The 113,451-nt window shown below is 70.6% G+C and carries 103 protein-coding genes, 4 tRNA genes and 1 other RNA gene (2 of these 108 running past the window's edge); 56 read left to right on the forward strand and 52 right to left on the reverse strand.

Features of this window, described 5'->3' with window-relative positions; genetic code table 11:
- Positions 1-1,196, forward strand: the 3' portion of a protein-coding gene (locus B7K22_RS06380; protein ID WP_084039121.1) for a GMC family oxidoreductase. The gene continues 832 nt to the left of window position 1, outside the view; the window shows 1,196 of its 2,028 coding nt (coding positions 833-2,028); its start codon lies off the left edge, out of view; its stop codon occupies positions 1,194-1,196.
- Positions 1,197-1,233: 37 nt separating this feature from the next.
- Complete coding sequence (locus tag B7K22_RS06385; protein ID WP_159448786.1) at positions 1,234-1,905, forward strand: DsbA family protein; 672 nt, start codon at positions 1,234-1,236, stop codon at positions 1,903-1,905.
- A 29-nt stretch (positions 1,906-1,934) separates the two neighbouring features.
- On the opposite strand, the gene B7K22_RS06390 is transcribed toward B7K22_RS06385, so the two are convergent.
- Positions 1,935-3,845, reverse strand: a complete 1,911-nt coding sequence (locus tag B7K22_RS06390; protein ID WP_159448787.1) for a sodium:proton antiporter — start codon at positions 3,843-3,845, stop codon at positions 1,935-1,937.
- 67 nt (positions 3,846-3,912) lie between these two features.
- Between B7K22_RS06390 and B7K22_RS06395 the strand changes: the two genes are divergently transcribed.
- Genes B7K22_RS06395 through B7K22_RS06405 form a run of 3 tightly spaced genes read left to right on the forward strand, consistent with a single transcriptional unit; the run spans position 3,913 to position 7,145 of the window.
- A complete protein-coding gene (locus tag B7K22_RS06395) occupies positions 3,913-4,479 on the forward strand; it encodes an SRPBCC family protein (protein ID WP_084039124.1) in 567 nt (188 codons plus the stop codon).
- 48 nt (positions 4,480-4,527) lie between these two features.
- Positions 4,528-5,493 (forward strand): TIGR03885 family FMN-dependent LLM class oxidoreductase, encoded by a 966-nt coding sequence (locus tag B7K22_RS06400; protein WP_084039125.1) that lies wholly within the window; start codon positions 4,528-4,530, stop codon positions 5,491-5,493.
- Positions 5,490-7,145: an alpha-amylase family protein gene (locus B7K22_RS06405; protein ID WP_084039126.1), complete on the forward strand. Its 1,656-nt coding sequence runs from the start codon at positions 5,490-5,492 to the stop codon at positions 7,143-7,145. The genes B7K22_RS06400 and B7K22_RS06405 overlap by 4 nt, the downstream gene beginning before the upstream one ends.
- A gap of 27 nt (positions 7,146-7,172) precedes the next feature.
- Here B7K22_RS06405 and B7K22_RS11855 read toward each other — a convergent pair whose 3' ends face one another.
- Entirely contained in the window at positions 7,173-7,532 is a 360-nt protein-coding gene (locus tag B7K22_RS11855) for a YciI family protein (protein WP_234983334.1), read from the reverse strand.
- Between the two features lie 112 nt (positions 7,533-7,644).
- On the opposite strand from B7K22_RS11855, the gene B7K22_RS06415 reads away from it, so the two are divergent.
- The 5 genes from B7K22_RS06415 (at position 7,645) to B7K22_RS06435 (ending at position 11,464) form a co-directional block, all read left to right on the forward strand.
- Entirely contained in the window at positions 7,645-7,983 is a 339-nt protein-coding gene (locus B7K22_RS06415; RefSeq protein ID WP_084039127.1) for a metalloregulator ArsR/SmtB family transcription factor, read from the forward strand.
- A gap of 26 nt (positions 7,984-8,009) precedes the next feature.
- Entirely contained in the window at positions 8,010-8,984 is a 975-nt protein-coding gene (locus tag B7K22_RS06420; RefSeq protein WP_084039128.1) for an SRPBCC family protein, read from the forward strand.
- 47 nt (positions 8,985-9,031) lie between these two features.
- Positions 9,032-9,250, forward strand: a complete 219-nt coding sequence (locus B7K22_RS06425) for a DUF4287 domain-containing protein (RefSeq protein WP_144276365.1) — start codon at positions 9,032-9,034, stop codon at positions 9,248-9,250.
- Positions 9,251-9,312: 62 nt separating this feature from the next.
- Positions 9,313-9,741, forward strand: a complete 429-nt coding sequence (locus tag B7K22_RS06430; RefSeq protein ID WP_084039130.1) for a cupin domain-containing protein — start codon at positions 9,313-9,315, stop codon at positions 9,739-9,741.
- A gap of 133 nt (positions 9,742-9,874) precedes the next feature.
- Positions 9,875-11,464 carry an ABC-F family ATP-binding cassette domain-containing protein gene (locus B7K22_RS06435; RefSeq protein WP_084039131.1) on the forward strand — a complete coding sequence of 530 codons (1,590 nt, stop codon included), beginning with the start codon at positions 9,875-9,877 and terminating at the stop codon, positions 11,462-11,464.
- Positions 11,465-11,563: 99 nt separating this feature from the next.
- On the opposite strand, the gene B7K22_RS06440 is transcribed toward B7K22_RS06435, so the two are convergent.
- The 3 genes from B7K22_RS06440 to B7K22_RS06450 form a co-directional block, all read right to left on the reverse strand.
- Complete coding sequence (locus tag B7K22_RS06440; RefSeq protein WP_234983335.1) at positions 11,564-12,946, reverse strand: cell wall metabolism sensor histidine kinase WalK; 1,383 nt, start codon at positions 12,944-12,946, stop codon at positions 11,564-11,566.
- A 17-nt stretch (positions 12,947-12,963) separates the two neighbouring features.
- Entirely contained in the window at positions 12,964-13,647 is a 684-nt protein-coding gene (locus B7K22_RS06445; RefSeq protein ID WP_084039133.1) for a response regulator transcription factor, read from the reverse strand.
- A gap of 237 nt (positions 13,648-13,884) precedes the next feature.
- Complete coding sequence (locus B7K22_RS06450) at positions 13,885-14,859, reverse strand: NAD(P)-dependent alcohol dehydrogenase (RefSeq protein ID WP_084039134.1); 975 nt, start codon at positions 14,857-14,859, stop codon at positions 13,885-13,887.
- Between the two features lie 83 nt (positions 14,860-14,942).
- On the opposite strand from B7K22_RS06450, the gene B7K22_RS06455 reads away from it, so the two are divergent.
- Together B7K22_RS06455 and B7K22_RS06460 are read left to right on the forward strand one after the other, a co-directional pair.
- Positions 14,943-15,557 (forward strand): TetR/AcrR family transcriptional regulator, encoded by a 615-nt coding sequence (locus B7K22_RS06455; protein WP_084039135.1) that lies wholly within the window; start codon positions 14,943-14,945, stop codon positions 15,555-15,557.
- Positions 15,558-15,715: 158 nt separating this feature from the next.
- Positions 15,716-16,291, forward strand: coding sequence for a dienelactone hydrolase family protein (locus B7K22_RS06460; RefSeq protein ID WP_084039136.1), 576 nt, complete (start codon positions 15,716-15,718; stop codon positions 16,289-16,291).
- 77 nt (positions 16,292-16,368) lie between these two features.
- Here the strand turns inward: B7K22_RS06460 and B7K22_RS06465 are convergent, their stop codons facing one another.
- The gene (locus B7K22_RS06465) at positions 16,369-17,805 is read right to left on the reverse strand and encodes an MFS transporter (RefSeq protein ID WP_144276272.1); all 1,437 of its coding nucleotides are present in this window, start codon (positions 17,803-17,805) and stop codon (positions 16,369-16,371) included.
- 78 nt (positions 17,806-17,883) lie between these two features.
- On the opposite strand from B7K22_RS06465, the gene B7K22_RS06470 reads away from it, so the two are divergent.
- The 5 genes from B7K22_RS06470 to B7K22_RS06490 all read left to right on the forward strand — a co-directional run bounded on the left by B7K22_RS06470 (position 17,884) and on the right by B7K22_RS06490 (position 23,096).
- Entirely contained in the window at positions 17,884-18,510 is a 627-nt protein-coding gene (locus tag B7K22_RS06470; RefSeq protein WP_084039138.1) for a TetR/AcrR family transcriptional regulator, read from the forward strand.
- 111 nt (positions 18,511-18,621) lie between these two features.
- Positions 18,622-20,109, forward strand: coding sequence for an AlkA N-terminal domain-containing protein (locus B7K22_RS06475; RefSeq protein WP_084039139.1), 1,488 nt, complete (start codon positions 18,622-18,624; stop codon positions 20,107-20,109).
- Positions 20,109-20,603, forward strand: a complete 495-nt coding sequence (locus tag B7K22_RS06480) for a methylated-DNA--[protein]-cysteine S-methyltransferase (protein ID WP_084039140.1) — start codon at positions 20,109-20,111, stop codon at positions 20,601-20,603. The genes B7K22_RS06475 and B7K22_RS06480 overlap by 1 nt, the downstream gene beginning before the upstream one ends.
- Before the next feature lie 75 nt (positions 20,604-20,678).
- Positions 20,679-22,529: a hypothetical protein gene (locus B7K22_RS06485; RefSeq protein WP_084039141.1), complete on the forward strand. Its 1,851-nt coding sequence runs from the start codon at positions 20,679-20,681 to the stop codon at positions 22,527-22,529.
- A 174-nt stretch (positions 22,530-22,703) separates the two neighbouring features.
- Positions 22,704-23,096 (forward strand): FKBP-type peptidyl-prolyl cis-trans isomerase, encoded by a 393-nt coding sequence (locus tag B7K22_RS06490; protein WP_084039142.1) that lies wholly within the window; start codon positions 22,704-22,706, stop codon positions 23,094-23,096.
- Here the strand turns inward: B7K22_RS06490 and proC are convergent.
- Positions 23,093-23,935 carry a pyrroline-5-carboxylate reductase gene (gene proC, locus B7K22_RS06495; RefSeq protein WP_084039143.1) on the reverse strand — a complete coding sequence of 281 codons (843 nt, stop codon included), beginning with the start codon at positions 23,933-23,935 and terminating at the stop codon, positions 23,093-23,095. The two genes, B7K22_RS06490 and proC, sit on opposite strands and share 4 nt — an antisense overlap.
- Before the next feature lie 73 nt (positions 23,936-24,008).
- Positions 24,009-25,199 (reverse strand): hypothetical protein, encoded by a 1,191-nt coding sequence (locus B7K22_RS06500; RefSeq protein WP_084039144.1) that lies wholly within the window; start codon positions 25,197-25,199, stop codon positions 24,009-24,011.
- A gap of 83 nt (positions 25,200-25,282) precedes the next feature.
- On the opposite strand from B7K22_RS06500, the gene radA reads away from it, so the two are divergent.
- Positions 25,283-26,656, forward strand: coding sequence for a DNA repair protein RadA (gene radA / locus B7K22_RS06505; protein ID WP_084039145.1), 1,374 nt, complete (start codon positions 25,283-25,285; stop codon positions 26,654-26,656).
- 6 nt (positions 26,657-26,662) lie between these two features.
- Here radA and B7K22_RS06510 read toward each other — a convergent pair whose 3' ends face one another.
- Entirely contained in the window at positions 26,663-27,277 is a 615-nt protein-coding gene (locus B7K22_RS06510) for a hypothetical protein (protein ID WP_084039146.1), read from the reverse strand.
- 56 nt (positions 27,278-27,333) lie between these two features.
- Here B7K22_RS06510 and B7K22_RS06515 point away from each other — a divergent pair, with 56 nt between their 5' ends.
- The gene (locus B7K22_RS06515; RefSeq protein WP_084039147.1) at positions 27,334-28,212 is read left to right on the forward strand and encodes an A/G-specific adenine glycosylase; all 879 of its coding nucleotides are present in this window, start codon (positions 27,334-27,336) and stop codon (positions 28,210-28,212) included.
- 47 nt (positions 28,213-28,259) lie between these two features.
- On the opposite strand, the gene B7K22_RS06520 is transcribed toward B7K22_RS06515, so the two are convergent.
- Positions 28,260-29,276 (reverse strand): aldo/keto reductase, encoded by a 1,017-nt coding sequence (locus tag B7K22_RS06520; protein WP_084039839.1) that lies wholly within the window; start codon positions 29,274-29,276, stop codon positions 28,260-28,262.
- A gap of 114 nt (positions 29,277-29,390) precedes the next feature.
- Positions 29,391-31,988 carry an ATP-dependent Clp protease ATP-binding subunit gene (locus B7K22_RS06525; protein WP_084039148.1) on the reverse strand — a complete coding sequence of 866 codons (2,598 nt, stop codon included), beginning with the start codon at positions 31,986-31,988 and terminating at the stop codon, positions 29,391-29,393.
- A 249-nt stretch (positions 31,989-32,237) separates the two neighbouring features.
- Here B7K22_RS06525 and B7K22_RS06530 point away from each other — a divergent pair, with 249 nt between their 5' ends.
- Together B7K22_RS06530 and B7K22_RS06535 are read left to right on the forward strand one after the other, a co-directional pair.
- Entirely contained in the window at positions 32,238-32,846 is a 609-nt protein-coding gene (locus B7K22_RS06530; protein WP_144276273.1) for a hypothetical protein, read from the forward strand.
- The gene (locus B7K22_RS06535; RefSeq protein WP_084039150.1) at positions 32,843-33,079 is read left to right on the forward strand and encodes a helix-turn-helix transcriptional regulator; all 237 of its coding nucleotides are present in this window, start codon (positions 32,843-32,845) and stop codon (positions 33,077-33,079) included. The genes B7K22_RS06530 and B7K22_RS06535 overlap by 4 nt, the downstream gene beginning before the upstream one ends.
- A gap of 113 nt (positions 33,080-33,192) precedes the next feature.
- Here the strand turns inward: B7K22_RS06535 and dtd are convergent, their stop codons facing one another.
- The 9 genes from dtd to B7K22_RS06580 form a co-directional block, all read right to left on the reverse strand.
- Complete coding sequence (dtd, locus tag B7K22_RS06540; RefSeq protein ID WP_084039151.1) at positions 33,193-33,618, reverse strand: D-aminoacyl-tRNA deacylase; 426 nt, start codon at positions 33,616-33,618, stop codon at positions 33,193-33,195.
- A 7-nt stretch (positions 33,619-33,625) separates the two neighbouring features.
- Complete coding sequence (locus tag B7K22_RS06545) at positions 33,626-33,988, reverse strand: DUF2516 family protein (protein WP_159448788.1); 363 nt, start codon at positions 33,986-33,988, stop codon at positions 33,626-33,628.
- Between the two features lie 34 nt (positions 33,989-34,022).
- Entirely contained in the window at positions 34,023-34,454 is a 432-nt protein-coding gene (locus B7K22_RS06550; protein ID WP_084039153.1) for a type II toxin-antitoxin system VapC family toxin, read from the reverse strand.
- Between the two features lie 3 nt (positions 34,455-34,457).
- The gene (locus B7K22_RS06555; RefSeq protein ID WP_159448789.1) at positions 34,458-34,718 is read right to left on the reverse strand and encodes a type II toxin-antitoxin system Phd/YefM family antitoxin; all 261 of its coding nucleotides are present in this window, start codon (positions 34,716-34,718) and stop codon (positions 34,458-34,460) included.
- A gap of 108 nt (positions 34,719-34,826) precedes the next feature.
- Positions 34,827-35,975: a folate-binding protein YgfZ gene (locus tag B7K22_RS06560; protein ID WP_084039155.1), complete on the reverse strand. Its 1,149-nt coding sequence runs from the start codon at positions 35,973-35,975 to the stop codon at positions 34,827-34,829.
- Between the two features lie 39 nt (positions 35,976-36,014).
- Complete coding sequence (locus B7K22_RS06565; RefSeq protein ID WP_084039156.1) at positions 36,015-36,551, reverse strand: FABP family protein; 537 nt, start codon at positions 36,549-36,551, stop codon at positions 36,015-36,017.
- Positions 36,552-36,696: 145 nt separating this feature from the next.
- Positions 36,697-37,137 (reverse strand): DUF4395 domain-containing protein, encoded by a 441-nt coding sequence (locus B7K22_RS06570; RefSeq protein ID WP_084039157.1) that lies wholly within the window; start codon positions 37,135-37,137, stop codon positions 36,697-36,699.
- A 26-nt stretch (positions 37,138-37,163) separates the two neighbouring features.
- On the reverse strand, positions 37,164-37,598 hold the full coding sequence (locus B7K22_RS06575; protein ID WP_084039158.1) for a thioredoxin family protein: 435 nt from the start codon (positions 37,596-37,598) through the stop codon (positions 37,164-37,166).
- Positions 37,599-37,648: 50 nt separating this feature from the next.
- Entirely contained in the window at positions 37,649-38,383 is a 735-nt protein-coding gene (locus tag B7K22_RS06580) for a hypothetical protein (RefSeq protein WP_084039159.1), read from the reverse strand.
- Positions 38,384-38,439: 56 nt separating this feature from the next.
- Between B7K22_RS06580 and B7K22_RS06585 the strand changes: the two genes are divergently transcribed.
- Complete coding sequence (locus B7K22_RS06585) at positions 38,440-39,159, forward strand: response regulator transcription factor (RefSeq protein WP_084039160.1); 720 nt, start codon at positions 38,440-38,442, stop codon at positions 39,157-39,159.
- A gap of 36 nt (positions 39,160-39,195) precedes the next feature.
- Positions 39,196-40,554 (forward strand): Na+/H+ antiporter NhaA, encoded by a 1,359-nt coding sequence (gene nhaA, locus B7K22_RS06590; protein ID WP_084039161.1) that lies wholly within the window; start codon positions 39,196-39,198, stop codon positions 40,552-40,554.
- A 110-nt stretch (positions 40,555-40,664) separates the two neighbouring features.
- Here the strand turns inward: nhaA and nth are convergent, their stop codons facing one another.
- The gene (nth, locus tag B7K22_RS06595; RefSeq protein WP_234983336.1) at positions 40,665-41,372 is read right to left on the reverse strand and encodes an endonuclease III; all 708 of its coding nucleotides are present in this window, start codon (positions 41,370-41,372) and stop codon (positions 40,665-40,667) included.
- Positions 41,373-41,474: 102 nt separating this feature from the next.
- On the opposite strand from nth, the gene B7K22_RS06600 reads away from it, so the two are divergent.
- Both B7K22_RS06600 and B7K22_RS06605 read left to right on the forward strand, forming a co-directional pair.
- The gene (locus tag B7K22_RS06600; RefSeq protein WP_084039162.1) at positions 41,475-41,888 is read left to right on the forward strand and encodes a hypothetical protein; all 414 of its coding nucleotides are present in this window, start codon (positions 41,475-41,477) and stop codon (positions 41,886-41,888) included.
- Positions 41,881-42,573, forward strand: a complete 693-nt coding sequence (locus B7K22_RS06605; RefSeq protein ID WP_084039163.1) for a Crp/Fnr family transcriptional regulator — start codon at positions 41,881-41,883, stop codon at positions 42,571-42,573. Before B7K22_RS06600 ends, B7K22_RS06605 begins: the two co-directional genes overlap by 8 nt.
- Positions 42,574-42,728: 155 nt before the next feature.
- Here the strand turns inward: B7K22_RS06605 and B7K22_RS06610 are convergent, their stop codons facing one another.
- Positions 42,729-43,202, reverse strand: a complete 474-nt coding sequence (locus B7K22_RS06610) for a RidA family protein (RefSeq protein WP_200807370.1) — start codon at positions 43,200-43,202, stop codon at positions 42,729-42,731.
- Positions 43,199-43,351 carry a DUF4177 domain-containing protein gene (locus B7K22_RS12215; protein WP_200807371.1) on the reverse strand — a complete coding sequence of 51 codons (153 nt, stop codon included), beginning with the start codon at positions 43,349-43,351 and terminating at the stop codon, positions 43,199-43,201. Before B7K22_RS12215 ends, B7K22_RS06610 begins: the two co-directional genes overlap by 4 nt.
- Before the next feature lie 75 nt (positions 43,352-43,426).
- Between B7K22_RS12215 and B7K22_RS06615 the strand changes: the two genes are divergently transcribed.
- The 3 genes from B7K22_RS06615 to B7K22_RS06625 all read left to right on the forward strand — a co-directional run bounded on the left by B7K22_RS06615 (position 43,427) and on the right by B7K22_RS06625 (position 47,221).
- Entirely contained in the window at positions 43,427-46,147 is a 2,721-nt protein-coding gene (locus tag B7K22_RS06615) for a transglycosylase domain-containing protein (protein WP_084039165.1), read from the forward strand.
- Between the two features lie 9 nt (positions 46,148-46,156).
- Positions 46,157-47,101, forward strand: a complete 945-nt coding sequence (locus tag B7K22_RS06620) for a metallophosphoesterase (RefSeq protein WP_084039166.1) — start codon at positions 46,157-46,159, stop codon at positions 47,099-47,101.
- A 43-nt stretch (positions 47,102-47,144) separates the two neighbouring features.
- A tRNA-Pro gene (locus B7K22_RS06625) sits at positions 47,145-47,221 on the forward strand.
- A gap of 173 nt (positions 47,222-47,394) precedes the next feature.
- On the opposite strand, the gene xylB is transcribed toward B7K22_RS06625, so the two are convergent.
- Together xylB and xylA are read right to left on the reverse strand one after the other, a co-directional pair.
- Positions 47,395-48,819: a xylulokinase gene (gene xylB / locus B7K22_RS06630; RefSeq protein ID WP_084039167.1), complete on the reverse strand. Its 1,425-nt coding sequence runs from the start codon at positions 48,817-48,819 to the stop codon at positions 47,395-47,397.
- Positions 48,820-48,927: 108 nt separating this feature from the next.
- On the reverse strand, positions 48,928-50,121 hold the full coding sequence (gene xylA, locus B7K22_RS06635) for a xylose isomerase (RefSeq protein ID WP_084039168.1): 1,194 nt from the start codon (positions 50,119-50,121) through the stop codon (positions 48,928-48,930).
- Positions 50,122-50,248: 127 nt separating this feature from the next.
- Here xylA and B7K22_RS06640 point away from each other — a divergent pair, with 127 nt between their 5' ends.
- Positions 50,249-51,436, forward strand: coding sequence for an ROK family transcriptional regulator (locus B7K22_RS06640; RefSeq protein WP_159448790.1), 1,188 nt, complete (start codon positions 50,249-50,251; stop codon positions 51,434-51,436).
- Between the two features lie 85 nt (positions 51,437-51,521).
- Positions 51,522-53,201, forward strand: coding sequence for an L-lactate permease (locus tag B7K22_RS06645; RefSeq protein WP_144276274.1), 1,680 nt, complete (start codon positions 51,522-51,524; stop codon positions 53,199-53,201).
- A gap of 129 nt (positions 53,202-53,330) precedes the next feature.
- Here B7K22_RS06645 and B7K22_RS06650 read toward each other — a convergent pair whose 3' ends face one another.
- The gene (locus tag B7K22_RS06650; RefSeq protein WP_084039171.1) at positions 53,331-54,401 is read right to left on the reverse strand and encodes an aspartate-semialdehyde dehydrogenase; all 1,071 of its coding nucleotides are present in this window, start codon (positions 54,399-54,401) and stop codon (positions 53,331-53,333) included.
- Positions 54,398-55,669: an aspartate kinase gene (locus tag B7K22_RS06655; protein WP_084039172.1), complete on the reverse strand. Its 1,272-nt coding sequence runs from the start codon at positions 55,667-55,669 to the stop codon at positions 54,398-54,400. Before B7K22_RS06655 ends, B7K22_RS06650 begins: the two co-directional genes overlap by 4 nt.
- Before the next feature lie 156 nt (positions 55,670-55,825).
- Between B7K22_RS06655 and B7K22_RS06660 the strand changes: the two genes are divergently transcribed.
- A complete protein-coding gene (locus B7K22_RS06660; RefSeq protein ID WP_084039173.1) occupies positions 55,826-57,346 on the forward strand; it encodes a carboxylesterase/lipase family protein in 1,521 nt (506 codons plus the stop codon).
- On the opposite strand, the gene B7K22_RS06665 is transcribed toward B7K22_RS06660, so the two are convergent.
- Positions 57,338-58,402 (reverse strand): NAD(P)-dependent oxidoreductase, encoded by a 1,065-nt coding sequence (locus B7K22_RS06665; protein ID WP_084039174.1) that lies wholly within the window; start codon positions 58,400-58,402, stop codon positions 57,338-57,340. The genes B7K22_RS06660 and B7K22_RS06665 overlap by 9 nt on opposite strands.
- A gap of 93 nt (positions 58,403-58,495) precedes the next feature.
- Complete coding sequence (locus B7K22_RS06670) at positions 58,496-59,068, reverse strand: TetR/AcrR family transcriptional regulator (protein ID WP_159448791.1); 573 nt, start codon at positions 59,066-59,068, stop codon at positions 58,496-58,498.
- A gap of 202 nt (positions 59,069-59,270) precedes the next feature.
- Here B7K22_RS06670 and B7K22_RS06675 point away from each other — a divergent pair, with 202 nt between their 5' ends.
- Together B7K22_RS06675 and B7K22_RS06680 are read left to right on the forward strand one after the other, a co-directional pair.
- On the forward strand, positions 59,271-60,209 hold the full coding sequence (locus B7K22_RS06675) for an ABC transporter ATP-binding protein (RefSeq protein ID WP_084039176.1): 939 nt from the start codon (positions 59,271-59,273) through the stop codon (positions 60,207-60,209).
- A complete protein-coding gene (locus B7K22_RS06680; protein WP_084039177.1) occupies positions 60,206-61,465 on the forward strand; it encodes an ABC transporter permease in 1,260 nt (419 codons plus the stop codon). Before B7K22_RS06675 ends, B7K22_RS06680 begins: the two co-directional genes overlap by 4 nt.
- Positions 61,466-61,680: 215 nt before the next feature.
- Here the strand turns inward: B7K22_RS06680 and recR are convergent, their stop codons facing one another.
- The 5 genes from recR to ffs all read right to left on the reverse strand — a co-directional run bounded on the left by recR (position 61,681) and on the right by ffs (position 66,431).
- Positions 61,681-62,277 (reverse strand): recombination mediator RecR, encoded by a 597-nt coding sequence (gene recR, locus B7K22_RS06685; RefSeq protein WP_084039178.1) that lies wholly within the window; start codon positions 62,275-62,277, stop codon positions 61,681-61,683.
- Between the two features lie 61 nt (positions 62,278-62,338).
- Positions 62,339-62,959: a TetR/AcrR family transcriptional regulator gene (locus tag B7K22_RS06690; RefSeq protein ID WP_084039179.1), complete on the reverse strand. Its 621-nt coding sequence runs from the start codon at positions 62,957-62,959 to the stop codon at positions 62,339-62,341.
- A 55-nt stretch (positions 62,960-63,014) separates the two neighbouring features.
- On the reverse strand, positions 63,015-65,054 hold the full coding sequence (locus B7K22_RS06695; protein ID WP_084039180.1) for a DNA polymerase III subunit gamma and tau: 2,040 nt from the start codon (positions 65,052-65,054) through the stop codon (positions 63,015-63,017).
- Between the two features lie 113 nt (positions 65,055-65,167).
- A complete protein-coding gene (gene adhP, locus B7K22_RS06700) occupies positions 65,168-66,202 on the reverse strand; it encodes an alcohol dehydrogenase AdhP (protein ID WP_084039843.1) in 1,035 nt (344 codons plus the stop codon).
- 132 nt (positions 66,203-66,334) lie between these two features.
- Positions 66,335-66,431, reverse strand: an RNA gene (ffs, locus tag B7K22_RS06705) — signal recognition particle sRNA small type.
- 64 nt (positions 66,432-66,495) lie between these two features.
- Here ffs and B7K22_RS06710 point away from each other — a divergent pair.
- Together B7K22_RS06710 and B7K22_RS06715 are read left to right on the forward strand one after the other, a co-directional pair.
- Positions 66,496-66,583 (forward strand) — tRNA-Ser (locus B7K22_RS06710).
- A gap of 36 nt (positions 66,584-66,619) precedes the next feature.
- Positions 66,620-67,321, forward strand: coding sequence for a LytR C-terminal domain-containing protein (locus B7K22_RS06715; RefSeq protein ID WP_084039181.1), 702 nt, complete (start codon positions 66,620-66,622; stop codon positions 67,319-67,321).
- Between the two features lie 182 nt (positions 67,322-67,503).
- Here the strand turns inward: B7K22_RS06715 and B7K22_RS06720 are convergent.
- The 3 genes from B7K22_RS06720 to tadA form a co-directional block, all read right to left on the reverse strand.
- A tRNA-Ser gene (locus tag B7K22_RS06720) sits at positions 67,504-67,594 on the reverse strand.
- 55 nt (positions 67,595-67,649) lie between these two features.
- The gene (locus B7K22_RS06725; RefSeq protein WP_084039182.1) at positions 67,650-68,747 is read right to left on the reverse strand and encodes an FUSC family protein; all 1,098 of its coding nucleotides are present in this window, start codon (positions 68,745-68,747) and stop codon (positions 67,650-67,652) included.
- A 21-nt stretch (positions 68,748-68,768) separates the two neighbouring features.
- Positions 68,769-69,221 (reverse strand): tRNA adenosine(34) deaminase TadA, encoded by a 453-nt coding sequence (gene tadA / locus B7K22_RS06730; protein WP_255372169.1) that lies wholly within the window; start codon positions 69,219-69,221, stop codon positions 68,769-68,771.
- 69 nt (positions 69,222-69,290) lie between these two features.
- Here tadA and upp point away from each other — a divergent pair, with 69 nt between their 5' ends.
- From upp to B7K22_RS06755, 5 genes are all read left to right on the forward strand, one after another.
- On the forward strand, positions 69,291-69,932 hold the full coding sequence (gene upp, locus B7K22_RS06735) for a uracil phosphoribosyltransferase (RefSeq protein WP_084039183.1): 642 nt from the start codon (positions 69,291-69,293) through the stop codon (positions 69,930-69,932).
- A gap of 681 nt (positions 69,933-70,613) precedes the next feature.
- The gene (locus B7K22_RS06740) at positions 70,614-73,511 is read left to right on the forward strand and encodes a ribonucleoside-diphosphate reductase subunit alpha (RefSeq protein WP_084039845.1); all 2,898 of its coding nucleotides are present in this window, start codon (positions 70,614-70,616) and stop codon (positions 73,509-73,511) included.
- 26 nt (positions 73,512-73,537) lie between these two features.
- The gene (locus tag B7K22_RS06745; RefSeq protein WP_084039184.1) at positions 73,538-74,524 is read left to right on the forward strand and encodes a ribonucleotide-diphosphate reductase subunit beta; all 987 of its coding nucleotides are present in this window, start codon (positions 73,538-73,540) and stop codon (positions 74,522-74,524) included.
- A gap of 217 nt (positions 74,525-74,741) precedes the next feature.
- Entirely contained in the window at positions 74,742-76,043 is a 1,302-nt protein-coding gene (locus tag B7K22_RS06750; protein ID WP_234983338.1) for a multidrug effflux MFS transporter, read from the forward strand.
- Positions 76,044-76,052: 9 nt separating this feature from the next.
- Positions 76,053-76,655 carry a DJ-1/PfpI family protein gene (locus B7K22_RS06755; RefSeq protein ID WP_084039185.1) on the forward strand — a complete coding sequence of 201 codons (603 nt, stop codon included), beginning with the start codon at positions 76,053-76,055 and terminating at the stop codon, positions 76,653-76,655.
- Positions 76,656-76,670: 15 nt separating this feature from the next.
- Here B7K22_RS06755 and B7K22_RS12220 read toward each other — a convergent pair whose 3' ends face one another.
- A complete protein-coding gene (locus tag B7K22_RS12220) occupies positions 76,671-79,625 on the reverse strand; it encodes a sigma-70 family RNA polymerase sigma factor (protein ID WP_084039186.1) in 2,955 nt (984 codons plus the stop codon).
- Positions 79,626-79,799: 174 nt separating this feature from the next.
- Between B7K22_RS12220 and B7K22_RS06765 the strand changes: the two genes are divergently transcribed.
- On the forward strand, positions 79,800-80,570 hold the full coding sequence (locus B7K22_RS06765; protein WP_084039187.1) for a hypothetical protein: 771 nt from the start codon (positions 79,800-79,802) through the stop codon (positions 80,568-80,570).
- Between the two features lie 84 nt (positions 80,571-80,654).
- Here the strand turns inward: B7K22_RS06765 and B7K22_RS06770 are convergent, their stop codons facing one another.
- From B7K22_RS06770 to B7K22_RS06790, 5 genes are all read right to left on the reverse strand, one after another.
- On the reverse strand, positions 80,655-81,071 hold the full coding sequence (locus B7K22_RS06770; RefSeq protein ID WP_084039188.1) for a heat shock protein transcriptional repressor HspR: 417 nt from the start codon (positions 81,069-81,071) through the stop codon (positions 80,655-80,657).
- A gap of 57 nt (positions 81,072-81,128) precedes the next feature.
- Positions 81,129-82,100: a DnaJ C-terminal domain-containing protein gene (locus tag B7K22_RS06775; protein WP_084039189.1), complete on the reverse strand. Its 972-nt coding sequence runs from the start codon at positions 82,098-82,100 to the stop codon at positions 81,129-81,131.
- A gap of 29 nt (positions 82,101-82,129) precedes the next feature.
- On the reverse strand, positions 82,130-82,792 hold the full coding sequence (gene grpE, locus B7K22_RS06780) for a nucleotide exchange factor GrpE (RefSeq protein ID WP_084039190.1): 663 nt from the start codon (positions 82,790-82,792) through the stop codon (positions 82,130-82,132).
- Between the two features lie 65 nt (positions 82,793-82,857).
- Entirely contained in the window at positions 82,858-84,729 is a 1,872-nt protein-coding gene (gene dnaK / locus B7K22_RS06785; protein ID WP_084039191.1) for a molecular chaperone DnaK, read from the reverse strand.
- A gap of 249 nt (positions 84,730-84,978) precedes the next feature.
- Positions 84,979-85,434, reverse strand: coding sequence for an Lrp/AsnC family transcriptional regulator (locus tag B7K22_RS06790; protein ID WP_084039192.1), 456 nt, complete (start codon positions 85,432-85,434; stop codon positions 84,979-84,981).
- A gap of 94 nt (positions 85,435-85,528) precedes the next feature.
- On the opposite strand from B7K22_RS06790, the gene B7K22_RS06795 reads away from it, so the two are divergent.
- The 4 genes from B7K22_RS06795 (at position 85,529) to B7K22_RS06810 (ending at position 91,052) form a co-directional block, all read left to right on the forward strand.
- The gene (locus tag B7K22_RS06795; protein ID WP_084039193.1) at positions 85,529-85,975 is read left to right on the forward strand and encodes a rhodanese-like domain-containing protein; all 447 of its coding nucleotides are present in this window, start codon (positions 85,529-85,531) and stop codon (positions 85,973-85,975) included.
- Between the two features lie 350 nt (positions 85,976-86,325).
- Positions 86,326-88,968 carry a type I DNA topoisomerase gene (topA, locus tag B7K22_RS06800; protein WP_084039194.1) on the forward strand — a complete coding sequence of 881 codons (2,643 nt, stop codon included), beginning with the start codon at positions 86,326-86,328 and terminating at the stop codon, positions 88,966-88,968.
- Between the two features lie 195 nt (positions 88,969-89,163).
- Positions 89,164-89,694 (forward strand): sigma-70 family RNA polymerase sigma factor, encoded by a 531-nt coding sequence (locus B7K22_RS06805; protein WP_159448792.1) that lies wholly within the window; start codon positions 89,164-89,166, stop codon positions 89,692-89,694.
- Positions 89,691-91,052 (forward strand): hypothetical protein, encoded by a 1,362-nt coding sequence (locus B7K22_RS06810; RefSeq protein WP_084039196.1) that lies wholly within the window; start codon positions 89,691-89,693, stop codon positions 91,050-91,052. Before B7K22_RS06805 ends, B7K22_RS06810 begins: the two co-directional genes overlap by 4 nt.
- Before the next feature lie 245 nt (positions 91,053-91,297).
- Here the strand turns inward: B7K22_RS06810 and B7K22_RS06815 are convergent, their stop codons facing one another.
- Positions 91,298-91,987 carry a DUF998 domain-containing protein gene (locus tag B7K22_RS06815; protein ID WP_084039197.1) on the reverse strand — a complete coding sequence of 230 codons (690 nt, stop codon included), beginning with the start codon at positions 91,985-91,987 and terminating at the stop codon, positions 91,298-91,300.
- 156 nt (positions 91,988-92,143) lie between these two features.
- Here B7K22_RS06815 and B7K22_RS06820 point away from each other — a divergent pair, with 156 nt between their 5' ends.
- On the forward strand, positions 92,144-93,151 hold the full coding sequence (locus B7K22_RS06820) for a Gfo/Idh/MocA family protein (protein ID WP_084039198.1): 1,008 nt from the start codon (positions 92,144-92,146) through the stop codon (positions 93,149-93,151).
- A gap of 49 nt (positions 93,152-93,200) precedes the next feature.
- On the opposite strand, the gene B7K22_RS06825 is transcribed toward B7K22_RS06820, so the two are convergent.
- Both B7K22_RS06825 and B7K22_RS06830 read right to left on the reverse strand, forming a co-directional pair.
- Complete coding sequence (locus tag B7K22_RS06825) at positions 93,201-93,821, reverse strand: SGNH/GDSL hydrolase family protein (RefSeq protein ID WP_084039199.1); 621 nt, start codon at positions 93,819-93,821, stop codon at positions 93,201-93,203.
- 157 nt (positions 93,822-93,978) lie between these two features.
- The gene (locus tag B7K22_RS06830; protein ID WP_084039200.1) at positions 93,979-95,115 is read right to left on the reverse strand and encodes an S-layer homology domain-containing protein; all 1,137 of its coding nucleotides are present in this window, start codon (positions 95,113-95,115) and stop codon (positions 93,979-93,981) included.
- Between the two features lie 166 nt (positions 95,116-95,281).
- Here B7K22_RS06830 and tmk point away from each other — a divergent pair, with 166 nt between their 5' ends.
- The 4 genes from tmk (at position 95,282) to B7K22_RS06850 (ending at position 98,925) form a co-directional block, all read left to right on the forward strand.
- The gene (gene tmk, locus B7K22_RS06835; RefSeq protein ID WP_084039201.1) at positions 95,282-95,965 is read left to right on the forward strand and encodes a dTMP kinase; all 684 of its coding nucleotides are present in this window, start codon (positions 95,282-95,284) and stop codon (positions 95,963-95,965) included.
- Entirely contained in the window at positions 95,962-97,104 is a 1,143-nt protein-coding gene (locus B7K22_RS06840) for a DNA polymerase III subunit delta' (protein WP_084039849.1), read from the forward strand. Before tmk ends, B7K22_RS06840 begins: the two co-directional genes overlap by 4 nt.
- Positions 97,105-97,261: 157 nt before the next feature.
- On the forward strand, positions 97,262-98,806 hold the full coding sequence (locus B7K22_RS06845) for an alpha/beta hydrolase (protein ID WP_084039202.1): 1,545 nt from the start codon (positions 97,262-97,264) through the stop codon (positions 98,804-98,806).
- 43 nt (positions 98,807-98,849) lie between these two features.
- Positions 98,850-98,925: transfer RNA gene (locus B7K22_RS06850), tRNA-Thr, on the forward strand.
- 112 nt (positions 98,926-99,037) lie between these two features.
- Here the strand turns inward: B7K22_RS06850 and B7K22_RS06855 are convergent.
- On the reverse strand, positions 99,038-99,259 hold the full coding sequence (locus B7K22_RS06855) for an RNA-binding S4 domain-containing protein (protein WP_084039203.1): 222 nt from the start codon (positions 99,257-99,259) through the stop codon (positions 99,038-99,040).
- A gap of 60 nt (positions 99,260-99,319) precedes the next feature.
- Entirely contained in the window at positions 99,320-100,783 is a 1,464-nt protein-coding gene (locus B7K22_RS06860) for an NAD-dependent succinate-semialdehyde dehydrogenase (protein WP_084039204.1), read from the reverse strand.
- Between the two features lie 211 nt (positions 100,784-100,994).
- On the opposite strand from B7K22_RS06860, the gene B7K22_RS06865 reads away from it, so the two are divergent.
- Positions 100,995-101,786, forward strand: a complete 792-nt coding sequence (locus B7K22_RS06865) for a L,D-transpeptidase (RefSeq protein ID WP_159448793.1) — start codon at positions 100,995-100,997, stop codon at positions 101,784-101,786.
- Positions 101,787-101,909: 123 nt separating this feature from the next.
- Here B7K22_RS06865 and B7K22_RS06870 read toward each other — a convergent pair whose 3' ends face one another.
- Positions 101,910-104,114, reverse strand: a complete 2,205-nt coding sequence (locus tag B7K22_RS06870; RefSeq protein WP_144276275.1) for a hypothetical protein — start codon at positions 104,112-104,114, stop codon at positions 101,910-101,912.
- A 602-nt stretch (positions 104,115-104,716) separates the two neighbouring features.
- On the opposite strand from B7K22_RS06870, the gene B7K22_RS06875 reads away from it, so the two are divergent.
- The 3 genes from B7K22_RS06875 (at position 104,717) to B7K22_RS06885 (ending at position 109,139) form a co-directional block, all read left to right on the forward strand.
- Positions 104,717-107,740 (forward strand): FAD-binding and (Fe-S)-binding domain-containing protein, encoded by a 3,024-nt coding sequence (locus B7K22_RS06875; protein ID WP_084039207.1) that lies wholly within the window; start codon positions 104,717-104,719, stop codon positions 107,738-107,740.
- Positions 107,741-107,847: 107 nt separating this feature from the next.
- Positions 107,848-108,555, forward strand: coding sequence for a CAP domain-containing protein (locus B7K22_RS06880; protein ID WP_144276276.1), 708 nt, complete (start codon positions 107,848-107,850; stop codon positions 108,553-108,555).
- 50 nt (positions 108,556-108,605) lie between these two features.
- The gene (locus B7K22_RS06885) at positions 108,606-109,139 is read left to right on the forward strand and encodes a CAP domain-containing protein (RefSeq protein WP_084039209.1); all 534 of its coding nucleotides are present in this window, start codon (positions 108,606-108,608) and stop codon (positions 109,137-109,139) included.
- 4 nt (positions 109,140-109,143) lie between these two features.
- Here B7K22_RS06885 and rfbA read toward each other — a convergent pair whose 3' ends face one another.
- From rfbA to B7K22_RS06900, 3 genes are read right to left on the reverse strand one after another with little or no spacing between them, the layout of a single operon-like run.
- On the reverse strand, positions 109,144-110,013 hold the full coding sequence (gene rfbA, locus B7K22_RS06890) for a glucose-1-phosphate thymidylyltransferase RfbA (protein ID WP_084039210.1): 870 nt from the start codon (positions 110,011-110,013) through the stop codon (positions 109,144-109,146).
- 7 nt (positions 110,014-110,020) lie between these two features.
- The gene (rfbB, locus tag B7K22_RS06895; RefSeq protein WP_084039211.1) at positions 110,021-111,013 is read right to left on the reverse strand and encodes a dTDP-glucose 4,6-dehydratase; all 993 of its coding nucleotides are present in this window, start codon (positions 111,011-111,013) and stop codon (positions 110,021-110,023) included.
- Complete coding sequence (locus B7K22_RS06900; RefSeq protein ID WP_084039212.1) at positions 111,010-111,621, reverse strand: dTDP-4-dehydrorhamnose 3,5-epimerase family protein; 612 nt, start codon at positions 111,619-111,621, stop codon at positions 111,010-111,012. The genes rfbB and B7K22_RS06900 overlap by 4 nt, the downstream gene beginning before the upstream one ends.
- A 60-nt stretch (positions 111,622-111,681) precedes the next feature.
- Between B7K22_RS06900 and rfbD the strand changes: the two genes are divergently transcribed.
- Together rfbD and B7K22_RS06910 are read left to right on the forward strand one after the other, a co-directional pair.
- Positions 111,682-112,554 (forward strand): dTDP-4-dehydrorhamnose reductase, encoded by an 873-nt coding sequence (gene rfbD / locus B7K22_RS06905; RefSeq protein ID WP_234983339.1) that lies wholly within the window; start codon positions 111,682-111,684, stop codon positions 112,552-112,554.
- Between the two features lie 370 nt (positions 112,555-112,924).
- Positions 112,925-113,451, forward strand: partial view of a sugar transferase gene (locus tag B7K22_RS06910; protein WP_159448794.1) — the start only. The gene runs 964 nt beyond the window's last position; 527 of the gene's 1,491 nt are visible here — the first part of the coding sequence; the start codon lies at positions 112,925-112,927; the stop codon falls past the right edge of the window.

Raw genomic sequence — 113,451 nt, forward strand, 5'->3', positions numbered from 1 at the left:
AAGGCCGACGCTCCAGCCCGTATCCGCTGCCGCCCATGCCCCGCAACGCCGCCGCCCAGCGCCTTCATGCGGGCGCGCAGCGGCTGGGCTGGAGCACCCAGCATGTGCCCCTGCTCATCAACTCCGAGCCGTACCGCGGCCGTCCGGCGTGCGTGCGGTGCTCGCAGTGCGTGGGCTTCGCCTGCCCGGTCGGTGCGAAGGCCGGATCGCACAACACCACTCTCCACAGGGCGGGGCGCACCGGTCGCCTCACCATCGTCTCCGGCGCGCAGGCCGTGCGGCTGGTCGCCGCCAGCGGCGACCGCGTGACCGGGGTCGTCCTGCGCGGCCACGACCGGCACGGCCCTTGGGAGACCACGGTCGAGGCCACCGAGTTCGCGCTCGCGGCCGGTGCCGTCGAGACCGCTCGCCTGCTGCTCGCCAGTCCCACCGACCGCGAGCCGGCCGGCATCGGCAACAACCAAGACCAGGTGGGACGCCACCTCCAGGCGCACATCTATGCGGGTGCGATCGGAGTCTTCGCCGAACCCACCGAGGATGGCCTCGGGCCGGGGCCGGGGATCGCGACCACCGACTTCCGCCACGCCAACCCTGGCCTGGTGGGCGGCGGAATGCTCGCGAACGACTTCGTCCCGACCCCCGCATCGGCCCTCAGCACCCTGCAGGACGCGGGATTGCTGCCCTACCGCGGCGAGGAGCTGCTCACCGGTCTCGCGCACCTCCTTCCTCGCCTGCAGCGCGTGGTCGGGCCGGTCCAGGAGATGACCAGGGCCGATGCGCGTGTCACCTTGGACGGCCGCGTCACGGACGCGGTGGGCATGCCAGTGGCACGGTTCGGCGGCGACGTCCACCCGGAGGACCTCAGGGTCCAGACCTTCCTCACCACGCGGGCTCAGGAGTGGTTGCGCGCCGCCGGTGCGGCCACCGTCGTGCCTCTCGCCGCGCGGACGCTCGGCCAAGGGCCGAGCGTCGGGCAGCACCAGGCGGGAACCTGCCGCATGGGAGCTGATCCAGCGGCCAGCGTGCTCGACCCGTACGGCCGGGTGTGGGGTCACGACAACCTCCTGGTGGTCGACGGCTCGGCACATGTGACCAACGGCGGCGTCAACCCGGTGCTGACGATCATCGCGAACGCGTACCGGATCATGGATGCCGCGGTGAGCTCCGTGGGAGCGGACGACGGGTACGCGGGGTGACGTGGAATCCCCGCGTGCGCCCGCGCGTTCGGGTGGCGTGACCGAGACGACTGAGACCTCCGTGAACGACGACGCCGCCGCTGGACCCCTCCGCATCGACGTGTGGGCGGACATCGTGTGCCCGTGGTGCTACGTGGGAGAGGCTCGCCTGCGCGACGCCGCCCTGCGCACCGGGCTGCCCATCGAGCTGGTGGTGCACGCCTTCGAGCTCGACCCGCGCCAGGACAGGCCCGAGCGGGTGCTCGAGATGCTGTCGCGCAAGTTCGGCGTGCCGCCGGAGCAGGCGCAGCAGATGGACGAGCGCGTCGCTGCGCTCGCCCGTGCGGAGGGCCTGCCCTACGTGTCCGACCGCGTGACGGCGAACACCTTCGACGCGCACCGGCTCATCGCCGCCGCAGCGGAGGCCGGACTCGGCCTCGAGGTGCGCGAGGCCATCCAACGCGGCCACTTCGCCGGCGAGGTCGATCTGTCGAGCCACGACCAGCTGATCGCCGCGGCTGTCTCCGCAGGTCTCGATCGCGACCTGGCCGCGCGCGTGCTCGATGGCGAGGACTATGCCGCGTCCGTGCTCGCCGACGAGTCCCAGGCGCGCGAGCTGGGCGCCACCGGCGTGCCGTTCACGGTGGTGGGTGGGCGGCTCGCCATCCCCGGCTGTGTCGAGACCGAGCAGTACGCACAGGTCATCGAGCGCGTCGCCGCCGACGTCTGAGTCGACGAGGCTGAGCCAGCGGGCCTGGTTCAGCCGGCCGGGGTCGAGTCGGGTACGCCCGGTTCCGAGGGTGCCGACGGCGCGGACGACTCCCGCTCGAGAGCACGCTCACGCTTGGACTGGCTGGGAGAGAAGTACAGCACTGTCGCGCCGGCCTCGGGCGTGAACCTCTGCTCGTCGGAGTAGAGCCGGAAGCTGCCGAGCGCACCCACCTCGCCTACGAGCATCCACTCGACCCCCCGCGCGCGCTGGCGCTCCTGCCACTGCGTCCAGCCGAAGTCCGAGGTGAGCCTGGTGGTGTGGATCGACCAGCCCTGGCTCGCCCGGTCGTTCAGCTCGACGTAGTCCCACCGGCCATCGAACGCGAAGGATGCGCGCCTCTCGAACGGGAGGCGGCGCTCCTCGTGCGCGGACTCGCCGTGCGTGGCGATCATGAAGGTGCGGTGGTACCCCAGCTCCGCGCCCCAGCTTCGGGCGACCAGCGCGTTGTAGTAGTCGTTGTCGGTCGCGCACAGGGCGTAGCTGAGCGTCGAGGGGTCGAGCTCACGCTCGGCATGCTCCGACAGGACCTCGCCAAAGTAGGTGGGGACCCCCTGCATGCGCAGGGGCTGCAGGCGCTGGTAGGACCCGTCCGCCACCGTGACCGCGACCTTGAGGCTGCGAAGGGCGTCCGCGAGCGACTGCGTCCATGGCGAGGCGCCCACGATGAGCAGCCCGTTCGACTCGCCCGACGCGAGCCCCAGCCTCCTGGCCAGCCAGCCGATCGAGAACCCGTGCGCGAGCACCGTGCAGATGATCACCAGGAAGACGGTCGGCAGGAAGGCGTCGCCGTCCTCGTAGCCAGCCGCGACGAGCTCGGGGCCGAACACGCCGGCGGTGGCGGCGGCGACGATGCCGCGAGGGGCGATCCAGCCCAGCAGCACCCGGTCCTGCCAGCGGATGGGCGAGCGGATGGTCACCAGCGCGACGGTGAGGGGTCGGACCACGAACATCAGCGCCGCGATGAAGGCGAATGTGCGCCAGTCGATGCTTGCGAGCTGCTCGAGCTCGAGCTGAGCGGGGATGACGATGAACAGGCCCGACAGCACCACCACGCTGATGGACTCCTTGAAGTCGAGCAGTCTCTCGCGGTCCGCGAGGCGCATGTTGCCCAGGACCAGCCCCATCAGCGTGACGGCGAGCAGCCCTGACTCCGAGACCACCTGGTCGGCGAGCGAGAACACGACGAGCACGAGCACCAGCAGCAGCGGCGAGCGCAGGTGCGCGGGGATCAGGCCGCGCCGCAGCAGCACCCCCACGCCGTAGCCGACGCCGCCGCCGAGCACCACGGACACGACGATCGCTCCCAGCAGCATCACGACCACCGCCGCGAGGCCCACGGCCTCCGTGATGAACTGCAGGTCGGCCTCCACGTCCGCGTCCTGGATCATCACGTACACGAGCGTGAGATAGGCGAGCAGCACGCCGATGGGGTCGTTGATGATCCCCTCCCACTTGAGCAGCGCCGCGGACTCCTTGCCCAGGCGCGCCTGGCGCAGCAGCGGGATGATCACGGTCGGACCTGTCACGACCAGCAGTGCGCCGAGCACCCAGGCGACGGGCCACTCGAATCCCCCCACCCAGTGCGCGGCGGATGCCCCGAGGATCATGGCGATCGGTGGCCCCAGGAGCGTGAGACGTCGGATGCCCTTGCCCACTCGTTCGATCTCCCGCAGGCGCAGATCCATCGCGCCCTCGAACAGCACCACGGCGACGCCCAGGCCGATGATCGCGCTCACGTCCTCGGACTCTGACGGCACGTCGACGATCCCCGTGAAGGGACCGAGCACCAGACCCACCGCGATGAGCACGACGATGGCCGGGATCCTCAGCTTCGCTGCGAGCACCTGCGCGGCCAGGCCGGCGGCGAGGATCACCACCAGGGAGGTAGCGACTGTCATGGTGAGAGCGTAGACCTCGCGCCCGCTCACAGTGCGGCAGGTTCCCGGCTGCGGCAGACTGGCGAGCATGGATGATGCGACTCCCGTCGACACGGGTCCTGAGGCCTCGGGTCCTGAGGCCTCGGCTCCTGGTCACTCGAGGCCGATCGATCCAGCCGACGAGGGTCGGGTGATCGAGCTCGACGGCGTGGCCGTGCTGCGCTTCGAGCGATCGCTCGCTGCTTCCCCCGAGCAGGTGTGGGCGGCCGTCACGGAGGCCGATGCGACGGACGCCTGGGCGTTCCGCATGACCCTTGAGCGTCGTCCCGGTGGCACGGTGGAGTTCGATGTCGACGGCGAGACCTCGTCCGGTGACGTGCTCGCCTATGACGAGCCGCGCGTGCTCGAGTACGCGTGGGGCGGACCGGGAGGCAGATGGCACGTGTGCCTCATGATCGATGAGGAGGGCGATGGCGGCTCGCTGCTGACGTTCGACCACCTCGCGCCGGACCCCAGGGATCCGGACTTCGCGGCCGGCTGGCACTGGCACCTGGACCGTCTGGAGCAGTGGCTCGCGGGCGAGCGGCCGGCTCAGGTCTTCAGCGACGCGCACTTCGACGAGCTGCAGCGGCTCTACTCGCTCGCCGAGGGGTGACGACGGGGCTGGGGGCATAACCCCAGGTCGGAAGGAGTTGGCACGGTCATGGCTGACATCGGATTCCACGCCTCGCACGAGCAGATCTCGCCACGTCAGCTGCTCGCCGACGTGCAGCGAGCCGAGCAGGCGGGGTTCACCTCGGCGATGTGCTCGGATCACTTCTCGGCGTGGTCGGAGCGACAGGGCCAGTCCGGGTTCGCGTGGTCGTGGCTCGGTGCAGCGCTCGCCAGCACGTCACTACGCTTTGGCGTCGTCAATGCACCCGGACAGCGCTACCATCCCGCGATCGTCGCGCAGGCGATCGCGACCCTCGACCAGATGTTCCCCGGCCGGTTCTGGGCGGCGCTCGGCACGGGCGAGAACTCCAACGAGCACATCACGGGGGACGCGTGGCCCCGCAAGGAGCACCGCAGCGAGCGGCTGCGCGAGAGCGTGGACATCATCCGAGCCCTGCACGCGGGCGAGACGGTCAGTCACGAGGGCCATGTGACCGTGCATCGTGCCCGGCTCTTCACGCTGCCCACCGAGCCGCCGCCGCTGGTGGGGGCCGCCGTCTCGGAGGAGACGGCACGGTGGTGCGCCGAGTGGGCGGACGGACTCATCACGGTCGGCATCGATCCGCGCGGGGTCGCGCGCATCAAGGACGCCTACCGCGAGGCGGGCGGGCGCGGCCCGGTGACGCTGCAGCTGCACCTCAGCTGGGCTCCCACGGACGACGAGGCGCTCGCGATCGCCCACGATCAGTGGCGCTCCAATGTGTTCGCACCGCCGGTGTGCTGGGATCTGGCGGAGATCGCCCACTTCGACGAGGTCTCCAAGCACGTGGAGCCCCGTCACATGCACGACGTCGTGCGTATCTCGGCCGACCTGGACCGCCACGCCCAATGGCTCCGCGAGTATGTCGAGGCCGGCTTCGATGCGGTGATGCTCCATCATGTCGGACAGGAGCAGGAGGCCTTCATCGATGCCTTCGGACAGCACGTGCTGCCGCAGGTGGGGGTGAGCGCGTGAGAGCCTCGCGCACCGCCGACCTGTGGTGGAAGAACGCTGCTGTGTACTGCCTGGACGTCGAGACCTATCAGGACTCGAACGGCGATGGGATCGGCGACCTCCCTGGGCTGACGAGCCGCATCGAGCATCTGGCGCGCCTGGGCGTGACGTGCCTGTGGCTGATGCCGTTCTATCCCACGGAGGAGAGGGACGACGGCTACGACATCACGGACTACTACAGCGTCGACCCACGACTGGGGACGCTGGGCGACTTCGTCGAGACCATGCGCACCGCGAAGGAGCACGGCATCAGGGTGATCGCTGACCTGGTCGTCAACCACACGTCGGACAAGCACCCGTGGTTCGTCGAGTCGCGCTCGTCGAAGTCGAATCCCAAGCGCGACTGGTACGTGTGGCGGGACGAGCCGCCGGCCGACGGCCCGCAGGGCGTGATCTTCCCCGACAAGGAGGACAGCCTCTGGGAGCGCGATGGCCGCACCCGGCAGTACTACCTGCATCGCTTCTACAAGCACCAGCCCGACCTCAATGTGACCAATCCTGAGGTGCGCGACGAGATCGCCCGCGTGATGGGCTTCTGGATGGAGCTCGGACTGTCGGGCTTCAGGGTGGACGCGGTGCCGTTCCTGCTCGAGACGGATGGCGCGCGTGACCAGGCCGGCCTGCCGGACCCCCACGACTTCCTGCGGTCGCTGGCGTCCTTCATGAATCGCCGTGCCGGCGGCTCCGTGCTGCTGGGCGAGGTGAATCTGCCGCACGAGGATCTGATGCCGTACTTCGGCGACGGCGGTGACGAGCTCATGATGGCCTTCGATTTCCCCGGGATGCAGGCGATGTACCTGTCGCTCGCCCGCGAGGACGCCGGTGCCGTGCGGCGGGCCTACGAGCAGCGTCCAGCGCCGCCGCGCGACGGCCAATGGGCGACCTTCGTGCGCAACCATGACGAGCTCACGCTCGACAAGCTCACCGATGCCGAGCGCGAGGAGGTGTTCGCGGCGTTCGGCCCGGACCCGGACATGCAGCTGTTCGGCCGTGGGCTGCGCCGACGACTGCCGAGCATGCTGGGCGGCGACATGGATCGCATCCGCATGGTCTACTCGCTTCTGTTCTCGCTGCCCGGCACGCCGGTGCTGTACTACGGCGAGGAGATCGGCATGGTCGAGAACCTCGAGGTGCCTGGCCGGCTCGCAGTGCGAACGCCGATGCAGTGGTCGCCAGGCCCCGGAGGAGGCTTCACGACGGCGGACGAGGCGGACATGCCGGCTCCGATGCCTGCCGGTCCGTCCGGGCCCGACCATGTCTCCGTCGACACGCAGGTGGAGGACCCGGACTCACTGCTGACGCACATGCAGCTCTTGATCCGCCGTCGCCGCGAGGCCCCGCACCTGGGGTTCGGGCAGGTGCGGTGGATCGAGACCGACGAGCCGGCGCTGCTGGTGCATCAGTCCTCCCTCGACGGCGAGAGCGTGGTGGCCGTGCACAACCTGGGCTCGCGTCCCGTGGAGGCGACCTTCCTGGTCAGCGACATCGCTCAGGGCACCGAGCTGCGCGACGCGCTGCACACCGGCGAGGGTGTGCCGGACGCGGTCGTGGTGGGCGAGGACGGAGCTGTCGAGGTCACGCTGCCGCGGTATGGCGCGCGTTGGCTGCGCTGAGGCTCCCAGGTCTGCGCCGTGTGGCAGTCAGTCCTCGCCGATGATGGGCCCGCCAAAGCTGTGGACAGGGCGCACCTCGACGCGGCCCCCATGCGCGGCGGGATTGCGACGAGCAAGGTCGATCGCGTCCTCCAACGAGGCAGCCTCGATGAGGGCGAACCCGGCGATCCACTCCCGAGTCTCGGCGAAGGGGCCGTCGGTGACGAGGGTCGCTCCGTCACGCACGCGCACCGTGCGAGCCGCCTCCCTCTCGTCGAGCCGCACCCCGAGGTCGTAGGCGCCGCGACCGCGCGCGAACTCGAACCAGCTGTCCATGGTGGGCGCATTCGCCTCGTCGGCGGCCGAGTGCTCGTCGTCCCCGTGGATGATCATCATCACGTACTTCATGCGTGCCTCCTCGTCGGGGCCGCGCGGCCCCGTCACCATCCTGACGAACGAGCGGGCCGACGTTCGACACAACTCTTGACACGCGCGTCGGCCCGTCGTAATGTACAACCAAATGGTTGTACAAGCAGACCTTACCGACGACGAGGTGGACCGGATCTTCCGGGCCCTCGCCGATGCGACGCGCCGCGACATCGTGCGTCGCACCCTGGGAGGAGAGGCCTCGGTCTCCGAGCTCGCCTCCGAATACCAGATGTCCTTCGCGGCGGTGCAGAAGCACGTCGCGGTGTTGGAGGGAGCCGGTCTCGTGACCAAGCATCCCCATGGCCGTGAGCGCAAGGTTCGCGGCAATCCCGAGGCGATCCGCCGGGCACAAGCCCTGCTTGACCGCTACGAGCAGATCTGGCGGACGCGCATCGACAAGCTCGACGCGCTGCTCGCCAGCGATGACTAGCCGCACCTCTCACGAAAGGCACGATCATGCCCATCACGTCTGTCAACAAGGACCCCGGGTCCCTGACGATGACCGTCATCGCGGACTTCGCCGCGAGCCGCGAGCGCCTCTGGGAGGCCTACGTCGACCCCCGGCAGATCGAGAAGTTCTGGGGTCCGGAGGGATGGCCAGCGACCTTCACCCGCCACGACGTCTTCCCCGGTGGGCGCAGCGCCTACTACATGACCGGCCCCGACGGCGAGAAGTCCGGCGGGTTCTGGGAGTTCCTGTCCGTCGATCCGGGCCACTCCTTCGAGGTGCGCGACGGCTTCGCCACCGATGACGGCGAGGAGAACACGGACATGCCGAGCATGCGCATGACCTTCTCCTTCGAGGACCACGAGGGCGGGTCACGGCTCACCACCACCACATGGTTCGGCACCGCCGAGCAGCTCGAGCAGCTGCTCGAGATGGGCATGGAGGAGGGCATGACGTCCGCCATGGGCCAGATCGACGAGGTGCTCGCGGATCTCGCCTCCTTCGCGGCCGGCAACGGCGCGGAGCTGCAGGTCCTGTCCGACACGCAGATCCGCGTCTCCCGCGTCATCAGGGGCTCGGTCGAGCTGGTCTGGCGCGCGCACCATGAGTCCGAGCTGATGAAGCAGTGGCTGCTCGGTCCTGACGGGTGGTCGATGCCGGTGGCCGAGCCCGCGACCGAGGTGGGGCAGACGTTCCGCCAGGAGTGGGCGCCCGACGAGGGAACGGAGGGCGAGCCCTTCGGCTTCACTGGCGAGCTGCTCGAGGTGGAGGCTCCCTTCCGCGCCGTCACCACCGAGCGGATGATCGGCATGGAAGGGGAGCCGAGCATCAACGAGCTCACGCTCACCCCTCACGCGGACGGCACCCTGCTCACGCTCGTCATCACCTATCCGAGCGCCGAGGTGCGCGACATGGTCATCGGCACCGGGATGGTCGACGGCATGGAGACCTCGTACGCGCGCCTCGAGTCGGTGCTCGCGTGACGACCGCCGACACCCCAGCCGGGGGCCACCGCGTGGTGGCCCCCGAGCTGGACCCGGACGTCAAGGTCAAGGGACCCGCCTCGTACTTTCCGAGCATCGAGAAGAAGTACGGCCGCCCCATGCAGGACTGGCTCGACCTGATCGCCGCGGAGCTCGATGCGGGCAAGCGCCACATGGAGGTGGTCGAGCAGCTCAAGGCCGAGCACGGCATGGGCCACGGCCACGCGAATGCCGCCGTGGCCTACGTGAAGGCCAAGCTCGCCTGACGGCGCCTCGCTCCTCGAGCGTGGGAGGGGGGCGCGCTGCCGCGCATGCCAGACTCGGAGCCATGACCGATTACCAGCGCATCGACATGGGACCCCTGGATCAGTGGCGCGAGCACTTCGGTGGCTTCGTGCCCGACCGCTCGCGCGACGGGCGCCGCGTCCTCGACCACGAGCTGCCGATGCAGTTCATCGGCGTCACGGCGAATTCCCTGGTGCCGGGGGAGGAGGCGGGCTACTGGCACGCGCACACCTCGGACGAGGAGCTGTACATCTTCCTGACCGGGGCGGGCCAGATGGGGCTTGACGACGACGTGATCGACGTCGGTCCCGGCACCGCGATCCGCGTGGGACAGGGCGTGATGCGCACGTGGCGCGCGCTTCCCGACAGCGAGGGTGCGCTCACGTGGCTCTGCATCCGAGGCGATGGGGACGACCTGCCGCACCTGCCCGACGATGCGCATCGCATCACCGACGTGCCGATGCCGTGGTGACCAGCGCTCGGGCGTCGCGTACCCTTGACCTGTCGCACCCCCCGACCGTGAGGACGATCCGTTGAAGATCTAGGTTCGCCAGACGCTCAGTCTGGCCACGCGCACTCCGCTCCCAGACGCATTGCGAGAACCTATGCCTTCCCTGTCCTTCACTCAGCTCTCCTACTCCTGGCCCGACGGCACGCCGGTGCTCGACGGCGTCACCGGAACCGTCGACTCGGGCCTGAGCGCGTTGGTAGGCGCCAACGGCGTCGGCAAGTCGACCCTGCTGCGCCTGCTCGCCGGCGACCTCGAGCCGTCCGCGGGCTCCCTCTCCCGCCCGGCGTCCGTCACCTACGTCCCGCAGGACGTCGCGTTGCACGCTGAGCGGAGGGCCGATGCGGTCATGGGGCTCGAGAGCGTTCGCGCCGCCATTCGCGCGGTCGAGTCGGGCGACGCGGATCCGGACCACTTCGACGTCATCGGCGATGACTGGGATGCGGAGGAGCGCGCCGCCGCGACGCTCGCGTCGCTCGGGCTGCCTCCCGACACGCTCGAGCGCACCGTGGGCGAGCTGTCGGGCGGCGAGATCACGCGCCTCGCGCTCGCCGCGGCGCTCCACGCCCGGCCCGACGTCCTGCTGCTCGACGAGCCCACCAACAATCTCGATGGGGAGGCGACCCGCCACGTGATCGAGGCGCTGGCCGCCCGCCCTGGCGCGACGCTCGTGGTGTCGCACGATCGCCGAGTGCTGGCGCGAGTGGGCGCGATTGGCGAGCTGCGGCGCGGATCGCTGCGGTGGTTCGGCGGCGCGATCGACGCGTACGAGGAGGCTCTGGCGGTCGAGAGGGCCGCCGCCCAGCAGGACCTGCGCACCGCGCGTGCCGACGTGAGCCGGCAGCACCGCGAGCTCCGCGCGCACGTCGAGGGCGCAGCGCGGCGCTCGAAGGCGGGCGCAGCCAAGGCCGAGAACGCGGCGAAGATCCTCGTCGGCGGCAAGCGGCGTCAGGCCCAGGTCACGATGGCCAGAGTCACCGGCGTCCACGAGGACCGGCTTGCCGACGCGCGCGAGCGACTCGACGTCGCGCGGGCGGCGGCCGACGGCGACCGTGAGATCCGAGTGGAGCTGCCAGGCACCGCGGTGCCCGCGCGGCGAGACGTCGCGACGCTCGCGGACGTCGAGCTGCGCACGGGCACGGTGGTGCGCGCCGCGATCCAGGGGCCCGAGCGGATCATCCTGTCGGGACGCAATGGAGCGGGCAAGACCACTCTCATCGAGACCCTGCTCGGCACGGTGGCGCCGCGCTCAGGCGAGGCGCGCGTGGATGTCCCGGTGGGCCTCCTCCCTCAGCGTCTCGACGTGCTCGATCCGTCGCTGACGGTGGCTGAGAACGTCCGGGCCTCGGCATCGGGCGCGTCGCCTCATGAGGTGCGTGAGGCGCTCGCGCGCTTCCTGTTCCGCGGCAGCGGCGGCGACGCCGTCGCGAGCACGCTGTCGGGTGGCGAACGGTTCCGGGCGGCGCTCGCATCGGTGCTGCTGGCGCGGCCTGCGCCGCAGCTGCTGATCCTCGACGAGCCCACGAACAACCTCGACTTCGCTTCGCGAGCGCACCTGATCGAGGCGCTTGAGGACTACCGTGGCGCGCTCCTCGTCGTGAGCCACGACGCCGAGTTCGTCGAAGCGCTCGCGCCCACGCGCGAGTGGCGGGTCGATGCGGGCGGCTTCCACGACCGGCCTCGGTAGGCGCTCCGTCCCCCTGGCAGGGACCCGACAACATCATGCGCGGGGACCCGTGCCCAGGAATCGGGGCCGGAGTCGACGCCGCGGCGCCGATGCGGTGGCTCAGCCGCGCGGCAGCGTGAAGGTCACCGTGGTGCCGGCTCCCTCGATCGAGTCGACCGCGAGCGCACCGCCATGCGCCTCGACGATGGCGGCCGTGATCGCGAGGCCAAGGCCGGCCCCGCCCGTCGCACGCTGACGCGAGGCGTCACCGCGCACGAACCGCTCCGTCGCTCGGGCGGCGATGGCGGGGGACATCCCTGGCCCATCGTCGGCGATCGTCACGCGTGCACCGGCGTCGAGCTGCGCGACGGTGACGGTGACCTCAGTGCCGCCATGAGTCGCGGCATTGGTGAGCACGTTGAGGAGCGCCTGTCGCAGGCGGTCGGGATCGGCGACGACTGCCGCGGCATCGCTCGACACCTCGAAGGTCGTGTCGGGGAAGGCAGCGACGGCGCCAGCGACGGTGTCGGCGACGAGCGCGGCGAGGTCGATCTGTTCGAGCGACAGCTCGGGCTCGGCGTCGTACCTCGCAAGCTCGAGCATGTCGTCGACGAGGCGCTTCATGCGCAACGCCTCCGCCTCGGTGCGCGACCACGCATCGGTCTGGTCTGCCTTCAGGCGCAGCGCCCCGCGGCGGTGCAGCTCCGAGTAGCCCAGCACCGTCGTGAGGGGCGTGCGCAACTCGTGGGAGGCGTCCGCGACGAACTCCCGCAGGCGCATCTCCGAGCGTTCGCGCTCCTCGAGCGACGACGTCAGCGTGCCGATCATCGCATTCAGCGAGGCGGCGAGCTCGGCGGACTCGCTGCCCGACCCGGCTCCCTCGAGCCGCACCGCCAGGTCGCCGTCGGCGATGCGCGCGGACGCGTCGACCATGCGGCGCATGGGGTTCACTCCCAGTCGGATCACCCACCACGCGACGACGGCGAGGCCCGCGAGCATCAGCGCGATGCCGATGGCCTCGATGGTGATGAGGCGCTGCATGGCGGCGTTGACGTCGTCCATGGACATCGCCGTGATGTCCCAGCCGTTGCCCGCTGGCCGCGCGAGCACGCGGAACTCGCCGCCGCCCGCCTCGGCCGGCACGGTGAGGTAGGTCGCCTGGTCGGGGTCGAGCGCGGCCACCTCGATGTGCGGAAGCGACTCGGGCGCGTTCTCGACGTTGGGCCTGAGGAAGACGTACGCCTGGCCGTCGGCGCTCACGTAGCCGCGAAAGGCATCCGACGGCCGGTCGAGGTCGCCAGGAGGCCCGCCACGCAGATCCTGGATCGGCTGATCGATGGACGACGGACCGGCGAAGCTCGCGAGGCGGTCATCGAGCTGATCCACCTGGTAGCTCGTCGTAGAGGCGGTGACGATGACGGCGACGACGATGGCGACGGCCGCGATCGCCCCGAACCCCGCGATGACTCGAGCCCGCAGCGACATGCCGCGCCGCTTAGGCACGCGCATCGGCTCCTCGCTCACGGCACCCTCAGCGCATATCCCGCGCCGCGCACGGTGTGGATCAACCGCGGCTCGACGGTGTCGACCTTGCGGCGCAGGTATCCGATGTACGTCTCGACCACGCCGGGATCGTCGTCGGCTGAGTAGCCCCACACCGCCTCGAGCAGCTGGCCGCGCGAGAGGACCCGGCCCACGTTGCGCATGAGGTGGCCGAGCAGGCGGTACTCGGTGGGTGACAGATGGATCTCGACGCCGCCGCGGGTGACTCGGTGAGCGACGTCGTCGAGCACCAGATCGGCCACGGCGTAGGTGTCCGCCGCCGAGGGCGACCGCTCGACTCGCCGCGAGACCGCCTCGACCCTCGCGACCAGCTCGTCGAGGTTGAACGGCTTGTCGAGGTAGTCGTCGGCGCCGATGGTGAGCCCCTCGACCTTGTCTGCGGCCGAGTCCCTGGCGGTGAGGAAGATGATCGGTGTCCTGTCGCCTCCCTCGCGCAGCCGGCGGCACATGGCGAAGCCGTCCATGGTCGGCATCATCACATCGAGGATGATGAGGTCCGGCTGGCCCTCGCGCACCGCACGCAGGCCCTCGGCGCCGTCGCGGGCCTGCGCGACGGCGTATCCCTCGTACTTGAGGGCGGCGGCGAGCATGGTGCGGAGGTTGTCCTCGTCGTCGACCACGAGGATGCGTCGGTCTGGCATGTCCTCAGTCTCACACCCCTGCCTGGGAGTTCGCTGAGACCTGGTGCAGCGACGCTGGGGAGCGGCGCGCCAGCAGTGGATGCCACCTGTGCACCCGCAGCAACGCCCCCCACATCCGGCGAAAGGGATCCGAATCGCTGATCCAGGCCCTCGAGCCAGCGACGTGGATCCCTTTCGTTGGTCTCGAGGGTGGCGGGCGAGGGGGACCGCCGCGTGCTGCGAGCCGAGCGGCAGTGCTCAGTCGCCGACGGCGATGACGAGCTTGCCCGCCACGTGCCCGTCCTCGAGCACCCGGCAGGCCTGGGCGGCGCGGTCGAGAGGATACGTCTCCTGGACGACGGGCGTCAGCGAGCCGTCCGCGAGCCAGTCAGCGAGCTGGGCCAGGTCGCTCTGAACGACCTTCGCGAGCATCATCCCGTGGTCGACGCCCGTGAGCCTGCCGCCGATCTGCCGGCGTACCAGCGGGCCTCCTGGTCCCAGCAGCCTGCCACCAGCGACCGCCCCGACGGTCACGACCCGGCCGCCTTGCGAGAGCAGCGCGCGGAGGTCGCGCAGTGCCGCGGTCGCGACCGTGTCGATCACGACGTCGTAGGTTCCGTCGGGGCGCTCGGCCTCGTCGTACGCGAAGACCCGGTCCGCCCCCAGGCGCTCGACCAGCTCGCGGTTGCGACTCGAGCAGACCGCCGCGACGCGACGGGCACCGAGCGCGCGGGCCACCTGCACCGCGGTGTGCCCGACCCCGCCGGAGGCGCCCCACACGAGGACGTCCTCCCCGCCTACGAGCGCCGCGGTGTCTCGAAGCGCCTGCAGCGCGGTCAAGCCAGCCATGGGCGTCGCTGCCGCGGACTCGAAGCTGACGTCATCGGGGATCCTGGCCACCGCATCGGCGCTCGCGACCGCCCACTCGGCGCATGCGCCGGTGCCGATCTCCGCCATCACGCGGTCGCCCGTCGCCCAGCCGGTCACGTCAGTGCCGACGGCCTCGACGGTGCCGGCGAGGTCTGCCCCCAGGATGCGCGGCTCGCGCACTCTCCAGCCCTCGGAGGCCCGCAGGATGAGCGGCTCGCCCCGGTACTGATGCCAGTCGTAGGCGTTGAGCCCGGCAGCTGCGACCCGGATCAGCAGGTCACCCGGTCCGGGCTCGACGGTCGGAACGTCGAGCACTCGAAGATCCTCGTTGGATCCGTAGCGGTGGTAGGCAACGGCGCGCATGAGCGCCTCCTTGACTTACGGTGTAAGGGACGAGACGACGGTACACTTACGCTGTAAGTCAGTCAAGGGTTCGGGAGGTCGCGGTGGCCAGAGGCGTCCTCTCGCGCGCAGCCGTCATCGACGCGGCCATCGCCATCGCGGACGAGGAGGGGCTGCGGGCGCTGTCGATGCGCCGGCTCGGCGAGGCGCTCGGGGTCGAGGCGATGAGCCTGTACCACCACGTCGCCAACAAGGACGACATCCATCACGGCCTGGTGGACCGGGTCTGGGAGCAGGTCGACCTCGCCCGTGACGAGACTGACTGGCGCGCCGCGCTGCACCGTGTGTGCGGCTCGGCGCATCGCGCGATGCTTGCCCACCCCTGGTTCTTCGCCCTGCCCATCACCTATGGCGGCGAGTCCAGGCTGCACGTGATCGAGGCGATGCTCGCCCATCTCGACCATGGCGGCGTGCCACCTGAGCTCGCCTTCCATGCCCAGCACGTGCTCGACGGGCACGTCTTCGGGTACTCGTGGCAGGCCATCGGCTTCGCCGACCTGGAAGCGCTGCGCGACCAGGCCGATGACACCCTCGCCCGCATCTCCGCGACAGCCTTCCCCTACGTCCGGGCGCACGCGCGCCAGCACTTCGACTCGCCTCCACCCGGCGATGGGTTCGCGGTCGGGCTCGATCTGATGCTCGACGGACTGGTTCGGTAAGAACGCCTCGCGCCTGAGGCCCAGCGGCCCGCTCCCACCGCGCGCGCACGCCTGAGGGGCCCATGCAGGACCACGCCTGACGCCTGGCCCCGGCACATGTCTGTCGCGAGGGGTAGCGTCAGACACGACAGAACGTTCCGCACGTACCTGGAGGTGTCATGGCGACCATCGTCCTGCTGCACTCGGCGCTCGGGCTCACCAGCCATGTCCACGCGTGGGCCGAGGCCCTCCGCGACGACGGCCATGTGGTCGAGACGCCCGATCTGTTCGGCGGCGAGACGTTCCACGACCTGCAGTCGGGTGTCGCATTCGCCGACGGTCATGGAGGCCCTCCCGTCTTCGTCGAGCCCGCGATCGCGCAGATCAGGGACATCGATGGACCCGTGGTCTACGCGGGCTTCTCCTTGGGCGCGTGCGTCGCTCAGCTGCTCGCGCTGCGCAGGGACGATGCGGCAGCGGCGATTCTCGTCAGCGGACTGATCTCGCCCGAGTGGCTCGAGAGCGAGGCCTGGCCGCCGGGCGTGCCGGGTCAGCTCCACCGCACCGAGTCCGACGAGTGGTGCACCACGGAGGAGGCGGAGGCGCTGATCGCCGCCTCCGGCGGCGAGCTCGTCGACTTCGTCTACCCGGGAGATGCCCATCTGTTCGCCTTCGAGGGATGGAGCGAGTACGACTCCGAGGCGTCACATCAGCTCTTCGAGCACGTCACCGACTTCCTGGCGACGCTCGAGTAGCAGTCGCGTGCGCCGCCAGACGAGCCGATGCGCGAGTGGGGTCGAGGGGAGGCCTCACCCGCGCATCGGCGTGGCGGTCAGTGCGCGGGTACGAGCGCTGGCTCCAGCTCTGGCGAGCGGCGCCGGGCCGCCTCCTGCGCCCGCTTGTGCGAGGGCAGGAACAGGCCGATGACCGTCGCGACTGCGAGAGCCGCCGCACCCACGTAGACCGCGTCGGAGGCGGCATCGGTGTAGCCGGTGGGGGTGAACTCTCCGCCGGCGGCCGCGAACACGGCGGCGAGGACGGCGACCCCGAGCGCGACGCCGATCTCGCGCACGGTCGAGTTGGTGCCGGAGGCCTTCGCGTGGTCCTCGTCGCGCATGTTGGCAAGCACCGCCGTCGCTGATGGAGCGAACACGAGCGCCATGCCGATGCCGCACAGGAGGAACGCGGGCACCAGGGAGCCGTAGGAGGTGGACGGTTCCATGATGGACGCGATCCAGGCGAGGCCCACGGCCTGCATCGCGAGGCCCGTCACGATCAGCGCGCGTGTCCCCACGCGCGGCGTGAGCATGCCGGTGAGGGGCGCGATGAACAGCGGTGCGAGCGTCCACGGCATGGTCATGACGCCGGCGGTCAGGGGCGAGTGGCCCTGCACGACCTGGAGGAACTGGATCAGGATGAACACCGAGCCGAACATGCCCAGGCTGAAGACGAGCCCCACGCCGTTCGCGGCGCTAAACGAGCGGTCCCGGAACAGCGCGAGGGGCAGCAGCGGCGCGGTGGCACGACGCTCCCACAGCACGAAGGCGATCAGCATCGCGCCGCCGCCGATGAGGCCAGCCAGCACCTGGCCGCTGGTCCAGCCGGCCTCGTTGCCACGGACGATGCCGAAGACGACGCCGAACACGCCCGCCATGCCGAGCAGCAGCCCCGCGACATCGGGGCGCACCCGGTCGCCGTAGGTCTCGCGCAGCGCGTAGCGGACGAGCGGCAGGGCGAGCACGCCCACCGGCACGTTGAGCCAGAAGATCGCGTGCCAGCTCAGGCCGTCGACGACCGCGCCGCCGATGACGGGGCCCAGCGCGACGCCCAGGCCGGCGACGCCGCCCCAGATCCCGATGGCGAGAGGCCGCTGCCGCGGATCGACGTTGGTCGACAGGATCGCGAGCGACAGCGGCAGCAGCGCGGCGGCACCGATGCCCTGGAGGGCGCGGGCGCCGATGAGGAACTCGGGGGAGGTGGCCAGAGCGCACAAGATGGACGCCGCCGTGAACAGCGCGATGCCGCCCATGAAGACGCGACGGCGCCCCCAGCGGTCGCCCAGGGCGACGGCCATGAGGATGAACGACGCGAACGACAGCGAGTACGCGTTGATGAACCACTGGAGGTGCTCGAGGCTCGCGTCGAGGTCGGTGGCGAGAACGGGCAGGGCGTTGGTGACGACGAGGTTGTCGAGCATCGCCATGAACATCGGAAGCGATGCTGCGGCGATCACGAGGGCGAGCGGAGCTCGTTGTGCCGTGGGTGACATGAAGGTGCCTCTCATCTGGATGTAATCAACTGATAACTACTGGGAGCTACGCTAGTAATCGATTGATAACATGTCAACATGTCTGAAGAAATGCGTCCGCGACTCACTGCCGAGGAGCGCCGCGAGCAGATCCTCGCCGCGGCATCGGTGGTGTTCGGCGAGCGCGGCTATGCGGGCGGCACCACGGACGCCATCGCCAAGGAGGCGGGCGTCTCCCAGGCCTACGTGGTGCGCATGTTCGGCGGCAAGGAGAACCTGTTCCGGGCGGCTGCGGATCGCGCCGCAGCGCGAGTGCGGTTCGCGTTCCGCGACACGATCGCCGGGTTCAGAGGCGACGAGGACCTCGACGAGAAGCGCCTGGCGCTGTCCATGGCGTACATCGGGCTCATGGCGGACCGCGGCCTGCTGCTGACGCTGCTGCACCTCTTCTCGCTCGGCCACGACCCCGTGCTTGGACCCGTCGCCCGCGACTGCTTCCTCGACGTGTTCCGGGTGGTCAGGGATGAGGCTGGCTTCACCGGACCCGAGGCGACGGAGTTCTTCTCGCGGGGCATGCTCACCACCGTGCTCCTCGCGATGCGCATCCCCGACAGCGCTGGACGTCCCGAGGCGGACGAGCTGATGTCCTGCGCCTTCGGGGAGCGCACCACCGACCTCATCTCGCTCATGCAGGGCCAGGTGCCGCTCGACGACGCGGCGCGGTAGCGGCGCCACGTTGCGCCGCAGCATGGGCCGGCAGAGCGCCAGATGGCGAGCGACCGCAGCGATGGCTGAAATCCGCTAGCGGGGCGCCATGCCGTGAGGCACCCTGGTCCCATGACCGCCGCCGACCTCGACTTCGACGCGTGCTATGCCGCCGCCTCCGGTCGCGACGCGCGCTTCGACGGGCAGTTCGTCCTCGCGGTGAGCTCCACCGGGATCTACTGCCGCCCCAGCTGCCCGGCGCGCACGCCCAAGCCCGCGAACTGCGCCTTCTTCCGCACGTCGGCCGCGGCGCACCGAGCCGGGTATCGGGCCTGCAAGCGATGCCTGCCAGAGGCGGTTCCTGGCAGCCCGGCGTGGAACACGCGGGAGGATGTCGCGGCGCGAGCCATGCGGCTCATCGCCGGTGGAATCGTGGATCGCGAGGGCGTCCCAGGCCTGGCGTCGCGGCTGGGGTACTCGACACGCCAGCTCACCCGCACCCTGACCGAGCAGCTGGGCGCAGGACCGCTCGCCCTCGCCCGGGCACAGCGGGCGCAGACGGCGCGCCAGCTCCTCGTGGGCACGGCGCTGCCGGTGAGCGACGTCGCCTTCGCCGCCGGATTCACCAGCATTCGTCAGTTCAATGACACCATCGCGGAGGTGTTCGCGATGACCCCCACGCGGCTGCGCGAGGCGTCACGTTCCGCGCCGAGTTCCCAGCAGTCACCAGGCACGCTCGCGCTGACGCTGCGGGCGCGCGAGCCCTTCCGGGGCGCCGATGTGCTGCAGTGGATGACGCTGCGGGCGCTCGATGGCCTGGAGCTCGCGACAGACCGCGGCTTCGAGCGCTCGTTCCGGCTCGCCCGGGGCGCGGTCACCGCGTCCATGACCCCCACGCACGATGCCCTCGAGGTGAGCGCACGGCTCGAGAGCCTCGCCGACCTGCCTGAACTGCTCGCGCGCCTGCGCCGGCTCTTCGATCTCGACGCGGATCCTCTCGCCATCGACCAGGCGCTCGCGCGTGACCCGCTGGTGGCGCCGTCGGTGCGCGACGCCCCGGGGCTGCGCATGCCGGGCGCGGCGGACGCGTTCGAGATGCTCGTGCGCGCGATCCTCGGCCAGCAGGTGACGGTCACGGCCGGCCGCACAGCCGCGCAGCGCCTGGCCGACGCCCTGGGCGAGGACCTGCCCGCCGCCGTTGCGACCGAGACGGTGACCCGCGGCTTCCCCACCGCGCAGGCGATTGCCGACCACGGCGCCGAGGTGGTCCGCGGCCCGGCTGGCAGGACCCGGGCACTGACCGAGGCCGCGCGTCGCGCGGCCGCAGGCGACCTCACGCTCGATCCCGGCCGCACCCTCGCGGACCTGACGAGTGACCTGGAGGCTATCCCGGGCATCGGTCCGTGGACCTCCAACTACGTGGCGCTCAGGGTGCTGGGCAGCCCCGACGTGCTGCTCACGGGAGATGTGGCCGTCCGCGCCGGTGCGCGGGCGCTGGGCCTGCCGCACGACCCCCGCGGCCTGGCTGACTACGCCGAGCGCCACCGCCCGTGGCGCAGCTACCTGATGATGCACCTGTGGCGGGCGGCAGCGCCAGCAACGACAGTGAAGGAGACCTGATGCTCTCGTACGAAACGATCGACACCCCCGATGGCCCCTTCACGGTCGTCGAGCGGGACGGCGCCGTGGCCGCCGCAGCCTGGAGCGCGGACCCGACCGCCGTGGCGACCCGAGCGAACCTGCTGGGCCCGGAGCCGGGTGAGTGCGCATCGGCCCTCGACGTGCGCGCCTACTACGCAGGGGACGTCGATGCGCTCGCTGACGTGCCGCTCGACCTCGCCGGTACCGAGTTCCGGCGACGGGTGTGGGACGCGCTGCGAGCAATCCGTGCGGGCCAGACGCGCACGTACGGTGCACTCGCCGATGCGCTGGGAAGCCCCGGCGCCAGCCGCGCCGTGGGGGCGGCGTGCGGCGCGAACCCGATCGCCCTGTTCGTGCCGTGCCACCGGGTGACGGGCGCAGACGGCTCGCTCACCGGATTCGCGTGGGGAGTCGACCTCAAGAGCTCACTCCTCGAGCGTGAGCGCTCGGCGAGGGTACGCGACACCGCGTAGCACGCTGAGCCTGGTCGGCCATCAGCGACCGAATTGCCCCTTGTGTCCCGGTTTCCCCGAGAGGACGATGGGCTCATGGTGTACGCACCCAAGTTCGCGGTGTATCAGCTCGACCAGCCCGACGTGACATTGACGCCGACCACGGACGAGGGCCTGGCAAGAGCATTCTTCGCCGACCCCCAATCCGTCGCCGCGTACTGGAGCGACGTCACGTTCGGGCACGTCGATCTGACCACCTCCGAAGTGCTGCCACGTGCCGCGTATCCCGGGCCGGCGAACGTGGTGGACCGAACAGTCCTCCTCAAGCACGTCGTCGACGGCATCGAGGCAGGGTCGGGAGCTGACGCGCTCGACGGCTTCCACGCAGTGTTCGTGGTGATCAATCCCGGGGTATTCGACCATCCACACCCTGACTACGACCCGCTCGACCCCACGACACCGGAGTTCGACTCGCGACCGCTGCGCGGCTTCGCTTGGGTCCTGCCGGACGGACGGCCCGTCGCCGTGATGGCTGCCGAGGCGGTGGTGTTCAGGACCATGTACCACGAGGTGGGGCACATGCTCGGCTTCGAGCACCCGTTCGGACTGTTCAATGCCGCCAAGGACGACCTCTCGACGGCGCCGGTCGAGACGTCGACGGAGTACGGGTCTCCCTACGACGTCATGGGGATGCGGGGTCAGGAGGATCCGAGCCACGCCCCGCGGTGGTGGGCCGTGCGCACCACGTTCGCAGGCACCGCCATCGCCGGATGGGGGGGACCGCTCGAGGACCAGCTGGGGCCTGCGCTGTCGAGAGCTCAGCTCCATTGGCGATGGCCCGAGGCGCTCACGCACCGTGTGACCGAGCGGCCGCTGCCGGCCGGAGGGGGCCAGACGAGCGTCACCGCGCGCGCGATGGACAGGCGTGTCGTCGTGCTGCGGTCCTCGACGGACGCGACCAATCCCACGATGCGCACCTACGTGGAGTACCGGTCCGCCACGGGGTGGGACGCGGGGTTCGCGAGCGACGTGAACGACTCTGACGGCGAAGGCGTGGTCGTCCATGTGCTGCGGCACACCCCATCCGGCTGGCGACTGGTGTACGGGGGTGCCGTGCTGCGCCACGGCGCCGACAGGGACGTCGACATCTGGGGCACCGGCATGACCCTCACGGTCGACGAGTGGATCGATGGCGGAGCGGACGTTCGCGTGGCCGTCCACCGCAACGTCACTCAGGTGACTCTCGCGGCGGTGGCGGAGATGGGCGCGCTCGGCGAGCCGATCGGGGCCATCGAGAACGTGCCGACCGGATGCGGAACGTACTACCGCCGCGGTACCTGGGCGACGAGCACCCACGCCGTGATCGAGGCTCGATCTGTAGGATCGGGCGGCGCAGGCGAGTACTCGGGCCCCCCACCGGCGATGGTGTGGGCCGTCGCCGGACGGGTCCTGAGCGCGAGCGCGGGCGTCGTGCTCGCGACGGGCGGAGCGAGGGTGACGTACTCGCTCGACGCGTTCGGCAAGGTGCTGATCCTGGACTCGGAGTCTGGGGACACCTTGACAGTAGATGTCGAGGCCTGGGTCGAGGGCAATCCGGCGCGCAAGGGCTCTGCGACCCTGGAGATCTCGGGAAGCTACACGGGAATCCACCCGTCCGATTGGCACATCGAGCTCGACTGCATCGAGCAGTCGATCCCCATCAACCTCGAGTGGCTCCGCCTCCCCACGAAGCCCATCCCGCTCGAGTTCGGAGCCTTCGACTGGCAGATCGAGCGCGACAGGGCGACCTGGGTCGATCGTCAGCGTCTGCTCCTGCGCGAGCTGCGCACCGTCCACGACGTCGACGTCTCGCCGATCGACGGCCTCATCGACGCCCGACTGCAGTCACTGTCCTCGCCCTTCGACCTCACCCGCTTCCGCGTCGGCGGTCCAGCCGGGCCCGGCTGAGCGGGACCGCGTGCCGCACTCGACGAGCAGCGCGACCGGTTGGAGGGCAGGCTCGCCGGCCACCAGCGGATGCTGCGGTTCCCCATCGCGTGGCTGTAGACCTGCGCGCGGGGCGCAAGTGCTGATCGAGTCACCTAGGCTGAAGGCGAACCCCTAACCATCCGAGGAGCAGCCATGTCCCTTCCCCAGATCACCCGCGACGACGCCGGCGCGCCATCCGTCGACTTCGACGGCGCCGTCAAGCCCGACGGCCTCATGGTCGAGGTGCTCGAGGCGGGCGGCGGTCCCGACGTCGTGGAGGGGCAGCAGATCACCGTGCACTACACCGGGTGGCTGTGGGACGGCGCGAAGTTCGACTCGTCGTGGGACCGCGGCGACACCATCTCGTTCGGGCTCGCGCGCGGCTCGCTGATCGAGGGCTGGGTCAACGGCCTGGTCGGCCAGCCGGTGGGCTCGAAGGTGCTGCTCGTGGTGCCGCCCGAGCAGGGCTACGGCGACCGTTCCATGGGCCCGATCCCTGGCGGATCGACGCTGGTGTTCGCGATCGACGTGGTGGACGCGCGCTAGCGCGACAGCTCGTCGCCCAGCTCGCGCGATCGGGCCGCCGCCGCCTCGGCTCCCGCGGCGATCACGTCCGGTAGCCCCGCCTCCTGCATCGCCTCCAGCGCCGCGATGGTGGTCCCGCCGGGCGAGCTCACGCGCTGGCGCAGCACGCTCGGGGAGTCGCCCGACTCCTGGAGCAGGCGTGCGGCCCCCACGAACGTCTGAGCGGCGAGCTGGGTGGCGAGCGTGGAGTCGAGCCCCTGCTTGACGCCCGCCGCCGCCAGAGCCTCGACCACGGCGTAGAAGTACGCAGGGCCGGAGCCGGACACCGCGGTGACCGCGTCCATCTGGTCTTCGCTGTCGAGGACGACGACCATGCCCGTCGCGCTCAGGATCGAGGCGGCGAGGGCAAGGTGACCGTCGCTCGCGCCAGCACCGGCCACGATGGCGGTCGCGCCGTGCGCGACGATCGCGGGCGTGTTGGGCATGCAGCGCACCACCGGCGCGCCGTGGGGAAGGCGCTCCTCGTAGAACGTCGTCGACAGTCCAGCGGCGACGGTCAGCACCAGCGCGCCCTCGCGGTACGTGGTGGAGATGTCCTCGAGGGCCGCCGCCGCGTCCTGCGGCTTGACTGCGACCACGATGGCCTCGGCGCCATCCGCAGCCTCCGCGATCGACTCGCTGACGACAACGCCGTGAGCCTCGGCGATGGCGTCGCGCCTGGCGGCGTCTCGCTCCGCGACGACGATGCTCTCCGCGGGCCACCCGCCCACTCTCAGGGCCGTCACGATCGTGCCTCCCATGACGCCGCCGCCGATGACGGCGACGCGTGGGGACTGTTCGGCAAAGGCGTCTTCGCTCATACAGCCAGGCTAGTACGCCCGCCGAGGAGCCAGGGAACGGCCGATGCGCGGGCACGTGCCCCGGCGCCCGTCACTAGAGGGGGAACAGCTCGTAGAACTGCTCGATCTGGTCCGCCGGCCCCGTCAGCACGAACACCGCAGTGCCATTGCTCCACACGATGGAGTCGCCAGTCTCACCGGTGACGCTTGCGCGTTCGCCGACCTGCGTGCCGCCCGCCTCGACAGGCTGTCGTTCCGAGCCCGTCGCCGCGAGGGCCTCGAACTGCGCTGCGGCGTCCTCCGCGTCGTAGTGCTGGATGGCGCGCACGGCGAGGTCGGTCGTGCCGTCCGAATAGGTGAGGTCGTCCACCTCGGCCGCCCGCACCTCGAGCCCGGCGTCCTCAGGAGCAGGGGTGGCGATCCCGGTCAAGGCGTAGGCGCCCACGGTGGCGGGCATCGCTGCCTGGAACGCCGTCGGCTCCTCGATGGCGATGGGATCGATCGTGGCCGATGCGGCGGGCTCGACCAGCACGGGCGGCGTGAGTGCGACGGGCTCGTTCATGGGCGCGAACAGGAGGTAGAGCACGTAGCCGACTCCCGTCATGACGAGCAGCCCGACGATGACGAGGAACGGCGTCGAGCGCCACCACGGCTCCGGAGCACTGCCCTCATCGCGGCTTCCAGCGTCCCCGGCGTCGCCGTCGGCGGCGTCCGGCTGTGCGGACGGTGCGGTGCCGATCGCCACGCCGAACGGAGGAGTGTAGGTGGGCTCGCTCTCGCCAAGACCGTCGAGAGCGCGATCGTCGAGGGGCGGCGGAGAATCCGGGCGCGGCTCGGCATCCGACGGTGAGCGCGCAGCCATGGCCGCGGGCCCCACGGGGGAGAAGGCCAGAGGAGCGGAAGGAGCGACGTGGCCGGCCACCGGTGACGCCGCGACGCTCCCCGAGCGCACGCCCGCCGCCTGCAACGACGCGCGGTGCACCGCAGCGTCGCCGAGGTCGCGGATCGGGTCGGTCAGCGCCGCGCTCGCCGCAGCCTCGTCCAGGCGCTCGGGCGTCGACCCGTGCGGCGTCCCCCCGATGGTGGGCATGATCTCCTCATGCGGCGGCGCGGGCACCGGTGCGACCAGGTCCGCATCGTCGGCCTCGATCGGGCGCGGCACCACCGGGATGGAACCGGTGGTGGGCGCCGGCGGCTTGGACGGTGCCACGGGCTCACGGCCCGCGGGACCCGCGATGATCTCATCCCAGGGTCGCGACCCTGAGGGGGGCGTCGTGTTCGCCATGCCGACCAGCGTACGCGGGACGCCCAGCCGCGACGGGAGCCACGCGAGACGAGCGTGTCCGACGCTGCGGCTAGCGTGAGGTTATGGCCACCTCCTCCCGCACCGCGAAGCCCGCCTACCACTGCACGGAGTGCGGGTGGTCGGCCGTCAAGTGGGTCGGACGGTGCGGCGAGTGCCAAGCGTGGGGAACCGTGGTCGAAGCGGGCGCCGCCCCGGCGGGTCCGGCGACTCGCGCGACCGCGGCGACCACGCCCGCGCGACGCATCGGCGAGATCGAGCCGACCGCTGCGGAGCGGCGACCCACTGGCGTCGCAGAGTTCGATCGGGTGCTGGGCGGAGGGCTCGTCCCCGGAGCGGTGGTGCTGCTCGCAGGCGAGCCAGGAGTGGGCAAGTCGACGCTGCTGCTCGATGTCGCCGCACGATCGGCGCGCGGAGGGCGCGCGGTGCTGTACGTGACAGGTGAGGAGTCTGCGGGCCAGGTGAGGCTTCGGGCCGAGCGCATCGGCGCCCTCGACTCGGGCCTGCTGCTCGCGGCCGAGACGGACCTCGGCGCGGTGCTCGCGCACATTGAGTCCGAGGACCCGGCACTGGTCATGGTGGACTCCATCCAGACCATCGCCTCGGCCGCCGTCGACGGCACGGCGGGCGGGATCAGTCAGGTGCGCGAGGTCGCATCCGCACTCATCCAGGCGGCCAAGCGCCAGGGATTTCCGATGGTCCTGGTGGGCCATGTCACGCGCGAGGGCACGGTCGCGGGGCCGCGGTTGGTCGAGCATCTGGTGGACGTGGTGTGCCAGTTCGAAGGCGAGCAGCACTCCCAGCTGCGCATGCTGCGCGCGATCAAGAATCGCTTCGGGTCGGTCGATGAGGTTGGCTGCTTCCAGCTGCTCGACTCCGGCATCGAAGGCGTCGCGGACCCGTCGGGCCTGTTTCTGTCGCGGGAGGGCGCCCATGTCGCGGGCACCTGCGCGACCATCACCATCGACGGCAAGCGGCCGCTCCCCGCCGAGATCCAGGCGCTCGTGGCTCCCAGCGCGCTGAGCAACCCGCGCCGCGCCACCTCTGGCATCGACTCCTCTCGGGTCGCGATGATCCTTGCCGTGCTGCAGCGGCGGGTGGGCGTCGCCGTGGCGGCGGACGACGTCTACGTGTCGACCATCGGCGGCGCGCGCGTGACCGAGCCCGCAGCCGATGTCGCGCTCGCGCTGGCGCTCGCCTCCGCTCGGGAGGATGCCCCCGTGCGCGATGGTCTGGTCGCGATCGGAGAGGTCGCGCTGTCGGGCGCGATTCGCCCCGTCACGGGCATGGGGCAGCGGGTGGCCGAGGCCGCCCGCCTGGGCTTCACGGAGGTGCTCATCCCGGCCGCGGCATCGATGCCGACGGCGCCCGCTGGCGTCACGGTCCACGCGGTGTCGACGCTGCGCGATGCCGTGGAACGGGCCGTGCCGCGAGGCTGAACCCGCCTAGTCGACCAGGAGGAAGTCGGCCTCTGCCGCGGCGATGCCGGCGATCGCGATGGCGGACCAGTAGGTGCCCGCGGCCGCGTTGCCCTGCGCCTCGCAGGCGTCGTCGTAGCGCTGGCCCGTCCACGTCGCCTGGACGGCCTCGCGGTCTCCGGGCTGCAGGATCCACTCGGCGGCGTCGAACAGCGGGGTGTCGGGGCACCATACGGAGTCGTAGTAGACGTCCTCACCCGAGCGGATCGCCATGGACGTGCCGTCTGCCGTCGTCGACAGCAAGCACGCCGCCGATCCGATGTGCTCGATCGACACCTCGAAGGCCGGCATCGAGCCGACGTTGACCTGCGTGGGCGACGCGACGGCGCCCACCCGCACATCTTCGGCCGTGCAGGGGCGAGAGGGGTCGTTCTCGCCCGCCGCTCCTGCGGACTGGGTCACGGACGGCGAGGTGGTCGTGTCGGGCGCGGGCGTCTCCCCGTCGCCTCCGCCAGACGTCAAGCCGCGGATCAGGAGCCAGACCACGACCGCGAGCACGGCGATCGCGATCAGCACCACCGCACGGCGGACCCAGTAGACGTTGGGCTCCTCGTCGCCCACCGGGTTGCGGAGTCCCTTCACGTCACGCTCCTCTCCTCGTTCACGGTAGCCCTCCGGCACCGCGAGACAATGAAGCCATGCCGAGCCGCTCCGACACCGCGATGGTCCAGGACGTGATCGAGTGGTTCGCAGGGCAGGCCCGCGACCTCCCGTGGCGCCATCAGGACCGGTCGGCCTGGGGTGTGCTCGTGTCCGAGGTGATGCTCCAGCAGACGCCGGTGGTTCGAGTCGAACCCGTGTGGCGCGCGTGGATGGAGCGGTGGCCCGATCCGGCGAGCATGGCCGTCGCCGGCCAGGCTGACGTGGTTCGCGCCTGGGGACGACTGGGGTATCCGCGCCGCGCGCAGCGGCTCTGGCTGTGCGCGCAGGCCATCGTCGAGCGCCACGGGGGCGAGGTCCCGCGCGACGGCGAGGCCCTGCTGGCACTGCCAGGGGTCGGCGAGTACACGGCGGCGGCCGTGCGCGCGTTCGCGTTCGGAGAGCGCGCGGTCGTGCTCGACACCAATGTGCGGCGCGTGATCGGCCGCGCGTGGCGCGGCGAGGCGCATCCTCCGTCGCACCTCACGCGGGGCGAGCGAGACGCCGCCGCGTCCCTCGTCCCCCTCGATGCCGCCGAGTCCGCCGCCTGGAACGCGGGCGCCATGGAGCTGGGCGCTCTCGTCTGCGTCGCGCGCGCGCCGCGATGCGACGAATGCCCGCTGCGGTCCGACTGCGCATGGGTCGAGCTGGGTCGTCCTGGTCTGGGCGAAGGGTCGGGCAGGACGCAGTCGTGGCACGGCACGGACCGTCAGGTGCGTGGGCGCATCATGGCCGTGCTGCGCGACGCGCAGGAGCCCGTCACCGTCGCTGCGCACCCCGCCCTGCGGGACGTCGACCCGGGTCAGCTCGCTCGCTGCATGCGCTCACTCGTACAGGACGACCTCATCCGTGCCGCGGCCGACGGCCACACGCTCTGACGCGGACCCGCGCATCGGCGCTCCGTTGTCAGACGCCGGCGACCTCCCTAGCCGGAGTGGTGCGTGCCGTGCACGGCGTGAGGCTCGATGGCTGCGATCTCCTCGTCCGTGAGCGCAGGGAAGTCGAGCGACGCCACCGAGTCGCGCAGCTGCCGAGCGCTCGACGCTCCCACCAGCGCGGACGTCACGTGGTCGCCGCGCAGCACCCACTGGATCGCGAGCTGCGCGAGCGTCTGGCCACGTCCCTGCGCGATGTCGTTGAGCGCACGCGTGCGCTCGAGGTATGTCTCCGTCAGCTGCTTCTCCTGCAGGAACTGCGAGTGCGTGACGCGCGATCCCTCGGGCACGCCCTGCAGGTAGCGGTCCGTGAGGAGCCCCTGGGCGAGCGGAGAGAACACGATCGAGCCGACGCTCTCCTCCTCGAGCGCGCCGATGAGGGCGTCCTCGGGCGAGCGCTCGTACATCGAGTACGAGAACTGGTGGATGAGCAGCGGCGTGCCGAGCTCGCGCAGGATGCCGATCGCGGTGCGGGTGTCCTCCGCCCCGTAGTTCGAGATGCCCGCGTACAGCGCCTTGCCCGAGCGCACCGCCTGATCGAGAGCCATCATCGACTCTTCGATGGGCGTGTCAGGGTCGGGGCGGTGGTGGTAGTAGATGTCGACGTAGTCGAGGCCGAGGCGCTGCAGGGACTGGTCGAGCGAGCTCAGCAGCGTCTTGCGCGAGCCCCACTCGCCGTACGGCCCTGGCCACATGTAGTAGCCGGCCTTGGTCGACACGATGATCTCGTCGCGGTACGGAGCGAGGTCCTGGGCGAAGATGCGTCCGAAGTTCTCCTCGGCGGAGCCCGGCGGCGGGCCGTAGTTGTTCGCGAGGTCGTAGTGGGTGACGCCCAGGTCGAACGCGGTGCGGATGGTGTCGCGCATGGTGTCGGTGTCGTTCGCGCCGCCGAAGTTGTGCCACAGGCCCAGGCTCACTCCTGGGAGGCGGAGCCCGGAGCGTCCGCAGCGGCGGTACTGCATGGTGTCGTAGCGGGTGTCGTCGGCGACGAAGGGGTCGTGAGTCATGAGCACCACCCTACGGCCCGCATCGCCGCTCCATGTCCGGTGCGCAACGGCAACGCGAAAGGGCCCGGCCACCGCGTGCGGTGACCGGACCCTCGCGTCCAGAGGGGCTGAGCGCTACTCGTTCGCGGCGGACTGGCCGTCGGGGCCGGCGCCGGACGAGCCCTCGGCGCGCGGCACGTCAGCGCCCTCGGCCTCGGAGCGGCCGCCGACGCGGACCTCGGGCTCGTCGGTGATGGGCTCGCCCACCACGTCGTCGCGATCGATGCCCTCGAAGGTGAACTCGCCCAGGATGCCCTCGCCCTGAGCGTCCACGCGGACGATCTGGCCTGAGGTGACCTCGCCGAAGAGGATCTTCTCCGACAGCGGGTCCTCGATCTCACGCTGGAGCGCGCGACGCAGCGGTCGCGCTCCGAGCACGGGGTCGTATCCCTTCTCCGCGAGGAGCTTCTTGGCCGCCTCGGTGAGCTCGATGCCCATGTCCTTGTCCTGCATGCGCTCGTCGAGGCGCGCGACCATGAGATCGACGATCTCGATGATCTCCTCCTGCGTGAGCTGGGGGAACACCACGACGTTGTCGACACGGTTGAGGAACTCGGGCTTGAAGTGCTCCTTGAGCTTGCCGTTGACGAGCTTGACCATGTCCTCGTACGAGTGGCCGGTCTCGGTCACCATCGAGAAACCGGTGGCCTGGCGCTTGGAGATCGCGTCCGCGCCCAGGTTCGTGGTCATGATGATGATCGTGTTCTTGAAGTTGACCTCACGGCCCTGGGCATCGGTCAGCTTGCCGTCCTCCAGGATCTGGAGAAGCGAGTTGAAGATGTCCGGGTGGGCCTTCTCGACCTCGTCGAACAGCACCACGGAGAACGGCTTGCGACGCACCTTCTCGGTGAGCTGGCCGCCCTCCTCGAAGCCCACGTAGCCGGGGGGCGCTCCGAACAGTCGCGCGACCGTGTGCTTCTCGCCGTACTCGGACATGTCGAGCGAGATCAGCGAGTCCTCATCGCCGAACAGGAACTCCGCGAGCGCCTTGGCGAGCTCGGTCTTTCCCACGCCGGTGGGCCCGGCGAAGATGAACGAGCCGCCGGGACGCTTCGGGTCCTTGAGGCCGGCACGGGTGCGGCGCATGGACTGCGCGAGCACCTTGATGGCCTGCTCCTGGCCGATGACCCGCTTGTGCAGCTCGGACTCCATCTGCAGCAGGCGGCTGGACTCGTCGGAGGACACGCGGGTGACCGGCACGCCGGTCGACATCGCGAGCACCTCCGCGATCAGGTCCTCGTCCACGACCGCGGCCACGTCGAGGTCGCCCGACTTCCAGGCCTCCTCCTTCGACGCGCGCTCCTCGGACAGGCGACGCTCGACGTCGCGCAGCGAGGCGGCCTTCTCGAAGTCCTGCTCGTCGATCGCCGACTCCTTGTCGCGGCGGACGTTGGCGATCTTGTCGTCCAGGTCGCGCAGCTCGGGAGGCGAGGTCATCCGGCGGATGCGCAGGCGCGCTCCCGCCTCGTCGATGAGGTCGATCGCCTTGTCCGGCAGGAAGCGGTCGGAGATGTAGCGGTCGGCCATCTGCGCGGCGGCCACGATGGCGTCGTCTGTGATGGTGACGCGGTGGAACGCCTCGTAGCGATCGCGCAGTCCCTTGAGGATCTCGATCGCGTGGCTCAGCTCCGGCTCCGGCACCTGGATGGGCTGGAAGCGGCGCTCGAGCGCGGGGTCCTTCTCGACGTGCTTGCGGTACTCATCCAGCGTGGTCGCGCCGATGGTCTGCAGCTCGCCGCGCGCCAGCATGGGCTTGAGGATCGACGCGGCGTCGATGGCGCCCTCGGCGGCACCCGCACCCACGAGGGTGTGGATCTCGTCGATGAACAGGATGATGTCGCCGCGGGTGCGGATCTCCTTGAGGACCTTCTTGAGGCGCTCCTCGAAGTCTCCGCGGTAGCGCGATCCGGCCACGAGCGAGCCCAGGTCCAGCGTGTAGAGGTGCTTGTCCTTGAGCGTCTCGGGCACGTCGCCGCGCACGATCGCCTGGGCGAGGCCCTCGACCACGGCGGTCTTGCCCACGCCGGGCTCGCCGATCAGCACGGGGTTGTTCTTGGTGCGGCGCGACAGGACCTGCATCACGCGCTCCATGATCATCTCGCGCCCCACGACGGGGTCGAGCTTGCCCTCTCGTGCGGCCTGCGTGTAGTTGCGGCCGAACTGGTCGAGCACCGTCGATCCGGCCGGCGTGCCCTCCTGGGGTCCGCCGCCGCCCGCGGTCGCGGGCTCCTTGCCCTCGTAGCCGCTCAGCAGCTGGATGACCTGCTGGCGCACGCCGCCCAGGTCCGCGCCCAGCTTGCCGAGCACCTGCGCCGCCACGCCCTCGCCCTCGCGGATGAGGCCCAGCAGGATGTGCTCCGTGCCGATGTAGTTGTGGCCCAGCTGCAGCGCCTCGCGCAGCGACAGCTCGAGCACCTTCTTCGCGCGGGGAGTGAAGGGGATGTGGCCGGACGGAGCGTGCGATCCCTCGCCGATGATCTCCTGGACCTGCTCGCGCACGCCGTTCAGGGAGATGTCCATGGCCTCCAGGGCCTTCGCGGCGACTCCCTCGCCCTCGCGGACAAGGCCGAGCAGGATGTGCTCCGTCCCGATGTAGTTGTGGTTGAGCATGCGCGCCTCTTCCTGCGCGAGCACCACCACACGTCGGGCTCGATCGGTGAACCGTTCGAACATTGCATCCTCCTGTTTCTCGTCCGGCCGGGGCCGGGGTCGCCGCAGTCACCTGTGGCATTGGATCCAGGCTAACTACGGGAGGGCGGTGCTCATGCCCATGTTCGCCAGGGGCGTGACAGGTGTGACATTGCCGTGACACGGCGCCGATGCGCGGGCTGGGCCGAGCGCCGCCGTCACCGCGCGGTTGCCATATCGACAGTCGTTGCGTATCGTTTCTCGATAACAACGAAAAACGATATGGAGGATGCCATGGGAGACACCCCACAGCTCGACCGTTCCGATCGGATCGGCATGTACCTGTCCATCGGCATGGCGTGCACAGGCGCGGTCGTGGCGATCACCTCGGCGGTCGAGCGGCTCCGGGAGGTCGCCGCCGACGGGCCCGTTCCCGTGACCGTTCCGCTGAACGGCGAGTCGGCCGCGCTGCCTCTCGGACCAGACGGCTCCCCGGTCGATGCCGTCGTCGAGACCGCCACGGTGGAGGTCGGCGACCCTGCCGCCGCGACGCTCTTCGCTCTCTACGCCCAGCCTGTCTGGCAGGCCCTCGTGGTCATCGCGGGCCTGGCAGCCGCAGTCCTGTTCTTCGCACGCCTTGCAAGCGGGCGCGCCTTCACGCGAGGCGCCGCGCGGCTCGCGTACGTCGCGGCCGCGATCGTCGGCGTCGGATGGCTCGGCTCGTCGATCCTCACGAACATGACCACCAACGGCGCGATGGCAGCGATCAGCGACCACACGTATGGATCGACGACCTTCGAGATCAGCCTGGTTCCCGTGCTCGCCATCCTGCTCATCGGGGCGGTCGGCGCGGCGCTGCAGATCGGCGAGCGCCTTCAGCGCGACACCGAGGGCCTCGTATGAGCCCCGCGGGCACCCCCGATGAGGGCGCTGGCATCCACTGTCGCCTCGACGAGCTGCTCGAGGCGCGCGACATGACCCTCACGGCCCTGAGCGAGGCCGTCGGGGTGTCGGTGGTGAACCTGAGCGTGCTCAAGAACGACCGCGCCAAGGCGATCCGCTACTCGACGCTGGCGGCGATCTGCGAGGCGCTCGACTGCGAGGTGGGCGATCTGCTCGTGCGGGCCGAACGCTGATGAGGGCGTGATCGCGAGAGCCTCCATCAGAAAGGCGCCGGCGGAGCGGCCCGAGGGCGAGTTCGCGCAGACGTCCCTCGTGAGCGTACGCGCGCTGCGTCCGACGGCCGCCCCTACGCCTCCACGAGGATCGTCATGGGCCCGTCGTTCACGAGCGACACGTCCATCATCGCCCCGAACACGCCGGTTCCCACCGTCAGCCCGCGTGCCCGCAACGCTTCGACCACCGCGTCCACCAGGGGCTCGGCCACGGGCCCCGGCGCCGCGCCGTTCCACGACGGGCGCCGGCCCTTGCGCACGTCCGCGTACAGCGTGAACTGCGACACCACGATGACGGGAGCATCGACGTCCGCCGCCGACCTCTCGTCGTCGAGGATCCGCAGCTCGGCGATCTTCCGAGCGATCGTCTCGACCTGGGCGGCGCCGTCGTCGTGGGTGGCTCCCACGAGGGCCACGATCCCCTGGCGGTCGAACGCGGCCGTCACCCGGCCGTCGACCGTCACCGAGGCGCGCGATGCGCGCTGAAGCACCGCCCGCATCGGCGCCCTACCAGCCGCCGTTCGCGCGATTGCCCCGCCCGCCCGAGCCGTAGTTGCTGCCGCGCACCTTGGGTCGCACCTCGACGAAGTAGTAGATGACGACGGCGATGGCGGCGATGCCCAGGAGGCCGATCGCGCCGCCTCCCATGAACCCGAACAGGTTGGGGCCGAAGGGCAGCGGAGGCATCGACACGAAGGCGATGACCGCCGCGACACCCATGATGATGAGCCACACCGTCTTGGTCTGCTTGCCGGCGTTCGTGAACGCCGAGTCCGGGTACTTGAACGCATCCACGAGCCCCCACACCGCGCCGACGAGCGCGGCGGCGGAGATCAGCCAGATGATGAGGGCTTGCAGGAAACCGAACACGAACGAGGTCCTTTGGGAGAGCGGGCGGTGCGGGCTAGGCCAGTCTAGGCGGCACCACTGTGAGTCCCTCGGCGCGGCCGGCGTCAGCGAGCCGGCGGTCCCAGGCCGCGAACAGGGGGCGCGCACTTCCGAGAAGCAGCGCGCTCGCGAGGTGGATCGCGTCGCCGGCCCGCAGCGGCCTGCGGTCCGCGAGGTCTCCGGCGTGCTGAGCGAGCTCCGGCGTCACCTCGACCAAGGCGAGCGACGGCGCGAGCTCCTTCCAGCGGTCCCGCGCCTGCGCCGCGGGGGCGGCGTCGATGCGGCCGATGCGCTCCGCGGCGGCCAGCACCGACCGCACCTCGGCGTCTGCGATGCGGGAGGTGACCAGCGCATCGGCGTGCTTCCACAGCCCGACGGCGAGGGGCGTGCCGGTCTCGAGCACGCACAGTTTCACGAGCGCCGAGGTGTCGAGATAGACGACGGCCACTGGCTACCTCCGCATGCGGCCGAGCAGGCTCGACAGCGCATCCTTGGCGGCCTCGGCCTGCGGTAGCCGGGGTACGGCGCGGGACTCGGCGGGCGGGGTGATGAGCCCCTCGGCCTCGAGCCGCGCAAGCAGCTCGGCGGACTCGACCCCCGTGATGCGCGCGACCGGGACGCCGCGCTCGGTGATGATGACGGACTCGCCGTCCTTGGCGGCGTCGAGCGCCTTCGACAGGCCCTTCCGCAGCTCCGCGACTGAGATCTCCACGCCTGCCACCGTACTCCTGCGGGCCGGACGGCGGTCGGTGGCGCGCCTGCGTGACCGCGACGCGTCACTGCACAGCGCCGATGCGCTGGCTGGCTGGGGCGCTGCCGCTCAGTCCGGGAGGTCGCCGCCGTCGGCGGCGCAGCCCTTGCCCATCAGCAGGCCCTTCATGGTGGGGCCGGGCTTGGGCGGGCGATCCGCCGAGAATCCGTCGGCGTTCACGATGAGCTCCTGGCTTGCCGCGAGCGGGCCGCCGTCGGAGGGGACGGTGAGCACGGTCGACGGGTCGACCGAGCGCTTCAGCACGGCGAGGGCGATGGGCCCGAGCTCGTGGTGACGCGCGACGGACGTCACCCGTCCCACCTGCTGGGCGTCGTCGCCGTCGCCCTTCATGACGGGCGCGCCCGGCTCGGGCAGCGCGTGCCCGGAGCCGTCGAGATGCAGCATGGTGAGCCGGCGCGGGGGTCGACCAACGTTGTGGACCTTCGCGACGGTCTCCTGGCCGCGGTAGCAGCCCTTGTGCAGATGCACGGCCGTCCGCAGCCAGTCGAGCTCGTGCGGGAGGGAGTGGTCGTCGACCTCGCGACTCGCGCGGGGACGGTGTGCCTCGATGCGCGCGGCCTCCGTCGCCCACGTCCCCACGAGCGTCCAGCCCGCGTCGACGCGAGCGTCGATCGCGGCCTCGAGCTCGACGCGGGGGACGAGCACCAGCCGCCATGCTCGCTCGGCGCCGGGGTGCGGCTCCTCGGGCGAGGCCGCGTAGGTGGTGCCCCCGGCCACGATGCCGGGCCACGGGTCGACCCAGGTCACGGGCTCGCCTGGCGCGGCGGGTGCGCCGACGGCCTCGCCCACGGCGGCCCAGGTCTCGGTGGCATCGGCGACCTCGACGCGCAGCATGAAGCGCATGCGGTCGAGGAACAACGCGAGCGCGGGGGCCGACTCGGAGATCAGCCACGCGGTCTCGCCGTCGTCGACGATGCCGGCCACGTGCTCGATGCGACCCTGCGGCGACAGGACCATCAGCTCGCTCGACTCGCCTGGAGCCAGCGTCGCGACCTGCTGAGTGGTCAGCGAGTCGAGCCACGACAGCCGGTCGGGGCCCGTCACGGTCACGATGCCGAGGTGGGACTGGTCCGACACGGCACGGCCGGCCGCGAGCGCGCGCTGCTCCGCCGTGGGATCGCCGTAATGCCACGCGACGCCGGAGTCGGCGCCGGTGTCATCGACGGCGCCTGGTCGGGTCAGCAGGGGGGAGGTCATGGCGGGGGAACGTCTCAGAGCCGAGGAGGATTCCGCGGGTCAGGCGTCCTCGACGCGGGACAGCTCGGCACTCATGTAGGACTGCAGCTCCTCGCCGAAAGCGGCGAGGTCCCAGGCCCACATGAGCTGGCCGCTGACGTTGCCGTACATGCGCGTCGCGCCGCGCACGCTCGGACCGGACTCGGTCGCCGCGGCGAAGCGCGTCGCAAGGTCGATGCGGCCGTTGCCGACGGCGCCCATGTAGCAGCTCAGCAGCCCAGAGGCGTCGGACAGCACCACCTCGACCGGGTGCTGGAAGTCCTGCAGCTCGACGCCGTCTGGCGTCTCGGGGGCCACGCGCCAGAAGCCCGACTCGACGGCCCACACCTGGCCGGACTCACCGTCTGGTCCCATGAGCGACGTGCTGGCCGAGTAGCTGAGATACGGGCCGCCGTCGTGGTCGAACACCACCTCTTGGAGGATCTGCGCTCGCGGGACGCCGGGGTAGGCGACCTCGCCGTGGCCAGACCAGCGGCCCACGAGCCAGGCGAGCGGGTAGACCTCGGGAGCGAGGCCTTCAGGCAGCGTGAACGTCACCGGCGCGGGCTCTTCAGCAGTCGCCACAGGACCACGCCGGCGACCCACGTGGTCGCGGCGAAGGCCGCCACGATGAGGCCGATGAAGAAGAGCTCGAGTCCGGTCATGATGTCTCGATCCTAACCCGGGTGGTCGTGCTCGACTCTCAGGCGGCGCGCGTCGTGGCGCGCTTGACGAGCAGGTAGATCTCGCAGCCCAGGCAGAAGCCGAAGACGGCGTTGAGGAAGGAGGCGACGGTCACGAGGCCGCCGAACACCCAGAAGCCCCAGTCGACACCGAGCAGGCCCAGCACGAGAGCGGCAGCGGACATCGCCAGACCCATCTGCTGCGCGAAGCGCGGCGGACGGAAGGACTCCGTCTCGGTGGGCGCGCCGATGCGCGGGCGGATGAGGGCCCTGAACACGGCCGACTGGAGCGACGCCTGCGGGCCGATGATCGCGCTCGGCAGGAACAGGGCGACGAGGATGGCCATCACGACGAGTCCCGCTGTCGAGGGCCCCAGCACGAGCGCGATGACCGCGACCGCGAGGGTCACCGCGGCGCCGAAACGGTATCCGCGCGGATCGATCTGCACATCTTCAGCCATGGGGGGTCCCTCCTCGGGGGTCGATTCTAGATGGAGTAGCCGTCCGAGTGGGAGGACGCCTTCGCGAGGGCGTCCTCGGCCTGGGCCGCGGTGGGGGCGCCATCCATGCGCGCCACGATCGCGCCGTCGCTGTCTAGCACCACGGTGGTCGGAGTGCGCAGGATGTTGAGCTCGCGCGCGAGATCCAGGCGCTCGGAGGCGTCGATCTCGATGTGCGTCACGTGGAGGTGCTCGTCCGCGACGGACCGCAGCAGCCGTGCGGTGCCGGGGCATTTCGAGCACATCGGCGTCGAGAACTGCACGAACGTGGCATGGGCCCCGCGGGGTGCGCCCAGCTGCTCAGGGGTCAGGCGCGGGGCCGCGTCGACCGAGCGGACGCGGCCCTGGCGGCGGTGCCACCACCAGTAGGCGGCCGTCGCCACCGCGAGGAGGGCGACGATCGCGATGACTCGCTCGAGCATCGGCCCTCCTCAGATGGATGAAACGTCGGGCAACGCCGATCGCACGGCGCTCACCCGACCAGCAGGCGGCCGCCCAGATAGACCAGCGCTCCGGCGACCAGAACGGGCGTCACGGCGGATGCTATTCCCGCCCACACCGAATGGGGACGAGGCTCGCGCCGGTACAGCTCCGCGACGAGCACGACCGCCACGCCGGCGGCGACCCCGACGAGGATCCCGCCGTACCAGGTGATCGATTCGAACACGTAGCCGGTCGCGCCCCCTGATGCCGCGGCGAGCACGAGGGCGCCCACCGTGTTGACGGTGGCGTTGCGGGTGACGACGGACGCGACGGCGGCGAGCGCGAGAGCGGCGGCGCCGGTGACGATGAGGTCCTCGTCGCCGGGAGTGCGGCTTGAGGCGACCCACGCGGCGCCGGCGGCCGCGATGGCCCCGCCAGCCGCCGTGGCGGCGACCGCGGTGACGGCGCGGCCCTGCGGGCTGGGAAGGAACACCTCGGCGACGAGGGCGGCCACCACGATCGCGGCCACGGCCACCACCATGTAGCGGAGGTAGGGCTCCTGCCGACCGAGCACGACGGCGCCGAGCGCCAGCACCGACCCGCTCGCGACGATCGCCGTCGAGACCCAGCGTCGCGAGACCCGCGCGAGCACGGGCCACCCGACCGCGAACGCCGCCATGATCACGAGCGCCGAGAGTGCCAGATACCTGGTGCCCAGGAACCCTCCGACGGCGATCACGGCCGCTGCCACAGCCGTGATCGTGGCCCGGGTGGTGGGATTCATGGGGGTTAGTGTCTCACCTGTGTCGCCGCTACAGTTAAGGCCGAACGGAGGTGGCGATGGCTGACCTGTTGGTGCTCACACCATCGCGCGACGGGGCGCCCGACGTCCTGCCCGCCCTCGGCCTGCTGTCGCACCGCACCAGGGTCCTCCCACCCGAGCCCTCCGCCATGCTGGACGCCCTCGACGCTGACGTCGTCATCGTCGACGGCCGTCACGACCTCGCCGAGGCCCGCAACAACTGCAAGCTGGTTCACGTCACCGGCGTCTCCGTGCCGCTGCTGCTGGTGCTGCGGGACGGCGGGATGTCGATCGTGAACGCCGACTGGGGCGCGGACGACGTGGTGCTCGCCGACGCCGCGCCCGCGGAGGTCGAGGCGCGCATCCGGCTGATGATCGGCCGCGCCAATGCCGAGGATCCGCTCGAGAAGGCCGCCGAGTTCTCGTCCGGCGACCTCACCGTCGACGTCGGCGGCTACACCGCACGGCTCAAGGGCGTCCCGCTGGACCTGACCTACAAGGAGTTCGAGCTCCTCAAGTACCTGATGCAGCACCCTGGGCGCGTCTACACGCGCGACCAGCTGCTCCAGGAGGTTTGGGGCTTCGACTACTACGGCGGCACCCGCACGGTCGACGTCCACGTGCGGCGCCTGCGCGCCAAGCTCGGCGCCGAGCACGAGCACCTCATCGGCACCGTGCGCAACGTGGGTTACCGGTTCGATCCCCCTCAGCCCAAGCAGCCCGCCGCCGAGCGCGGCGACAAGGAGACGGCTCGGTAGGCTGGGAGCATCACCCTTCCCCCACTCGGAGACTCGATGGCCACCTCCAGCAACTCACGCCTGTTCTCTCGCCTCACGCCGTCCACCGAGCGCACCCTCGCGGACGTGCTGCGCGCGGAGCGCACGGGCGGCATCCTGCTGCTCGCGGCCACCATCGCCGCGCTGATCTGGGCCAACTCCGCGATCTCCGAGTCCTACGAGACCATCAAGGCGTTCGAGTTCGGGCCAGAGTCGCTCCACCTGCACCTGTCGGTCGAGGACTGGGCCAAGGACGGCCTCCTCGCGATCTTCTTCTTCGTCATCGGTCTCGAGCTCAAGCGCGAGATCGTCGCGGGCGAGCTGCGCAAGCCGGCGACCGCGATCGTCCCGATCGTCGCCGCAGTGGGCGGCATGGCGGTGCCGGCCGGCATCTACGTCGCGGTCAACGTGCTGCAGGAGGGCGGCTCCACCGACGGCTGGGCGATCCCGACGGCGACCGACATCGCGTTCGCGATCGCGGTGCTCGCCGTGGTCGGCAAGTGGCTGCCGAATGCGCTGCGCGCCTTCCTGCTCACGCTCGCGGTGGTGGACGACCTGCTCGCCATCATCATCATCGCCGCCTTCTTCTCCGAGGACCTGCACTTCGAGTGGCTTGCGGCCTCGGCCGCCGTGATCGTCGTCTTCGGCCTGCTCGCTCGCAAGGGCATCACGAGGTGGTGGATCCTGATCCCGCTGGGCGTGGTGGCCTGGGCCTTCATGCATGCTTCGGGCGTTCACGCCACCATCGCGGGCGTCGCGCTCGGCATGGTGGTCCCGGCCGTGGTGCGCAACGGCGAGCGCTCGTCGCTCGCGGAGCATTGGGAGCACCTGTGGCGCCCGGTCTCGGCCGGCGTGGCCGTCCCGATCTTCGCGCTGTTCGCCGCTGGCGTCGCCATCAGCGCGGCGAGCATCTCGGCCGCGGCGAGCGACCCGATCGCGCAGGGCATCTTCCTCGGCCTGCTGGTGGGCAAGCCGCTGGGTATCCTGGTCTTCACCCTCATCGCGGCGAAGCTGCTGCGCCAGGGACTCGACAGGGGCCTGTCGTGGTGGGACATCGGCTCCGTGGGCTTTGTCGCCGGAATCGGCTTCACCGTCTCGCTGCTCATCGGCGACCTCGCGTTCGAGGGCAACGAGGACGTGGTCCAAGAGGTCAAGATGTCCGTGCTGTTCGCGTCGATCACGGCTGCGATCATCGGCGCTCTCCTGCTCACATGGCGCGACCGTCACTACCGGCGCATCTACGAGCGGCGCTCGACCCCGACGGAGGAGGCCCGGCTCGTCGCTCAGCGCTACGGGGCGCTCGGCGAGCGAGACGACGTTGACGTCGATGAGCTGCCGTCGCCGGACTCCGACGACCCGAACCCCGACAAGCACTAGCCAGACACCGCACGCCCGTAGATGCGCGAATGGGGCCCAACTCGCGCATCTAGCGGCTTGGATGAGCGAGATGCGACCACCGGGGCTGGTTCGCAGCGCCGATGCGCTCGTCAGGCGGCGGGGGGTCTCACCTTGGCGCCCGGCGCGGACGGGCACAGCGCCGCGATCTCGCACGCGCCGCACTCGGGCCTGCGGGCCTTGCAGCGTCGGCGACCGTGGAAGATCACCCGGTGGGACCACAGGGTCCACTCCCGCTGCTCGATCAACGCCATGAGATCGCGCTCGACCGCGACGGGATCCTCGTTGACGGTGAGTCCCAGGCGTCGCGCGAGACGGCCCATGTGGGTGTCGACGGTGATGCCGGGAACGCCGAACGCGTTGCCGAGCACAACGTTCGCGGTCTTGCGCCCCACCCCGCGCAGGGTGGTGAGATCACCGAGCCTCCCCGGCACCTTGCCCTGGTAGCGCTCGACGATGTCGCGCGACAGGCCCAGGAGCGACTCGGCCTTCGCGCGATAGAAGCCGGTGGGCTTGATCAGAATCTCGAGCGCGTCCCGATCCGCGCCGGCCATCGCGTGAGGATCGGGAAACGCAGCGAACAGGCCGGGTGTCACCTGGTTCACGCGGACGTCAGTGCACTGCGCGCTCAGGACCGTGGCGACGAGGAGCTGGAAGGGCGTCTCGTAGTCGAGCTCGCAGTGCGCATCCGGGTAGACCTCGGCCAGCGCTCGGTTGATCGTCCGTGCGCGGCGCGTGAGCGCCACCGGAGGCGCATCCATGCCTTCTCCCGCCACGGTCAGCGGGGTGCGGGAGGCCATGCGACCAGGGTAGGCGAGGACCCTCAAGGCTCGCGCCACCGCCGCCGATACACAGGGAGTCGGAGACATGGCCGCCGACATCCGTCGATCCAGGAGGTGACAGTGCCCTCATCGGACGTGTCAGCTCAGGTCACCGAGTTGCGACACCGGCGCCGCGAGATCCGTCGAGAGCTCGCGCGGGTGCGCTGGTGGCGACGCCTGGTGCAGGCGCGCAAGGACCTCGCCGTCGCCCACCTGGCGGACGTGGCCGAGCTCGAGCGGCTCGGCATGGACGATGCGTGGGAGGCGCTGGCCGCCGACGCCCCCACCACGGCCGAGCTGTCGGCAGCGGTGTGGCCTGCGGCGGAGACATCGACACCCACGAGCGTGGAGAGTCTCGCGAATCTCGATGCGCGGCTAAAGTCGTACGAAGACCGTGTAAGCGACAATCTGGAGATGGTGACGAGGCAGATGGTGAGCGCACTGGGCCAGCAGCGCCGCGTGTCCACGTCTCCCCCGGGAGGCACCGATGGGTGAGTCCCCCCGCGAGGAGCAGCTTCTCCGCTCCTCCCCGCTGTTCGCGGGCATGGATGGCAACTCGGCGCGATCGCTGATCGCCACCATGACACGGCTCGAGCTGGCCAAGGGCGATGTGCTGTTCAACGAGGGCGAGGAGGGCCACGCGCTCTACGTGATCGTCAAGGGCAAGGTCAAGATGGCGCGCACCGCGCGCGATGGCCGCGAGAACCTGCTGGGGCTGCTGGGCGTGGGCGACATGCTCGGAGAGCTGTCCGTGTTCGACCCCGGCCCGCGCCTCTCGCGGGCGCACGCCGTCGAGGAGTCGATCATCTACGAGCTGCCCAAGGACGTGCTCGACTCGTGGCTCGACGACCACCTGGAGATGTCTCGTCACCTGCTGCGCGCGCTCGCGCAGCGGATCAGGCGCATCTCGAACACGATGGCCGACCTCGTGTTCTCGGACGTGCCCGGCCGCGTCGCCAAGGCGATCCTCGACCTCGGCCATCGCTTTGGCCGCATGGAGCGCGGCCACGTGACCGTGCGGCACGGACTGACGCAGGAGGAGCTGGCCCAGCTGGTCGGAGCCTCCCGCGAGACGGTCAACAAGGCGCTCGCCGACTTCGCGTCGCGCGGCTGGATCGACGTGCACATCGGCGCCGTCGAGGTCTATGAGCCCGAGCGCCTGCGAGCTCGCTCGCGCTGATACTCACGCGTGCGTGCGGAAGCCAGCACGCGCATCGGCCCCTCGCAGGAGGACGAGTTGGGCCCCATTGGTGCGCCCAACGCGCTAGGTGCGCGAGTTGGGCCCAACTCGCTCGTCTCAGGCGATAGGTGAGCGAGAACGCACCGCCAGGGCGGTCAGACCGGGCGGAGCTCCGTGATGAGCTCGATCTCGACGGGCGCGCCCAGCGGCAGCGAGGCGACCCCGACGGCGGAGCGGGCGTGGCGCCCCGGCTCGCCGAACACGTCCGCGAGGATGCCGCTCGCACCGTTGAGGACGGCGGGCTGGCCCGTGAAGCCGGGCGCGGAGGCGATGTAGCCCGTCATCCGCACGATCCCCTGCACCGAGTCGATGCCGCCCGCGGCGGCGGCGACGGCTGCGAGCGCGTTGAGCACTGCGGCCCGCGCGCACTCGACGGCGCGCTCGGGTCCGACGTCCCCCGCGCGCGAGCCCACCAGGCCCGTCGCGAGCAGCTCGCCGTCGACCAGAGGAAGCTGACCGGAGGTGTAGATCAGGTCGCCGTGGCGGCGAGCGGGCGTGTAGGTGCCGACCGGCGTCGCGACCTCGGGGAGCGTGAGCCCGAGGTCGGCGAGGCGGGCCGATGCGCTCACGACTTTGCGCGCTTCATGTAGGCGACGAGCCCGCCCGTGGGGCCGGTTACCACCTGCACGAGCTCCCAGCCGTCCTCGCCCCACTGGTCCAGGATCTGCTTGGTGACGTGGTCGATGAGAGGTACAGTCGCATATTCCCACTGAGTCATGTGACGAGAGTATCGCGCGCCCGCTGGAACCCTCCACGGCCATGGGGCGTTGAGCATGGGACGTAAGGTTGGTATATGGGCTTCTTCACTTCTCGCCGCGCGCGCCGTGATGGCCACGTGACGGTGGTGCAGCTGCTGACGGCGCTGCTCATGTTCGTGGCGTTCGCAGTCATCGGCGGCTTCCTGCTCGCCGGCATCGCGCTTCCCGCGGTGACCGTCGCGGGCTCCGCAGTCAACGGCTCGGTCGAGATCTTCGAGGAGCTCCCGGACGAGCTGGACTCGGTCCAGCTGCCCCAGCAGTCCAACATCTACGCGCGCGACGGCAAGACCCTGCTCGCGACCTTCTACGACCAGAACCGCGTGATCGTGCCCCTCGAGGAGATCTCGCCCTGGATGCAGAAGGCCGTGATCGCGATCGAGGACAAGCGCTTCTGGATCCACAACGGCGTCGACGGCGAGGGCCTGCTGCGAGCGCTGGCGACCAACCTCCGCGAGGACGGCATCGAGCAGGGCGCGTCGACCCTGACGCAGCAGCTGATCAAGAACACCCTCCTGCAGGACGCGCTCGAGATCGAGGACGACCGGGAGCAGGCCGAGGCGCTGGCCGAGGCGACGGAGACGTCGATCCCCCGCAAGGTACGCGAGTGGCGCCTCGCGCTCGCCTTCGAGGAGAGCCGCAACGCTCGCTACGACGGCGCGGCCTGCGACGGCGCGGACCCCGCGGTCAACTGCGGCAAGGAGGACATCCTCGAGCAGTACCTGAACATCGCCCAGTTCGGCACCAACCGCCTGTACGGCGTGGAGGCCGCGGCGCAGTACTACTTCTCGAAGCCCGCCGCGGAGCTGTCCGCCATCGAGGCCGCGACCATCGCGGGCATCACCCAGAACCCCTCGCGTCACGACCCCACTCGCGTGTTCCAGACGGACGACGGCCCCGTCGACAACTATGAGGCGGCCGAGACCCGTCGTGACGCCGTGCTGGGCGTGATGATGGAGCAGGGCATGATCACGCAGGAGGAGTTCGAGACCTTCGAGGCGGTCCCGGTCGAGGACACGCTGAACGTGTCCGCGCCGCGGTTCTCGTGCTCGGCGTCCGACATCGCTCCCTTCTTCTGCGACTACGTCACCAAGATCATCGCGCAGCACGAGGTGTTCAACACCGAGGACCAGAGCGGCAACGACCTGCTCCTCACGGGTGGGCTCGACATCGTCACCACGCTCGACGTGAGGAAGCAGAAGATCGCCAACCAGGAGTTGCGCGAGACCGTCCCCGTGGACGACCCGTCCGGCTTCGCGACCGCGATGGTGTCGCTCGATCCGACGACGGGCGAGATCCTGTCCATGGCGCAGAACCGCGAGTTCGACCCTGCGGCCGAGGCCGAGGGTTCGACGTCCATCAACTACGCCGTCGACCGCGAGTGGGGCGGCTCGCGCGGCTTCAGCCCCGGCTCGACGTTCAAGCCGGTCATCCTGGCGGCGTGGCTCGAGTCGGGACGCTCGCTTCGCCAGATCGTCCAGGGCTCGATCCAGGAGTACGAGGACGGCGACTGGGCCGAGTCCTGCAACGGCGAGGTGCGGTTCTACGGCAAGCCGTGGAAGCCCGGCAACGTGGGCGGCGTGGGCGCCCGCAGCCAGTCCGTGCTGCAGGCCACCGCCAACTCGGTCAACACGGCATACGTGGCGATGGCGAGCCAGCTGGATCTGTGCGACATCGGCGACATGGCCGAGTCGCTGTACTTCGAGCGCGCCGACAACGCCCCGTTCGAGCTCGTCCCGGCCTCCGTGCTGGGGCCGCAGAACTCGTCGCCGCTGGGCATGGCCGAGGTCTATCAGACCTTCGCGAACGAGGGCGTGCACTGCGAGCCCCTCGCGATCCTGTCCATCACCAAGCCCGACGGCACCGAGGTCGACGTCCCCCAGCAGGACTGCCGCCAGGCGATCTCTCCCGAGCTCGCCGCGGGCGTGACCTACGCGCTCCAGGGCACCATGACCGAGGGCTCGGGACGTGACTTCCAGCTCGAGGGGCGCGTGTCCGCAGGCAAGACCGGCACCTCCCAGCAGAACATGCACACCTGGTTCGCCGGCTACACGCCGCAGCTGGTGTCCGTGTTCTGGCTCGGCCACCCCGACGTCGACACGCCCCAGCAGAACATGACCATCGGCGACCATTGGGACGACTACTTCTACGGTTCGACCCTCATGGGTCCCACGTGGGGACGGTTCATGGAGCGCGCCCTCGAGGGAGTCGAGGAGGTGGACTTCCCGTCCGTCTCCGAGGAGATGCTGAACGGTGTGCCCGTGACGGTCCCGGACGTGACCGGACGCTCCGAGAGCACGGCGCGCTACCTCGCCGCGGAGGCCGGCTTCTCGCTGAGGGTCTCGGACCAGCGAGTCTTCTCGAACTCGATCGAACCCGGCGCGGTCGCCCAGCAGAGCCCGGGCCCCTACAGCCGGATGACGCCTGGCTCGAGCATCACGGTGTACCTCGCGACGGATCAGATGCCCGACTGGTGGTACAACTGGCCGGCCGGCTGGGACCGCAACAAGGCTCCCGACGGCTACTGGGGAGACACGTGGCCCCCGGCGCAGTTCGAGTCGAACCCGCCCAACGGCTGGGTCCAGCAGTGCGAGAACGGTGACAACTGGAACGAGGACACCAACCAGCCCTGCCCGGGCTTTGACCAGGACGGCAACCCCATCGGCCAGGACGGCGATGGCAACGCAGGCGGCGGTGGCAACGGGAATGGCAACGGCGGCGGGCCGGGCGGCGACGGCCGCGGCCGCGACGACGACTGACGCCGACGCGTGAGAGCACTGAGTCGCGTCGCGGGAGCGACGGTCCTGGCGGGCGCCGGGCTGCTCGCGTGGAGCCTCGTCGAGGCGCGGTCATACGTGGTGCGGCAGGTCGCACTCCCGATGCTGCCCGCGGGCTCCAAGCCCGTGCGGATCCTCCACCTCTCCGACCTGCACCTCACCCCGTCGCAGCGCGGCAAGATCGCCTGGGTGCGGTCGCTCGCGAGGTTCCGCCCCGACCTGGTGGTGGACACGGGCGACAACCTCGCTCACCCTGACGCCGTGCCGACGGTCCTGGAGGCGCTCGAGCCGCTGCTCGACGTGCCTGGCGTGTTCGTGCACGGCTCCAACGATTACTACGGTCCCACGGCCAAGAACCCGCTCAACTACCTGCGCGCTCCTACGACGCTGCACCGCAGGGCCGCCGATCTCGACCATGAGGCGCTGACGGCGGGCCTCAGGGCGCGAGGCTGGCTCGACCTGAATAACGGGCGCGGGGCTCTGGACATCGCGGGCCACGCCGTGTCCTTCGTGGGGCTGGCCGACCCCCATCTGGGGCGCGACGCGCTGCCGGCCGGCGACGGCGCGCGAGGAGGAATTCGCATGGGCGTGGTCCACGCCCCCTATGCGCGTGCCCTCGAGCAGCTGCGCGGGGACGGTGCGCAGGTGATCCTCGCCGGCCACACGCACGGCGGGCAGGTGTGCGTGCCCGGGTACGGCGCGCTCGTCACCAACTGCGACCTCGACACGCGCCGGGCCAAGGGTCTGCACGGGTGGCCCGGCGCTCGGCCGGATGCCCCTGGAGGCGGCGAGAGCGTGTGGCTGCACGTGTCCGCAGGCGTGGGAACGTCGCCGTACACGCCTATCCGCGTCGCCTGCCGGCCGGAGGCGACGGTGCTGACGCTTCTGCCCGTGGAGCGGCCGAACGGGGATTCCACGGCGGCCGGAGCCAGTTAGGTTTCCACCCGTGTCGTCCGGTATCCTGACACGGCTGTTTTCACGGGGTGTGGCGCAGCTTGGTAGCGCGCGTCGTTCGGGACGACGAGGTCGCAGGTTCAAATCCTGTCACCCCGACCAGTGCGATGCATCGGGACATCGTCGACAGAGGCCCTCCCCTCGGGGAGGGCCTCTCGTCGTCTCGTGGGGTGGTGGTCGAGGTCGTGCTCGGCGATGATCTCGCTCGAGGCGTGCCTCACGTCGGACAGCGCGGCCCAGAAAGCCGGCTACCGCCGCTCGAAGCTCGAGTCAGGTCACGCTCGAGGGGCGACCGCGCGGTACTGCTCCCTGATCACCGGTCGGTGGTCAGGGGCGGGAGTCGCGACGGTCTCGACGGGCCACTCGGGTCGCGATCCCGTGAGCGCCCACGCCGCCTGCGCTGCGGCGCCGAGCGCGACGTACTCGGACGGCTCCGGGATCTCGACCGGAACGTCGAACACTTGCGCGGCGATCGCCTGCACGGCGGGGTTCTGGGCGGCGCCGCCGACGAACAGCAGTCGCTGCGGCTCGAGGCCCTGGGCCCGCACCGCGTCCAGGCCATCCGCGAGGGCGCACAGCATGCCCTCGATCGCCGCGCGCGCAAGGTTCTCGCGCGTGGTGGAGGCGAGCGTGAGGCCGCTGAGCGACGCCGTGGCGTCGGGCAGGTTCGGGGTGCGCTCGCCCTCGAAGTACGGCACCAGGACGACGCCGCCCGCCCCGGGCTCCGCGTCGAGCGCGAGGGCGCCGAGCTCGTCATGAGTGACGCCCAGCACGCGCGTGAAGGCGTCGAGCACGCGGGCGGCGTTGAGGGTCGCGACGAGGGGGAGGAACGCGCCTGAGGCATCGGCGAAGCCAGCCACGGCGCCGCTGACGTCGCGCGCGGGCGTCTCGGTCACGGCGAACACCGTCCCGGACGTGCCGATCGACACGACGGCATCGCCTGCCGCCGCGCCCAGCCCCAGCGCAGCACCGGCGTTGTCGCCGGCGCCGGGCCCGATGACCACGGCCGATGCGCCCGCGTCGTAGCCGACTGCGCCGGTCCCGGCGCTGTCGCCGGGCCCCAGCACACGGGGCAGCACGGCATCGTGGCCGAGGGCGGCCACGAGCAGCTCGCGGTCGTACTCGCCGGAGGCGGGCGACCAGTAGCCGGTGCCGGAGGCGTCGGAGCGGTCCGTCGCGAGCTCGTCGAGCACCGGTCCGAGCGGCGACTCGTCGGCGGGACCGTAGCCGCGCAGCCGCCACGTGAGCCAGTCGTGAGGGAGCGCGACGGCAGCGACGCGCTCCGCGTTGTCTGGCTCGTTGTCGCGCAGCCAGCGCAGCTTCGTGGACGTGAAGGAGGCGACGGGGACCAGGCCCGTGCGCTCGGCCAGCGCATCGGCGCCGAACTCCTCGATCAGCGCCGTCGCCGCATCCGCCGAGCGGGTGTCGTTCCACAGCAGCGCGTCGCGGATCACCCGGCCGTCGGCATCGAGCGCGACCATGCCGTGCTGCTGGCCACCCACGGACACGGCGGCGACGTCGCTCAGCCCGCCCGCCTCGTCGAGGGCCGACCGCAGAGCGGTCCACCAAGCGTCCGGAGGCACGGACGTCCCGTCCGGGTGGGATGCGCGGCCCGTGCGGACCACGGACCCGGAGTCCAGGTCGCGAACGACCACCTTGCAGCTCTGAGTGGAGGAGTCAATGCCAGCGACGAGCGTCATCGCGCGTGCCTTTCGGTCGGGAGGGAGCAGGGGGTGAGATGCGCCGATGCGCGGGCGAGGTCGCGTACGCGACCCGGCCCGCGCATCGGCGGAAGGACGTGCTCTGGCCTAGCCGCGTGCGCCCAGCAGGTGCTCGGTCGCGAGCTGCTGGAGGCGGACGAAGCCGAAGCCCTTGCCGTCGTAGTAGGCGCTCGCGTCGAAGTCCTCGTAGGAGGCGCGGTCGGCCAGGAGGTCGTCGTAGGTCTCGCCCTCGCCCAGGGTGGGCTGGCCGAGCTCGAAGACGCGGGCGGCCTCGAGTGCCTCCTGCACCTCGGGGTCCGCGCGGAAGGCCGCAGCGCGCTCCTTGAGCAGCAGGTACATCGACATGTTCGCGCGCACCGACTCCCACACGCCGGCCGAGTCCTCGGTGCGCGACGGCTTGTAGTCGAAGTGACGCGGACCGTCGTAGGCCGGGCCGCCGTTGGGGCTGCCGTGCTCGAGCAGGTCCACGAGCGAGAAGGCGTTGTGGAGGTCGCCGTGGCCGAACACGAGGTCCTGGTCGTACTTGATGCCGCGCTGTCCGTTGAGGTCGATGTGGAAGAGCTTGCCGTGGTACAGCGCCTGCGCGATGCCGGCGGTGAAGTTGAGGCCTGCCATCTGCTCGTGACCCGTCTCGGGGTTCAGGCCCACCAGCTCGGGACGCTCGAGCGACTCGATGAAGGCCAGCGCGTGGCCCACGGTCGGCAGCAGGATGTCGCCGCGGGGCTCGTTGGGCTTGGGCTCGATCGCGAACTTGATGTCGTAGCCCTTGTCCGTGACGTAGTCACCCAGCAGGTTGACGCCCTCACGGTAGCGCTCGAGCGCAGCGTTGATGTCCTTGGCCGAGTCGTACTCGGCGCCCTCGCGTCCTCCCCACATGACGAAGGTGGTGGCGCCCAGCTCCGCGGCGAGGTCGATGTTGCGCAGCACCTTGCGCAGCGCGAAGCGGCGCACGGCGCGGTCGTTGGAGGTGAAGCCGCCGTCCTTGAACACCGGGTGGGTGAAGAGGTTGGTGGTGACCATCTCGACCACGATGCCGGTGTCTGCGCACGCGCCCTTGAGGTCATCGATGGCCTTCTGGCGCTCGGCGTCGGTGGCCTCGAAGGGGAAGACGTCGTCGTCGTGGAAGGTGATGCCCCAGGCGCCGGCGTCTGCGAGGCCGTGGATGGCCTCCACCGTGTCGAGGGGTGCGCGGGTGGCGGATCCGAAGGGGTCCTGGGCGTTCCAGCCGAGGGTCCACAGGCCGAACGAGAACTTGTCCTCGCGGGTGGGCGTGGGTGCCATGGGTGATGCTCCGATCGTCGATGATCTGTTAGGTTGTTGGCAACAACATAAGGCCGCGAGGCCCACCTGTCAAAACCTGACGACCACCACCGCTGCGCAGGCGCAGACCCGAAGGGAGAGTGCTCGCATGCTCGACCAGACTCCGGGTCGCACCATCGCCCCCGGCCGGGGAAGTCGCAACGAGGCGACCCGCCAGCACAACCTCTCGACCGTGCTGTCGCTGGTTCATCACCGCCGTGGCATGTCGCGCGCGGATCTCACCCGCGCGACGGGACTGAACCGGTCGACAGTCGGCCTGCTGGTGGGCGACCTGGTCGCGGCGAGGCTCGTCACCGAGGAGGCGCCGACGTCGACCGGCGTGGGCCGTCCCAGTCCCGTCATCGCCCCCGACGCCTCGGTCGCGGCCCTCGCGATCAACCCCGACGTCGACGCCGTGACCCTGGGCCTCGTGGGCCTCGGAGGGGTGGTGCACGCGCGCCGACGCGTCGAGCTCGACCAGGTTCCCTCGGTCGAGGACGTGCTCGCCACGGTCGCGACCCACGCTCGCGACCTGACCGGCCGCAGCGACGTCCGCGTGGTCGGTGCTGGAGTGGCGGTGCCGGGCCTCGTGCGCGTTCGGGCCGGGAGGGTGGCGCGCGCGCCTCACCTGGGGTGGCGCGACAAGGCCCTGTCCGCTCCGCTGGCCGACGCCCTGGGCGTGAACGTGGGCGTCGACAATGACGCGAACGCCGCCCTGGTGGCCGAGGCCGTCTTCGGCGCAGCCCGAGGGCTCGAGAACGTCGTCTACCTGAACGGCTCGGTGTCGGGCATCGGCGGGTCCTTGCTGGTCGACGGCGCGATCCTGCGGGGCGCGGATGGCTTCGCCGGCGAGCTGGGCCACACCATCATCAGAGCCGACGGCGAGCAGTGTCATTGCGGCAGGCGCGGCTGCCTCGAGACCGAGGTGAACCTGCAGCGCCTGGAGCAGGCGGCATCGGGCGCCATCGAGCACGACGACGTGGCGCGGTCGCTCGCCTCCCTCGACACCGGTGCGCTGTCGCGCGAGATCGATCGGCAGGTGGACCTGCTCGGGCGAGCGATGGCCTCGTTGGTGTCCGCGTTCAACCCGGAGGCGGTCGTGCTCGGAGGGTTTCTCGCGGCACTCCAGGATCTGCGACCCGAACGGCTCAGCCGAACGCTTCACGAGATGTCGTTCGCGCCCCTCGCGGACTCGGTCGACGTGCTGCCGGCCCAGCTGGGTGAGGAGCTCCTGATGGTGGGCGCCGCCGAGCTGGGCTTCGCACCTCTGCTCGTGAACCCCATCGCATCCGCCTGACGCTGACGCCCACCGTCCCGCGCGCAGCCGTCGCCTTCCGCCGGAGCCTCTGCGCGCCACCGGCGTGCCGTGGCACGCTGTGAGCATGCTGACGCTTCTCGCCGCGCTGCCGATCCTCGCGATCCTGCTGCTCATGGTGGTCGCGAAGTGGTCAGCGGCGCTCGCGGGCGCGACCGCCGCCGCCGGCGCGATGGTGCTCGCCCTCACCGCCTTCGAGTTCGGAGGCGAGGACGATCCCTTCGGCCCCGTCGAGGGAATCGTCGGCGTGCTCGCGCGGGCCAGCTGGGTCGCGCTCACCGTGATGCTGATCATCGGGCCCGCGCTTGGCATCCACCACCTCCAGCAGCGCACGGGCGCGACGCGAGCTCTCGAGGCGGGCCTGTCGCGCATCACGCCTGACCCGCGCGTCGCTGCTCTCCTGATCGCGTGGTTCTTCTGCCTCCTCATCGAAGGCGCGGCGGGGTTCGGCACACCGGTTGCGCTCGCAGCCCCGTTCCTGGTGGCAGCGGGCTTCAAGCCGCTCACCGCGGTGGTCGCGGCGATGCTTGGCCACGCCTCGGCGGTGCCGTTCGCGGCCGTCGGCACGCCCACCCTCGCGCAGCTCGCGATCGTCGACTACGACCCTCGTCAGCTGTCCTGGGCGATCGCCCCGCTGATGGCCGTCGTGGGCCTGGTGCTCGCGTTCATGGTCGCGCGCCTGGTCGGCACCCTCGTGCCCACCGCGGGACCGCCGTGGCGATGGATGGCCGTCGCCTATGCGGCGTTCTTCCTTCCCTATCTCCTGATCGCACGGTTCGTGGGGCCCGAGTTGCCGTCGCTCGTGGGGTCGATCGCGGGCGCCGGCCTGTTCGTCATCGCGGTGCGCTGGGTCCTCCGGCGCCGCGGAGCCGCGGCCGCCGCGCAGGTCGGCGCCGATGCGCCCTCAGGCAGCGAGCCTTCGTCACCTTCCGAACAGATCGGCGACCGGGAGGCTCCCGCTGCCCACGTGCCCGCCTCTCCCGTCGTCGGCTACGTCGCCCAGTCCCAGCACGAGGCGACGACGCCGGGGGAGACGCCTCGCGCATCGGCCGCGGTGACGGCCCCGCCGAGCATGTCATTCCTGGCCGCGACCGCCCCGTACCTGGTGCTGGTGGTGCTGGTCCTGCTCACGCGGCTCGTCACTCCCGTGAAGGAGGCGACGCAGTCGTGGACCGTCAGCTGGGAGCTGTTCGGGAGCTTCTCGGAGAGCATCCAGCCGCTGTATCACCCCGGCGCGCTGCTCGCCATCGCGTTCGTCGCAGGAGCGGTGTGGCAGAGCGCCGCGTGGCGAGACGTCGGGATCGCCTTCCAGCGCGCGACGCTGCAGGTGGTGCCGGTGTTTGTGGCGCTGGTGGCGATGGTGACGGTGGCGTTCACGATGTCGGAGTCGGGGATGACCGAGCAGCTTGCCGTCGCGGCAGCGGCCACCGGAGCGCTGTGGCCGGTGCTCAGTCCCTTCGTGGGCGCGCTCGGCACCTTCATGACGGGGTCCGCGACGGCGTCGAACATCCTCTTCACCGAGTTCCAGGATCAGACGGCCCTGTCGGCCGAGCTCGACCCGCTGCCGCTGCTGGGAGCCCAGGCGGCGGGAGCGGCGATCGGCAACGTGATCTGCCCGCACAACGTGGTCGCCGCCGCAGCGACGGTGGGCCTGTCAGGCCGAGAGGGCCAGGTGCTGACGCGCGCCCTGCCGGTCGCGGCGCTGTGCCTGGTCCTGCTGGGCGCGATCACCTGGGTCATTGTCTAGTCGCTGAAGTGGTCGGTTCTGGTGCGTCAACCGCCCCGAGGTGCGCGAGTTGGGCCCAACTCGCGCATCAAGGGGTGGCGATGAGCGAGAATCGACCATCAGGAGGGCCGATGCGCGGGCTGGGTCGCGCTACACGCCCAACTGGGGCGAGGCGGCTGCCACCCTGGACTCGATCCGCTCGGCGAGGAGCTGCGCGATCTGCACGGCGTTGAGCGCCGCGCCCTTGCGCAGGTTGTCGCCCACGATGAACAGTGCGAGGCCACGCCCGCCGTCGACTCCGTGGTCGGCCCGGATGCGGCCCACGAAGGTCTCGTCGCGGCCGGCCGCCTTGAGCGGCGTGGGGATCTCGTCGACGACCACGCCCGGTGCCGCGGTTAGGATCTCGTAGGCGCGAGCAGGCGACAGCGGCTGCTCGAACTCCGCGTTCACGGAGAGCGAGTGCCCGGAGTACACCGGCACGCGCACGCAGGTACCGGAGACGCGCAGCTCGGGAAGGCCGAGGATCTTGCGCGACTCGTCGATGAGCTTGCGCTCCTCGACGGTCTCGTTCGAGTCGTCGCCCACGAGGTCGCCAGCGAACGGCAGGACGTTGAAGGCGATGGGCTCGACGTAGACCTCCGCCGCCGGGAGGGCGACGGCGCTTCCGTCCAGAGCGAGCGCATCGGCGCTGTCGGCCACCGCCCTCACCTGGCTTCCGAGCTCGCGCACCCCGGCCAGCCCCGAGCCAGAGACGGCCTGGTAGGTGGACACGACCAGGCGGACCAGGCCGGCCTCGTCGTGCAGCGCCTTGAGGCTCGGCATCGCGGCCATGGTGGTGCAGTTGGGGTTCGCGACGATGCCCTTGGGGATCTCGTCGAGCGCGTCAGGGTTGACCTCGGAGACCACCAGCGGGACCTCAGGGTCCATCCGCCACGCGCTCGAGTTGTCCACCACGACGGCTCCCGCGGCGGCGAACTGCGGCGCGTACTCCTTCGAGGGGCCGCCGCCCGCGGAGAAGATCGCGATGTCGATGCCGGCGTAGTCGCCCGAGGCGATGTCCTCGACGGTGATGTCAACGCCCCGGTGCTCGAGCACGGTGCCTGCGGAGCGGGACGACGCGAAGAAGCGCACGTTCGCCGCCGGGAAGCGGTCCGCGACCAGCTCGCGCATGACGGTTCCCACCTGTCCGGTGGCGCCCACGATCGCTACAGTGATGCTCATCGTCCAGTCCCTCCGTACACGACGGCCTCGCCGTCCTGGGTGTCGAGCTCGAAAGCGGTGTGGACGGCGCGCACGGCGTCGTCGAGCTTCTCGGAGCGGGTGACGACGGAGATGCGGATGTCCGACGTCGAGATCATCTCGATGTTGACGCCCGCGTCGCGCAGCGCGGAGAAGAACTTGGCTGACACGCCAGAGTTGGAGCGCATGCCGGCGCCGACCAGCGAGATCTTGCCGATGGTGTCGTCCGTGCGCAGCTCGGCGTAGCCGATGGCGCCATGGTCGGCCTCGATGGCCGCAGTCGCGCGCGGAACCGAGTCCGCAGGCAGCGTGAAGGAGATGTCGGTGACGCCCGTGACCGTCGCGGACACGTTCTGGACGATCATGTCGATGTTGACGTCCGCGGTCGCGACGGCCTCGAACAGGCGCGCGGCAGAGCCGGGCACGTCCGGCACGCCGATGACCGTGATCTTGGCCTCGGAGCGGTCGTGCGCGACGCCGGCGATGATCGGGTCTTCCATCTCTTCTCCTTCGTCAGTGTCGCTCGTCACCCAGGTCCCTTCAAGGCCGGAGAACGACGAGCGCACGTGGATCGGAACGTCGAAGCGGCGCGCGTACTCGACGCAGCGCGGCATGAGGACCTTGGCGCCGGAGGCGGCCAGGTCGAGCATCTCCTCGTAGGAGACGCGGGCGAGCTTGCGGGCGGATGGCACGATGCGCGGGTCAGCGGTGAAGACGCCATCCACGTCGGTATAGATCTCGCAGACGTCGGCGGCGAGCGCCGCGGCGAGCGCCACGGCGGTGGTGTCCGAGCCGCCCCGTCCCAGCGTGGTGACGTCCTGCGTGTCGGGGTGCAGACCCTGGAAGCCGGCGACGATCGCGACGTCACCGTCCTCGACCGCCTTCTGCAGGCGGCCGGGCGCGACGTCGATGATGCGCGCGCGGCCGTGATGCTCGGTGGTGATGACGCCCGCCTGCGGCCCGGTGAACGCCTGCGCGCCCACGCCGAGCTGGCGGATCGCCATCGCGAGCAGCGCCATCGAGATGCGCTCGCCGGCGGTCAGCAGGATGTCCATCTCTCGAGGTGCCGGGTCGTCGGTTACGGCGTTGGCGAGGTCGATGAGCTCGTCCGTGGTGTCGCCCATCGCGCTCACGGCCACCACGACGTCATTGCCGGCGCGCTTGGTCTCGACGATGCGTCGGGCGACGCGCTTGATCGCGTCGGCGTCCGAGACGGAGGACCCTCCGTACTTCTGCACCACGAGAGGCATGCGTGAGCTCCAGCTGTTCGACCAGGGGTGTGTGCTTCCAGGAACGGGCGCGCCCGCGCGCGCACGGTGACACAGTCTAGTGAGGCCGTGCGCATTCTCCTACTCGCCTCCGGGTCTCGGGCAGGAGAGCGCAGGCGCGCGGATTAGCATGAGCGCGTGAGGCGCACCGATGATCCGATCGTCACCACCGACGCCGGACGCGTGCGAGGACGCTGGCGCACGAGCGCCGATGCGCGGGGACAGGTGACCTCCTTCGCCACCTTCCGCGGGATCCCCTTCGCCGCCCCGCCGGTGGGCGATCTGCGGTTCGCGCCGCCCGCCGCCCCGGAGCAGTGGGACGGCGTGCGCGACGCGGGAGCCTTCGGTCCGACGCCCCAACGGGAATCGCCATACGACCCGCCGCGCATCCCGGAGCCCTCGATCCCTGGTCGGGACGTGCTGACCGTCAATGTCACCACCCCCGACCCGTCTCCAGGCGCGGGTCTCCCGGTGCTGGTGTGGATCCACGGCGGCGGGTTCATTGGCGGCTCGCCCGCGAGCCCCTGGTACGTGGGCGAGTCGTTCGCGCGCGATGGCGTCGTGACCATCACGGTGGCGTACCGCCTGGGCTTCGAGGGCTTCGGGTGGATGGAGGGTGCGGTCCCGAACCGCGGCGTGCTCGACTGGGTCGCGGGACTCGACTGGGTCCAGCGCCACGCCGCGCGCTTCGGGGGCGACCCTGCCCGCGTGACGATCGCCGGGCAGAGCGCGGGCGGAGCGGCGGTCATGCGCCTGCTGACTCTTCCCTCTGCCCAGCATCTGTTCTCGCAGGTGATCGCGGTCTCGCCGGCGGACGCTTCCGCGACCGTGGAGAGCGCCCGCGAGGCCGGAGAGCGCATCGCCGCCGCGCTCGGAGTCGAGCACAGCGCCGCTGGTCTCGGTGCGGTCGACGAGCACACGCTGTTCCGTGCGCTTGGCGCGGCGCAGACGGAGCCCGCCGACCCGGTCCGCGGCCTGCTGCAGCGCGCCGCCATGCCCCTGCCGCTCGCGCCGGTGGTCGACGGCACCCTGGTCCCTCACTCGGTGACCGACGGGGTCAGGGCGGGCGTGGGCGCCGACAAGCCGCTGCTCATCGGCGCCACCGCCCACGAGTTCAACGAGTCGGTCGTGGGCGTGGCGGCGTCGCGCCCCGGCGCGGATGCCGTCGCGCTGCTCCGCGAGGCGGGTGTGCCGGACGCGTGCGTCGAGGATCTCGCCGGTGCGGAGCCCGAGCGCGGCCCCGACTGGGCACTGGGCCAGGTCGTGACGGACGCGATCTTCCGGGGGCCCGCGGCGGGGTGGGCGAACGCGCGGGGCGCCGGCCCGACCTGGGCGTACGACTTCCGGTGGGAGTCCCGCTCTCCCGCCGTGCGCGGAGCAGCGCACTGCGTCGACGTGCCGTTCGGCTTCGACATCCTCGGAGCGGATGGCGTGGAGGAGGCGGTGGGGCCCCGGGCCCCGCAGGGCCTTGCTGACGCCGTCCACGGCGACTGGCTTGCGATGGTGCGCGATGGAGCGGTCGATGCCCCGCGTCACGGCGACTCCCATGCCACCGTCGTGTATGGGCGGGACGCGCACCGTCGCATCGGCGCTGCCTACGCGCTCGAGCGTCGGCTCTGGACTGATGGCCTTGCGCCCGTGTCCCCAGGCTCAGGCTGACGCGACCCGCACGGGGCCGCCGACCGGAGCGGTGGCCAGCTGGGCGAGGCGCGGCCAGGCGAAACCCGCGCGGCGGCGCTCCTCGACGGACTCCGCGACCGCCTCGCGCCAGGGCACCTGCGCCTCGAACCCTAACAGAAGTCGCGCCGTTTCGGGATCGGAGTGCCAGTCCATGCCCACGTGCACCAGCGCGTGCGTGAGGAATGGCGAGCTGCCAGGGAGCACGGGGTGGAGGCGCTCCATGACGCCAGCGAAGGCGAAGGCCGCCCGCGTGGGCACGGAGTAGCGCGGCGCGGGAACGCCGGCCGCACGCGCGATCTCGGCGATCGCCTCGCGCGCCGTGGGCTGCTCGGGCCCGACGATCGGCACCGAGACATACCCGGTCAGTCGCTCGGCGATCGCGGCGAGCGCGAAGGCGCGGCCCAGGTCCTCGCCGGCGATCAGCGGCATGGTCGCCTCGCCGCCGTCCACCCACGGCACCATGCGCGTGCGCAGCCGGGGGATGAGCGCCGACACCAGTCCCAGCTCGAGCCCGGTGCCCACGAAGTGTCCGAGCCTCATCGACACCACGGCGGTACGACCCGGTCCCGTGCCAGCGATCCGACGGGCGTGGCGTTCGACGTCGACCATGGCGTCCAGGTGTGGCCAGTACCCGCGCGGTGTGGGCACGTCGTCAGCGGGGTCGGTCGCGCCGCTCGCCGCGGGGGTTCCGATCGCGACGGTGGACGCCAGCAGGACGCGCGCCACTCCGGCTCCCACGGCCTGGTCCAGCAGGTCGATGGACGGTTCGAGGAACAGCGTGCGTTCTTCGTGCCGGTGGCCCCAGAAGCTGGACCAGGTGCCGGCATGGATGAGGACGTCGACACCGCGCACCACGTCGCGGCGGTAGTTGGGATCGGTGAGGTCGCCGATGCGCGTGTCGTGCGCCGTGGCGGGTACGCGGGCCGCGTCGCGGCCGGCCGCGATGACGTGGAGATCGGTGCGGCCGGCGAGCGCGCCGAGGATGTGACGGCCGAGCCAACCGGAAGCGCCGGTGACGAGGACGGTGGTGGTCATGGGAACTCCGATGCTGAGGGGCGTCAGGGCAGGCTGCCGCCAGGGTGGGGTGCGGTGAGGTGCGGGAGCGGCGGCCAGGGCGCCGCGGCGAGGTCAGGCGGAGGTCGTCGCGATCCAGCGCTTCAGGTGCGCTGCCTCGCGCTCGAGAGGCTCAGGGTCGGACAGCGCGTTCGTGAGCACGGCGGCGCCCTGGATCCCTGTCACCAGGTGCAGGGCTCGGGCTCGGGAGGCGTCGGACGGGAAACCGAGCGCCTCGAACTGCTCGGTGGCCCATGCGATCGTCATCGTGAAGATCTCCGCGGCGGAGTCTCCCAGGTCCTCGCTCACCTTGCGGGCCTCCGAGCACAGCGAGCCGATGGGGCAGCCGTAGCTGGTGATCGTGCCGGCGTCGCGGAGGTGCATGTCGACGTAGGCCGCAAGGCGAGCACGGGGGTCCGGCGCAGCGTTCCACTCCTCGACGAGAGCCGCGTAGCGCTCGCGGAGCTGGTCGACGATGGCGAGTCCGAGGTCGTCCTTGGACTTGAAGTAGTAGTACACGCTGCCGGTCGCGACGCCTGCCTCGCTCGCGACGTCACCCAGGGTGGTGCGCTCGAGGCCGCGGGTGTAGGCGAGGGTTGCGGCGGCGGCGGTCAAGCGCTCGCGCTTGTCGGTCGCTGGACGGGGCATGGAGTCCTCCTTGCTTCGGATAGATAGGACACTAACTAGTAATTCGACCGCGCGCAAGGCCTGACCCTCGACACGCGGAAGATCAGGGATGTCCCTCATGGTTGACGGCTCCGGCGCCTGCCACACTGGCGGCGATGGCGACGGCGCAGATCCCTGCGTCCGACCGCGGCGGCCCAGCCGCCTCAACCAGAGGGAACACCGCATGACAGTCACGCAGGAGGCGCCCGTGCTCACGGACGCCATCGCGGTCGAGGGGGTGGCGCGCTCGTTCGGATCCGTCCGCGCGGTCGACAGCGCCAGCCTCACCGTGAGGCACGGGCACGTCACCGCCCTGATCGGGCCGAACGGCTGTGGCAAGACCACGCTCATGCTGATGCTGTCGGGGCTGCTGCGCCCCGACTCCGGCGAGATTCGGATCGCCGGCCACGACCCGCGCACGGACTCCGCCGCCGTGCGGGCCGCGATCGGGTGGATGCCGGACCAGCTGGGCTCGTGGGACAACCTGACGTGCCTGCAGACGCTGACGCTCATGGGCGAGGCGTACCGGATCCCGCGCGCGACCGCGCGCGAACGTGGGCTGTCATTGCTGCGCCGTGTGCACCTCGAGGAGTTCGCAGAGCGCCCGGCGCGCGTGCTCTCGCGGGGCCAGAAGCAGCGGCTCTCTCTCGCGCGGGCGCTCGTCCACGATCCCGCCGTGCTGCTCCTCGACGAGCCCGCCAACGGGCTTGACCCGCGCTCCCGTGTGGAACTGCGCGACCTGGTGCGCGAGTTCGCCGCCGAGGGCCGCGCCGTGCTCGTGTCGAGTCACGTCCTCGCCGAGCTCGACGAGATGGTCGATGACGCGGTGTTCATGTCGAAGGGACGCACGCTCGGCGACGATGCCGCGGCCATGGTCGCCGACGCTCGTCTCAAGTACCGCATCGACGCGCTCGACCCCGAGGCACTGCAGGCGGCCCTCACGAGCGGACAGGTGGACTTCGAGCCCACCGCGACCGGAGCGGTCACCCGCATCGATGGCGAGGCCAATGCCGCTCAGGCGCTCGCATGGCTGGTCGGGCAGGGGGTCCAGGTCCACCGGTTCGGACCCGTGGGCTCGGCCCTCGAGCAGACGTACATGGCGATGAACGAGGAGCGGCGATGAGCACCGAGACCACCGAGCACCACCTGCCCGCATCCGACGTCGCGGTGAACCCGCCGCCACGCACCGGCAACCCGTGGCTGCCCACGCCGCACGGAGTGTCCCTCATGGCGCGGATCGAGCTGCGCAGGCGGCGGCCCTCTACCAAGGGCTACATCCTCTACGGCATCCTGTTTGCGATCGTCATCGCGATCTGCCTCTCCGCCGCGATCTTCACCCCGGCCCAGCTCTCGTCGACCAACTTCGAGATCGTGCTGGTCATGGTCCTCGGCGTCGGCATGCTCATCGCGCCCTCCCTGTCGGCCACGTCGATCAACGGCGACTCTGGCGAGGGGGTGCTCGCACCGCTGCAGATGTCCCACCTCACCGCGGGCGACATCGCGATCGGCAAGCTGCTGGCCTCCTGGACGGTCTCGGTCTTCGCGCTGGTGGCGCTGTCTCCGTTCCTCGTCTACACCTTCCTCAACTCGGGCTGGCGCGTGGGGGAGATGCTCATGACGATCGGCGCGATCCTGTTCGTCGTGCTGACCTTCACCGCAGTCGGGCTCGCGTGGTCCGCGATCGCCGCTCGCGCGGTCGCATCCGTGGCCCTCGCGCACCTCACGACCGGCTTCTTCGTCATCGGCACGCTCATCGTGTTCGGCGTCTCGACCCTGCTGTTCACCGAGGAGGCGACGCAGCGCGACCGCTACATCGACTGGGAGCAGCTGACCCCCGAGGCGGAGGAGGCGCTCAACGAGGCGTACATGACGGGCGACTACTCCGCGCTCGACCCCGCGGACTACCAGTGCGTCGACTCCGAGTGGGCGTACACGATCACCCACACGGAGCACGTGGCGTGGATCCTGCTGACCAACCCGGCCGTGATGATCACGGAGACCGCGCCCATCGTCGACCCCGAGACCTGGGAGGAGGACGGGCGCGCGGCGCCCGGCCTGTTCGCGACCATCCACCAGCTCGTGTCGCAGGCCCGCCTGGGACCTGTGGAGCAGCTCGACGACCACATCGTTTACGACGAATGCGCCCAGCTCTTCCAGCAGGCCGAGGCTAGCGACATGTCCGATGAGGAGCTCGAGGAGAATTGGGCCGAGGAGGAGGCGCGTCACATGGAGCGGCAGCAGGAGGTCGCCAACCTCGATCGCGCGCCGTGGATCGGCCTGGGCGTGACCGGAGCGCTGCTCGTCGGCTCCATGTGGATCGTCGTCAACCGTCTCCGCGTGCCCTACAAGAAGCTGCGCAGCGGTACTCGCGTGGCGTAGCCGGCTGTCGCATCGGCCGTCCTGTCCCTCGGCGGGACACGGCGGCCGATGCGCGGGCGAGCTCCCCTAAACCCGGCGAAGTGGGCCCAACTCGCTCGTCTAAGCCCCTAAATGAGCGAAGTGGGCCCAACTCGCTCGTGCAAGGCACTAGATGAGCGAAGTGGGCCCCATTCGTCCACGAGGGCGGCCATCCACGAAGACGGCGGGGCCCGGGGTCAGCTCACCTGGCGGCGGCCCTCGAAGGCGCGCCCGAGGGTCACCTCGTCGGCGTACTCGAGGTCGCCGCCCACGGGCAGCCCCGACGCAAGTCGCGACACCGTCACGCCCATCGGCACCAGCATGCGCGTGAGGTACGTCGCGGTCGCCTCGCCCTCGATGTTCGGGTCGGTCGCGATGATGACCTCCTGGATGGCGCCGTCGCCGAGCCGCGTCAGCAGCTCGCGGATGCGCAGGTCGTCGGGCCCCACGCCGTTCATCGGATCGATCGCGCCGCCCAGCACGTGGTAGCGGCCCCGGTACTCGCGAGTGCGCTCGATGACCACCACGTCCTTGGGCTCCTCGACCACGCACAGAAGGTCGTCGGACCGACGCGGATCGGCGCAGATGCGGCACTGCTCGGACTCCGCCACGTTGCCGCACGTCTCGCAGAAGCGCACCTTCTCCTTGACGGTCGTGATCGCGTCGGCGAGGCGCTTCACGTCGACCGCGTCCGCGGCGAGCAGGTGGAAGGCGATGCGCTGGGCGCTCTTGGGGCCCACGCCTGGCAGGTGCCCCAGCTCGTCGATCAGATCCTGAACCGCGCCGTCATACATGGGCTCAAGCGTAGGCGGCGCGGGAGACGCAGGCGCGCATCACGGCGCCAGCCGCGCCCAGTCAGCGCGCCTCGAGGTAGCGCAGGTAGACGTCCATGAGCCTCGACGGGTTCGCGCGGTAGGTCTCGAACATGAATCCGTAGCCTGCGGTGATGGCGAGCACGTCCTGAGCCAGCTCGTCCGCGGTGAGGTCGGTTCTGCACCAGCCGCGCTCCTGCGCATAGGTCATGAGCCGACCGAGCTCGGCGCACCACTCGGCGTGGAGCTCGCGCAGGGGCGCCATGAGCGACTCGTCGTCTCGGTTGGCGTCCGCGAACTCCGAGATCACCATGGTCCACCGGGATCCTTGGGGGTCGGTACGTGCGAACTCCGTCTGCGCGATCGTCAGCGCCGTCGCGAGGTCGGCGGGCTCGGCCGCTTCGACGACGGCCCACCACTCGCCGCGCAGGTCGCGTCGCGCGCGCAGGACCTCGAGGAAGAACTCCTCCTTCGAGCCGAAGTGGAAGTAGAAGGCGCCGCGTGTGTAGCCGGAGTCGCGGACCACGTCCTCGATCGTCGTGGGCGCGTAGCCCCTGATCAGGAACCTCTCGATGCCGAGCCGCAGCAGGTCTGAACGGGTCCGCTCGCGCTTGATCTGGAACTTGGTGGGAGGACGTTGTCCCGCACCGTCGACCTGGGTCATGGGGCGAGCGTAACAGCGCAAAGCGGACACGCCTGCGCGCGTCCAGCGGGCACTTTCAGTCGTCGACGACGGTCCCGCCGAGCAGTTGCGCCACCACGTCCGCGCCGCTCAGTTGAGCGTCCGGCGCCCGCTCGTCATCAGGGGAGATGTCCTCGTGCGCGTCGTCGATCGCCGACGCCGAGCCGCGCGAGGGTGCGTCCTCCGAAGGCTCGTCGTCGACGGGCGGCTCGTCCCACGGCGGCGGCTCGTCCGCGGCGACCGCGGCACCTGCCAGCGCGGCTCCTGCTCCCGCGGCGCCGACCGTAGCGCTCGTCGCAGGCGAGGCGGACGGAGGCGGCGCGGAGGCCACCGATGGGGCATGCGCGGGACTGGGCGCGGCCGGCGGGCGAGCGCCCCCTGGACCCTCGACTGCCTCGACGCGGACGTGGAGCCCGAGCGTCTCGCGAACCGCGAGAGCGACGTTCTCCGCGTGCGCGCTGCCCGTGAAGCGGGAGGCCAGGGCGGCGTTGTCGAAGGCGAGCGTCAGGACGCCGCCGTCGACGCTCGCTACCTGGGCGCTCTGACTCACCATCGACCACGTGACTCGCCGGCGCTCGAGGGTGCCGAGCACCTCGGGCCAGCGGCGTCGCACGAGCTCCGCGTCCTCGGCCCCGCCCGCGACATCCCCGGTCGGTGCGCGGACGGGCTCAGGCTTGTCGCTGGACGGTGGGGCCGATGCGGACGCCGGCTCGGGCGCTGGCACCGCCTCGGTCGTGGCTCGCGGCGCGGCGGAGGATTGCGGCGCGGCGGCGGACTGCGGCGCGGCGGTGGGCTCTGCTGCAGACTCGGGCTGCGCGGCCGCAGGCACCGGAGCCTGCTGCTCCCGAGCAGCAGCGACCGCTGCTCGAGCCTTGGCTGCGCCCGCGCCGGGATCGCTTCCGGTCTGTGGCGAGGCGGGTGCAGCCGCGGCAGCGGCGGGCGCAGGCGAGGAAGCCGCCTGCCCGCTCACTCCGCTGCCGGCCGCAGCGATGAGCCGCGCGCACAGCAGCTCGAGGTGCAGGCGCGGCGAGGTGGCGCCGACCATGTGGGTGAGGGCGTCGTTGACGAGGTCGCCGGCCTGCGAAGCACGCGCGAGCCCGAGCCTGCGAGCCTGATCCTTCATGCTGTCGAGCTGGTCGGTGGGCACCTCGCCCAGGGCCTTGAGGCCCTCGCCTCCGGCGGCGCTCAGCAGGATGAGGTCGCGCAGCCGCTCGAGGAGGTCCTCGACGAACCGCCGCGGCTCGTGCCCCGTGTCGATCACCCGGCCGACGACGCTGAACAGCGAGGCGCCGTCCCCGGCTGCGATGGCGTCGACCGCGTCGTCGAGCAGCGTCGCATCGGTGAAGCCCAGCAGCGCGATCGCTCGCTCGTAGGTGACGCCGGCGTCGTCCGAGCCGGCCATGAGCTGGTCGAGCACTGAGAGGGTGTCGCGCACGGAGCCGCCGCCGGCGCGGACCACGAGCGGGAGGACGCCGCCCTCCACCTGCACGGACTCTGCCTCGCACAGCTGCCCGAGGTAGTCGATGAGGACGGGCGGTGGCACGAGGCGGAAGGGGTAGTGATGGGTGCGCGAGCGGATGGTGCCGATGACCTTCTCGGGCTCAGTGGTCGCGAAGATGAAGCGCACGTGCGGCGGTGGCTCCTCGACCAGCTTCAGCAGGGCGTTGAAGCCCTGCGTCGTCACCATGTGCGCCTCGTCGAGGATGAAGATCTTGTACCGGTCTCGCGCCGGGGCGAAGGCCGCCCGCTCGCGCAGCTCGCGAGCATCGTCCACGCCGTTGTGCGAGGCCGCGTCGATCTCGACCACGTCGACCGAGCCCGCGCCGCCGCGCGCGAGCTCCACGCATGAGTCGCAGCTGCCGCACGGGGTGTCCGTCGGTCCCTGCTCGCAGTTGAGGCAGCGGGCGAGGATGCGCGCCGACGTGGTCTTCCCGCACCCGCGCGGGCCCGAAAAGAGGTAGGCGTGGTTGACCTTGTCGGCGCGCAGCGCCTGCATCAGCGGGGTGGTGACGTGCTCCTGGCCGACCACGTCGGCGAACGCGTCCGGGCGGTAGCGGCGATACAGGGCGGTGCTCACAGGGCGAGCCTAGTGCCGCCCACCGACACGCGCATCGGCCCTCCACAGTGGCGGTCGTGGAGGGCCGATGCGGCGGGCAGGCGGTGAGGTCCGTCGCCCTGTCGAGGGTCGGGTCAGGCGGTCAGGTCCATCACGATCCGCCCGTCGATCGCGCCATCGTGCATGCGCGCGAAGATGTCGTTGATGCTCTCGAGCGGCTCGACAGCGTAGGTGGGGGCGATGAGGCCGCGGGCGAAGAAGTCGATCGCCTCCTCCATGTCCTGGCGGGTGCCCACGATCGAGCCGCGGACCGTCCAGCCGTTCAGCACCACCGAGAAGATGTCGAGGGGGAACTGCTCGGGCGGCAGGCCGACGAGCGACACCGTGCCGCCGCGGCGCAGCGAGCTGACGGCCTGAGGGAATGCCCTGCCGTTGACGGCCGTGACGAGCGCGCCGTGCACGCCGCCGCCCGTGGCCTCGCGGATCGCGGCCCCCGCATCCGCCGACGTCTCGGCATTCACGACGACCGCGGCGCCATGCTTGCGGGCCAGCTCGAGCTTGTCATCGGCCACGTCGACGGCGACCACGCGCCGCCCCATCGCTACCGCGTACTGGACCGCGATGTGGCCCAGCCCGCCGATGCCGGAGATCAGCACCCAGTCGCCTGGCTTGGTGTCCGTGACCTTGAGGCCCTTGTACACGGTGACCCCGGCGCACAGGATGGGCGCCGCCGCTGCGAGGTCGACGCCGCCAGGCAGCACCGGGCAGTAGCGCGAGTCGACGAGCATGTACTGGCCGAACGAGCCGTCGACGGAGTAGCCGCCGTTGCGCTGCGCATGGCACAGCGTCTCCCAGCCGGCCTCGCAGAACTCGCACTCGCCGCACGCGCTCCACAGCCACGCGTTGCCGACGGTGTCGCCCACCGCGACGCGGGTGACGTTGTCGCCCACGGCGACCACCTCGCCCACGCCCTCGTGGCCGGGGATGAAGGGAGGGGAAGGCTTGACGGGCCAGTCGCCCTCGGCGGCGTGCAGATCGGTGTGGCACACGCCGGAGTAGTGGACCTTGACGAGGGCCTCGTAGCCGGTGGGGGTGGGCAGTTCGACGTCGGAGATCTCGAGCGGCTGGTCGAAGTTGCGGACGACCGCGGCGCGGAAGGTGTCGGCCATGGGGATCACTTCTTCTCTGTCATGTCTGCGTCGGCGGCCGATCCGTCGGCGACACTTCCACGGTACGTCCGCACAGGGGGCCGCACCTGGGCCCTTCGTCCCCGTCAGGCTGCGCGCCGTCGTGCCCGGGCATGACAGGACCCCCCACGCACCCGACAGAGCCCGCTTGCCCTTGCTGCATTCCTGCCCTGGGGGAGTTGGGCGAGGTATCGCCACGTGGGGGGTCGCCCTCGAGTCTAGCGCCGATGCGGATTTAGCTGTTACGCCCTCGCTCGGGTACCATTCTGGGGCTTGGAGGATTCGCCTAGTGGCCTATGGCGCACGCTTGGAAAGCGTGTTGGGTGCAAGCCCTCAGGGGTTCGAATCCCCTATCCTCCGCCAGTAGTAGCCGTTTGCCGCAGCCGCCGTGGGGGTTTCGTGAGTCAGTCGCCGACGGGTCCCGACCCCAAGCGTCGCAAGGCCGTGCGCCGACACCGTCGCGAACGCCAGATCGTGGTGTTCGGCGTCATCATCATCGCGGTCGCGGCCATCGGCTTCATGGCCTCCGCCATCTACAGCGGCGACGTCGAGGGCCCGTTCGCCTCCGACTTCAGCTCGCCCGCTCCCGAGCTGGGCGAGATCGACCTGGTGTGCCCGCCGCCCGAGAGCAAGCCGCTCGAGCCCAGCCAGGTGGTGGTGCGCGTCAACAACTCGACGGACGCGCCCGGCCTCGCCAGCACCACGCGCGACACGCTCGCTGGGCGCGGCTTCGTCGTGGTGGGCGCGACCAACTGGTCTCGCGAGTACGACGGCAACGTGGAGATCTACTTTGGCGCCGAGGGCGTGCAGCACGCCTACACCCTCGCCCGGCAGTTCACGGACGCCGAGCTGGTGCTCGACAGCAGGCCCGACATCACCGTCGACCTGGTGCTGGGCGTGCAGTTCAGCGAGTCCCCTCAGCTGCGCGAACCTCTCGCTCCTGAGCTGTCCCCCGACCTCAACCTCACCGCCGGCGGCGAGTGCCGCCCCGCCAACCTCGTGGTCGCGGTCCCGGCGCCGCGCACGCTGCCCGAGAACCCGCTCGCGAGCGCGAGCCCCTCTCCGTCCCCCGAGCCAGAGGCCGAGGGCGACGAGGGCTGACGCGCCTCCGGCGGAGCATGAGCTCGGCCGAAGCGGGCGCGAAGTCGCGTTCCGCCGTGCGGGCCGGCGGCGGCTCGACCCTCGCGCCTTGACCCTTGACCGTGCGACAGCTGCCTACGAAAAAACGGCTGAACCCCCACGATCGGAGGTTCAGCCGTTCACGATGTCGTGCGACATCGCCGTGGCGGTGACGGTGGGATTTGAACCCACGGTACGGGGTTACCGTACACAGCATTTCGAGTGCTGCACCTTCGGCCGCTCGGACACGTCACCGCGAAAGAGGATACCTGGTCGTCACCTGCCGTCCTAATCGGCGGACGCGAGGCGGTCAGCGCGGCCTGTGGGGCGGCGCGAACCGTCCGACGGGGTCGGGCGCGGCGGGCCGGTGCAGCAGGGCTGTGGCGACGGCCAGTCCGGCTCCCACGAGGGTGTCGATCACGCGCTCGCCCGCGAGCTCGAGGCTGCCCAGGCGGCCCTCCGCGGAGCTGACGATGATGAGCGCGAGCGGCGTCAGGGCGGCGGTGGCGAGTGCGTAGTGACGCGCCACCGCCACCTCCGTCACGAACTGGAGAGCGCCCAGCGTGAACGCGATCACGATGGGCGACGGGTCCAGCGCGGAGAATCCGATGTAGACGCCCACGCCGGCGACTGTGCCGACCGCGCGGTGCAGCCCCCGGGCTGCGGCTGGACCTCGCCCCGGCACCACGCCGATCACCACCACGCCTGCCGCGACCGTCCAATAGGCGCGTTCGGGATCGACGAGCAGCAGACTCAGCGCGGTCCCGACCACGGCGACGATGGCGGTCCGCGCCAGCAGCTCCTTCGCGCCCCGGTCCCACTGCGGGCGTGCGAGCAGCACCCGGAGCGGCCGCGGTGTGACCTGCCAGTGCGCTCGCCTCACGAGGGGGGCGATGCTGACCATGACAGCCAATGCACAGCCGGCACCCACGGCAGCGACGATCGTCGAGAAGCTCCCACCCGCATCGGCCGCATGCCCCGCCACGCCGTAGACCAGGATCGGGAACAGCGGTCCTGGCGGACCCAGACGGTACCCATGGACCAGCGCGCCCGTGCCCACGGTGACGAGGACGAGGCCCACCGCCGCGATGCTCGGGTGGGGACCGAGCCACGCGCCCAGCGCCGCGCATGCGACCAGCACCAGGCCGGCGAGGGGCCTCAGGCGCAATCGCTCGAGCCGGGGCAGCGCGGAGAAGTACGGAACGGTGAAGGCGCCCATGCACGCGAGCAGGCCCAGGTCCGTGCGACCCATCGCGACGCCAGCGAGCAGCGGAACGGTCATGGTGATCGCCGCCTGAAGCGCGATGGGCCAGCGTGGCTCCGAGGCCGGGACCACCGTGCCCAGGCTGGCGACCGCCCGGCGAGCGCCGCCGCGCCAGATGTCGCGCCGACGGGGCTGGCTGCTCATGGTGCCCGACCGCTCGTCGCCTCAGCGACGCTGCTCGAAGAAGGCGGTGAGCAGGGAGGCGCACTCCGCCTCCCGCACGCCAGCGATCACCTCGACCTTCGAGCCGATGCGCGCGTCTCGCACGACGTCCCACTGGGATCCGGTCGCACCGGCCTTCGGATCCCACGCCCCGAGGACGATGCGCGGCACGCGGGCCTGCAGGATCGCGCCGGCGCACATGAGGCACGGCTCGAGGGTGACGACGATCGTGCAGCCGTCGAGGCGCCAGGTCTGCAGGGCCGATGCGGCCTCGCGCAGCGCGAGCACCTCGGCGTGGGCGGTGGGGTCGTGGGCAGCCTCGCGGCGATTGAAGCCGCGGCCGATGATCGCCCCACCGGGGTCGAGGACGATCGCGCCGACCGGGACGTCGGACACGGCCGATGCGCGCTCGGCGAGGGCGAGTGCCTCGCCCATCGCGTCGTCCCAGTCGGTCACGTCGCCAGGCTACCGGGGCTCTCCTCGCCACTCGGATCGCTGGCGGGGCGCGACGGGTAACGTGGAGCCATGCAGCTGCACGTCGCGGATCACCCGCTCATCCGCCACAAGGTCACCGTCCTGCGCGACAAGAGCACGCCGTCGCCGACGTTCAGGCTCCTGGTCGACGAGCTCGTCACGCTCCTGGCCTACGAGGCCACGCGCGAGGTCAAGGTCGCGGAGTGCGAGGTCGAGACGCCGCTGACCACCGCGACCGGCACCAAGATCGCGGATCCGCCCCCGATCATCGTGCCGATCCTGCGCGCGGGGCTTGGCATGCTCGACGGCATGACGCGCCTGCTGCCCAGCGCGGAGGTGGGCTTCCTGGGGCTCAAGCGCGATGAGGAGACCCTCGAGGCGGTCACGTATGCGAACCGCCTTCCCGAGGACCTCACCGGCAGGCAGGTGTTCCTCATCGACCCGATGCTCGCCACGGGTGGGTCGCTCGTGGCCGCGATCGAGTACGCGCTCGAGCGAGGGGCAACGGATGTGACGTGTGTGTGCCTGCTCGCGGCCCCTGAAGGGATCGCGCACGTGCAGAAGTCGGTGGGCGATCGCGCGGACGTGTCCGTGGTGGTCGCGCAGGTGGACGAGAGGCTCAACGAGGTGGGCTACATCGTCCCGGGCCTCGGAGACGCAGGGGACAGGCTGTACGGGGTGGTCGACCTGTAGCCGTTCACGTTGGGGGAGTGTGCGCCAGAGTGTGAGCGACGCGGCGCGCGCGGCGCCCCACTCGGCGACCGCGCGCGATGACGCCTGAGCGGAGCGCGCTCAGGGATCCGCGATGGCCCGTCGGGCCGATGCGCGCCTTCGAGTGGCGTCGTCATTCATGTTCGTCTCGGCAAGGCTTCGCGAGGGATCGGCGGGGGCGTCTCCTCACCCACGCCGCTCTGCCGAGTCGGTCGGGACCATATGGCGAGCCGCCGATGTCAGACCTCGGTGAGACGCTGAAGGCATGTCCGGACAGATGCGGTTGGCAAGTGTTCCCCAGGTGCGAGGGCCCGCTGTGGAGGACACGCCGCGTTGTCCACAGCGTTTACACAGAGTTGTCCACATGACCACAAGATATGGGGTCGGTATCGCGAAACGACCCCCATATCTTGTTGCACACCATTGTAATTCGCGTTACTGTCGGATCACGCTTCGCGTCCCCGACGTCGCCCCCGCGAGGGGCGGTCGCCCCGGTCCTGGCGGACATCAGAACAACACAGACCACCGGCCTCATGGGGCCATGTTTCATCGCACTCTTGCGAGGGGAGAATCGTGACGATCACGGAGAACACCGCACAGGACAGCGTCAACGTCGCCGCTGTGGCCGAGGCGGTCGCAGAGGCCAACCCGTCCCGCACGGGCATCCACGTCACCAAGCGAGACGGCACGCATGAGCCGTACAACGCCGACCGCATCAACAAGGCGATCGAGCGCGCGGCCGAGGGGCTCGAGGACCAGATCTCCATCACGACGCAGATCGCCTCCGAGCTCGCGATCACGCTGTTCGATGGCATCACCACGGAGCAGCTCGACGAGGCCGCGATCGGCGTCGCCGTCCAGAACGTCAAGGAGGACCCCGCCTTCGACACCGTCGCAGCCCGCCTGCTGCGCAAGGTGATCTACAAGCGGGTGCTCGGTGGCTACGAGACCAACCTCGAGCTCGCGCTGCTCCACCAGGCCCGCTTCCCCGGCTACGTGCGCGATGCCGTCGAGGAGGGCCTGCTGGACACCCGCCTCGAGACCCTGTTCGACCTCGACGCGCTCGCGGCGGCGCTCGACCACGAGCGCGACGACCTGCTGAAGTACATCGGCACCGTCACCATGCGCAATCGCTACATGATCACGGACCGTCACGGCAAGGCGCTCGAGGTGCCCCAGTACTTCTGGATGCGCGTGTCGATGGGCCTGGCCCTCAACGAGGCCAACCCCACCGAGATGGCCATCCAGTTCTACGAGAAGATCTCCAAGCTGGACTACCTCCCGGCGGGCTCGACGCTGGTCAACGCCGGCACGTCGTACCCGCAGCTGTCCAACTGCTTCGTCATGCAGATGGAGGACGACATCGAGCACATCGCCAAGAGCGTGCGCGACGTCATGTGGCTGACCAAGGGCACGGGCGGCATCGGCCTGTCCGTCACCAAGCTGCGCTCCGAGGGCTCGCCGATCAAGTCGAACAACACGACGTCGACCGGCCCCATCCCGTTCATGCACACCATCGACTCGACGCTGCGCGCCGTGTCCCGCGGTGGCAAGAAGTTCGGCGCCCTGTGCTTCTACATGGAGAACTGGCACATGGACTTCGCGCAGTTCCTCGACCTGCGCCAGAACTCCGGTGACCCCTACCGGCGCACCCGCACCGCCAACACCGCGGTGTGGATCTCTGACGAGTTCATGAAGCGCGTCGAGGCTGACCAGGACTGGTACCTGTTCGACCCCGCGGAGACCCCCGACCTGGTCGAGCTCACCGGCTCCGCCTTCTCCGCGCGCTATGCGGAGTACGTCGCGATGGCCGAGTCCGGCCGCATGCGGACCTTCAAGAAGATGCGTGCCCGCGAGCAGTACAAGTCGATCCTCGTGATGCTGCAGGGCTCCTCGCACCCCTGGCTGACGTGGAAGGACACGATCAACAACCGCGCCCTGAACACCAACACCGGCACCATCCACCTGTCGAACCTGTGCACGGAGATCTGCCTCCCTCAGGACCGCGAGAACATCTCGGTGTGCAACCTGGCCTCGGTCAACCTGTCCGAGCACCTCGTCGACGGCGCCATCGACTGGGAGCGCATGGAGAAGTCCACGCGCCTTGCCGTCCGACAGCTCGACAACCTGATCGACATCACGCTGTCCTCGGTGCCGGAGTCCGAGCACTCGAACTCGGAGAACCGCGCGATCGGCCTGGGCGTCATGGGCTTCACGGACCTCACCGAGCGCCTGGGCCTCGCGTACGAGTCGGAGGAGGCGTACGACCTCATCGACGAGATCATGGAGTTCGTGTCGTTCCACGCGATCGACGCCTCCGCCGACCTCGCCCGCGAGCGCGGCGCCTACAAGAACTTCGAGGGCTCCGGCTGGTCGCAGGGCAAGGTGCCGTTCGACACCATCGAGGAGACCGAGGCGGACCGCGGCGTGCCGATCGAGGTCAACCGCACCACCCGCCAGGACTGGGACTCGCTGCGCGAGAAGGTCGCGGGCGGCATCCGCAACGCCACCCTCATGGCCGTGGCGCCCACCGCGTCGATCGGCCTGGTCGCCGGCACCACGCCCGGATTCGACCCGCAGTTCTCGCAGATCTTCAGCCGTGCGACCTCGTCCGGCAAGTTCCTCGAGGTCAACCGCAACCTGGTGCGCGACCTCCAGGCCGCCGGTCTCTGGGACGAGCTCAAGGACCGCCTGCTCGAGGTCCAGGGCGACCTGTCGCAGATCGACGAGGTTCCGCAGCACCTCCAGGACGTGTACAAGACCTCGTTCCAGCTGTCTCCGTACGCGTTCATCGAGGTGGCCGCGCGCGCCCAGAAGTGGATCGATCAGGCCATCAGCCGCAACATCTACCTCGCGGACCGCGACGTGGACAACATGATGGACCTGTACTCGGCCGCGTGGAAGCGAGGCGTCAAGACCACGTACTACCTGCACATGAAGCCTCGCCACACCGCGGAGCAGTCGACGGTCCGCGTCAACAAGACCGAGAAGCTGAACAAAGCTGCGGGAGGCGCCTCCGGCGGCTCTGCCGGCGGTCCCTCGCGTCGCGGCTTCGGCGCCCGCAAGGGCTTTGGCGCCTCGAAGTCAGCGGCACCCGCCGCGGTCCAGGAGGCCGTGGTCGACAGTGCGGGCATCAACGAGGCGGCCGTGGAGGCAGCCTCCGAGCCCACCACCGCATCGGCGGCCGCGGCCGCAGCGCCCGCCCGCAAGGGATTCGGCGCCGCGACCGCGAAGTCGACGGAGCCCAAGGCTGAGACAGCCTCGCCGTCCAGCCCCATCGCGTCGGCCCCCGCCTCCGTGCTGAGCGGCGTAGCCGCCCAGGCGTTCGCCACCGCTCCCGAGGTCAAGCCGGACGTTCCCCCGGCGGCGCTTCCCGAGCCTGCTGAGCAGCCTGCCGCGACCGGCTCGATCGACAGCGCCGCGGTTGCGCCAGCCGGCGCGACGGTGCTTGATGTTCAGGAGGGCGCCGCGGTGTCCATCGGCGGTGACACGGAGCTGGTCGACGGCGTCGCCTGCCCCGTGGACCCCATGGAGGCTCTCCAGTGCGAGTCGTGCCAGTAGCCGGCACAGAAGTGAGGAAGTAGATCATGGCAATTCTCGGAACCGGCATCCAGGACGGTCTCCTGCTCAAGCCCATCACGTACCCGTGGGCGTACGACCTGTACAACCAGGCCGTGGCCAACACGTGGTTCCCCAACGAGATCCAGCTGGGCGAGGACCTCGCGGACTTCAAGAAGATGACGGACGAGGAGAAGCACGCCGTCACCTTCCTGATGTCGTACTTCAACCCCAACGAGCTGCTTGTCAACAAGGCTCTGGCGTTCGGCGTCTACCCCTACATCAACGCCCCCGAGTGTCACCTCTACCTCGCGAAGCAGATGTGGGAGGAGGCCAACCACTGCATGTCCTTCGAGTACGTCCTCGAGACGTTCCCGCTGGACCGCGACGAGGCGTACGAGTCCCACGTCACCGTGCCGTCGATGGCCGCCAAGGAGGCCTTCGAGGTGAAGTTCATCCGTCGGATGACGGAGGAGACCCTCGACATCACCACCACCGAGGGCAAGAAGGACTTCGTCCGCAACCTCGTCGCGTACAACATCATCCTCGAGGGCATCTGGTTCTACTCGGGCTTCATGGTCGCGCTGAGCTTCCGCCAGCGCAACCTGCTGCGCAACTTCGGCTCGCTCATGGACTGGGTGATCCGCGACGAGTCGCTGCACCTCCAGTTCGGCATCAACCTGATCCTCACCGTGCTCGAGGAGAACGAGGACCTCCAGGACCCCGACTTCGCCGACGAGATCCGCCAGATGATCCTCGACGCCGTGGACATGGAGGAGGCGTACAACCGGGATCTGCTGCCCAAGGGCATCCTCGGGCTCAACGCCGACTACGTGAACCAGTACGTGCGCTACCTCGCAGACCGCCGACTCGAGGAGCTGGGCTTCGACGCCCACTACAACGTGTCCAATCCCGCCAAGTGGATGGCCACCGCCAATGACACGCTCCAGCTGGTCAACTTCTTCGAGGCCACCAACACCTCCTACGAGGTGAACGCGCAGGCGACCAAGAAGTAGGCCTCCAGGCCTCGTGCGGGCCCCGCGACCGGTTCCAGGAATCGGACGCGGGGCCTGTTCGTTGGCACCGAGAGCATTCCCCATCCTGGCTTTACTTACCAGACGGTAGGGAATAGCATGAACACGTCGGCGCTGACAGGTGTCGCCGGCTTCCTCTCTGCAGGCTCGGCAGTCCTGTCTCAGCGCCGCAGCCCCGTCTTCCAGAGAGTGCACCCCTGTGTCTTCCGATCTTCATGCCCCGTGCGGCACGCCCGCGTCCGAGGTCCCGGCCCCGCGCGCGCCCGAGCCAGCAGCGACTGTCGCGCAGGCGTTCGGTCGCACCCTGAGCCGAGCGGACAAGCTCAAGTACATCCTGGTGCTGGGTGCGCTGGTGGCGCTCGGGCCGTTCACGGTCGACCTGTACCTGCCCGCCTTCCCTGACGTCGCCGCGGACCTCAGCGTGAGCGACGCCGCCATCCAGCTCACCTTGACGGCCACCATGGTCGGCTTCGCCCTCGGCCAGCTCGTGGTTGGACCGCTGTCCGACGCGCTCGGACGGCGCAAGCCGCTGCTGATCGCCACCGCCATCCACATCGGCGCGTCCGTCGCGGTGGCCTTCGCGCCCACGGTCGAGCTGGTGATGGTCGGCCGCGTGCTGCAGGGCATCGGCGCGGCCGGCGCCGGCGTGGTCGCGATGGCCATGGTGCGTGACCTCTTCGGCGGTCAGCAGCTGATCCGGATGCTCGCCCGGATGGCCCTCGTCACGGGACTGGCCCCGGTGGCGGCTCCGGTGATCGGCTCGCAGCTGCTGAACGTCATGGAGTGGCGCGGCATCTTCGCCGTTCTCGCCGCGTACGGCGTGGTGATGATCGTGGTCGCGGCGTTCCTCATGGTGGAGACGATGCCGGAGTCGAGGCGCGGTCGCTTCGAGGCCGCTGCCGTCGCCGCGCGCTACCGCCATCTGTTCCGCGACTCGGCCTTCGTGGGCATCGCCATCGTCGGTGCGATGTCGTTCACGGCGCTCTTCGCCTACCTGTCAGCCTCGTCGTTCGTGCTGCAGGACTTGTTCGGCCTCACCCCACAGCAGTACGGCCTGGTATTCGGCATCAACTCGATCGGCCTGGTCGTGTGCAGCCAGGTCTCGGCGCGTCTCATGCGCGTGCTCCCGCCTCGCTCCGTCACCACGCTGGGCCTGTCCATCCAGGCTGCCGGCGCACTCGCGCTGCTCGCATCCGGGCTTCTCGACACGGGCGTCATCCCAGTGCTGATCTCGCTGTTCTTCGTGGTGGGGCCGCTGGGCCTCATCATGCCCACGGTCCAGGTGACGGCGCTCGCGGGCCACGCCGAGGAGGCCGGCACGGCCGCGTCGCTGATCGGCGCTCTGAACATGGGCGTGGCGGGTCTGGCGACGCCGCTGATCGGTCTGGGAGGAATCTCGGTGACCTCCATGGCTGTCGTGATGATCGGCGCCTTGGCGGTGGCGAACGCTTCGCTGTGGCTCGTGGTGCGTCCGCGTGCCTCCGCCGAGGTCGTGGCCTAGCCTGGCGCCATGACGAGCATCGGCATCCTGGTCTTCGACGGCTTCGATCTCATTGATGCGGGCGGACCGTACGAGGTCTTCCTGACCGCCTCGCGGCTCGTGGAGCGCGACGGCGACGAGCCTCCCTTCACCGTCGAGCTGCTCAGCCCCGATGGCTCCGACGCCATCGCCTACGGCGGCATGACCCTCACCGGCCTCGCCGATGCGCGGATCGCCCCCTCGTTCGACGTGGTCGTGGTGCCGGGCACCATCGACGTCGAGGCGGCGCTGGCAGACGAGGTGCTCGAGGAGGCGGTTGGCGCGCTCACCGGCGCGGCCGGGCTCACGACCTCGGTGTGCACGGGCGCCTTCCTGCTCGCGCGCGGAGGACTCCTGAGCGGCGTGCCCGCGACCACCCACTGGGAGGACGTGGACGCGCTGCGAGCGGCGGGGGTGCCGGGCGCCGTCGGCGGGGTGCGCTGGGCCGATGCGGGATCGGTGATCACCAGCGGCGGCCTGACTTCGGGCATGCACATGGCGCTGCATGTGGTCGCGCGGATCGCCGGTGTTGACCTTGCAGAGCGCACGGCGCGACAGCTCGACCTGGACTGGAGCCCCGAGCCGGCTCGCTGACGAGGAGCGCTGACGCTACGGGCGGGTGTCCGCGATCGTGACCGCGATCGTGCCGATCAGGAAGTTGTCGCCCGTGGTCTTGACGGTGAGCGTGTGGACGCCCTCGGGACGGCTGGTCTTGGGCTCGAACGGCTTGGCGTCGACGCCCATGGTGTTGGCGTAGGTGGAGCCGAACGCGTGCGAGTCGCCGGCGTTGTCTGGCACGGAGTGCCCGCTCTGACGCATTCCCTTGAAGACGTCGCCGCCAAGGTCGACGGTGTCGCCGGAGAGCGCGCGGTCGGTCTCGTAGGCGGTCCACGACAGGCTGACGTCCGAGCGCTCGAGCAGGTCGATCTCCTTGACCACGGGCGCGCTGGCCGAGACCCAATGCGGTCCCTCGAACAGGGTCACCTGGGAGCTCTCGTCGAGGGTGGGGTCCTCGTAGATGACCGTGAGCGTGAAGCCCGCGTAGTAGGTGGGGTCGCTGTCGGTCCGCGTGGCACTGACGGCGATATCGGCGAGCGCGTAGGTGCCGGAGCCCGCGGCCTTCACGACCGCCGTGACGTCGGTGCGCGAGACGTAGTACTCGCGATTGCCCTGCGTGAGCGTCGAGACGTCGTCAGCCGCCACGGACGCGTACGCACCGCCGGGGACCTGGAACCGCGCGCTTGCGAGCGAGCCCTGCCAGTCGTCTCCGCCGAACGACGCGACGCGCGGCAGAGCCCGGTTCGCCGACCACTCGAGGTAGGCCTTGGTGACGGTGGCTCCTTCGGGGATGTCCACCGCGGTCGTGCCGGAGACCCGATCTCCATGTGCCGAGTTCAGCGGGACCATCACATAGTTGTTGTTGTCGAGAGGCAGACCAGAGAGCTCGCGGGGGCCCGTGTATCGCTGGGCCTCGAGGCACGTGCCCTGGGTCGGATCGCACGTGAGGAGCGGCGCCCCGAACTGAGCGACTCCCAGCCCGCCTCGACCCGTGAAGATTGGATCGAGTCCGTCGTCGATCTCTGTGATCGAGGTCCTCACCGAGTACTCCACCCGCTGGTCGCCCGACGCGACCATGAACGTCGTCCGAGCGTCGTCGGCGAGCTTCCCTTCCGGCAGGCGGACGTCGAGGTCGAGCTGGGTGCCCGCGCCCCCATCGAGCCCGTCGAGGGTGCAGTCGACCACGGTGTCGTCATCGCTGAGGGAGCATTCCCAGTCTCCTGCGGTGAACGTGTCGCCGGTGGCCTGCGCCATCACGAAGTCCAGCGAGCCCACGTCGGGCACGGAGAACGCGCCGGCCCCTGTGCTCGCGGGAGCGAACGCGAGTCCCGCAGGCAGCGTGATGGTCGCCGCGACGTCCTCGGCGCTGCCGTCGCCATCGTTGGCCACGCTCATGCCGATGCGTGGTGCGGTGCGCGACAGCGCGATCACGTTCAGCGGCGCCTGGCCGATCGAGAGGATGGCGCGCCCGCCAGTGCCGGAGCCGGAACCAGAGCCAGAGCCCGAGCCCGAGCCGGAACCAGAGCCCGAACCGGAGCCAGAACCGGAACCCGAGCCAGAGCCCGAACCGGAGCCCGAACCCGAGCCAGAGCCAGAACCGGAACCCGAGCCAGAGCCAGAGCCGGAACCAGAGCCAGAGCCGGAGCCGGAACCCGAACCGGAGCCCGACCCCGAACCGTCACCGACAGGCGAACCCCCGCCGGTCCCAGGGTCGCTGCTCGCCCCGGAGCCTGTGCTGGAGTCGTCACTGCTCAGCCCATAGATCACCGTACGGGCACGCGGCTCGGGGTCGCTGCCAGCGCTCGACGATGGCGCCTGCTCCTGAGGATCCGCGGACGCGCTGGGCGAGGGCGACGGCGTGGGGGTCAGCGTGGGCGCGGCGCCAGGCTGGCCCTCGGAACCGCTGCGTGTCTCCGAAGGTGAGGGCGAGGGCTCGATGGCCACGGCATCGGCCTCGTCACCGGTCTCGCCGGCTGGCGCGAACACCCCCAGGGCGCTCGCGCCGTTGATCGCGAGCGCCACGACGCCGATCGCGGCGGCCGTCGGAAGCGCGACGCTCGCCAACGCGCCCAGGGCGCCGGCGAGACCTGCGGCGCCAGCGGTGGCGCCCGCGCCCATCGCGCTGCCCGCCGCCCCGGTTCCGCCTGCCGTCGCGCCCGCACCGGCGGTCGCCTCGGGTCCGAAGACGCCGCCGATCGGGAGCCCACCCTCGAGCGCTCCCACGCCGACGGCGCCCATGAACAGCGGCGCGATGATGCCGCGCATGCCGCGGTTGACGTCCTCGAGCTCGGCGACGAGCGCCCCGCACCGCTCACAGCCCTGGACGTGGCCGTCCACCTTGCCGTACTCGCGCTTGGACAGCCCGCCGCGCACGTAGGCGCCCAGCTGGGCGTTCGCCTCGAGGCAGCCGATCTCCTCCGAGGTGTTGAGGTGCTGCTGGAGATAGGCCTGTCGGAGGGCCTCGCGGGCGCGGTACGACAGCGCGGCGACCCCGTTGGCCGTGAGGCCCAGCAGGGGAGCGATCTCCTTGGCGGTCTTCTTCTCGACCTCGCTGTACCAGAGCACGGCCTGCCAGCGCTCGGGGAGGGACTTGAACGCCTCGGCGACCATGCCGTGCTCGAAGCCGTCGAGCGCGGGCTCGTCGGATGCCGCCTGGTAGCCGATCGACGACTCGTAGGGCGACATGTCGTCGCGAGGCTTGGTGCGGATGCCCTTGTCGATGATGTCCATGCCGGTGCGGCGGACGATCGTGAACAGGTACGCGCGGAAGGCGAGATCCGGCCCGTCGCCGCGCTGCAGCGCCCGGAGCACGCGGGAGAAAGACTCCGAGACCACGTCATCGATGTCGCTCGCGGCGTTCGTGTACTGGGCGGCGACCTTGCGCGCGGCCCCCACGTGGCGCTCGTAGAGCACGCCGAAGGCTGCCGCATCGCCAGCACGAACGCCGGCGATGAGCTCAGGATCGCTGGACGTCTCCGTCCACAGCGCGATCGCCTCCGAGCTCATGGGCACATCCTCCTCCCACGACCATTGTCAGGGCTTCCCTATCTTCCCTGGGTTCAGAGGGGGTGGGCAAGAGTGGGGGTTGGGGAATTGGTCACACTTGCCCCACTTCGCGCTTCGTGAAGAAGTTCTCGCGAACTCGCGTCATAGGCGAGTGTGATGTGCGTCTCATCTGGCATGAGCAACGACACCCAGGTCCCCGGCAACGGGCAGGCCGCGCTTCTCCAGCGTTGGGAGAGCGCGAGCATCACCACGGTGTGGTTGCGTCCTGGCGATTGGTACACCCCTGCGGCGGAGGCGCTCGCGGAGGCGCTCGAGGCTCGACTCGACACGGCGCCGGCCGCCTTCCGCCTGGGTCAGGCCCGGTCGGGGGCGGGCGTGGGCATCACGGAGGCGATCGACGACATGGCGGTGCTGTTCAAGGCCGCTGGGTTCGAGGCGGCGCCCATCCGGTCCATCCGCGCTCTGTGCGAGGGTTGGACCGCGGGTTCGGAGCCGCTGCTCGAGGCGCCGGTGATGACAGATGCGGAGTCGGGCCTGGGAACCCCGGAGTACCTGGTGCAACGCCTTGCGGAGGTCTACGGGACGGCAGGGCGCCTGGGCGTCGAGGTCTCGACCACGCACGCCCTGGTGATGGTCGACGTCTCGGTGGAGGCGACGGACCCTTGGCAGCGCATCGCGCGCAACGCCGCGGCCGGCGAGGCGCTGCGCGGCGCCTACGGCGTGGGCCATCCGATGGCGCGCATGGGAGACGGACTCTATGCCGTGCTGGTGGAGCGCGGCGCCACGTTGGGGACGGGCATCGCGTCCCTGCGCGACCACATCTCTGATCGTGCGCAGGCGATGAAGGGTGGCAACCTCATGCGCCAGCCGCCGCGGGTCTGGATCGAGTCGCTTCCCGGCACACACTCTTTCGCGAGCGACCTTGTGGAGTCGTTGCAGCGATAGTCCCGGCGATCCCGGGAAGGGAGGGGTCTGGCACCGAGCTGAGGGCGGTGTCAGACCCCTTCCGTCGGAGTTCCTCGCCGCGGCTCAGTCTTGGGCTCGCGCGCTCCACAGCACGAGCGAGCGGCCCTCGTCGCGGGAGACGCGGCGCCCGCGCTCGACGATCACGACGGACCCCGAGGGCCCGGAGGTGAAGACCCGCGAGCCGGTGTCCGCGCGCGGCCGGAGCTTGCGCACCTCGTCCTGGAGACGGTCGACCTGCTTCTGGAGGGTCAGGATGCGCGCGATGCCAGCAAGGTTGATGCCCTCGTCCTGGCTCATGCGCTGGATCTCGCGAAGCGTGGCGACGTCGCGCAGCGAGTAGCGCCGGCCTCCGCCCGGGCGCCGCCGCGGGATCACGAGCCCCAGCCGGTCGTATTGGCGCAGGGTCTGGGCGTGCATGCCGGCGAGCTCTGCGGCTGCGGAGATGAGGAAGACGGGCTCGTCGACGTCAGGCTGCTCCATCAGGCTCGCCTCCTCTCCTCACGTGCCACCGTAGACCCGGTGCGCCGCGCATCGGCGCTACTTGGCCGCGTCCTTGTAGTAGTCCTTGCGGGGATCGTCCTTGGCGGTGTGCAGGGCGAAGGCCTGCAGCGCCTCCTTGGCCTTGCGCGCGAGCTTGCTCGGCACGTCGACGGTGATGGTGACCAGCAGGTCGCCCTGCCCGTCCTTGGCGGCGAGACCGCGACCCTTCACGCGCAGCACCTTGCCCGACGGCGTGCCCTCGGGGATCTTCACGCGAACGCGATCTCCGTCGAGAGTCGGCACCTCGACGGTCGCGCCCAGCGCGGCCTCGTCGAAGCTCACCGGCAGCGTCGCGAGCAGGTTGCGCCCGTCCGTGGAGAACACAGGGTGCGGCGCCACGTGCACGGTCAGGATCAGGTCGCCCGCTGGGCCGCCGTTGCTGCCGGGCCTGCCCTTGCCGCGGATGCGGATCTTCTGGCCGTTCTTGACGCCCACCGGCAGGCGCGTGGTGATGTCGCCCGTGCCGGTGCGCAGGGTGATCGTCTCGCCGGCGGCGGCCTGACGGAAGCTGACCTCGGTGGCCGCGGCGATGTCGCCGCCCTGCTGCGGTCCCTGGCGGAAGCCGCCGCCGAAGAGGTTGCCGAGCATGTCCTCGAAGCCCTGGGCGCGGTACTGCTGGCCGCCCGGCGCTCCGCCGGGACGAGCACCGGCGCCCGCGCCGCCGAACATGTTCGAGAACACGTCCTCGAAGCCCGCGCCGCCCGGTCCGCCGGCCTGGAAGCGCGGCCCGCCACCGCCCATGGTGCGGATCGCGTCGTACTGCTGACGCTGGTCCTTGTCGGACAGCACGCCGTATGCCTCGCCCACCTCCTTGAAGCGGGACTCGGCGGCCGCGTCCCCGGGATTGCGGTCGGGGTGGAGGTCGCGCGCGAGCTTGCGATACGCCTTCTTGATGTCCTCCTGGCTCGCGCCCTTGGGGACGCCCAGCGTGGCGTAGAAGTCCTTGGAGAACCAGTCCTGGCTCGTCACTGCGCGCCTCCTTCCAGGCGGGTCGGGGTCTACTCGGGCTGGGCGACGATGACCCGCGCGGCGCGGATCACTCGTTCGCCGATGCGGTGGCCGGGCTGCGCCACGTGCTGGACGGTGGGCTCGGTCACCTCGGTCGAGGGCTGAGACATGAGTGCCTCGTGCACCTGCGGGTCGAAGGGCTCGCCGGCCGCACCGAAGCTGGACCACCCGAGGCGACCCAGGGCGTCCTCGAGCTTGGTGGTGATCGACTTGAACGGGCCGTCCGCGTCGAGGTCGCCATGCTCGCGCGCGCCGGCGATGTCGTCGAGCACGGGCAGCAGGCCCTCGATCACCTTGGAGACGGCGAGCTCGCCCGCGGCCTCGCGGTCGCGATCCACGCGCTTGCGGTAGTTGACGTACTCGGCCTGGAGGCGCTGGAGGTCGGCGAGGTGCTCGGCGGCCTTGGTGTATGCGGCGTTGAGCGCGTCGTCCGCGCCCTGCTCGTCCGCGCTGAACTCGTCGGCGGCGGCGTCGCCCAGGCCCTCGGCTGCCTCGTTGACGATGCGCTCGGCATCGGCCAGCGGGTCGGTGTCCTGTCCCGCGTCGGCGCCCTCCGCCTGCGGGGCGGCGTCGTTCTGCTGTGCGTCGACGCCGTCGCGCTGCGCGGCGTCGTTCTCGTCGTTCGGATCGGGGGTGGGGTGCTGGTCGGTCATGGTGAGCCTTCCCGTGAGAGGAACGCGGCGGCGGGGCGGGCACTGCCCGCCCCGCCGCGGGCGCGTTACTTCTTGTCGTCCTCGTCGTCGACGATCTCGGCGTCGACCACGTCGTCCTCCGCCGCATCGGCGGGCTGCTCGCCCGCCGGAGCGTCGGACGCGGAGCCAGCCGCCGCATCGGCCTGCTGGGACGCGTAGACGGCCTCGCCGATCTTCTGCGCCTTCTCCACGAGCGTGTCGTGCTTGGCCTTGATGTCGGCGACGTCGTCGCCCTCGAGCGCGGTCTTGACGTCCGCGATCGCGGTCTTCACCTCGTCCGCGACCTCGGCAGGAACCTTGTCCTCGTTCTCGGACAGGATCTTCTCCGTCGAGTAGGCGAAGGTCTCCGCGTTGTTGCGCGTCTCGGCGTCCTCGCGGCGCTTCTTGTCCTCGTCCGCGTGCTCCTCGGCGTCCTTGACCATGCGCTCGATGTCATCCTTCGACAGCGCCGAGCCGCCGGTGACCGTGATCGACTGCTCCTTGCCCGTGCCGCGGTCCTTCGCGCCCACGTGCACGATGCCGTTGGCGTCGATGTCGAACGTGACCTCGACCTGGGGAACGCCGCGAGGGGCCGGTGCGATGCCGCTGAGCTCGAAGGTGCCCAGCAGCTTGTTGTCGCGGGCGAACTGGCGCTCGCCCTGGTAGACCTGCACCAGCACGGAGGGCTGGTTGTCCTCGGCGGTCGAGAAGACCTCCGACGACTTCGTCGGGATCGCGGTGTTGCGCTCGATGAGCGTGGTCATCACGCCGCCCTTGGTCTCGATGCCGAGGCTCAGCGGGGTGACGTCGATGAGCAGCACGTCCTTGCGCTCACCCGAGATCACGCCGGCCTGGAGCGCGGCACCCACGGCCACCACCTCGTCAGGGTTGACGCCCTTGTTGGGCTCCTGGCCGCCGGTGAGCTCCTTCACCACGTCGGTCACGGCGGGCATGCGGGTCGAGCCGCCGACGAGCACCACGTGGTCGATGTCGGACAGCTGGATGCCGGCGTCCTTGATGACCTGGTGGAAGGGCTCCTTGGTGCGGTCGATGAGGTCCTGCGTCATCTGCTGGAACTGGGCGCGGGTGAGGCGCGTGTCCAGGTGCACGGGGCCGTTCTCGCCGATCGACAGGTACTGGAGCGAGATGTTGGTGCTGGTCGCGCTCGACAGCTCCTTCTTGGCCTGCTCGGCGGCCTCGCGCAGGCGCTGCACCGCGGACTTGTCCTTGGCGAGGTCGACGCCCTCGGTGTTCTTGACCTCCTTGATGAGGTGGTCGACGATGCGCTGATCCCAGTCGTCGCCGCCCAGACGGTTGTCGCCGGCGGTGGCGCGGACCTGGATGGTCGAGAAGTCGTCCTCGTCCTTGCCCACCTCGAGGAGGGACACGTCGAACGTGCCGCCTCCCAGGTCGAAGACCAGGATGAGCTCGTCCTCCTTGCCCTTGTCGAGGCCGTAGGCGAGGGCCGCCGCGGTGGGCTCGTTGACGATGCGCTGGACCTTGAGGCCCGCGATCTCGCCGGCGTCCTTGGTGGCCTGGCGCTCGGCGTCGTTGAAGTAGGCGGGGACGGTGATGACGGCCTCGGTGACCTTCTCGCCCAGGTACTCCTCGGCGTCGCGCTTGAGCTTGCCGAGGATGCGCGCGGAGATCTCCTGCGCGGTGTACTTCTTGTCGTCGATCTCCTGCGACCAGTCCGTGCCCATGTGGCGCTTCACGGAGGTGATGGTGCGGTCGACGTTGGTGACGGCCTGGCGCTTGGCGATCTCTCCCACCAGGACCTCGCCGGTCTTCGAGAACGCGACCACCGACGGGGTGGTGCGGGCGCCCTCGGCGTTCGCGATGACGGTGGGCTCGCCGCCCTCCAGGACGGTGACCACGGAGTTCGTGGTGCCGAGGTCGATGCCTACTGCTCGTGACATGAGGTGTCCTCCTTCTGGTGCGGCCCTGACGGCCGCGACGTCTGCCGGCTCGGGAGTTGAGCCGCCTACACTCAAGTATCCGCGCTCCGGCTCGGGTGTCAAGTTGAGGCGGACAAACGTGAGTGAAGCAGGCTCAAGTTTGCTGGCGAGCGTGCCTCGAAAGGGTCAGCCGCCGTCGGGGCACTCGCGGTCATGCGGATGGCCGTGCCGCTCTCGTACGCCGACGATTGGCCGTTCGTCTCCTGACGGTCAGCTCGCCGGCGTGACGGCGCGGCGCGGCAGGGGGCTCGAGTACACGATGTTCGTCGTGATCGCACCCAGCTGGCCGATGCGCGCCGTGGTGTCCTCGAGCGCCGCCATCGATGGCGAGGCGACCTTGATGATGAAGCAGTCCTCGCCCGTCACGTGGTGCACCTCGAGGATCTCGGGCGTGCGGTCGATCAGGTCGTAGAACGGCTGGTACTTGGTGCTGGGATAGCGCAGCCGCACGAACGCGAGGATCGCGTGGCCCACGCTCGCCGGAGCGACCACGGCCGCGTAGCCGTCGACGACTCCGCGCTCCTCGAGGCGCCGCACCCGCTCCGTCACGGCGCTCGCGGACATCGACACCCGCCCGGCGAGGTCGGTCATGGAGAGCCTGCCGTCGGCCTGAAGCGCGGACAGAATGGCGCGGTCGGTGGAGTCGAGCGTGAGATCAGCGGCCATGGCCCCACCATGCCTGCGCGATCCTCGGCGAGTCAACGGAAACGGCACGGATTCTTCCTTCCCGGCGCGGCAGCGGCTCTCTAGCGTTGACACCATGAACGCCGCCGCCGACCACTTCCGCGCCAAGCTCGCCTTCGAGACCGACCCGTCGGACGTGCACGCCGCGCTCGAGTCCGGCGAGCCGGGCTTCGTGCTGATCGACACCCGCGACCAAGCGGCATGGAACCAGGGCCATGCCCGCGGCGCCACGCACATGCCCAAGCCCGAGATGCCCGCGCGCATCCCGACCTACCCGCCCGGGACCGCGTTCGTCGTGTACTGTTGGGGTCCGGCCTGCAACGGCGCGACCCGGGCCGGGCTCATCATCGCGGAGCTGGGCTACGCGGTGCGCGAGATGATCGGCGGCTTCGAGTACTGGGCGCGGGAAGGGCTGCCGGTGGACGCCGTCGTGGCTGGCGCTGTGGTCGATGTCACGCGCGCGCCGGATCCGCTCACCGCACCCGCGCCCGTGAGCGGCGCCCGCATCGCGTGCGACTGCTGACCACCGCGCACCTATCTCGCAGGTGAACTGCACGGCCGGTCCGTCGCTGAACGGGCGGCGCCGCATGGCTGCGCACTCCATCTGTGACGTCTGTGCGTGCCGAGAGCACGGCGCTGAGGCGCGGTAGGCGCGGCGACGAGGCGCCTACGAAACGGCGACGGCGCGCCGACACCGCCGCGACCCGGCACCAACTCACCCTGGCCGCTCGACCCAGTACGCGCATCGGCGCTGTGAAGGAGTCGCCCGTAGGGCGGCCCCTGGTCCCGGTCGACACCCGGCAGACCGTATGTATTCTGTGAGCGTCCCGCACCCCTGGAGCCGCCGGGATTCCGCCACGAAAGTAGGACCGCATGCCCCGCAAGCTCGTGATCGTCGAGTCGCCCACCAAGTCGAAGACCATCGGTGGCTACCTCGGCGACGACTACGAGGTGGTGTCCTCGATCGGCCACATCCGGGACCTGCCCAACCCGCGCGACCTGCCGGCGGAGAAGAAGAAGGGGCCGTTCGGCAAGTATGCCGTCGACGTCGACAACGACTTCGAGCCCTATTACATGGTGTCGCCGGAGAAGAGGAAGACCGTCGCGGAGCTCAAGCGGGCGCTCAAGGACGCGGACGAGCTCTACCTCGCCACTGATGAGGACCGCGAGGGCGAGGCCATCGCGTGGCACCTGCTCGAGGAGCTCAAGCCCAAGGTGCCGGTCAAGCGCCTGGCCTTCCACGAGATCACCCGCGAGGGGATCGAGCGCGCGCTCGCGGCGCCGCGCCAGATCGACATGGAGCTGGTGGAGGCGCAGGAGACGCGTCGCATCCTCGATCGCCTGTATGGCTGGGACATGTCGGATGTGATGCGCCGGAAGGTGGGCCAGGGTTCGAGCGCCGGCCGCGTCCAGTCGGTGGCGCTGCGCCTCGTCGTGGACCGGGAGCGCGAGCGCATGGCTTTCCGCTCGGCGGAGTACTGGGACCTCACCGCGACCTTCACCGCGACCGCTGGAGCCGATGCGGGGGTCGCCTTCGTCGGGCGCCTCACCCGGGTGGACGGCAAGCGCGTGGCGTCGGGCAAGGACTTCGACGACCGCGGCGTGCTGACCAACGACAAGGCGCACCACGTCACGGCGGGCGAGGCCGCCGCGCTGGTGTCGGGGCTCGCGCACGCCACCTTCACCGTCGCCGACGTGTCCTCGAAGCCGTACAAGAAGCGCCCGGCCGCGCCGTTCATCACCTCCTCGCTGATCCAGGAGGCCTCGCGCAAGCTGGGCCTGGGGGCGAAGCAGGCCATGGGCGTCGCGCAGGCGCTGTACCAGCAGGGCTTCATCACCTACATGCGCTCCGACTCCCCGTCGCTGTCGGGCGAGGCGATCCGAGCGGCGCGCTCGCAGGCGATCGACCTGTTCGGGCCGGACGCCGTGCCGTCCAGCCCGCGCATCTACGCCTCCGCGGACTCGAACGCCCAGGAGGCGCACGAGGCGATCCGCCCCGCGGGCGACAAGTTCCGCACGCCGGACCAGCTGCGCACCCAGCTGCGCGGCGACGAGTTCCGCATGTACGAGATGATCTGGAAGCGCACCCTGGCATCCCAGATGGCCGATGCGGTGGGCACCACCTCCACCATCACCGTGGAGGCGAAGTCCTCCGGCGGGCATCGGGTCGAGTTCTCGAAGTCCGGCACCATCCTCACCGCCCCCGGCTTCCGTGCGCTGTACATCGAGTCCAAGGAGGCCGCGCGCTACGAGGACGAGTCCGGCAAGCAGCCGGGCGACGGCGACGAGCGCCTGCCGCAGGTCGCGGCCGGGCACGCGGTCGACGCCTCGAACCTCGAGCCGCTCACTCACGTCACGAACCCGCCGCCGCGCTTCACGCAGGGCGCGATGATCAAGGAGCTCGAGGACCGCAAGCTCGGGCGCCCGTCGACGTACGCGTCGACCGTGGACGTCATCATCAACCGCGAGTACGTGCGGGTCGACAAGAAGCAGCTGGTGCCCACGTGGCTCGCGTTCTCGATCGTGGGGCTTCTCGAGGAGCACTTCCCCACGCTCGTGGACTACGGCTTCACCGCGGACATGGAGGCAGGGCTCGACCGCATCGCCTCGGGTGAGCGGTCCATGAAGGACTGGCTGCGCGAGTTCTACTTCGGCGGGCCGGACGCGCCCACGGAGGGCCTGCGCGAGCTGCTCGACAACCTGGGCGAGATCGACGCCCGCGCGGTCAACACCTTCGAGATCGGCGACGGGATCGCGGCCCGCAACGGGCGCTACGGTCCCTACATCGAGCGCGACAAGGACGGCGAGCAGCAGCGCGCGTCCATCCCGGACGACCTCGCGCCCGACGAGCTCACGGTCGCCAAGGCCGAGGAGCTGTTCGCGAACCAGGGCGGCGACGAGCGCACGTTGGGGGAGCACCCGACGTCGGGCCACCCGATCGTCGCGAAGGGCGGACGCTACGGTCCGTACGTGACGGAGGTGCTGCCCGAGGACGCCAAGGGCAAGCCTAAGACGGCGTCGCTGTTCAAGGAGATGTCGCTCGAGACCGTGACGCTCGAGGACGCACTCAAGCTCATGAGCCTGCCGCGCGTGGTGGGCGAGGACCCCGAGTCCGGCGAGGCCATCACCGCGCAGAACGGCCGGTACGGCCCGTACCTCAAGAAGGGCACGGACTCGCGCACGCTCGAGTCGGAGGACCTGCTTCTCACCATCACGCTCGACGAGGCGCTGGCCATCTACGCGCAGCCCAAGCGCGGCCGCGGTCGCCAGGCGGCGCCGCCGCTCAAGGAGCTGGGCACGGATCCCGTCAGCGAGAAGCCCATCGTGATCAAGGACGGCCGCTTTGGCGCCTACATCACCGACGGCGAGACCAACGTGACCATCCCGCGCGACGAGTCGATCGACGCCATCACCCCCGAGCGCGCCGTCGAGCTGCTCGCGGAGAAGCGCGCCAAGGGTCCGGCCAAGAAGCGCAAGCCCGCCGCGCGCAAGAAGGCCGCGCCCAAGAGGAAGTAGTGCGCGCATCGGCCCCACTCCCACCTCCGACACTTCCGAACAATCCTGAGCCGACACGCTGAACCCGACCCGCGCATCGGCCCGGCGCGACGGCGCGCCGCCGCGAGAATGTTCGGAACTGTCTGAGCGGGGCGCGGGCTGACCGCAACCGTTTCCTCGCGCCGCCCGTTCATGTGGCGAGAGGAAGGGGTGACCGTGGCCGATGACCTGCTGACCGCGACGCTCGAGAGGGCGTCCGGGCGGCTCGCCGCCTACGGCTACCTGCTCACGGGGTCGCAGCATGCGAGCGAGGACCTGGTCCAGGACGCCCTGGTCAAGGTGTTCGTCAAGCGTCGCCGCATCCCCAACGCCGCCGCGGCAGAGGGCTACGTGCGGGCCGCGATGCGGACGCTGCACGTGGACAGGCTCCGCAGGGAGCGGCTGTGGCGTCGAGAGGCGCCCGGCCAGGTGGTGCGGGAGGAGGCTCCCGACCATGCCGAGGCCATCGCGACATCGGATGCCGTGGCCAGGGCGCTCGACGCCCTCGCGCCGCGGGAGCGCACCGCCGTGGTGCTGCGCTACTTCGACGACCTCACGCTCGCCGATGTCGCCGGGGCGATGGGTCTCGCGACGGGCACGGTGAAGCGCTATCTCTCGGACGCCCTTGACCGCCTCGCGGTGGAGGTGGGCCACGACGCCTTCGAGACGGAGCGCGTCGCCGTGGTGGAGACGGAGGAACGGTCATGAATCTGCATGATGAGCTGGGACGCGTGGGCGCCGATGCGACCGCCGGGTCGAGCGAGCGACTCACCTCGGTCGAGACGGCCGATGCGCTCGGGACGCGGGTGCGACGTGGCCGTCGCCGTCGAGCGGCAGCCGGTGTGGGCTCGGTCGCGGCCGTCGCCCTGGTGGCGGTGGGCGTGTGGTCCGTGCTGCCAGGGTTCGGTGGCGCGCTCGAGCCCGCTTCCTCGCCGTCGCCGTCCTCTGAGGGCGACGCGGTGTCCGACGGTCGCGCCGAGCTGCGCGCGCCGGAGGGCGACTCGTACCAGGCCTTCGTGGTGCCTGAGCCCGACGTCGGGTGCGCGCCGTTCGGGGACCTCGCGGCGGCTGGCGCGCCGCACGAGCAGTCCGTGCAGTATGAGGTCGAGCTTCCAGGAGTGGCGGATCGGCTCACCGGAGAGCTGTGGGGAGCCGAACCCGTCCTCACTCTGCCAGCCGCGTACGAGCCGTGGTACGTGGGCCTGGACGCCTGGCTGGTCGCCGACGTCGTCAGCGCCGGCATCCAGGACCCGCACCTGGAGTGGACGTCGCTGAGCGTGGGCGGCTGGGCACTGTCCCCTGGCGGCGTCGACGCCGTCCACGGAGCGGACTGCGCCTACGTTCAGCCCATCCCCAAGGTCGAGGGCGCGATGTTCCTCGTGCTCGATGGCGTCGACCAGCAGAGTGTGAGCGAGGTCGCCCCTGATGCGTACTGGTCGTTGCCCGCTGACGGCCTGCAGACCTGGGTGTATCTGGGCGAGGCCGCGCCTGGAGGGGCGACCGAGGGCGGCGAGCCGGTCGAGGAGCCGTCGTCCGAGGAGCTGCCCGCTCTCGGCGAGGAGGGCTACCTGACACAGGCGCTCGGCGCGCGCCCGTGGACCGGCGGCCTCGGGTGCTCGGCGGTTCTCGATGGAACCGCGGGCCCCGGCAGCGATGGCGAGACGCTGTACGACGTGGTCATCCCCAGCTGGCTCGAGACCGGCCGTCTCTACGGCTACGGGAACGATGCACTCGTGGGGGGCTACCCGATCCCGGTGATGCCGGGCATGTCGGGCGAGCTGGCCCGCACGGATCCGGACGAGGCGCGGCTGGTGCTGCGCGACGGCGTGGGCGCGTGGGTGTTCAGCGTGGCGTGGTCCGAGCGCGACGACCTGCCGCACGATCCCGAGGCGCTGTTCGTCGAGCTGAACCAGATCTGGGACTGCGGCAGCGGCGACCTGATCGAGCCCGGCAGCTATGCGGCCACGCTCATCCGACCGGGGGCCGACGGCCTCGAGGCGCTCGACCTCACCCCGATCACCGTGGTCGACGGCGTCCCCTCGATCCCCGAGCTCGACGAGGGCTGAGCCCCGCGAGAGCCGAGGGCCATCGCGGGCCGGGGCGCCAGGGGGACCCGGCCCGCGCATCGGCCGTCCTGCGCCGCCGCCGCGTCGCACTCGACTCGACACTCCCGAACATCTCCATTCCGACACGCGGCACCGCAGCCTGACGCGAGGCCCCTGACGCGGTGCGTCGGGTGCGCGGATGTTCGGGAGTGTCGATCGAGGCCTGCGAGAGGTGCGGGGTGGCGGGTCAGGTCGGAGGCGCTCCGTCAGGACGTCGGCGGTCCCCAGACGCCCGAGCGCGGCTGCGGCACGCGGGCGAACTGCCAGCCCAGCCACGCGAGCCAGCCCGGCATCACGATCATCGTCACCAGGCGCTGCCACCAGCCGAACCCGTCGCCGACGGTCTCGGCCCAGATGGTGAAGGTGAGGAACAGCGCGAGGGTGACGAGCGCGAACCACAGGTTGGGCGTCGCGAGCGAGCGCCACGTCGACGTGCGGCGCAGCACGACCGCCGCAGCGATGCCGAACGCGATGGGCCCAGCGAACGCGAACAGGCTGCCGATCGTGTGAACGGCGCCCTCGGTGGTCTCGGGTGCCATGAGATCGTCGGTCCGCCAGATGCCGGCCACCAGCAGTCCGGCTCCCGCGACGAAGGCGAAGGCCGTCAGCCAATGCTGCCCGCGCACGTCGCGCAGGGTGCGAGCGAACGCGATCCCGATCGCCATCCATCCGAACGCCAGCACGATGAATGCCGACTGCATGAGCCACTCCGACTCGCCGCGCGCGTAGTTCGACACGTAGGCGCAGCACGGCGCGAGGTCGTCGCGGATCCAGTGGAACGCGACCGTCACGGCGACCCAGTAGAGGGCTGCGCCCATCGCGGCCCACCCCAGGGCGCCCGCGGCCAGCGGCACGTCTCCGCGCACGGGACGGGTGGCGGTGCTCGGCTCCGTCATGGTGGCCTCCTCGCAGGGTCTTCCCTGGTTCCCACGGTACTCCGTGCGCGCCGAGGAGGTCCCCTTGGCGCGTCGGCTCCAGCGCACCGCCCGGCCGCTCACGTCCGTCGCGCGTGACCATGAGGTGGCGACGCCGCTCCTCGCTAGGCTGGCGCCATGACGACACCGACGCCGCAGTCCGCGCCCGCCATCCGCTGGGGAATCCTCGGGGCGGGCGGCATCGCCCACAAGATGGCCGACGCCATCGAGAGCCACACGGCCTCGAGCGTGGTGGCCGTCGGTTCGCGCACGCCCGGCAAGGCGCAGGCCTTCGTCGCGGACGTGGGCGCCGGTCGCCCCTACGGCTCCTACGAGGAGGTCGTCAGCGATCCCGACGTCGATGCGGTGTACGTCGCCACCACCCACAACGACCACCACGAGCCTGCCCTGCTCGCGATCGAGGCCGGCAAGCATGTGCTCGTCGAGAAGGCGTTCACGCAGAACACGGCCCAGGCGGAGATGGTGATCGAGGCGGCGCGGGCGAAGGGCGTGTACCTGATGGAGGCGATGTGGTCGCGCTTCCTTCCGCACCGCGATGCCTTGCGCGCGGTGATCGAGCGCGGGGAGATCGGCGATGTCATCGCGGTCCAGGCCGATCACGGTCAGCACCTCGCGCACGTCGAGCGGATGTTCCGTCCTGAGCTGGCGGGCGGCGCGCTGCTGGACCTCGGTGTCTATCCCATCTCGTTCGCGCACGACATCCTGGGCGTGCCGGAGGACGTCGTCGCGGTGGGCCAGATGCGCGACACGGGCGTGGACAACCAGGTGTCGATGGTGTTCCGCTACCCGGGTGCGCAGGCGACGCTGCACACCACGATGGAAGCGCGCACCGGCTGCACCGCCGTCATCTCCGGCACGGAGGGCCGCATCGAGGTCGCGGACACGTTCTATGCGCCCACCACGTTCACGGTGAAGCGGCACGACGGCACCTCGTGGACGTTCGATGGCCGCATCCCCAACGGCTTCCAGTACGAGGCGGCCGAGGTGGCACGCGGCATCGCCGCGGGGCGGACCGAGTCCGAGATCCTGCCGCTCGACCAGACGCTCGAGATCATGCGCATCATGGATGAGGTGCGCGACCAGATCGGGCTGGTCTACCCCAACGAGCGCCAGCCCGCTCAGTAGCGCCGATGCGCGGGCTGGCTCCCGCAGGGCGGCGTCCGTCAGGCGGCGCTCAGGACCCGCCCAGCACATTCGAGGTGAGCTCCGCGATGACGGCATGGCCGTCGGCGTTCGGATGCCCGCCGGCCGACACCAGCTCGGGTCGTCCCTCCAGCGGGTCGCCCAGGTCGAAGTACACGGCTCCCACCCTCTGCGCCTGCTCCTGCACGATCGCGTTGAGCGCCTCGGCGTCGTAGCCCGCGCCGGCCGACAGCGTGCCGGTGACGTAGATCTTCGCATCAGGGAACGTCTGGTCGAGGGTGAGGAAGGTCGCGTGCACGGCGGCCTCGATCTCGCCGAGCGTCCCGCCCAGGTCCGCGAGGCCTCCGGAGACCACGATCACGTCAGGGTCCTCCTCGAGCACGCGGTCCACACGCTCGCGGTATGTGGTCTCGCAGGTGTCGCCCGTGGTCACGTATCCCGAGCCGTCGCACCCGGCATTCACCTCGCGCCAGCCGAAGTGCTGCGACACGAGGGTGGGCCAGCGGCTCGCGGCCTGGTCGTCCGGCAGGGCCGCACCCACCGTGTCCGCGTCGCCCAGGAAGATGGCGGTGGGCGGCTCGGGGTCCGGGGCGCACGCGGCCAGCGGTGCGACCACCATGGCCACCGCCACCGCTCCCCAGCGAACGCGCATGCCTGCTCCCCTCACCCTTAGGTCTACTCCCGCGCGAGCGCCGAATCCAGATCCGTGTGGCGTGTTGCACTCGAAAGGGCAGCAGGACGGCGATGGCGCCGGCCCCGACGGGGACCGGCGCCATCGGCGCTACTCGGCGGTGCAGGTGCTCAGCGCCTCAGAGCATGCCCATCATGCGCACCACGAACACCGCGGCGGCATCGCGTGTGACCGCCAAGGTGGGGCGGTACTCCTGCCCTCTCGACGTCGACCATCCCATCGAGATGCCCTGGTCGTGCATCCACTGGATCGCCTGCGCATGCTCGGAGTAGTAGCGGGAGCCCTTGTTCGCGGAGACGTCCACGAATGGCGCCGCCGGCGCCCCGGGCTCGACCGCGAACGCACGGTAGAGGAACGAGGCGACGGCATCACGGGTCATCGGGGTCTCGGGCCGATACTCGCGGCCCTTCGACGCGACCCAGCCGCTCGACATGCCCGTCTGGTACATCCACGCGATCGACTCCCAATGCTCCGAGTAGTGCGGCGACGTGGGGTCGGCCGAGACATCGACGAACGGAAGGTCAGACGGCTCCATGGGCTCGGCGCCGAATCCCCGGTGGAGGAAGACGGCGAAGGCGTCGCGGGTCATGCGGTCCAACGGGCGGTACTGGGCTCCCGAGGAGGACTCCCAGCCCTGCGAGAAGCCCTGCAGTCCGACGATGGCGATCGACATCCAGTGCTCGGAGTAGCCCTTCTTGCCACGGTCGCCGTGGACGTCGACGAAGGGCATGTCGCTGAGCGGCAGGATTCCGAGCTCCACGGAGCCGCTGGAGTCATAGGTCCCCGCTGTGGTGGACCTCAGCGTGACCGTGGCCGTGCCGTTCCTCACCCCCGACGTCACCGTTCCTTGGCCGGGGTCGAAGACGGTGCTGTCGAACACGCCCGCACCGCCCAGCGTCGACTCGCCGGTGGCCTTCATGGTCATCGTGATCGTCGTGAACGGGCAGTCGGCGCCGGGATCGATCCACCCGTCCCAGTCGGCGACGGCGATGCCCGCGGTGAGATCGCGGCACACGTCGGTCTCGTTCACGCCGGTGTCCCACGTCTCGATCCGCACGTCGTCGTCGCCCACGGCGCCGGCCGCATCGAACACGAGGGGGCTCTCAGAGCCCAGTGACGGCACGGCGATGACGACCCTGAGGGTGACGGCATCGGAGGCGGCGGCCGATGCTGCGGTCGCACCGCTGAGGACGGTGGTGAGCGCGATGGCGGCTGTGGCGGTGGCTGCAGCCGCGGCACGAGCGCGAGCGAACATGAGATCTCCCCTAGCTGGATGGCGCGTGACGCCTCACCATGAGGCTCTGCCGGCGGCGAATCTAGCAGGGGTCATGCCGGTTCCTGAGCAGCGTGTGGCGAATCCGCCACGGTGAGCCGGCACCCGGCGCTCCGGTCGTGTCATCGCCCGCCGGTAGGTTGGAGCCATGGCGGGATTCTTCGTGGTGTTCGAGGGCGGCGACGGCGTGGGCAAGACCACGCAGATCGACCGTCTCGCGGGCCTGCTGCGAGCGCCGGCCGGTGGAGGCTTCGAGGTCCTCACCACCCGTGAGCCCGGCGGCACGCAACTGGGTCAGGAGCTCCGACAGGCGATCATGCACGGCGGCCACGTCGCGCCCCGTGCCGAGGCACTGCTGTACGCGGCAGACCGCGCCCACCACGTCCACACGAAGGTGCGGCCCGCGTTGGAGCGCGGCGCCGTGGTGATCCAGGACCGCTACGTGGACTCGTCGATCGTGTATCAGGGCGGCGCGCGTGGACTGGGGGAGGAGGTGGAGCGCATCTCGCGCTGGGCCACCGAGGACCTCGTGCCGGATCTCACCATCGTGCTGGACATGGAGCCGTCGCAGGGCCGCCTGGATCGCGAGCTCGACCGCGTCGAACGCGAGACCGCCGAATTCGCCGCACTCATCCGTCAGGCCTTTCTGGACCTCGCCGCGCGTGACCCCGATCGCTACGCGGTGGTGGATGCCGCGCGCAGCATCGAGGACGTCGAGGTCGACGTCACCGCTGTGGTGCGGGCAGCCATGGCCGGCGCCGGGCTCGGGAGCGCCGATGCGCCCGTCGGCCCGGCAGCGGACCCTGGACTCGAGCCGTGGGGCACGCCGTGAGCGTCTGGGCCGAGGTCGTGGGCCAGGAGTCCGCGATCGTGCCGTTGCAGCGAGCCATCGCCGAACGCGACGCCATGACGCACGCGTGGCTCATCACTGGGCCGCCCGGCTCGGGCCGTTCGCACGCTGCACGCGCCTTCGCGGCCGCGCTGCAATGCCTCGAAGGAGGCTGCGGCACCTGCCGTGCGTGCACCACGGCACTCAGCGGCGCGCATGCGGACGTCACGGTGCTCGCGACGGAGAAGGTCACCATCTCCATCGACGAGGTGCGTGGGCTGATCGCGACGGCGCAGTCGTCGCCGAGCGAGGGACGCTGGCGCGTCATCGTGGTCGAGGACGCCGATCGCATGACCGAGCGCACCTCGAACGTGCTGCTGAAGTCCATCGAGGAGCCGCCGCCGCGGACCGTGTGGCTGCTGTGCGCCCCCGCTGCTGAGGACATCGCCGTGACCATCCGGTCGCGCTCGCGTCACGTGAGCCTGCGCGTGCCTGACCCCCAGGTGGTCGCTCAGCTGCTCGTCGAGCGCGACGGCGTGGACCCGGACCTGGCGCGGCAGTGCGCGTATGCGGCGCAGAGTCACATCGGCGTCGCGCGTCGCCTCGCCCGCGACCCGGCCGCGCGAGCCAGGCGCGATCAGGTGCTCGCGCTCGCGACGGAGATCCGCGGCGTGGGGGACGCGGTGCTCGCGGCGGCGGACCTGGTCGCCGTCGCGGAGGAGGACGCGAAGGCCGCCACCGAGGAGCGCGACGTCGCCGAGCGCAATGAGCTGCTCCATACGCTCGGCGCGGATGATGGGGGTCGGCTCCCGCCCGCCCTGCGTGCCCAGGTCAAGCAGCTGGAGGATGATCAGAAGCGACGGGCGACCCGGCTCAAGCGCGACGTGCTCGATCGCGCGATCCTTGACCTCATGTCGCTGTACCGGGACGTCGCGTGCCTGCAGGTGGGCGCAGTCGAGCCGCTCGTCAACGAGTCGCACCGCGGCCACCTCGAGACTCTCGCTGGCCGCACCTCGCTCGCGGACACCATCCGCTGCCTCGACGCCTTGACCGTGACGCGTGAGCGCCTCGCGTCGAACGTTGCGCCACTGCTCGCGCTCGAGGCCATGGCACTGTCGCTGCGGCCACGCGCGGCGGCCTGAGCGGCCCGGGCAGCCCGCGGCACCACCCCGAGCCCGAAGGGCGGCCGTCCGTGCCCAGCGCCGACGCCGACGCGCGTCCTGGGACCGTGGCGGCGCGTATGCCGCACCCAGACCGCCCGCGCATCGGCTCTTCGGCCGCGCCGCATAGAGTGTTCGCATGACCCCACGCACTCGGGCGCTGGCCGGCGCCTCCGTCGCCCTGCTGCTCCTGACCGGGTGCGTTCCCGACAAGACGCAGGTCTCGCCTGGCGAGGCTGGCGGCGACACGTCCGCTCCGGCGACGTCGGACGGGGGCTCGGCGGGCGCAACGGGCGTCTACGAGCAGGAGGTGACGTGGACGGATTGCGATGAGCTCGAGTGCGCGACCATCCAGGTGCCGCTCAACTGGTCGGAGCCCGACGGACCCACCATGGATCTCGCGATCAACCGGTCGCCGGCGGAGAACCCCGACGAGCGCATCGGCTCGCTGCTCATCAACCCTGGCGGACCCGGCGGGTCGGGCCTCGACCTGACGCTGAGCCTGACAGCGATGGCGGGCGACGACCTGCTCGCGGCCTACGACATCGTCGGATTCGATCCCCGCGGCGTGGGGGAGTCGACGCCGCTCGTGTGCGGCACTGACGAGCAGGTCGACGACTACTACCTCCCCGACCGCCCGCTCGAGACGCAGGAGGACGTCGAGGCGTGGGATGAGCTCAACGCGCAGTTCGCCGAGCTGTGCAGCGCCGGCTCGGGCCGGGTCGCTCAGAACGTCGACACCGCGAGCGCAGCGCGGGACATGGACGTCATCCGCGCCGTGCTGGGTGATGACGAGCTGCACTACCTGGGCTACTCCTACGGGACGCAGCTGGGCGCGACGTATGCGCAGCTCTACCCGGAGAACGTCGGCCGGCTGGTCCTCGACGGCGCCGTGGACTTCCTCCTGCCGGGCGAGGAGGTCGGCATTCAGCAGGCCGAGGGTTTCGAGAACGCGCTGACCAACTTCCTGCGGTGGTGCTCGACGCGCGACGAGTGCCCGCTCGACGATGACATCGAGACGGCGCGAGAGCAGATCCAGGACATGCTCGCGAGCGCACGCGAGGATCCCCTCTTCACGGGAGAGGACTGGGAGCTCAACGGCAACCTCATGGTCTACGGGATCGTCGTGACGCTGTACGACGAGGCATCGTGGGAGTACCTCGCGCTGGCATTCGAGGAGGTGATCGACCAGGGCACGGGCGGGATCCTCTACACGCTCGCGAACTTCTACCTCGACCGCGATGGAGGCACGGGCGAGTACCTGTCGAACTCGCAGTGGGCGTTCACGGCCATCAACTGCTTGGACGTCGAGCCCGAGGAGCCGTGGGGCATCGAGCAGTACGAGGACCTGCGCGCGACCATGACGGAGGCGTCCCCCACCTTCGGCTGGTGGTTCGCCTCGTCGACCGGCTGCCAGAACTGGCCGTGGACGGCGGACGAGCACATCACGTCCCTCGACGCTGCGGCGACGGTCGGCGACCGCATCCTGGTGATCGGCACGACCAACGACCCCGCGACGCCCTACGCGTGGTCGGAGTCGCTCACGGAGCATCTCGACGCCACCCTGCTGAGCTACGACGGCGAGGGCCACACGGCCTACGGACGCTCGAACGCGTGCGTCATCGACGCGGTCGACGGCTTCCTCGTGGGCGGGCAGATGCCGGATTCGGGAACTGAGTGCTGACCCGCTAAGATAGCTACTCGCACCCCCGGCCAGCTGGGGGCCCGCCGCCTTAGCTCAGTCGGCAGAGCGATTCACTCGTAATGAATAGGTCAAGGGTTCGATTCCCTTAGGCGGCTCCATCGAGAAGGCCCCGGTCCGGAAGGATCGGGGCCTTCGTGCTCCTCGATCCGTGGTCGTGTCGGCAAGCATCCGCCCGTCCACACGAGATCGCCGCAGGGTCGTCGTTGCCGTCTACTCGCTCATGCGAGCGCTGCGCCCTGCGATGGTCACGACGTCGCCCACCCGCAGTTGGCGCCCGCGACGCAGGTCGACCTCGCCATTGACGAGCACCTCGCCGTCCCGGATCGCCTGCTTCGCCTCGCCGCCCGAGTCCACGAGTCCCGCCAGCTGGAGGAACTGACCGAGGCGGATGTCCCCGCCCGCCTGGACGTCGTCGATCGGTGAAGTCGCCATACGGGCATGCTAACCGCCGCCGCGTTCCCGTCCTCGGCGGCAGGCGCGCGGGCCGACGTGCTACGCGGGTGTCATCGTGTACTTGGACTGCAGGTACTCGTGGATGCCCTCGGCTCCGCCCTCGCGACCCAGGCCGGACATCTTCCAGCCGCCGAACGGCGCAGCGGCGTTCGACACCACGCCCACGTTGAGGCCCATCATCCCGGTGGCGAGCTGCTCGATCATCCGCTGCCCGCGCGCCAGGGACTGCGTGTACACGTAGGACACGAGCCCGTACTCGGTGTCGTTCGCCATGGCGACGGCCTCCTCCTCGGTAGAGAAGGTCGCGATGGCGAGCACAGGACCGAAGATCTCCTCCCGCCAGATGTCCGCCGCCGGCACCACGCCGGACACGACGGTCGGCAGGTAGAAGGTGCCGGGCCCGTCGACCCGAGAACCCCCGGCGAGCACCGTCGCGCCGTGGCCGACGGCATCGGTGACGAGCGCATCGGCCTTGTCGACGGCCGTGGCGTCGATGAGCGGACCGATCGCGACGCCATCGTCAGTCCCGCGCCCCATCCGCATGGCGGCGACGCGCTCGGTCACCCGCACGGCGAACTCCTCGGCGACGGACGCGTGCACGATGAACCGATTGGCCGCCGTGCACGCCTGGCCGATGTTGCGGAACTTCGCCGCCATCGCACCCTCGACGGCGGCGTCCATGTCCGCGTCCTCGAACACCACGAACGGCGCGTTCCCGCCCAGCTCCATCGACGTGCGCAGCACCCCGCCGGCCGCCTGCTCCAGCAGCGCGACCCCGACGCTGGTCGAGCCCGTGAACGACAGCTTGCGCAGGCGCGGGTCGCGGATGATGGGCTCGGACACTGCGCCAGACGAGCTCGTGGTGACGACGTTCACCACACCTGCGGGCACGCCGGCCTCCTCGAGCAGCGCCGCGAGGGCCATCGTGGTCAGCGGCGTGAGCGAGGCGGGCTTGACGACCACCGTGCAGCCTGCGGCGAGCGCGGGCGCGATCTTGCGCGTCGCCATCGCGAGCGGGAAGTTCCAGGGGGTGATGAGGAAGCACGGGCCCACGGGATGCTGGGTGACGATCACCCGGCCGGTGCCCTCGGGGCTGGCACCGTAGCGGCCCGCGATGCGCGGCGCCTCCTCGGCGAACCAGCGCAGGAACTCCCCGCCGTACGTCACCTCTCCGAGCGACTGATCGAGGGGCTTCCCCATCTCGAGCGTCATGAGCAGGGCGAACTGGTCCGCGCGCTCCATCAGCAGGTCGAAGGCGCGGCGCAGGATCTCGCCGCGCTCGCGTGCCGGCGTCGCGGCCCAGACGGGGAACGCGTCGCATGCGGCGTCGAGCGCGCTGATGCCGTCTGCCGGCGTGGCCGATGCGATGGTCTTGATGACCTCGCCGGTGGCCGGGTCCCGGACATCGAGCGTCGCGCCGTCTGCCGAGTCGCGCCACTGGCCGCCGATGTACAGCCCGTCGGGCACCGAGTCGAGCAGCTCGGTCTCACGCGTGTGGGTCATGGCAACTCCTTCATCGCTGGACCGGGTCAGTCTCTCAGGCATCGTGTGAGCCAGCAGCCGCTGCGGGCCGCATCCGGCGGGCGATGGGGGTGCTCATCGTCTGCGGGGAAGCATGGAGGAGGACCGATGCGCCCGTTCGCCCGCGGCTAGACTGAGGCGAGGCGAGGGGAGTTCGATGTCAGGGTTGCGTGGTGCGCACCGATCGACGGCCGTGCACGCAGTAGCAGCCGTCGTCGTCACTGTCCTCGCGCTCGCGGGTTGCACGGGCGACTCGAGCCCGGACGAGAGCGAGGTGGTCGCGAGCGGCACGCCGGTGCCCGAGGTCAGCGCCCCGGACTCATCCCGGTCCCCGGAGGTCGACGAGGCTCCCTCGGTGGCCGCTCCGACGAGCGCCATCGTCGCGACCGCGACCGACTCGAGCGTCGACGTCTACGACGCGCCCGACGGCAACCTGGTCAGCACGGTCGCGGCGGAGGACGTCCTCACGGTGCCCGACCAGACGCCCCTGACCTTCCTGGTCCAAGACGAGGACGCCAGCGGCGAGTGGGTCCAGGTTCACCTGCCGATCCGCCCCAATGGCTCGACGGGATGGATCAGCGTCGACTCGGTGACGCTCGGCTCCACCACCATGCGCATCGAGATTGACCTGGACGACTTCGAGCTGACGGTCCACGACGGCGAGGACGTGGTCCTCGAGTCGGCGGTCGGTGTCGGTCGCGCCGACCGCCCCACGCCCGGTGGGGTGTACTACATTCGTGAGCTCCTCCAGCCTCCGAACCCGGACGGCGTCTATGGGCCGTACGCGTACGGGCTGTCGGGGTACTCTCCCGTGCTCGACTCCTTCGCAGGTGGCGACGCGGTGATCGGCATTCACGGCACTGATGAGCCGGATTCGATCGGCACGCTCGCGTCGAGCGGGTGCATCCGGCTGCCGAACGATGCCATCACCGAGCTCGTGACCGAGGTGGGGCTGCCCCTGGGCACCCCGGTATACGTGTCCTAGCGCGCCGTCGAGCGTCGCGAACCCGGTGTCGGTGCCGCGCGAGCCGCGCGAGTCAGCATAGAAGCGCCCGCCCCGCGGCTGAGGGTTCGCGGAGCGGGCGCTTCCATGGTGCGGGCGTGGGGGTCAGCCCGCGTATGTGGCGACTCCTCTGACGGGAACAGCTGCCGGGAGCGGCGGCGCGCCGAGCACGCCTTCGAACTCCTCGGGCGGAGAGGCGACGCACGTCGGTGTGGCCGGCGGGTAGTTCACCTCGACGGTGAACTCCGGGTTGACCTGGACCCGCACCTGGACGCCATCGCGGGTCCAGCCGAAGTCCTCCTGGGGATCGGCGACCTCGACCCAGCCATCGACCGGGTCGTCGATCCATCCGGGCCAGTCCGTGGGCACGAAGGTGCTGGAGTCGTACGGGTCGATGTCGGCGACGCTGAGCCCGTCCGCCGGACCCACAGTCGCACCTGGCCACAGCACGCGGCCGGCACCCAGCGCATACGTTCCAGGAAGCGTGTAGTCGGGTCCGCCGTCGTTGAGGAAGGTGATCGTCGCGCGCGGCTCCTCGCCGTCCGAGACGCCGTCCAGGGGCAGGTTGTCGGGGTTGTGGATCGAGATGTCGTACTCGAGCCACGGGGAGTCGGCCACGCACAGCTCGCCGATGAAGGACCCCGCCAGCGATGGCTCCTGGGGCTCGGCGCAGCCTCCCTGGAACGCGGCGTCCTCGTCCCAGAGGCGGTCGGTCGGTTGCAGCTCCGAGGCCATGATCTCCATGGACGTGTAGCCGTCGCCGTCCTCCACGCAGATCAGCACCGGCGCGCACTCGTTGCCGTCGATCCAGCGGATCGATCCCTCGGGCGCCGTCCCGTAGTAGGTGACCTTCATCGACTGCCCGTCGATGTACTCGCAGACCTCCTCGTGAAGGACGCCATCGCACTCCGGCGCGGTCGCGGGGTAGGCGACGTCCTCGATGGTGATGGTCGGGTTCACGCTCACCTGGATGTCGACGCCGCCGCGGGTCCACCCGAAGTTGGACAGCCCCACGTTGGTGTAGGTGCCGTCGGCGTGCGCCTGCCACCCGGGCCAGCCGATCGCGGCCCCGGACGAGTCGACCGCGGCCCCCGGCCACAGGAGCAGGCCCTCCCACGTGTGAGTGGTCCCGGTGGCCGAGTAGCTGTAGGAGGTGCCACCGTGCTCGTAGCTCCCCTCCTGGCGAAGCTCGAGCGCGATCGCGTGGTCGCCATCGCCGTTCTTGGCGTTGAGGAAGAGGATCTCAGCGTCCTCGGGATAGGTGACCTCGCCCTGAGGGTCGTTCAGCACGATCGTGAATCCGAGGTACGGGACGCCGTCCACGCAGGTGCCGCCGAGCACCGTGGGCAGCAGGTCCCCGCATCCCTGAGGCGCGATGACCTCGAAGGTGACCTCGAGGTGGGGGAGCGGAGCGGACTCGTCGGCCGTGAACGCTCGCAGCTCATAGACGCCTGGCACGAGCTCGTCCTCGTCGAACGTCGCGCTGTCGTGGCTCGCCACCGTGCCCAGCGTCGTGAGGAGCGCGGGCGAACCTCCTGCGCTCGGGGCGTGATGCAGTTCGAAGCGCACGGAAGGGTGCTCGGCTCCGACGCTCACGGAGTAGTCGAAGGTTCCCGCGGGGTCCTCGCACGTGCCCGACGTGTGGCTCCACTCGAAGCAGTCCCGGGGCGGGATGAAGGTGTGGTTCACGTAGATGGGGCCGTCCTCGGAGTATCCGGCCTCGCCCTCCCCGATCCAGGTGAGCTCGCCCCTCTCGAGCAGCCCGAGGTAGAGCTCTCGATCGGCGAGACTGTCGATGTCGTACAGGTCCATCTGGACCCAGTGGCACGCCGGCGTCTCCTCGCAGTCGATGAGCGTCTGGGGATAGATCGCGTACTGGCCCGGCGTCCCCCACCACTGACCCACCTCCTCGTCGAACTCCAGGTGGTATCCGTCCGCGGGGAGCAGCCAGCAGACGATCTCCTGCTGGCCCTCCCAGCAGTCCTCCGCATCGCCGGTCCACGCGGCGTGGATCTGGGGATCGAACTCGGACGCATCGATCTCCAGCGCGTCGAACTCGCCATGGTCGCCGCGTTCCGCGTACAGGTGACAGACCTGGATGCTCCCGGACTCCTGTGGCTCATCCTGTGGGTCGGTGGGCGGGGAGGTGTGCGCTGCGCGCGCCCGTGGCACCGATGTGGTCGAGTGCGTGGGCCCCTCGCCCAGCTCCTCGCCGTCGTCCGCGGACCGCTCGGCCGCGTTCGCGTCCGCGCCGGGCCCCGCTTCCGGCGGCGCGGCATCGGGCCGAGCAGGCTTCGGCTCAGGGGACATGGCAACCGTGGAGTCGCCAACCGTGGACTCTGACCCGCCGGACGCCGACGCATCGCCCCCAGGCTCGGCGCCCGGCTGATCAGAGTCTGTCCCCCCCTGGGGTTGCGAGGACGCATCGGCCGCGAGCGTGACGTCGCCGGAGGTGCCCCCCGCACCCTCCGACGCCCCCTCGGCTGAGGCGGGCAGAGCCCACCCCCCTAGCGCGAGCGCGGCAGCGCTCGCGGCTGCGACCATGCGCGTCCTCAGCTTCACGATGTCCTCCCCAGCTCGCGGAGGGCAAGGTCGCCGCTCTGACGCCCCCTCAGCACCCCCCGCATCAAGAAACGCTAGTGACGTTTCTCACACTGTCAACACGAACATGTGACAGAAGTGACACATGTGACAGGGGCGCGCTCGTGTGACGGAAGTCACACCCGAATCGTTATCAAGTCGCCGACACGCGCGCATGTGAGGGCGGCGTGCCGCGGCGCGGTCAGCTACCATCCGCGGACCTCGCGCACGATTCCTGAACCTCGACGGCTCCATCTGCACGACCAGTGCGCCCAGCCCGCTGCTCCCGACCGGGCGCCCGCCTGCCGGAGGTCCCGGTGGTGCGTGGAACAATGACTCACGTGACCACGACCGCTGCCGAGACCCGCGATCTCGAGGCGCTCCTCCGCCAGGCGGTCGACGGCGACGTGGACGCGAGCGCGCGCCGCCGCGCCGAGTACAGCACGGACGCCTCCAACTACCGCATCCCTCCCGCGGTCGTGGTGTTCCCTCGCGACGCCGACGACCTGCAAGCGGCTCTCGATGCGGCCCGCACGGCGGGCGCCTCGGTCACCATGCGAGGCGGCGGGACGAGCGTCGCCGGCAACAGCATCGGCCCTGGTGTCGTGATCGACACGAGCCGGCACATGAACCGCATCCTCGACGTCGATCCCGAACGCGGCACGGCCCGCGTGCAACCCGGCGTGGTGCTGTCCGAGCTTCAGAAGGCCGCCGCTCCCCACGGCCTGCGGTTCGGGCCCGACCCGTCGACCACCAACCGCGCGACCCTGGCCGGGATGATCGGCAACAACGCCTGCGGACCGCACGCCGTCGCCTACGGCAAGACGGCGCAGAGCACGCTCGAGCTCGACGTGGTCACCGGCGACGGCCGCCGCCTCGTCGCTGGTCCCAGAACGGCCGATGCGGTGGCTGGCCTGACCGACCTGGTGCGCCAGCACCTGGCACTGGTGCGCACCGAGTTCGGCCGGTTCGACCGGCAGGTGAGCGGCTACTCCATGGAGCACCTGCTGCCGGAGAACGGCGCCGATCTCGCACGCTTCCTCGTGGGAACCGAGGGCACGCTCGCCACGACGCTCGAGGCGACCGTGCGATTGGTGCACATCGCGCCGCACCGCATCACCGTCGCGTTCGGGTACGAGGACATGCCCACCGCCGCGGACGCCGTGATGCCGATCATGGCCCACGGTCCTCATGCCGTCGAGGGTCTCGACGCGCGGCTCGTCGAGCGGATCCGGCTCGCGAAGGGCGACGGCGCGATCCCGGACCTGCCGCCCGGAGCCGGCTGGCTGTTCATCGAGGTCGGCGCGGACACGGAGGACGAGGCGCGGGACATCCTCGCGCGCGTGCGCGCGGACGCGGGGACGGAGTGGGTCAGGGTCCTCGATGACCCTCGCGAGGCGGCGAGACTGTGGGCGATCCGCGCCGACGGCGCCGGTCTCGCGGGCCGCAGTGCGGACAACAAGGAGTGCTGGCCGGGGTGGGAGGACGCCGCCGTCCCGCCGGAACGGCTAGGCCAGTACCTGCGCGACTTCGACCAGCTCATGGACCGCCACGGGGTCACGGGCCAGCCGTTCGGTCACTTCGGCGACGGATGCATCCACGTGCGCCTGGACATCCCGCTGTCAGAGTCCGGCCGTCCCCTGCGAGCCTTCATGGAGGACGCCGCGGCGCTGGTCGCGAGCCACGGCGGCTCGCTGTCAGGCGAGCACGGGGACGGCCGCGCTCGCGGCGAGCTCCTCAGGGCGATGTACTCCCCGGAGGCGATCGCGCTGTTCGGGCAGGTTAAGGCGCTCTTCGATCCCGCAGGCCTGCTCAACCCCGGCGTGGTGGTCGACCCGGCGCCGCTCGACGCCGACCTGCGCCGTCCGGCCGCTCCGCGCGCGGGACTTTCGTCCGGGGGCTTCGCGTGGGCGCACGATCACGGGGACCTCACCGAGGCCGTCCATCGGTGCACGGGGGTGGGCAAGTGCCGTGCCGATGCGATCGGCTCCGGCAGTGGATTCATGTGCCCCTCGTACACGGCGACCAAGGACGAGAAGGACGTCACGCGCGGCCGCGCCCGCGTGCTGCAGGACGCGATCAACGGCACCCTCATCGGCGGGCTCACCGCGCCCGAGGTGCGCGAGTCGCTCGACCTGTGCCTGAGCTGCAAGGCCTGCAGCTCTGACTGCCCGTCCGGGGTCGACATGGCCGCGTACAAGTCCGAGGTGCTCCACCGGACCTACCGCGGCAAAGTGAGGCCTCTGACTCACTATTCCATCGGATGGCTTCCGCGATGGCTGCGCGTCGTCGGCGTCGCCCCTCGCCTCGTTAATGCCGTGCTCAAGCCTGCATGGATCCAGCGGTTCGCGGTGGGCGCGGCGGGCATGGACACGCGCCGGCGCCTGCCCACGTTCGCGGCACCCTTCCACCGCAGCGCCGATGCCCGCGCGCGGCGAGCCTCGACGCTCGGCGTGGAACCGGGGTCGCCGCGCCGTTCGGCCAGCGAGGACCAGGTCGGCGGAAGCGCGGCGCGCGGCATGAGAGGCGGAGGCGACGGCGACCTCGAGGGCCCCGCCGGCGGCCAGATCGCCGACGCCGATGCCACGGCGACGGGCGATGCCGGGCCAGCACGCGCATCGGCGGGCCGCCGGGTGGTGCTGTGGGCGGACAGCTTCAGCGACGGCCTCGACCCCGAGATCCCTGGCGCGATCCTGCGCGTGCTCGAGGCCGCCGGCCTCGAGGTGATCGTCCCCGATGCGCAGGCGTGCTGCGGCGTCACGTGGATCTCCACGGGACAGCTCGATGCGGCGCGCAAGCGCCTGGAGGACCTGCTGACGGTGCTGGGGCCATGGGCGGTCAACGGGGTGCCGATCATCGGGGTGGAGCCGTCATGCACCGCGACGCTGCGCAGCGACCTGCTCGAGCTGCTGCCAGACGATCCGCGCGCGCACGCCGTCGCGCGCGGCACGTTCACGCTCGCTGAGGTGCTCACCGGACGCGCACCCGTGGCCCCCTCCGACGCGTGGGTCGCGCCCCGCCTCGACGACGTCACGGCTGTGGTGCAACCGCACTGCCACCAGTACTCGGTGGTGGGCTTCGGCGCCGATCGCGAGTTGCTCGCGGCGCTCGGCGCAACGGTCACGGAGACCGCGGGCTGCTGCGGACTGGCAGGCAACTGGGGCACCGAGAAGGGGCACTACGACGTCTCGGTGCAGGTCGCGGAGAGCTCGCTGCTGCCCGCGCTGCGCGGGGCTCCGGAGGGGGCGATCTACCTCGCGGACGGCGTCAGCTGCCGAACTCAGGCCGACGACCTCGCCGGGGTGCGGGGCCGCCATCTCGCGGAGCTGCTGGCTGAGCGTCTTCCCCACGCCTGATCTTCCGCAGCAGCGCCTTCGGGCCCCGTGACGGGGGGACTCGCGCGGACGTGCGTGGCGTCGTGCTCCTGGTGCGCACGCCGCCCGTGGGTGCGACAGTGGAGAGCATGCAGTCGCATCGGAGGCACCTGCCGCGCGCCGCGCTGGGCGCCGTCGCCATCGCCGCCCTCCTTGGGGCATGCTCGGCTGACGGGGAGGCCGCGCCGGCGACGCCCAGGTCGACGCCCTCGCTGCCCGAGCGCCAGGGACCGCTCGTCGAGCCCACGGCCACGGCGCCCGCGCTGGGCGCCGAGTCCGAGGGCGCCGAGTCCGAAGGCGCCGACACTCGCATCAGCGCGAGTCCCGGCGACGAGGGCCAGACCGACGCGGATGACGCGCCCGCCGATGGCGGCGACGCCGCGAGCCGTTCCCTGGCCGCCCGCGCGGAGGAGATCGCCCGCCACCTCCTCACCCTCGCGAACGAGGCCCGAGACGACGAGGGCGCAGACAGGCTCGCATGGGCGGACTGCGCGGCGGAGCAGGCGGGACACCGCGCCCAGGCCGCTCGCGCCCTCGACGAACTGGCCCACGAGCCGCTCTCCTTCGACTGCGAAGGGGAGCTGGTCGGCGAGAACCTGGTCCGCGGTGATGCGCCAGCAGCGAACCTCCACCGGCTGTGGATGGAGTCGGAGGACCATCGCGAGAACATCCTCAGCGACGACTTCACGCGCGCGGGCATCGCGTGCGTGGCACACGCGACCGGAGATCGGACCGAGCCTGCCGAAGCCGAGGACGACATCGGCGGCTGGGTGTGCTCGCAGATGTTCTACGGCTGAGCCTCGGTCCAGGTGCCGACCCCCATCGAGCGGCTCGCTACCCTGAACCGGTGACTCGGCCCCCCGACGCGACCCGCGCATCGGCCCTCCGCACGTGGTGCGCCGCGTGCTGCGTGGTCCTGGCTGCCGCATCGGCGACCGTCGCGTGCGCCGCGCGAGAGCCGGTGACGATGCCCCCACCGCACGAGTTCGAGCAGGAGCTGCTCGACCAGATCAACGCCATGCGCCTCGGGCAGGGGAGGGCGCGACTCGAACCGAACGACTGCCTCCAGGTCCACGCCCGCGAGCGAGCCGGCAGGCTGCCCGGCGCGGACGACGCGCCCACCGATGAGCTGCCCGCCGACTGCGGCGACTTCGACTACGCAGGCGAGAACGTGTCGCGCTCCGACCAGACCGCGGCCGAGGTCGTGGACACCTGGGCCGCGGATGAGCTGCAGCTCCCGAATCTTGTGGACCCGCGGTTCCTCGACGCGGGCGTGGGATGCGTGGGCGTCGCGTTCGACGACACCGACCGCGTGGCGCAGCCGGGAGAGGACGTCGCCGGGATGGCGTGCTCGGTGATCTTCCAGGGCTACGCGCAGTAGTCCGTCAGCGACCGGCCTCGAGCAGCCCGGCGAGGTAGTCGCCGTAGCCCGACTTCGCCAGGATCGCCGCGCGCTCCGCGAGCTCGTGGTCCGCGAGCCACCCGTTGCGCCACGCCACCTCCTCGGGCGAGCCGATCGAGAGGCCCTGACGGTGCTGCACCGACTGGACGAAGTTGCCAGCCTGGATGAGCGAGTCGAAGGTTCCGGTGTCGAGCCACGCGGTGCCGCGCGGGAGCACCTCGACCTGCAGCGTGCCGCGCTCCAGGTAGGTGCGGTTGACGTCCGTGATCTCGTACTCGCCTCTGGCAGAGGGTTCGAGCGCGCGGGCGATCTCGACCACGTCCTGGTCGTAGAAGTACAGGCCGGGGATCGCATACTCCGACCGCGGGCGAGCCGGCTTCTCCTCGAGACTCAGCGCGCGGCCCTGCGAGTCGAACTCGACCACGCCGTAGGCGGTCGGATCGGCGACGCGGTACGCGAACACCGCGGCGCCCTCGAGACCCTCGAACCTCGTGAGCTGGGTGCCCAGCCCGGGGCCATAGAAGATGTTGTCGCCCAGCACGAGCGACACCGTGTCACCTGCGACGAAGCCGGCGCCGATCACGAACGCCTGGGCGAGCCCGCGCGGCTCCGCCTGCACGGCGTACGCGACAGTGATGCCGAACTGCGAGCCGTCGCCCAGCAGGCGCTCGAAGTGCGGCGCGTCGTGCGGGGTCGTGATGACGAGCACCTCACGGATCCCGGCGAGCATGAGCGTCGACAGCGGGTAGTAGATCATCGGCTTGTCGTAGACCGGCACGAGCTGCTTCGACACCCCCTGCGTGATGGGATGCAGCCGCGTCCCCGACCCGCCCGCGAGAATGATGCCCTTCATGTCCCCCCTAGCGCCCGATCCGCTCGTAGCGCAGCTCGGTGGCCGCCTTCGCCGGCCGCCACCACCACTCGTTGTCCCGGTACCAGGCGATCGTGTCGCGCAGGCCCGCTGCGAAGTCGTTGAAGCGCGGGGACCAGCCCAGCTCCTCGCGCGTGCGCGACGCGTCGATCGCGTACCGCAGGTCGTGCCCGGGACGATCCTCGACGTGGTCGAAGGCGTCTGGCTCGAGGCCCATCTCGCGCACGATCGCGGCCATCACCGTGCGGTTGTCGAGCTCGCCGTCGGCCCCGATGAGGTACGTCTGGCCGGGCCGGCCGCCGTCGATGACCGCCCACACCGCCGCGTTGTGGTCATCGACGTGGATCCAGTCGCGCACGTTGAGGCCCGCCCCGTAGAGCTTGGGTCGCTGCCCGTCGAGGATGTTCGTGATCTGGCGCGGGATGAACTTCTCGACATGCTGACGGGGGCCGTAGTTGTTCGAGCAGTTCGACAGCGTCGCCTCGACGCCGAACGACCGCACCCACGCCCTCACCAGCAGATCGGAGGACGCCTTGGTAGCCGAGTACGGCGATGAGGGGTTGTAGGGGGTCGTCGGGGAGAACCTGTCGGGGTCGTCGAGCTCGAGATCCCCGTAGACCTCGTCGGTCGAGACGTGGTGCAGGCGGGTTCCGTGGTGCCGGCACGCCTCGAGCAGCGTGAACGTGCCGATCACATTGGTGTGCAGGAACGGCGTGGGATCGTCGAGGGAGTTGTCGTTGTGGCTCTCGGCGGCGAAGTGGACGACCACGTCCGCGTCCGCGACCAGGGCGTCGACAGTGTCGGCATCCACGATGTCGGCCTTCACGAGCTGCACCCGTTCGTCGTCCGGCAGGGACGCGGCATTCCCCGCATACGTGAGGCTGTCGAGCACGGTGACGGCCGCCTCCGGGCGTGAGCGCAGCGTGAGGTGCACGAAGTTCGACCCGATGAACCCGGCGCCGCCGGTGACGAGCACCTTCATCGGGTGGCCTCCCAGGCCGCGACCTGCTCCATCGTCGGGAGGAGGCCCGACTCGCGAGCCTGCGCGAGCGTGGGCGCGGCGGCATCCTTGGGGGACAGCCGGATCTCGAGCGTCCGGCCGTCGCGACCGCGGGTGGGCCAGTCGATCCCGATCGCGGGATCGAGGGGCGACACCTCGTGCTCGCGGTCGGGCGCGTACGGCGCCGAGCAGAGGTAGACGACCGTCGACCCGTCCGCGAGCGACAGGAATGCGTGGCCCAGGCCCTCCGCGAGGTAGATCGCGGCCCGGTCGACATCGTCGAGCATGACGGCGTCCCACTGGCCGTAGGTCGGCGAGCCGATGCGCAGGTCGACCACGACGTCGAGCACGGCTCCGGCGACGCACGTCACCAGCTTCGCCTGCCCCGGTGGGACGTCGGCGAAGTGGATCCCGCGCAGCACCCCGGCGTTCGACACCGAGCAGTTGGCCTGCGCGACCGCGAACGTGCCCCCTGTCGCCTCAGCGAACGGCGCGTCCTTGAACCACTCGAGGAACACGCCGCGATCGTCGGTGAACGTCCTCGTGTCCGCCCGATACGCACCGTCGATGCGCAGTCGCGAGTACTGCATGGGCCCTCCCCCCGTCCTCGACGCGCTCAGCCTAGCGAGCCGGTGGCTAGGGTGGCACCCATGGCGGAGCAATCGGTGCGGTGGCTCGTGCTGGGCGCCCAGGGAATGCTGGGCCGCGACCTCGCGGACGTGCTGGCGCAGGCTGGGCGCGAGGTCATCGCAGCCGGGCGCGACGAGGTGGACGTCGCTGATGCGGCCGCCGTGAGCGCTGCGGTGGCTGACGCCGACGTGGTCGTGAACTGCGCCGCCTACACCGACGTGGACGGGGCGGAGGCCGACGAGGAGGCCGCGGTGGCGCTCAACGCCACGGCCGCGGGCGTCGTCGCACGGGCGTGCGCCTCGGCGGGTGCGCGGTTGGTCCACATCTCCACGGACTACGTCTTCGACGGCGACGCCGATGCGCCGTACGCAGAGAGTCACCCCGTGGCGCCCCGCAGCGCCTACGGTCGGTCCAAGGCACGCGGCGAGCGCCAGGTGCTGTCGAGCGGGCCGGGTGCGTTGGTCGTGCGAACCGCGTGGCTGTACGGAGCGCACGGCACGTGCTTCCCGAGGACGATCGCCCGGCTGGCGATGGAGCGTGATCGTCTCGACGTCGTCGCGGACCAGGTGGGCCAGCCCACGTGGACGCGTGACCTCGCGACATTCATCGTCGCTCTCACCGACGCGGACGCCCCGGGCGGGATCTACCACGGGACGGCGTCCGGGCAGTGCTCCTGGTTCGAGTTCGCGAGGGCCGTGATCGCCTCGAGTGGGGCCGATGCGCGGGTCGAGCCCACGTCGACCGTCGCCTTCCCGCGGCCGGCGCCGCGTCCCGCATGGTCAGTGCTGGGCCACGCGCGCCACGAGGCCCTGGGAGTCTCGTCGATCGGGTCGTGGAGGGAGCGGTGGAGCGTCGCGGCCCCCGAGGTGCTCGGCGACGCCCGCTCCGGCTGAGACGCAAGAAAGCTGCGTGACGGCGCACTAGTGTGATGAACGTCACACTGTTAGGGTGAGGTCGGGATCGATCCCGAGCGGAGGATCGACCCGGCGCGGACCGCGAGGGCGGAGCGATGGCTCTCCATCGGGGTCGGCGTCACGCAGGATCGGGCGGCCCGGGGGGGTGCAGCTCGTGCCGCTGAGGCGACGAGGGCGTTCGAGCGAACAGGCGGCTCTCCAGGGGGTTGCCGGAGGTGCGCGGGACGTCCCGGGGGGATGAGGGGATGAGGGGATCTGGCCCATGGGGCCCTACGGGGATGTGCGCGCCCACAGCGGCGCCGCGAAGGCTCAGCATGACGCTCGGCGGCCAGTGGCGGGGGTGGCCGCGATGAGCGAGCAGGTCAAGGGATTCGCGCCGAGCGCCGTCTCGACCCAACGCATGGGCGGCCCGCGAGGCTGGGCGCGCAAGTACTCCGCGAGGCTGCTCGTGGTCGACGTCGTGGCGATCGTGCTCGTCATGGCCGTCGCCCACATGGTCAAGTTCGGGCCCGATCCGCTCGAGCCTGTCGCGGGGCCGTCGGCGCCTGCCTACGTGTGGGTGACCATCGGCATCTCGGTGCTGTGGGTGGTCCAGCTCGGGTGGGGGCGCTCGCGCGAGCCCCGCGTGCTCGGGCACGGTCCGCAGGAGTTCCAGCGGGTCGTCAACGCGAGCTGGCACACCCTCGCGATCGTCGCGATCGTCGGGTTCCTCACGCAGTGGCAGGTGAGCCGCGGGTACCTGCTGTTCGCGATTCCGCTCGGGACGATCGCGCTGCTGGGATGCCGCGCCCTCTGCAGGCGCTGGATCCACGCCCAGCGTGACCGGGGCGAGCTGCAGGCTCAGGTGCTCATCGTGGGCCCGCGACGCACGTCAGA

Source organism: Demequina sp. NBRC 110053 (assembly GCF_002090095.1).
In the GTDB taxonomy this organism is placed as follows: Bacteria; Actinomycetota; Actinomycetes; order Actinomycetales; family Demequinaceae; genus Demequina.

Coding starts and splice junctions, on each gene's coding strand:
- B7K22_RS06520 (WP_084039839.1), bottom strand. CDS start 29,276: ATGACTCACGACCCCTTCGTCGCCGACGACACCCGCTACGACACCATG.
- B7K22_RS06605 (WP_084039163.1), top strand. CDS start 41,881: ATGGGTGAGTCCCCCCGCGAGGAGCAGCTTCTCCGCTCCTCCCCGCTG.
- B7K22_RS06790 (WP_084039192.1), bottom strand. CDS start 85,434: ATGGCCGCTGATCTCACGCTCGACTCCACCGACCGCGCCATTCTGTCC.
- B7K22_RS06675 (WP_084039176.1), top strand. CDS start 59,271: ATGACAGTCACGCAGGAGGCGCCCGTGCTCACGGACGCCATCGCGGTC.
- B7K22_RS06690 (WP_084039179.1), bottom strand. CDS start 62,959: ATGACCCAGGTCGACGGTGCGGGACAACGTCCTCCCACCAAGTTCCAG.
- B7K22_RS06535 (WP_084039150.1), top strand. CDS start 32,843: ATGAGCCCCGCGGGCACCCCCGATGAGGGCGCTGGCATCCACTGTCGC.
- B7K22_RS06870 (WP_144276275.1), bottom strand. CDS start 104,114: ATGTCCCCTGAGCCGAAGCCTGCTCGGCCCGATGCCGCGCCGCCGGAA.
- B7K22_RS06640 (WP_159448790.1), top strand. CDS start 50,249: ATGCTCGACCAGACTCCGGGTCGCACCATCGCCCCCGGCCGGGGAAGT.
- B7K22_RS06530 (WP_144276273.1), top strand. CDS start 32,238: ATGGGAGACACCCCACAGCTCGACCGTTCCGATCGGATCGGCATGTAC.
- B7K22_RS06430 (WP_084039130.1), top strand. CDS start 9,313: ATGACCGATTACCAGCGCATCGACATGGGACCCCTGGATCAGTGGCGC.
- B7K22_RS06470 (WP_084039138.1), top strand. CDS start 17,884: ATGTCTGAAGAAATGCGTCCGCGACTCACTGCCGAGGAGCGCCGCGAG.
- B7K22_RS12215 (WP_200807371.1), bottom strand. CDS start 43,351: ATGACTCAGTGGGAATATGCGACTGTACCTCTCATCGACCACGTCACC.
- B7K22_RS06680 (WP_084039177.1), top strand. CDS start 60,206: ATGAGCACCGAGACCACCGAGCACCACCTGCCCGCATCCGACGTCGCG.
- B7K22_RS06755 (WP_084039185.1), top strand. CDS start 76,053: ATGACGAGCATCGGCATCCTGGTCTTCGACGGCTTCGATCTCATTGAT.
- B7K22_RS06500 (WP_084039144.1), bottom strand. CDS start 25,199: ATGGCGAACACGACGCCCCCCTCAGGGTCGCGACCCTGGGATGAGATC.
- B7K22_RS06820 (WP_084039198.1), top strand. CDS start 92,144: ATGACGACACCGACGCCGCAGTCCGCGCCCGCCATCCGCTGGGGAATC.
- B7K22_RS06525 (WP_084039148.1), bottom strand. CDS start 31,988: ATGTTCGAACGGTTCACCGATCGAGCCCGACGTGTGGTGGTGCTCGCG.
- B7K22_RS06420 (WP_084039128.1), top strand. CDS start 8,010: ATGCCCATCACGTCTGTCAACAAGGACCCCGGGTCCCTGACGATGACC.
- B7K22_RS06400 (WP_084039125.1), top strand. CDS start 4,528: ATGGCTGACATCGGATTCCACGCCTCGCACGAGCAGATCTCGCCACGT.
- proC (WP_084039143.1), bottom strand. CDS start 23,935: ATGAGCGAAGACGCCTTTGCCGAACAGTCCCCACGCGTCGCCGTCATC.
- xylA (WP_084039168.1), bottom strand. CDS start 50,121: ATGGCACCCACGCCCACCCGCGAGGACAAGTTCTCGTTCGGCCTGTGG.
- B7K22_RS06810 (WP_084039196.1), top strand. CDS start 89,691: ATGAATCTGCATGATGAGCTGGGACGCGTGGGCGCCGATGCGACCGCC.
- B7K22_RS06575 (WP_084039158.1), bottom strand. CDS start 37,598: ATGCTCGAGCGAGTCATCGCGATCGTCGCCCTCCTCGCGGTGGCGACG.
- B7K22_RS12220 (WP_084039186.1), bottom strand. CDS start 79,625: ATGAGCTCGGAGGCGATCGCGCTGTGGACGGAGACGTCCAGCGATCCT.
- B7K22_RS06460 (WP_084039136.1), top strand. CDS start 15,716: ATGGCGACCATCGTCCTGCTGCACTCGGCGCTCGGGCTCACCAGCCAT.
- B7K22_RS06815 (WP_084039197.1), bottom strand. CDS start 91,987: ATGACGGAGCCGAGCACCGCCACCCGTCCCGTGCGCGGAGACGTGCCG.
- B7K22_RS06445 (WP_084039133.1), bottom strand. CDS start 13,647: ATGCCAGACCGACGCATCCTCGTGGTCGACGACGAGGACAACCTCCGC.
- xylB (WP_084039167.1), bottom strand. CDS start 48,819: ATGACGCTCGTCGCTGGCATTGACTCCTCCACTCAGAGCTGCAAGGTG.
- rfbB (WP_084039211.1), bottom strand. CDS start 111,013: ATGAAGGTGCTCGTCACCGGCGGCGCCGGGTTCATCGGGTCGAACTTC.
- radA (WP_084039145.1), top strand. CDS start 25,283: ATGGCCACCTCCTCCCGCACCGCGAAGCCCGCCTACCACTGCACGGAG.
- grpE (WP_084039190.1), bottom strand. CDS start 82,792: ATGACCGACCAGCACCCCACCCCCGATCCGAACGACGAGAACGACGCC.
- B7K22_RS06485 (WP_084039141.1), top strand. CDS start 20,679: ATGGTGTACGCACCCAAGTTCGCGGTGTATCAGCTCGACCAGCCCGAC.
- B7K22_RS06880 (WP_144276276.1), top strand. CDS start 107,848: ATGCAGTCGCATCGGAGGCACCTGCCGCGCGCCGCGCTGGGCGCCGTC.
- B7K22_RS06665 (WP_084039174.1), bottom strand. CDS start 58,402: ATGACCACCACCGTCCTCGTCACCGGCGCTTCCGGTTGGCTCGGCCGT.
- adhP (WP_084039843.1), bottom strand. CDS start 66,202: ATGGCCGACACCTTCCGCGCCGCGGTCGTCCGCAACTTCGACCAGCCG.
- B7K22_RS06765 (WP_084039187.1), top strand. CDS start 79,800: ATGAGCAACGACACCCAGGTCCCCGGCAACGGGCAGGCCGCGCTTCTC.
- B7K22_RS11855 (WP_234983334.1), bottom strand. CDS start 7,532: ATGAAGTACGTGATGATGATCATCCACGGGGACGACGAGCACTCGGCC.
- B7K22_RS06585 (WP_084039160.1), top strand. CDS start 38,440: ATGGCTGACCTGTTGGTGCTCACACCATCGCGCGACGGGGCGCCCGAC.
- nth (WP_234983336.1), bottom strand. CDS start 41,372: ATGGCCTCCCGCACCCCGCTGACCGTGGCGGGAGAAGGCATGGATGCG.
- B7K22_RS06845 (WP_084039202.1), top strand. CDS start 97,262: ATGACCCCACGCACTCGGGCGCTGGCCGGCGCCTCCGTCGCCCTGCTG.
- B7K22_RS06645 (WP_144276274.1), top strand. CDS start 51,522: ATGCTGACGCTTCTCGCCGCGCTGCCGATCCTCGCGATCCTGCTGCTC.
- B7K22_RS06770 (WP_084039188.1), bottom strand. CDS start 81,071: ATGGAGCAGCCTGACGTCGACGAGCCCGTCTTCCTCATCTCCGCAGCC.
- dtd (WP_084039151.1), bottom strand. CDS start 33,618: ATGCGGGCGGTGCTTCAGCGCGCATCGCGCGCCTCGGTGACGGTCGAC.
- B7K22_RS06480 (WP_084039140.1), top strand. CDS start 20,109: ATGCTCTCGTACGAAACGATCGACACCCCCGATGGCCCCTTCACGGTC.
- B7K22_RS06560 (WP_084039155.1), bottom strand. CDS start 35,975: ATGACCTCCCCCCTGCTGACCCGACCAGGCGCCGTCGATGACACCGGC.
- B7K22_RS06435 (WP_084039131.1), top strand. CDS start 9,875: ATGCCTTCCCTGTCCTTCACTCAGCTCTCCTACTCCTGGCCCGACGGC.
- B7K22_RS06490 (WP_084039142.1), top strand. CDS start 22,704: ATGTCCCTTCCCCAGATCACCCGCGACGACGCCGGCGCGCCATCCGTC.
- B7K22_RS06855 (WP_084039203.1), bottom strand. CDS start 99,259: ATGGCGACTTCACCGATCGACGACGTCCAGGCGGGCGGGGACATCCGC.
- B7K22_RS06725 (WP_084039182.1), bottom strand. CDS start 68,747: ATGAGCAGCCAGCCCCGTCGGCGCGACATCTGGCGCGGCGGCGCTCGC.
- B7K22_RS06615 (WP_084039165.1), top strand. CDS start 43,427: ATGGGCTTCTTCACTTCTCGCCGCGCGCGCCGTGATGGCCACGTGACG.
- B7K22_RS06795 (WP_084039193.1), top strand. CDS start 85,529: ATGAACGCCGCCGCCGACCACTTCCGCGCCAAGCTCGCCTTCGAGACC.
- B7K22_RS06395 (WP_084039124.1), top strand. CDS start 3,913: ATGGATGATGCGACTCCCGTCGACACGGGTCCTGAGGCCTCGGGTCCT.
- nhaA (WP_084039161.1), top strand. CDS start 39,196: ATGGCCACCTCCAGCAACTCACGCCTGTTCTCTCGCCTCACGCCGTCC.
- B7K22_RS06450 (WP_084039134.1), bottom strand. CDS start 14,859: ATGCGCGCCGTTGCCTACCACCGCTACGGATCCAACGAGGATCTTCGA.
- B7K22_RS06900 (WP_084039212.1), bottom strand. CDS start 111,621: ATGCAGTACTCGCGACTGCGCATCGACGGTGCGTATCGGGCGGACACG.
- topA (WP_084039194.1), top strand. CDS start 86,326: ATGCCCCGCAAGCTCGTGATCGTCGAGTCGCCCACCAAGTCGAAGACC.
- B7K22_RS06475 (WP_084039139.1), top strand. CDS start 18,622: ATGACCGCCGCCGACCTCGACTTCGACGCGTGCTATGCCGCCGCCTCC.
- B7K22_RS06655 (WP_084039172.1), bottom strand. CDS start 55,669: ATGCCTCTCGTGGTGCAGAAGTACGGAGGGTCCTCCGTCTCGGACGCC.
- B7K22_RS06650 (WP_084039171.1), bottom strand. CDS start 54,401: ATGAGCATCACTGTAGCGATCGTGGGCGCCACCGGACAGGTGGGAACC.
- B7K22_RS06515 (WP_084039147.1), top strand. CDS start 27,334: ATGCCGAGCCGCTCCGACACCGCGATGGTCCAGGACGTGATCGAGTGG.
- B7K22_RS06825 (WP_084039199.1), bottom strand. CDS start 93,821: ATGCGCGTTCGCTGGGGAGCGGTGGCGGTGGCCATGGTGGTCGCACCG.
- tmk (WP_084039201.1), top strand. CDS start 95,282: ATGGCGGGATTCTTCGTGGTGTTCGAGGGCGGCGACGGCGTGGGCAAG.
- B7K22_RS06830 (WP_084039200.1), bottom strand. CDS start 95,115: ATGTTCGCTCGCGCTCGTGCCGCGGCTGCAGCCACCGCCACAGCCGCC.
- recR (WP_084039178.1), bottom strand. CDS start 62,277: ATGTATGACGGCGCGGTTCAGGATCTGATCGACGAGCTGGGGCACCTG.
- upp (WP_084039183.1), top strand. CDS start 69,291: ATGCAGCTGCACGTCGCGGATCACCCGCTCATCCGCCACAAGGTCACC.
- B7K22_RS06875 (WP_084039207.1), top strand. CDS start 104,717: ATGACTCACGTGACCACGACCGCTGCCGAGACCCGCGATCTCGAGGCG.
- rfbA (WP_084039210.1), bottom strand. CDS start 110,013: ATGAAGGGCATCATTCTCGCGGGCGGGTCGGGGACGCGGCTGCATCCC.
- B7K22_RS06390 (WP_159448787.1), bottom strand. CDS start 3,845: ATGACAGTCGCTACCTCCCTGGTGGTGATCCTCGCCGCCGGCCTGGCC.
- B7K22_RS06570 (WP_084039157.1), bottom strand. CDS start 37,137: ATGGCTGAAGATGTGCAGATCGATCCGCGCGGATACCGTTTCGGCGCC.
- B7K22_RS06860 (WP_084039204.1), bottom strand. CDS start 100,783: ATGACCCACACGCGTGAGACCGAGCTGCTCGACTCGGTGCCCGACGGG.
- B7K22_RS06580 (WP_084039159.1), bottom strand. CDS start 38,383: ATGAATCCCACCACCCGGGCCACGATCACGGCTGTGGCAGCGGCCGTG.
- rfbD (WP_234983339.1), top strand. CDS start 111,682: ATGGCGGAGCAATCGGTGCGGTGGCTCGTGCTGGGCGCCCAGGGAATG.
- B7K22_RS06465 (WP_144276272.1), bottom strand. CDS start 17,805: ATGTCACCCACGGCACAACGAGCTCCGCTCGCCCTCGTGATCGCCGCA.
- B7K22_RS06415 (WP_084039127.1), top strand. CDS start 7,645: ATGGTTGTACAAGCAGACCTTACCGACGACGAGGTGGACCGGATCTTC.
- B7K22_RS06745 (WP_084039184.1), top strand. CDS start 73,538: ATGGCAATTCTCGGAACCGGCATCCAGGACGGTCTCCTGCTCAAGCCC.
- B7K22_RS06670 (WP_159448791.1), bottom strand. CDS start 59,068: ATGCCCCGTCCAGCGACCGACAAGCGCGAGCGCTTGACCGCCGCCGCC.
- dnaK (WP_084039191.1), bottom strand. CDS start 84,729: ATGTCACGAGCAGTAGGCATCGACCTCGGCACCACGAACTCCGTGGTC.